At 51.1% G+C, this 98460-nt stretch carries 83 protein-coding genes, 1 pseudogene and 1 other annotated feature (1 of these 85 running past the window's edge); of the genes and pseudogenes, 21 read left to right on the plus strand and 63 right to left on the minus strand.

Annotation, left to right across the window (positions count from 1 at the left end):
- Window positions 1–312 (minus strand): annotated as a pseudogene (ispG, locus tag J1778_RS11130) (flavodoxin-dependent (E)-4-hydroxy-3-methylbut-2-enyl-diphosphate synthase); it reaches 785 nt to the left of the window's first position.
- Window positions 313–678: 366 nt separating this feature from the next.
- Here ispG and J1778_RS11135 point away from each other — a divergent pair.
- The 4 genes from J1778_RS11135 to J1778_RS11150 are packed head-to-tail and all read left to right on the plus strand — an operon-like array spanning window position 679 to window position 3933.
- Entirely contained in the window at window positions 679–1611 is a 933-nt protein-coding gene (locus J1778_RS11135) for an ABC transporter substrate-binding protein (RefSeq protein ID WP_420804075.1), read from the plus strand.
- A gap of 15 nt (window positions 1612–1626) precedes the next feature.
- On the plus strand, window positions 1627–2130 hold the full coding sequence (locus tag J1778_RS11140) for a GNAT family N-acetyltransferase (RefSeq protein WP_217173201.1): 504 nt from the start codon (window positions 1627–1629) through the stop codon (window positions 2128–2130).
- Window positions 2131–2157: 27 nt separating this feature from the next.
- The gene (locus J1778_RS11145) at window positions 2158–3075 is read left to right on the plus strand and encodes an amino acid ABC transporter permease (RefSeq protein WP_159282097.1); all 918 of its coding nucleotides are present in this window, start codon (window positions 2158–2160) and stop codon (window positions 3073–3075) included.
- 12 nt (window positions 3076–3087) lie between these two features.
- The gene (locus tag J1778_RS11150) at window positions 3088–3933 is read left to right on the plus strand and encodes an amino acid ABC transporter ATP-binding protein (protein ID WP_238484663.1); all 846 of its coding nucleotides are present in this window, start codon (window positions 3088–3090) and stop codon (window positions 3931–3933) included.
- A gap of 76 nt (window positions 3934–4009) precedes the next feature.
- On the opposite strand, the gene phoH is transcribed toward J1778_RS11150, so the two are convergent.
- From phoH to putP, 6 genes are all read right to left on the minus strand, one after another.
- Window positions 4010–4798, minus strand: a complete 789-nt coding sequence (gene phoH, locus J1778_RS11155) for a phosphate starvation-inducible protein PhoH (RefSeq protein WP_112289210.1) — start codon at window positions 4796–4798, stop codon at window positions 4010–4012.
- 682 nt (window positions 4799–5480) lie between these two features.
- Window positions 5481–6671 carry an N-acetylmuramoyl-L-alanine amidase gene (locus tag J1778_RS11160; protein ID WP_238484664.1) on the minus strand — a complete coding sequence of 397 codons (1191 nt, stop codon included), beginning with the start codon at window positions 6669–6671 and terminating at the stop codon, window positions 5481–5483.
- Window positions 6672–6845: 174 nt separating this feature from the next.
- Window positions 6846–8141 (minus strand): iron uptake transporter deferrochelatase/peroxidase subunit, encoded by a 1296-nt coding sequence (gene efeB, locus J1778_RS11165; protein ID WP_217173202.1) that lies wholly within the window; start codon window positions 8139–8141, stop codon window positions 6846–6848.
- Between the two features lie 52 nt (window positions 8142–8193).
- Complete coding sequence (gene efeO, locus J1778_RS11170) at window positions 8194–9321, minus strand: iron uptake system protein EfeO (protein ID WP_420804076.1); 1128 nt, start codon at window positions 9319–9321, stop codon at window positions 8194–8196.
- Window positions 9322–9394: 73 nt separating this feature from the next.
- Complete coding sequence (gene efeU / locus J1778_RS11175) at window positions 9395–10246, minus strand: iron uptake transporter permease EfeU (RefSeq protein ID WP_217173203.1); 852 nt, start codon at window positions 10244–10246, stop codon at window positions 9395–9397.
- A 281-nt stretch (window positions 10247–10527) separates the two neighbouring features.
- A complete protein-coding gene (gene putP / locus J1778_RS11180; RefSeq protein ID WP_217173266.1) occupies window positions 10528–12012 on the minus strand; it encodes a sodium/proline symporter PutP in 1485 nt (494 codons plus the stop codon).
- A 524-nt stretch (window positions 12013–12536) separates the two neighbouring features.
- Here putP and putA point away from each other — a divergent pair.
- Window positions 12537–16511, plus strand: coding sequence for a trifunctional transcriptional regulator/proline dehydrogenase/L-glutamate gamma-semialdehyde dehydrogenase (gene putA / locus J1778_RS11185; RefSeq protein WP_217173204.1), 3975 nt, complete (start codon window positions 12537–12539; stop codon window positions 16509–16511).
- Window positions 16512–16705: 194 nt separating this feature from the next.
- Here putA and J1778_RS11190 read toward each other — a convergent pair whose 3' ends face one another.
- The 4 genes from J1778_RS11190 to flhB form a co-directional block, all read right to left on the minus strand.
- Complete coding sequence (locus J1778_RS11190; protein WP_217173205.1) at window positions 16706–18283, minus strand: ABC transporter substrate-binding protein; 1578 nt, start codon at window positions 18281–18283, stop codon at window positions 16706–16708.
- 186 nt (window positions 18284–18469) lie between these two features.
- The gene (locus J1778_RS11195) at window positions 18470–18886 is read right to left on the minus strand and encodes a flagellar protein FlhE (RefSeq protein ID WP_217173206.1); all 417 of its coding nucleotides are present in this window, start codon (window positions 18884–18886) and stop codon (window positions 18470–18472) included.
- 1 nt (window position 18887) lies between these two features.
- Window positions 18888–20972: a flagellar biosynthesis protein FlhA gene (gene flhA, locus J1778_RS11200; RefSeq protein ID WP_217173207.1), complete on the minus strand. Its 2085-nt coding sequence runs from the start codon at window positions 20970–20972 to the stop codon at window positions 18888–18890.
- Window positions 20965–22119, minus strand: a complete 1155-nt coding sequence (gene flhB / locus J1778_RS11205; RefSeq protein ID WP_217173208.1) for a flagellar biosynthesis protein FlhB — start codon at window positions 22117–22119, stop codon at window positions 20965–20967. Before flhB ends, flhA begins: the two co-directional genes overlap by 8 nt.
- A gap of 584 nt (window positions 22120–22703) precedes the next feature.
- Here flhB and J1778_RS11210 point away from each other — a divergent pair.
- Window positions 22704–23255, plus strand: a complete 552-nt coding sequence (locus J1778_RS11210; protein ID WP_217173209.1) for a tyrosine-type DNA invertase — start codon at window positions 22704–22706, stop codon at window positions 23253–23255.
- An 82-nt stretch (window positions 23256–23337) separates the two neighbouring features.
- Here J1778_RS11210 and J1778_RS11215 read toward each other — a convergent pair whose 3' ends face one another.
- The 28 genes from J1778_RS11215 to J1778_RS11350 form a co-directional block, all read right to left on the minus strand.
- Window positions 23338–23988 (minus strand): LuxR C-terminal-related transcriptional regulator, encoded by a 651-nt coding sequence (locus J1778_RS11215; RefSeq protein ID WP_217173210.1) that lies wholly within the window; start codon window positions 23986–23988, stop codon window positions 23338–23340.
- 73 nt (window positions 23989–24061) lie between these two features.
- On the minus strand, window positions 24062–24772 hold the full coding sequence (locus tag J1778_RS11220) for a response regulator transcription factor (RefSeq protein WP_238484665.1): 711 nt from the start codon (window positions 24770–24772) through the stop codon (window positions 24062–24064).
- A 120-nt stretch (window positions 24773–24892) separates the two neighbouring features.
- Entirely contained in the window at window positions 24893–25450 is a 558-nt protein-coding gene (locus J1778_RS11225) for a fimbrial protein (RefSeq protein WP_217173211.1), read from the minus strand.
- 32 nt (window positions 25451–25482) lie between these two features.
- Window positions 25483–26571: a fimbrial protein gene (locus tag J1778_RS11230; protein WP_238484666.1), complete on the minus strand. Its 1089-nt coding sequence runs from the start codon at window positions 26569–26571 to the stop codon at window positions 25483–25485.
- Window positions 26572–26585: 14 nt separating this feature from the next.
- A complete protein-coding gene (locus J1778_RS11235; protein ID WP_217173212.1) occupies window positions 26586–29144 on the minus strand; it encodes a fimbria/pilus outer membrane usher protein in 2559 nt (852 codons plus the stop codon).
- Window positions 29145–29245: 101 nt separating this feature from the next.
- Entirely contained in the window at window positions 29246–29932 is a 687-nt protein-coding gene (locus J1778_RS11240) for a fimbrial biogenesis chaperone (RefSeq protein ID WP_217173213.1), read from the minus strand.
- An 88-nt stretch (window positions 29933–30020) separates the two neighbouring features.
- Complete coding sequence (locus tag J1778_RS11245; protein WP_217173214.1) at window positions 30021–30542, minus strand: fimbrial protein; 522 nt, start codon at window positions 30540–30542, stop codon at window positions 30021–30023.
- A 497-nt stretch (window positions 30543–31039) separates the two neighbouring features.
- Window positions 31040–31588, minus strand: coding sequence for a tyrosine-type DNA invertase (locus J1778_RS11250; RefSeq protein WP_217173215.1), 549 nt, complete (start codon window positions 31586–31588; stop codon window positions 31040–31042).
- A 704-nt stretch (window positions 31589–32292) separates the two neighbouring features.
- Window positions 32293–33039, minus strand: a complete 747-nt coding sequence (locus J1778_RS11255) for an SDR family NAD(P)-dependent oxidoreductase (RefSeq protein WP_217173216.1) — start codon at window positions 33037–33039, stop codon at window positions 32293–32295.
- Entirely contained in the window at window positions 33036–33290 is a 255-nt protein-coding gene (locus J1778_RS11260) for an acyl carrier protein (protein WP_112287865.1), read from the minus strand. The genes J1778_RS11255 and J1778_RS11260 overlap by 4 nt, the downstream gene beginning before the upstream one ends.
- Before the next feature lie 55 nt (window positions 33291–33345).
- The gene (locus tag J1778_RS11265; protein WP_217173217.1) at window positions 33346–34170 is read right to left on the minus strand and encodes a MaoC/PaaZ C-terminal domain-containing protein; all 825 of its coding nucleotides are present in this window, start codon (window positions 34168–34170) and stop codon (window positions 33346–33348) included.
- Window positions 34170–35441: a beta-ketoacyl-[acyl-carrier-protein] synthase family protein gene (locus J1778_RS11270; RefSeq protein WP_217173218.1), complete on the minus strand. Its 1272-nt coding sequence runs from the start codon at window positions 35439–35441 to the stop codon at window positions 34170–34172. Before J1778_RS11270 ends, J1778_RS11265 begins: the two co-directional genes overlap by 1 nt.
- A 3-nt stretch (window positions 35442–35444) precedes the next feature.
- Window positions 35445–36839 (minus strand): efflux transporter outer membrane subunit, encoded by a 1395-nt coding sequence (locus J1778_RS11275; RefSeq protein WP_217173219.1) that lies wholly within the window; start codon window positions 36837–36839, stop codon window positions 35445–35447.
- Complete coding sequence (locus tag J1778_RS11280; protein WP_217173220.1) at window positions 36836–38779, minus strand: MacB family efflux pump subunit; 1944 nt, start codon at window positions 38777–38779, stop codon at window positions 36836–36838. Before J1778_RS11280 ends, J1778_RS11275 begins: the two co-directional genes overlap by 4 nt.
- Window positions 38772–39953 (minus strand): efflux RND transporter periplasmic adaptor subunit, encoded by a 1182-nt coding sequence (locus J1778_RS11285; protein WP_476655308.1) that lies wholly within the window; start codon window positions 39951–39953, stop codon window positions 38772–38774. The genes J1778_RS11280 and J1778_RS11285 overlap by 8 nt, the downstream gene beginning before the upstream one ends.
- Window positions 39950–42088, minus strand: a complete 2139-nt coding sequence (locus J1778_RS11290; protein ID WP_217173221.1) for a peptidase domain-containing ABC transporter — start codon at window positions 42086–42088, stop codon at window positions 39950–39952. The genes J1778_RS11285 and J1778_RS11290 overlap by 4 nt, the downstream gene beginning before the upstream one ends.
- A gap of 62 nt (window positions 42089–42150) precedes the next feature.
- Window positions 42151–42912 carry a lysophospholipid acyltransferase family protein gene (locus J1778_RS11295; RefSeq protein ID WP_284001911.1) on the minus strand — a complete coding sequence of 254 codons (762 nt, stop codon included), beginning with the start codon at window positions 42910–42912 and terminating at the stop codon, window positions 42151–42153.
- A 185-nt stretch (window positions 42913–43097) separates the two neighbouring features.
- A complete protein-coding gene (locus J1778_RS11300) occupies window positions 43098–43772 on the minus strand; it encodes a DsbA family protein (protein ID WP_217173223.1) in 675 nt (224 codons plus the stop codon).
- Between the two features lie 139 nt (window positions 43773–43911).
- Complete coding sequence (locus J1778_RS11305; RefSeq protein ID WP_217173224.1) at window positions 43912–44103, minus strand: DUF4762 family protein; 192 nt, start codon at window positions 44101–44103, stop codon at window positions 43912–43914.
- A gap of 528 nt (window positions 44104–44631) precedes the next feature.
- Window positions 44632–45276 (minus strand): protein phosphatase CheZ, encoded by a 645-nt coding sequence (gene cheZ / locus J1778_RS11310; RefSeq protein ID WP_112291593.1) that lies wholly within the window; start codon window positions 45274–45276, stop codon window positions 44632–44634.
- A gap of 10 nt (window positions 45277–45286) precedes the next feature.
- On the minus strand, window positions 45287–45676 hold the full coding sequence (gene cheY, locus J1778_RS11315; RefSeq protein ID WP_104922338.1) for a chemotaxis response regulator CheY: 390 nt from the start codon (window positions 45674–45676) through the stop codon (window positions 45287–45289).
- 46 nt (window positions 45677–45722) lie between these two features.
- Window positions 45723–46772 carry a protein-glutamate methylesterase/protein-glutamine glutaminase gene (locus J1778_RS11320; protein ID WP_217149477.1) on the minus strand — a complete coding sequence of 350 codons (1050 nt, stop codon included), beginning with the start codon at window positions 46770–46772 and terminating at the stop codon, window positions 45723–45725.
- The gene (gene cheR / locus J1778_RS11325; RefSeq protein ID WP_217173225.1) at window positions 46772–47644 is read right to left on the minus strand and encodes a protein-glutamate O-methyltransferase CheR; all 873 of its coding nucleotides are present in this window, start codon (window positions 47642–47644) and stop codon (window positions 46772–46774) included. The genes J1778_RS11320 and cheR overlap by 1 nt, the downstream gene beginning before the upstream one ends.
- 96 nt (window positions 47645–47740) lie before the next feature.
- Entirely contained in the window at window positions 47741–49411 is a 1671-nt protein-coding gene (locus J1778_RS11330; RefSeq protein ID WP_217173226.1) for a methyl-accepting chemotaxis protein, read from the minus strand.
- 189 nt (window positions 49412–49600) lie between these two features.
- Entirely contained in the window at window positions 49601–51292 is a 1692-nt protein-coding gene (locus J1778_RS11335) for a methyl-accepting chemotaxis protein (RefSeq protein WP_217173227.1), read from the minus strand.
- 100 nt (window positions 51293–51392) lie between these two features.
- The gene (locus J1778_RS11340; protein ID WP_217173228.1) at window positions 51393–51986 is read right to left on the minus strand and encodes a hypothetical protein; all 594 of its coding nucleotides are present in this window, start codon (window positions 51984–51986) and stop codon (window positions 51393–51395) included.
- 8 nt (window positions 51987–51994) lie between these two features.
- Window positions 51995–52291: a hypothetical protein gene (locus tag J1778_RS11345; RefSeq protein ID WP_217173229.1), complete on the minus strand. Its 297-nt coding sequence runs from the start codon at window positions 52289–52291 to the stop codon at window positions 51995–51997.
- Between the two features lie 197 nt (window positions 52292–52488).
- Entirely contained in the window at window positions 52489–53964 is a 1476-nt protein-coding gene (locus tag J1778_RS11350; protein ID WP_217173230.1) for an MFS transporter, read from the minus strand.
- A gap of 115 nt (window positions 53965–54079) precedes the next feature.
- On the opposite strand from J1778_RS11350, the gene J1778_RS11355 reads away from it, so the two are divergent.
- From J1778_RS11355 to J1778_RS11365, 3 genes are all read left to right on the plus strand, one after another.
- The gene (locus tag J1778_RS11355; RefSeq protein ID WP_217173231.1) at window positions 54080–55093 is read left to right on the plus strand and encodes a helix-turn-helix domain-containing protein; all 1014 of its coding nucleotides are present in this window, start codon (window positions 54080–54082) and stop codon (window positions 55091–55093) included.
- Window positions 55094–55586: 493 nt separating this feature from the next.
- Window positions 55587–56102, plus strand: coding sequence for a DUF2778 domain-containing protein (locus J1778_RS11360; protein ID WP_217173232.1), 516 nt, complete (start codon window positions 55587–55589; stop codon window positions 56100–56102).
- Window positions 56083–56352: a hypothetical protein gene (locus J1778_RS11365; protein ID WP_217173233.1), complete on the plus strand. Its 270-nt coding sequence runs from the start codon at window positions 56083–56085 to the stop codon at window positions 56350–56352. Before J1778_RS11360 ends, J1778_RS11365 begins: the two co-directional genes overlap by 20 nt.
- A gap of 392 nt (window positions 56353–56744) precedes the next feature.
- On the opposite strand, the gene cheW is transcribed toward J1778_RS11365, so the two are convergent.
- The 7 genes from cheW to J1778_RS11400 form a co-directional block, all read right to left on the minus strand.
- Window positions 56745–57242 (minus strand): chemotaxis protein CheW, encoded by a 498-nt coding sequence (cheW, locus tag J1778_RS11370; RefSeq protein WP_013575095.1) that lies wholly within the window; start codon window positions 57240–57242, stop codon window positions 56745–56747.
- An 83-nt stretch (window positions 57243–57325) separates the two neighbouring features.
- Window positions 57326–59341: a chemotaxis protein CheA gene (gene cheA / locus J1778_RS11375; RefSeq protein WP_217173270.1), complete on the minus strand. Its 2016-nt coding sequence runs from the start codon at window positions 59339–59341 to the stop codon at window positions 57326–57328.
- 36 nt (window positions 59342–59377) lie between these two features.
- On the minus strand, window positions 59378–60481 hold the full coding sequence (gene motB / locus J1778_RS11380) for a flagellar motor protein MotB (protein WP_217173234.1): 1104 nt from the start codon (window positions 60479–60481) through the stop codon (window positions 59378–59380).
- Window positions 60478–61368: a flagellar motor stator protein MotA gene (motA, locus tag J1778_RS11385; protein WP_112291022.1), complete on the minus strand. Its 891-nt coding sequence runs from the start codon at window positions 61366–61368 to the stop codon at window positions 60478–60480. Before motA ends, motB begins: the two co-directional genes overlap by 4 nt.
- Window positions 61369–61545: 177 nt before the next feature.
- Entirely contained in the window at window positions 61546–62154 is a 609-nt protein-coding gene (gene flhC, locus J1778_RS11390) for a flagellar transcriptional regulator FlhC (protein WP_217173235.1), read from the minus strand.
- A gap of 2 nt (window positions 62155–62156) precedes the next feature.
- Window positions 62157–62501, minus strand: coding sequence for a flagellar transcriptional regulator FlhD (flhD, locus tag J1778_RS11395; RefSeq protein ID WP_120131051.1), 345 nt, complete (start codon window positions 62499–62501; stop codon window positions 62157–62159).
- 1258 nt (window positions 62502–63759) lie between these two features.
- Entirely contained in the window at window positions 63760–64584 is an 825-nt protein-coding gene (locus J1778_RS11400) for an SDR family oxidoreductase (RefSeq protein ID WP_217173236.1), read from the minus strand.
- 327 nt (window positions 64585–64911) lie between these two features.
- Window positions 64912–65033, plus strand: a sequence feature (His leader region).
- A gap of 72 nt (window positions 65034–65105) precedes the next feature.
- On the opposite strand from J1778_RS11400, the gene hisG reads away from it, so the two are divergent.
- From hisG to hisIE, 8 genes are read left to right on the plus strand one after another with little or no spacing between them, the layout of a single operon-like run.
- Window positions 65106–66005 (plus strand): ATP phosphoribosyltransferase, encoded by a 900-nt coding sequence (hisG, locus tag J1778_RS11405; RefSeq protein WP_013575087.1) that lies wholly within the window; start codon window positions 65106–65108, stop codon window positions 66003–66005.
- A 3-nt stretch (window positions 66006–66008) separates the two neighbouring features.
- Entirely contained in the window at window positions 66009–67322 is a 1314-nt protein-coding gene (gene hisD / locus J1778_RS11410; protein ID WP_217173237.1) for a histidinol dehydrogenase, read from the plus strand.
- On the plus strand, window positions 67322–68455 hold the full coding sequence (hisC, locus tag J1778_RS11415; protein ID WP_217173238.1) for a histidinol-phosphate transaminase: 1134 nt from the start codon (window positions 67322–67324) through the stop codon (window positions 68453–68455). Before hisD ends, hisC begins: the two co-directional genes overlap by 1 nt.
- A 14-nt stretch (window positions 68456–68469) precedes the next feature.
- On the plus strand, window positions 68470–69534 hold the full coding sequence (hisB, locus tag J1778_RS11420) for a bifunctional histidinol-phosphatase/imidazoleglycerol-phosphate dehydratase HisB (protein WP_238484675.1): 1065 nt from the start codon (window positions 68470–68472) through the stop codon (window positions 69532–69534).
- Window positions 69534–70124 (plus strand): imidazole glycerol phosphate synthase subunit HisH, encoded by a 591-nt coding sequence (gene hisH / locus J1778_RS11425; protein WP_217173240.1) that lies wholly within the window; start codon window positions 69534–69536, stop codon window positions 70122–70124. The genes hisB and hisH overlap by 1 nt, the downstream gene beginning before the upstream one ends.
- Window positions 70125–70129: 5 nt before the next feature.
- Window positions 70130–70867: a 1-(5-phosphoribosyl)-5-[(5-phosphoribosylamino)methylideneamino]imidazole-4-carboxamide isomerase gene (gene hisA, locus J1778_RS11430; protein ID WP_217173241.1), complete on the plus strand. Its 738-nt coding sequence runs from the start codon at window positions 70130–70132 to the stop codon at window positions 70865–70867.
- Window positions 70849–71622 carry an imidazole glycerol phosphate synthase subunit HisF gene (hisF, locus tag J1778_RS11435; protein WP_217173242.1) on the plus strand — a complete coding sequence of 258 codons (774 nt, stop codon included), beginning with the start codon at window positions 70849–70851 and terminating at the stop codon, window positions 71620–71622. The genes hisA and hisF overlap by 19 nt, the downstream gene beginning before the upstream one ends.
- A gap of 23 nt (window positions 71623–71645) precedes the next feature.
- Window positions 71646–72260 (plus strand): bifunctional phosphoribosyl-AMP cyclohydrolase/phosphoribosyl-ATP diphosphatase HisIE, encoded by a 615-nt coding sequence (hisIE, locus tag J1778_RS11440; protein WP_217173271.1) that lies wholly within the window; start codon window positions 71646–71648, stop codon window positions 72258–72260.
- A gap of 116 nt (window positions 72261–72376) precedes the next feature.
- Here hisIE and gndA read toward each other — a convergent pair whose 3' ends face one another.
- The 12 genes from gndA to galU form a co-directional block, all read right to left on the minus strand.
- Window positions 72377–73786: an NADP-dependent phosphogluconate dehydrogenase gene (gene gndA / locus J1778_RS11445; protein ID WP_217173243.1), complete on the minus strand. Its 1410-nt coding sequence runs from the start codon at window positions 73784–73786 to the stop codon at window positions 72377–72379.
- Between the two features lie 267 nt (window positions 73787–74053).
- Complete coding sequence (locus tag J1778_RS11450) at window positions 74054–75310, minus strand: polysaccharide pyruvyl transferase family protein (RefSeq protein WP_217173244.1); 1257 nt, start codon at window positions 75308–75310, stop codon at window positions 74054–74056.
- Window positions 75311–75333: 23 nt separating this feature from the next.
- Complete coding sequence (locus tag J1778_RS11455; protein WP_217173272.1) at window positions 75334–76470, minus strand: glycosyltransferase family 4 protein; 1137 nt, start codon at window positions 76468–76470, stop codon at window positions 75334–75336.
- A 13-nt stretch (window positions 76471–76483) separates the two neighbouring features.
- Window positions 76484–77377 (minus strand): glycosyltransferase, encoded by an 894-nt coding sequence (locus J1778_RS11460; RefSeq protein WP_217173245.1) that lies wholly within the window; start codon window positions 77375–77377, stop codon window positions 76484–76486.
- Window positions 77374–78528, minus strand: coding sequence for a UDP-galactopyranose mutase (gene glf, locus J1778_RS11465; RefSeq protein WP_217173246.1), 1155 nt, complete (start codon window positions 78526–78528; stop codon window positions 77374–77376). The genes J1778_RS11460 and glf overlap by 4 nt, the downstream gene beginning before the upstream one ends.
- A 13-nt stretch (window positions 78529–78541) precedes the next feature.
- The gene (locus J1778_RS11470; RefSeq protein ID WP_217173247.1) at window positions 78542–80434 is read right to left on the minus strand and encodes a DUF4422 domain-containing protein; all 1893 of its coding nucleotides are present in this window, start codon (window positions 80432–80434) and stop codon (window positions 78542–78544) included.
- Between the two features lie 33 nt (window positions 80435–80467).
- A complete protein-coding gene (locus tag J1778_RS11475) occupies window positions 80468–81208 on the minus strand; it encodes an ABC transporter ATP-binding protein (RefSeq protein WP_129638662.1) in 741 nt (246 codons plus the stop codon).
- Window positions 81208–81975, minus strand: coding sequence for an ABC transporter permease (locus J1778_RS11480; protein WP_013575072.1), 768 nt, complete (start codon window positions 81973–81975; stop codon window positions 81208–81210). The genes J1778_RS11475 and J1778_RS11480 overlap by 1 nt, the downstream gene beginning before the upstream one ends.
- A gap of 106 nt (window positions 81976–82081) precedes the next feature.
- Window positions 82082–83008 (minus strand): NAD-dependent epimerase/dehydratase family protein, encoded by a 927-nt coding sequence (locus J1778_RS11485; RefSeq protein ID WP_217173248.1) that lies wholly within the window; start codon window positions 83006–83008, stop codon window positions 82082–82084.
- 415 nt (window positions 83009–83423) lie between these two features.
- On the minus strand, window positions 83424–84293 hold the full coding sequence (rfbA, locus tag J1778_RS11490) for a glucose-1-phosphate thymidylyltransferase RfbA (RefSeq protein ID WP_217173249.1): 870 nt from the start codon (window positions 84291–84293) through the stop codon (window positions 83424–83426).
- A 19-nt stretch (window positions 84294–84312) separates the two neighbouring features.
- Entirely contained in the window at window positions 84313–85380 is a 1068-nt protein-coding gene (gene rfbB / locus J1778_RS11495) for a dTDP-glucose 4,6-dehydratase (RefSeq protein ID WP_217173273.1), read from the minus strand.
- Window positions 85381–85826: 446 nt separating this feature from the next.
- A complete protein-coding gene (gene galU / locus J1778_RS11500; RefSeq protein ID WP_129638659.1) occupies window positions 85827–86714 on the minus strand; it encodes a UTP--glucose-1-phosphate uridylyltransferase GalU in 888 nt (295 codons plus the stop codon).
- A gap of 461 nt (window positions 86715–87175) precedes the next feature.
- Here galU and J1778_RS11505 point away from each other — a divergent pair, with 461 nt between their 5' ends.
- The gene (locus J1778_RS11505; protein WP_217173250.1) at window positions 87176–88765 is read left to right on the plus strand and encodes a TerC family protein; all 1590 of its coding nucleotides are present in this window, start codon (window positions 87176–87178) and stop codon (window positions 88763–88765) included.
- A 97-nt stretch (window positions 88766–88862) separates the two neighbouring features.
- Here J1778_RS11505 and asmA read toward each other — a convergent pair whose 3' ends face one another.
- The 4 genes from asmA to apbC form a co-directional block, all read right to left on the minus strand.
- Window positions 88863–90716, minus strand: a complete 1854-nt coding sequence (gene asmA, locus J1778_RS11510) for an outer membrane assembly protein AsmA (RefSeq protein ID WP_217173251.1) — start codon at window positions 90714–90716, stop codon at window positions 88863–88865.
- A gap of 43 nt (window positions 90717–90759) precedes the next feature.
- Window positions 90760–91341, minus strand: a complete 582-nt coding sequence (gene dcd / locus J1778_RS11515) for a dCTP deaminase (protein WP_112290978.1) — start codon at window positions 91339–91341, stop codon at window positions 90760–90762.
- A 39-nt stretch (window positions 91342–91380) separates the two neighbouring features.
- Window positions 91381–92022: a uridine kinase gene (gene udk / locus J1778_RS11520; protein ID WP_013575064.1), complete on the minus strand. Its 642-nt coding sequence runs from the start codon at window positions 92020–92022 to the stop codon at window positions 91381–91383.
- 146 nt (window positions 92023–92168) lie between these two features.
- On the minus strand, window positions 92169–93281 hold the full coding sequence (apbC, locus tag J1778_RS11525; protein ID WP_217173252.1) for an iron-sulfur cluster carrier protein ApbC: 1113 nt from the start codon (window positions 93279–93281) through the stop codon (window positions 92169–92171).
- Window positions 93282–93391: 110 nt separating this feature from the next.
- Here apbC and metG point away from each other — a divergent pair, with 110 nt between their 5' ends.
- Entirely contained in the window at window positions 93392–95464 is a 2073-nt protein-coding gene (metG, locus tag J1778_RS11530; protein ID WP_338019641.1) for a methionine--tRNA ligase, read from the plus strand.
- 202 nt (window positions 95465–95666) lie between these two features.
- Here metG and J1778_RS11535 read toward each other — a convergent pair whose 3' ends face one another.
- Window positions 95667–95939: a DUF1127 domain-containing protein gene (locus J1778_RS11535; RefSeq protein WP_217173254.1), complete on the minus strand. Its 273-nt coding sequence runs from the start codon at window positions 95937–95939 to the stop codon at window positions 95667–95669.
- Window positions 95940–96107: 168 nt separating this feature from the next.
- On the opposite strand from J1778_RS11535, the gene J1778_RS11540 reads away from it, so the two are divergent.
- Window positions 96108–97526 carry an aminotransferase-like domain-containing protein gene (locus J1778_RS11540; protein ID WP_217173255.1) on the plus strand — a complete coding sequence of 473 codons (1419 nt, stop codon included), beginning with the start codon at window positions 96108–96110 and terminating at the stop codon, window positions 97524–97526.
- A 24-nt stretch (window positions 97527–97550) separates the two neighbouring features.
- Window positions 97551–98441, plus strand: coding sequence for a LysR substrate-binding domain-containing protein (locus J1778_RS11545; protein ID WP_217173256.1), 891 nt, complete (start codon window positions 97551–97553; stop codon window positions 98439–98441).
- Window positions 98442–98460: the final 19 nt, after the last annotated feature.

Here is a 98460-nt window from a genome sequence, read left to right on the forward strand (position 1 = left end):
CAGCGCCATATTTTGCGACCTGCAACGCTATCCGATAGTCAAAATGGATATCAGCAATTAACGGAACCTCTACTTGCTCTTTAATCTTTCTAAATGCCTCCGCCGCATCCATAGTGGGAACGGATACACGGACAATATCTGCCCCTGCTTTTTCCAGAGCATTAATCTGGCTTACCGTGCCCCGACATCATTGGTGTTGGTATTGGTCATCGACTGTACTGTTATTGGTGAATCTCCGCCAACAGGCACCTTGCCCACATAGAGTAATGTTGATTTACGTCTTACGATTGGACTTTTTTGGGCATCGTTCAAGGGATATATCCTTATAAATAAAAAATCAGGGAAATTTAAAAAACACTTCCGAATGAAAGTTTATTCTACGTGCTTCAGTGGATTGACCTATACCGATAAATGTTAATATTTTAAGGTGAATCTCAAAAATAACATGTTCTTCTTTATTTTTCGTTTTGAAAAGCTTACCCAAAAGGTATCAATAATCTTGCTGGTCTTTATCACTATCACTTATGTTTCGTCGTAGTCTTATGCGCATGGCATTTCTATTTTAGCTATTTGATTATTTAATTTTGTTGTTTTACATCCCTGTAACACTCGTGAATAGTGAACGCATCACCTCACGGTCATCACCACTTAAAATAAGAATGCAGGGTAAAAATAATAATGATGAAACATAGCGTAACCATCACCGCCACCGCCATCGCGGCAATATTAAGTTTTTCATCAGCAGCATACGCCGCGCCAGGTATTGATCTGGTGGCGAATGAAACCCCGATTAATACGCCAAAAAGCCCGGAAGCCGTGGCAAAGATCCCGGCAAATTTTAAGTTTGTCGAACCGGGCACACTGACCGTGGCACTGGCGGTACTCGGCAGCGCCCCGCCGTTCGGGTTGTATGCCCGTGATAACAAAACCGTGATCGGCAGCGAAGCAGACATCGCGCGGCTGGTGGCGGATGGTTTAGGTCTGAAACTCAAAGTGGTGCCTGCTTCATGGGAAGACTGGCCGCTGGGCGTAACGTCAGGGAAATATGACGCCGCCATCTACAACATCACTGTCACTAAAGATCGCAAAACTAAGTTTGATTTCGCCACCTATCGTCAGGACACGCTGGGCTTTTACGTGAAAAGCGACAGCAAAATCACGTCCATTACTTCTGCACCGGATATCGCCGGTAAACGCATCATTGTCGGTTCCGGCACCAATCAGGAAGCCGTTTTGCTGGCCTGGGACAAAGAGAATCAGGCTAAAGGATTACCGGCGCTGAAACCGCAATATGTCACTGACGACGCCGCCGCCACGCTGGCGATCCAGTCCGGCCGCGCCGACGCCACTTTCGGGCCAAACGTCACCGGTGCGTATAAAGCATTGCTGACCGGCAAAACCAAACTGGTCGGCACCGTGCCGGGCGGCTGGCCGAAAACGGCCAATATCGCGGTGACGCTGAAAAAAGGTAACGGACTGGTGGATGCCGTGCAGGCGTCGCTCAACAGCGCCATTGCCAGCGGGGCTTATATCAAAGTGCTGGATCGCTGGGGTGAAAGCGTCGAAAAAATCGATCATTCAGAAATTAACCCGCCGGGACTGGGCGATTAATCAGAGGACGCCACGATGAGCGAAGACGTATTTATCCAGACCGTAGCGGAAGACCCGCTGATTGCGCCGGTAATTCAGGGTTTATTCGGCGAATACCGTGAACGTTACGGCGACTATTTTGCCAGCAAGGAACCTGAGGATGACAGCGTGTTCGCCCGGCCCGACGGTGCATTTATTGTCCTGCTGAGAAACGGCGCGCCCATTGCGATGGGCGCGTATAAGCGGTACGACGCCGACACCGCCGAGCTGAAACGCATCTGGACGCACCGGTCGCTGCGCCGTCAGGGGCTGGCACAGAAAATATTGCATGAACTGGAACGCCGCGCTGCCGCTTACGGTTATCGTCAGGTGTTTCTCACCACCGGTTTCCGCCAGCCGGAAGCGGTCGGGTTGTACTTATCTCACGGTTATCAGCCGCAGTTCGATACGCGACTGGATCCGGAGGTGTATTCAAGACCACCTTATGACGGTCGTCTGCCGTTCACCAAAAAACTGACCGCCGACGTTCCTGTGTCGTAATCAGCAGCAAACAGAAAGAGAAAGACTATGAGCGAAAATGCCCCTTCATCTGTGAATCATCCCCCGCTGAAAGTGGTGCCGGCACGCTATCCGTGGCGGCTGGCCGGTGCCGTCTTTTCGGCGTTTATTCTGCTCGGGATTATTCAGTCGATTGCGACAAATTCCCGCTGGGAATGGGGCGTGTTCCGGCAATGGTTTTTTGATCCGGTGATTTTATCGGGTCTGGGCAAGACACTGTTACTCACTCTGCTCGGCACCCTGTTTGGCGTAATTTTCGGCACGGCTCTCGCCCTCGCCCGGCTGTCGAAATCTTATCTGCTGAATGCGCTGGCCTGGGGCTACATCTGGCTGTTCCGTTCCCTGCCGCTGTTGCTGGTATTGATCATCCTCTACAACTTTTCCTATCTGTACGACAACCTGTCACTGGGCATTCCGTTCACCACAATCTCCTTTTTCAGCACGCCAACCGTTGATTTGCTGGATCAGTTTTCAGTTGCCGTTCTCGGCCTTTCGCTGGTGCAATCTGCCTATACGGCAGAGATTATCCGCGGCGGGATTTTAGGCGTTGAGCACGGGCAGCATGAAGCCGCCGCTGCGCTGGGATTACCGGCTTACCGTCGCACCTTCCGTATTATTTTGCCGCAGGCGCTGCGCTCCATTCTGCCGACCGGTTTTAATGAAGTGATTAGCCTGGCGAAGGGCACGTCGATTGTGTATGTGCTGTCGATGCCCGAACTGTTTTATACCGTGCAGGTGATTTACAACCGCACGCAGCAGGTGATTCCGTTGCTGATGGTGGCGACGATCTGGTACCTGCTGATCACCACCGTGCTGTCAGTGTTGCAGTATTACGTCGAACGTTATTTCTCCCGCGGCACCGTTCGTCAGGTCGCGCCGACTCCGTTGCAGCGTCTGCGTCAGTGGCGCGTCGCCCGTCCTCAGTAAAGGGAAAATCCTATGTCCGAAGCCTTTGATTTATTCGTTAACCGCCCGGCAGATGCTCCCGCAGAACCCCTGTTTGTGCATAAACCACACAGCGCGACTGTCGGGCGCATCGACATCAGCAATCTGAGTAAATATTACGGCGCACACAAGGCGCTGGATAACGTCAGTCTGAGCATCGAGCCGGGCACGGTGACGGTGATCCTCGGCCCTTCCGGCTCGGGTAAATCCACCCTGCTGCGTACCATTAATCATCTGGAACGGGTTGATGAAGGTTTTATCCAGATTGATGGCGATTACATCGGTTACCGGCGCAAGGGCGACACGCTGTACGAACTGAAAGAACGCGCCATTCTCAAGCAACGCACTCATGTCGGGTATGTGTTCCAGAATTTCAATTTATTCCCGCACATGACCGTGCTGGATAACATTATCGAAGCGCCGGTGGTGCATGGATTGCTGAGCCGCAAACAGGCCATCGCCCGTGCGTATGAACTGCTCGACACCGTCGGCCTGCGTGAAAAAGCACTGGCGTGGCCGCGCCATCTTTCAGGCGGACAGCAGCAGCGTATCGCCATTGCCCGCGCGCTGGCACTGAATCCGAAAGTCATGTTATTTGATGAACCCACGTCAGCGCTGGATCCCGAACTGGTCGGCGAGGTGCTGGATGTGATCAGAAAGCTGGCGCAGTCAGGTGTCACGCTGGTGGTAGTGACCCATGAAATTGGCTTCGCCCGTCAGGTGGCCGATCAGGTGGTGTTTATGGTGGATGGCGCGGTGGTGGAAACCGGCAGCGCGGCGCAGGTGCTCGACCGTCCACGCCATGCACGTACCCGCAGGTTTCTGGAAAAAGTGCTGTAAATAGGGCTGGCTGGTGATTTTCACAGAGGAAAGCCCGGACAGCCGCCGGGCTTTTTTTACGGAAACAAGGGAGGAATTATGAGTACGCGTGCAGAGTATGTTTACACAGTTCTGAACGCACGCAATCCTCTTTGCCAAACTGAATGATGCCGACCATCTCGTCTTCTTCGAAGCGGGACATTGCATCGCTGAGCCCCGATACTACGCCGCGTGGTAAATCGCACTGGGTAATATCACCGTTAACTATCACCGTCACGTTTTCACCGAGACGGGTCAGGAACATTTTCATCTGACTGGCCGTGACATTCTGGGCTTCATCCAGAATAACCACTGCATTTTCGAAAGTACGCCCGCGCATATAAGCGAATGGCGCAATTTCAACTTTGCCTATTTCCGGTCGCAAGCAATATTGCAGGAATGATGAGCCCAGGCGACGTAATAAGATGTCGTAAACCGGACGGAAATAAGGCGCGAACTTCTCAGAAATATCACCAGGTAAGAAACCGAGATCTTCATCGGCCTGCAATACCGGACGCGTCACAATAATCCTGTCAATTTCTTTGTGAATTAATGCCTCTGCCGCTTTCGCAGCGCTGATAAATGTTTTGCCGCAGCCTGCTTCGCCGGTGGCAAAAATTAACTGCTTATTCTCTATGGCTGATAAGTAATGACCTTGAGCTTCAGTACGCGCTTCGATGACGGAAGTATCGCGACTGTCGCGAGCCATTCCGATCGATTCCAAACCGCCCATCTGTACCAATGACGTCACAGACTCTTCCTCGCGCTGGCGGTGACTGCGTGAATCATTACGAATAACACGTTTTGCTTCACGACGAGCTTTGATCACTGCTTTCTGTCTTCCCATAGTGGCACCTTACAGTTTGATTCACTTAACGCTAAGGCATAATGCCCGCACGGTTATGTTTCACTAACAAATGAGGTTTTGGTCTCCTTTTAGACCAAGTAGAGCCAATGAATAACGTGAAGAGGAAAATAAACCCCGGGGACTGGATAATAATCTCCTGGTTGTTTTCTGTTCACGAGGAGGCATTGTCAATGTCGTCAATAATGACAAACCGCTGAACCATAAAATGAAATATCCAGGATAAAAGCCAGTGATATTCACATCATTTCTGTCAACACTTGAAGGGTCAGTTAAAGAACAGGGTTGAAGTTGCGTGGATGATGTTTTTTGTAAAAAACGGTAGGAATAAACTGAAAATGATGGCGTTAATATTGGAGAGTCGGTGGCCTTGCCCTCGTTTGCATTTAAGCGACAACAACGAGTGAAGGAGTAAAACATGTTATTTTCGATCACCAGCCCAAACATGGACTTTACCATTCGCGCTCCCCGCAGTGTTATTAACGGCACCTGCCGTACACCTTGTGAAAACTTGTCTTGTACATCTTAAAAAGTATCGCTTTATAATTTCAGTATAATGACAGCTGAAATATTTGCGTTACCAAAATGTAAAAAAGTTTGTGGCTGACGTCAATAGGATCACGCGGATCTTTTTCAGATCCTCCGCTGGCACGCATAATTTTCCTCAGCTCAGCAGATTATTTTTCTTTTCATTGATGAAGTAACTGTTAATGCCATCCGCCAGCGCACGGGCCATTTTCTCCTGGAAGACCGGTTCCCCGAGCAGTTTTTCTTCCTGCTTATTGGTGATGAAAGAGGTTTCCACCAGCACAGAGGGAATGCGTGGCGATTTCAAAACCGCAAAACCTGCCTGCTCCGGATGCGGGCTGTGCATGTGATGGACTTTGACAATATTCTCGGCAAGATGAGTGCCAAATTCCATGCTGCGGTGAATGGTTTCGTGCTGGTCGAGATCAAACAGCGTTTCTTTAAGATATTGATCATCCGTCTTAAAATCGTTGTCGTACAGCACGTCTGCGCTGTTTTCACTTTGCGATAAATACCGCGCCATCGCGCTGCCTGCGCCGTGCTCTGACAGGGCAAATACCGACGCGCCCGACACCTGATCGTTGGTAAAACCGTCGGCGTGAATGGAAATAAACAGGTCCGCCTGGTGCTGATGCGCCAGACTGACGCGGTGATACAGCGGGATAAACACGTCGTCCTGGCGTGTCAGCACCGCGTGAATACCGTGCTGTTGGTCCAGCAACGTTTGCAGCCGTCTTGCGATGTGCAGCACCACATGTTTTTCGTAAGTGCCTTCGTTACCGATCGCCCCCGGATCCTTACCACCATGACCGGGATCGATCATCACCAGCAGGGGTTTCTCTGCGTGCGGTGTGGTGGCCGTAACGGGGATTGCCTGCGGAAAATTTTGCGCGGCATTCTGTTCAGTGACCGAGACTTTCAGCACGCCATTCTCCGTGCTGCGCGTAATCACCGGTTTACCCTTCACCTGCAACACAATACGCGCCACCTCCGGGCTGAAATGAGCAATGCGCCCTTCTGCCACCCACGGGAATTTCTGCCGCACCACAGTAAGCGCATGTTCCAGTTCTGGCGGGAACGACACCATCGGCATGTCGATCACCACCCGCTCCGGCGCGCTGAGCACAAACACGCGACAACGCTTATCCGCTGCCGGTAATTCCAGGTGGATCTGACTGGCATCCGACGTCATGGTGATGCGCACCGCCTTTTGCGCAGCGTAAAGCCGCGGTGCCGTCAGCGACAGTCCGATACCGAAAATCAGCAGTTTTCTGCGGGAATAATTGATGGTCATAGCAATCTCAGAGAAGGCGTCGTGATAAATCATTTTCGCGATTTATCATCATGACATTACTGAGATTTTCAGGAATGAAGCGGAGTATTAACAGGTCGTGAATTGCGTAACCAGGCGTAAAAAGGATTTCAGGATTGAGTTCCTCATTTGCAGCTGAGGAACAGGCTGTCGTTCTGCTCCCTCCCCTGCGAAGGGGAAGGAAGAAAATTACGCTTCAATTAATGATTGTCCGAGGTAATGACTTTCATCTTTATTCCCCGGTAAGGTGAAGAAAAAGCCTCCGCCATTCGGTCGGATATATTCTTCCAGCGCTTCGCCATTCAGGCGTTTCTGCACCGTCAGAAATCCTTTTTCCAGGTCATGCTGATAACAGACAAAAATCAGCCCCATTTCCAGCTGGCCGGAATTGGTCACACCCAGCGAATAACTGTAACCACGGCGCAGCATCAGGTTGTCGTCAGTTTCCCTGGTGCGCGGATTCGCCAGCCTGATATGCGCGTCCAGCGGGATCACTTTGCCTTCCGGGTCCTTGGTGTAATCGGGCACATCGTGCTCTTTTTCCATACCCAGTGGCGCGCCGCTGGCTTTATGGCGACCAAAAATGGATTGCTGTTCCTGCAACGGCGTGCGGTCCCAGAATTCTACCTTGAACGGGATCAGACGAGTGGCCTGATAACTGCCGCCGAGCGTCCACGCCGGTTCGCCCTGATCTGACGTCACCCAGATGGCTTTATCCATCAGCGGCTTGTCTCTGGAATCAGGATTGGCTGTGCCGTCTTTGAATCCCAGCAGGTTAATCGGCGTCTCTTTGCCCTGACTGCGCGCGGCATGGGAAGAAATAAAGCCGTCACGGCGCCAGCGCACGCTGAGTAAATCCGGCGTGTATTTGATGATGTCGCGCAATGCGTGAACCACGGTATCGCTGTTGTTGGCGCAGATTTGCAATGACAGGTCACCGTGACACAATTTCGCATCGAGGGAGTCATTCGGAAAACGCGTCATGCGCTGTAATTTCAGTGGCTTATGCGGTGCCAGTCCAAAGCGTTCATCAAACAGCGATTCGCCAACGGACAATGTCATGGTCAGATTATCGGGATAAATTTCAGCGCCCATTACCCCGGAATCCATCGGCGGGAATTTAGGATCGAGAGATGGCGCGGTGCCGCCGGTGGTCAGAAAAGCAAAACGGGAATCCAGCAGACGAAATAAACGCTCCAGATCCGCTTTATTGGTGGCCAGCACGTCAAAGGATACCAGCATCATCGAGGCCTGCTGCGGCGTTAAAATTCCCGCCTGATGTTCGCCATAATACGGTTGCTTGCCCCAGCGTTCGTCGGGGGAAACGGTGCCTGGCGTATATTCTTTTTTGGCTCCGGGTGTTTTCTCAGCCTGCGCAGTCGCTGCGCCGCCCAGGGCAAATGCCCCGCCTAACAATCCCACGCCTTTTAACAAGCTGCGGCGGGAAGAAGAAATGTCGTCCTGATTATTGTTTTTGTGACTCATTGTTATGCCTCGGTATAACGCTCCTCCCCCTGCGAAGGGGGAGAAGTTCTTATCAATCTAAACCAAGTACGCCACGCAGTTTAGCCAGATCTTCGGCCAGCGTAGTGATAGGGCCTTTCATGGCGTTACGGTCTGCATCGGACAGTTTTTCGTAATTCTCGTAGCCGTCTTTGGTTTTGTATTTATCCAGCAGGGTATCGACAGTTTTGAAGTTCGCGTCGATTTTATCCAGCAGCGGCTTGTCAGATTTTTCCAGCAGCGGACGCAGCAGGTTTACGATTTTCTGCGCGCCGTCGAGGTTAGCGCGGAAATCCCACAGGTCGGTGCGGCTGTAACGGTCTTCTTCACCGCTGATCTTGCTGGCTGCCACTTCTTCGATAAGCCCTGCCGCGCCGCCAACCACTTTACTCGGCGGGAAAGTCAGGTCAGTGATGCGTTTTTGCAGATCAACCGTGTCGGTATACAGCTTGTCAGCAAAAGGCGCCGCGCCCTGGGTGGTTTTATCTGCGAAGAGGATTTTCTCCAGACGGTGGAAACCGGTGAAGTTAGGATCTTCCGCTTTTTTCTCGAAATCGTCTTCACGGGCATCAATGCTGCCGTCCAGATCTGAGAACAATTCCGCGATTGGCTCGATGCGCTCATAGTAAACGCGGGTCGATGCATACAGGGACTGCGCTTTCGCCAGGTCGCCTTTCTTAATAGCATCAGTGAACGCTTTGGTGTGGGAAACCAGTTCGCCAACCTGCTGAGTCACATACACTTTATATTCTGCAATCGGCCCGACCAGCGCCATCGCGTCCGGTTTAGCGGAAGCCGCTGCGCCTTCTGCAGTCACGGTCAGTTTGCCCTTCGGATTGCTCCGCAGTCCGCAGGTCATGTCATATTCGCCCGGCTCCAGATTAGCGGTCATTTTCTGAGTGAAGCCCGGTGCGACGTTTTCACGCTCTTCCACCACCATCACGCCTTTCAGAATTTCCCATTCCAGGTTTTTCTGGCTGTCGTTGTGGATAACAAACTGTGTTTTACCGGCCGGCACGCTCAGCGCCATCGGTTCACACTGTTTATCGTTCACAGTAATTTTGACCTGACGAACGTCGGTTGCCAGTACGTTAGCGCTCAGCGCAAAAGCCGGCAGAGACAGCAGTGCAATCTGTAAAGCTTTACGGCGAAAATGTGGCATGTACAACTCCATGGCAAAAGCAAAGTGATAAACAGGTTTATACAAGTAACTTTAAACAGTGAACTTCACACAATTAACGTTGTGTTTTTTGCCCGGCAGAGGCCGTGGCGGCCACAGAGGATTTTCCCTGAGGCATGAAAAAGAAGAACAGCGCCGGGATCAGATACAGGAAATAGACCAGCACTTCGCTCACACTTGGCGCTTCCTGATAACCAAACATCCCTTCCAGCAAGGTACCGAACAGAGAGTGCGTGGAGAGCGTATTGCTTAAATCAAAAGCGACATCCTGCAAACCGTTCCACAATCCCGCTTCGTGGAAGGCGCGGATCGCACCCGCCGCCAGACCGGCTGCCACAAACAGGATAAACAGGCTGGTCCATTTGAAAAATTTTGCCAGATGCAGTTTCACACCACCGTAGTAGATAAGGAAACCCAGCACGATGGCGGCGCCCAGCCCCAGCATTGCGCCGATCGGCGCTGCGATCCCTACGTCTTGCTGGAAAGCAGCCAGCAGGAAAAACACCGATTCCAGGCCTTCACGGGCGACGGCAAAAAACACCATCGCCACCAGCGCCCAGCCCTGCCCGCGCCCGGAGTTGAGCGCATTATCAATCGCGCCTTCCAGATGCACCTTGATAGAACGCGACACTTTGCGCATCCAGAACACCATGTAAGTCAGAATGCACACCGCGACCACGGCCACGATGCCTTCAAATAATTCCTGCTGTTTTTGCGGAAACTCACCGGTGGTGGCGTTAATGAAAAGCCCCAGCGCCAGACATAACGCCGCCGCGACGAACACGCCAATCCAGACCACACCGAGCCACTGCCCGCGTTGCGTCCGTTTTAGATAGCTGGCGATCAGGCTGACAATCAGCGCCGCTTCCAGCCCTTCGCGAAACATAATGAGAAACGGAACGAACATAGCGATAACTCCTGACCCCGTTGATCGGCAAAAACTGTAAGGGCTCTGTAAAGAAAAGTAAAAAGAAACGATAGTGATTATCATTCTTGCCAAAAGAAATACAAGAGGTAACCGGCCCTTTTTTGCAGGCGTCCACGCAAATGCGCATGAAATGACAGAGCGGGACTTTCTTTAATAAGATGCGTGGTGACAAGTATGGGGAAAAGTGTGGCGGGAGGGAGTGAGAAACGGGGTCAGACGACCCCGTTCTGCCTTATTGTAATGGCATGATACGCCGCGTATTAAATGGTGTTGTATTCTGCTTCCGCCGTCGTGAAACGCTCTTCCACCGCAGCAGAAGGTTTACGTCCCATCAGGCTGACAATCCAGATAGCCAGCGAGGCGAAGATAAAGCCCGGAATGATTTCGTACAGTTCAGTCCAGCCGTATTGTTTCCACAGGATAACGGTGACGGCACCCACGATCATGCCTGCCAGCGCGCCGTTACGCGTCATGCGTTTCCACATCACCGAAATCAGGATAACCGGACCAAACGCCGCACCGAAACCGGCCCACGCGTAGCTCACCAGACCCAGCACCCGGTTCTCAGGATTGGCTGCCAGCGCAATCGCCACCAGCGCGACAACCAGTACCATCAAGCGGCCAATCCACACCAGTTCACGCTGACTCGCGCCTTTGCGCAGGAACGCTTTGTACAAGTCTTCAGTGATCGCGCTCGAACATACCAGCAGCTGGCAGCTCAGGGTACTCATCACCGCGGCCAGAATGGCTGACAGCAAAATACCGGCGATCCACGGGTTGAACAGGATTTTCGCCAGTTCGATGAATACGCGCTCACCGTTTTGCGTCACGTTGCCCGCTTCGCCCGGATTATTGCTGAAGTACGCAATCCCGAAGAAGCCCACCGCAATGGTGCCCGCCAGACACAGAATCATCCAGGTCATGCTGATGCGACGTGCGCTGCGGATAGTGCGGTGAGAATCGGCGGCCATAAAACGCGCCAGAATATGTGGCTGACCGAAATAGCCCAGCCCCCAGCCCAGCAGTGACAAAATCGCTACCAGATTCATGCCTTTAAACATATCGGTGTATTCAGGGTTTTTAGCCTGAATCACCATCATGGAGGTATCAATGCCGCCCACGGCGAGGATAACGATCACCGGCGTGAGGATCAGCGCGAAAATCATCAGGCTGGCCTGCACGGTATCTGTCCAGCTGACCGCCAGAAAACCGCCGATAAAGGTATAAACGATGGTCGCTGCTGCACCGGCCCACAGCGCAGTCTGATACGTCATGCCAAAGGTGCTTTCAAACAGACGCGCACCGGCGACAATGCCGGAAGCACAATAAATGGTGAAGAACACCAGAATCACGATCGCCGAGATAATACGCAGCAGCTTGCTGGAATCCTCAAAACGATGGGTGAAGTAATCCGGTAACGTCAGCGCATTATTATTGGCTTCGGTATGCACACGTAAGCGCCCCGCCACCAGTTTCCAGTTCAGATACGCACCGATCGTCAGACCAATCGCAATCCAGCTTTCTGAAATTCCGGAAATAAAAATCGCGCCCGGTAACCCCATTAACAACCAGCCGCTCATATCTGAAGCCCCGGCGGAAAGCGCCGTGACCACGCTGCCTAAACTGCGTCCCCCCAGAATATAATCATCAAAGTTTTTGGTTCGTAAATACGCGATGAGCCCTATCAAAATCATCCCGAAAATATAAACACAAAACGTCACCAGCATCGGTGTGTTCATTGTCATTGTTATCTCCACTTTCTTCTTATTTGCGATGTTGTCCGGCACCTGTCTGTCCTGATGCCCTTCCTGTGAAGGACTGTCAAAAACCTGCCGGGACGAGATGATGGCTGAAACCGGCCAGGGTTTCAGCATTACTCTCCATATTTTTATCGTTACGCGTCATTAGTCAGCGTCTTAAGTAGGGTTGTTATTCAAAAATCCTGTCGTGCCGGATACTGGTTCAGCGGCAACGACTTTTCAATTGTTTTAACAATTTAGATACCTAAAATTCACGCTTCATCACAGTTATTTTGTATCCGGGTTGCACGTTGCAAATGTGAAAGTTGCACCCGCCGCAACCCTTCTGTTTATAGCTACATCGATAAAACTGGCTTTTCCAGACGCTGCTATTTGTTAAAAATGCCAAATAAATCACATCAGGCATACTTCGTGCATTAACAGGGTTGCACAAGGTTGCAACATAGAAGATATTGCTTGCCATAAAGATAATGAATTCACCTGAACCTTTTCATATGGAGTGGTTGCGCATGGGTATGACAACGATGGGCGTGAAGCTGGACGAAGGCACACGCGACAGGCTTAAAGAGGCGGCGCATAAAATTGACCGCACGCCGCACTGGCTGATTAAGCAGGCGATTTTTTCCTATCTGGAACGTCTGGAAAATGGCGATGCGTTACCGGAGATCCCGGCGCTGAATGGCGCAACTGCTGGCGAAAGCGACGAGGCTGCATTACCGGTAGTTCAGGAAATACATCAGCCGTTCCTTGATTTTGCCGAGCAGATTTTACCGCAGTCGGTCAGCCGTTCCGCCATTACTGCCGCCTATCGTCGTCCTGAGCCTGAAGCGGTTTCTATGCTGCTGGAACAGGCCCGCTTACCTGCCCCGCTCGGCGAAGCGGCGCTGAAACTGGCCGCCGACATCGCCACTAAACTGCGTAACCAGAAGAGTGCAAACGGTCGCGCCGGTATGGTGCAAAGCCTGTTGCAGGAGTTCTCCCTGTCTTCTCAGGAAGGCGTGGCACTGATGTGTCTCGCCGAAGCCTTGTTGCGCATTCCTGATAAACCGACGCGTGACGCGTTAATCCGCGACAAGATCAGCAATGGCAACTGGCATTCTCATCTGGGCCGCAGCCCGTCGTTGTTCGTCAACGCCGCCACCTGGGGTTTGCTGTTCACCGGTAAACTGGTGGCCACACATAATGAAGCCAGCCTGTCGAAATCCCTCAACCGCATTATCGGCAAAAGTGGCGAACCGCTGATCCGCAAAGGCGTGGATATGGCGATGCGTCTGATGGGCGAACAGTTCGTGACCGGTGAAACCATCGCCGAAGCGCTGGCCAATGCCCGCAAGCACGAAGAAAAAGGCTTCCGCTATTCCTATGACATGCTGGGTGAAGCGGCGCTGACGGAAAAAGACGCGCAGGCGTACTTGCAGTCTTATCAGCAGGCCATTAATGCCATCGGTAAAGCGTCTAACGGTCGCGGCATTTATGAAGGCCCCGGAATTTCGATCAAACTTTCCGCCCTGCATCCGCGTTACAGCCGCGCACAGTACGAACGAGTGATGGAAGAGTTATATCCGCGCCTGCTTTCCCTGACCTTGCTGGCACGCAGTTACGACATCGGCATTAACATTGATGCCGAAGAAGCTGACCGTCTGGAAATCTCCCTCGATCTGCTGGAAAAACTCTGCTTCGAACCGGAGCTGGCGGGCTGGAATGGCATCGGCTTTGTGATCCAGGCTTACCAGAAACGCTGCCCGATGGTGATTGATTACCTGACGAATCTGGCGCAACGCAGCCGTCGTCGTCTGATGATCCGTCTGGTTAAAGGCGCGTACTGGGACAGCGAAATCAAGCGCGCGCAGGTGGAAGGTCTGGAAGATTATCCGGTCTATACCCGCAAGGTTTACACCGACGTTTCTTATCTGGCCTGCGCCCGCAAGCTGCTGGCGGTGCCGAACCTGATTTATCCGCAGTTTGCGACACACAATGCTCACACCGTGGCGGCCATTTATCAGCTGGCGGGTAATAACTATTATCCGGGTCAGTACGAGTTCCAGTGCCTGCATGGCATGGGAGAACCGCTGTACGAGCAGGTTGTCGGTAAGATTACCGAAGGCAAACTGAACCGCCCTTGCCGTATTTATGCACCGGTCGGCACACATGAAACGCTGCTGGCCTATCTGGTGCGTCGACTGCTGGAAAACGGCGCTAACACTTCATTCGTTAACCGTATCGCCGATGCCACATTGCCGATTGAAGAACTGGTTGCTGATCCGGTGCTGGCTGTTGAAGCGCTGGCCGCCAGCGAAGGTCAGGTCGGATTGCCGCACCCGCGTATTGCCCTGCCGCGTAATCTTTACGGTGACAAACGCGTGAATTCCACCGGTCTGGATATGTCCAGCGAGCACCGTCTGGCTTCCCTTTCAAGCGCCCTGCTGCAAAGTGCCAGTCATCCTGTAAAAGCCCAGCCGATTATTGATGCACAAACTGATGACGGCGAGTTCCTGCCGGTGATTAACCCCGCCCAAAGCAGCGATATCGTCGGGTACGTGCGCGAAGCAACGGAAGCTGAAATCAGCCGTGCGCTGGACGCTTCTGCCGCCGCCGGTGCCATCTGGTTTGCGACGCCTCCCGAAGAGCGTGCCGCAATCCTGCAACGCGGTGCAGAACTGATGGAAGCGCAGTTGCAAAACCTGCTTGGCGTGCTGGTGCGTGAGGCCGGAAAGACCTTTAATAACGCCATCGCCGAAGTGCGTGAAGCCGTGGATTTCCTGCATTATTACGCCGGTCAGATCCGTGAAGATTTCGCAAACGACACCCACCGTCCGCTGGGGCCGGTGGTGTGTATCAGCCCGTGGAACTTCCCGCTGGCCATTTTCACCGGCCAGATTGCAGCGGCACTCGCCGCCGGTAACAGCGTGCTGGCAAAACCGGCTGAACAGACGCCGCTGATTGCCGCCCTCGCCGTTGGCATTCTGCATGAAGCCGGTGTTCCGGCTGGCGTATTGCAACTGCTGCCGGGTCAGGGCGAAACCGTGGGTTCACAGCTGGTCAATGATGAACGCGTGCGTGGCGTGCTGTTTACCGGATCAACAGATGTCGCAGGTATCCTGCAACGTAACATTGCCGGTCGTCTGGATCCGCAGGGGCGTCCGACGCCGCTTATCGCCGAAACCGGCGGTCTGAACGCGATGATTGTCGATTCTTCGGCACTGACCGAACAGGTGGTGACGGACGTGGTCGCGTCAGCTTTCGACAGCGCCGGCCAGCGTTGTTCCGCCCTGCGCGTACTGTGTATTCAGGACGACGTGGCCGATCACACGCTGCAAATGCTGCGCGGTGCGATGGCAGAATGCCGCATGGGCAATCCTGAACGTTTGTCTATCGACATCGGGCCGGTGATCGACGCCGACGCCAAAGCGGGTATTGAAAAACATATTGATGCGATGCGCGCCAAAGGCCGCACCGTGTATCAGGCGACGCAGGAGTTTGCCGCCGATCAGCAGGAATGGGCGCACGGCACCTTTGTGAAACCAACGCTTATTGAGCTGGAAAGCTTCGATGAGATGAAGAAAGAGATCTTCGGGCCGGTACTGCACGTGGTGCGCTATGCCCGTCAGGATCTGGATAAGCTGATCGGTCAGATTAATGCTGCCGGTTACGGCCTGACGCTGGGTATTCATACCCGCATCGATGAAACCATTCATCGTGTCACGCAGCAGGCGCACGTCGGCAATATGTACGTGAACCGCAATATGGTTGGCGCGGTCGTTGGCGTGCAGCCGTTCGGTGGCGAAGGATTGTCGGGCACGGGCCCGAAAGCCGGTGGGCCGCTGTATCTGTATCGCCTTCTGAGCAGCCGTCCGCAGGATGCCGTGCAGCAAACCTTGCTGCGTCAGGACAGAGAGCTGCCGCTGGATACGTCCGTACGCGAAGCGCTGCTGGCACCGCACCGCGCCCTGCAACAATGGGCAACAGAGCAGAAACATCGCGAGGAGTTAGTGGCAGTTTGCGAGCGGTTCGCTCAGACCAGTCAGGGCGGCACATTGCGCACCCTGCCGGGGCCGACCGGCGAACGTAACACTTACGCATTGCTGCCACGTGAACGTGTTCTGGCGCTGGCCGATAATCAGGATGATGCGCTGACCCAGATGGCGGCAGTGACTGCAACCGGTTGTCGCATTCTGTGGCCGGATGCACCGCTGCAACGCGACCTGTTCAATACCCTGCCGAAAGCCGTGCAGGAACGGGTTGATTTCACCAAAGACTGGCAGAACGACGCGCGGGTGTTTGATGCGGTGATTTATCACGGTGACGCCGATCAGCTGCGCGAACTGTGTCAGACCATCGCCCAGCGTTCCGGGCCGATTATCTCGGTACAGGGTTTTGCGCGTGGGGAAGACAACATCCTGCTGGAACGTCTGCTGCATGAGCGTTCATTAAGCGTGAACACCGCGGCGGCAGGCGGGAATGCGAGCCTGATGACCATCGGCTAACCACCGGTAAAACATCAGGAAAAACTGACGTGCTCCTTCCGCTGATTATTGCGGCAGGAGCACGATTTTTTTAGTACCGGGACTGAGTTCTGAGCCCTGTTCCGGGGGTGATTTGCCAGCTGGTCATAGTGCAGACCGCTCGATAAATCCGACCGGTAACACATCAAAAGAAATGGCAGCAGATAACCCGATATTTATTCCTTGCTCACCGTATCCAGATACAGCTGACTGCCCGCCACGTTCTGGCTCGCGCCCTTCACGTTGTCACGGATTGCCACCAGCAATTTGCTCTGTAACGCCACCACGAACGGTGAGCTTTTTTGCAGCTCACGTTGTAAATCGGCATACAGCGCTTTGCGTTTTTCCGGATCGGATTCTGCAGCAGCGGCGCGTGTCTGTTTGCTGATTTCCGGGATCACCCACTGGATACGTTGCGCCAGTGTTTTCGGGCCGTTTGGCACGTTATACGCAAAGGTGCTGGCGTTGGTATTCGGATCGAGATAATCCGCGCCCCAGTATGTGAAGATGGACTGGAATTTGTGCGCCCGCATACGGGTCAGCACGTCGCTTTCTACCAGCGGATGTACCACTAAATTGATGTCAGCTTTGGCAAAACTGGCCTGTAATGCCTGCGCGATATCAGAATATGGCGGCTGGTTAATGACGATTAAATCGATTTTGGTACCCGGCGCGATACCGCCTTTGCTGAGAATGGCTTTGGCTTTCGCGACATCATATTTGAACGGCTGGTCATCAATGGCACCGGCCAGACCGTCAGGCAGGAAGGTCTGATGGATGCCGTACTGGCCTTTGAGCAGGTCAGTCGAAATCCCCTGATAATCCACCAGCCAGCGGGCGGCTTCCCATAACGCCGGGTTCGCCAGCGCCGGTTGTGTGGTATCGCCGACGTTAAACGCCAGATAGAACACTTTCGCCGCCGGGAACTGCGCGACATGCACGCCCTTCTCTTTTTGCAGCGAGCTGAACTGGTCTGCGCCCAGATCATACGCGACATCCGCATCCCCGTTCAGCACCAGCAACCGGCGGGTTGACGGGTCACCGACGTTCTTAAACAGCACGTTTTCCAGTTTTGCTAAAGGCTTCGCATTCTGGTTTCGCTTCAGGATTAACGCTTCATGAGGCACATAATTACGCACCTCAAACGGACCGCTGCCTGCTGAACGCGAACGCAGCCAGCTGTTGCCGAAATCGTTTTGTTCGGCATGTTCTTTCAGCAGTTTACTGTCCACAATACCGGCGACGGGCGCGGACAAGATACTCAGCACTAACCCGCTGCCAATATCGGCAGGCCAGCTTAGCTGCACTTTATCGTCGCTCAGCTTTTTCAGATTGCCGTCGACGTTTTCCGGCGTCCAGCCGAGTTCTCCCAGAATAAATGACGGACTTTTGTTGAGTTTGACCACGCGGGTAAACGAGTAAATCACGTCGTCTGCCGTCAGCGGATTGCCGCTGGCAAATTTCTGACCGGGCTTGAGGGTAAAGATCAGGCTGTGTCCGTCCGGCCCCGGCTGCCAGCTGGCGGCAGCATCGGGATCCAGCTTATCAGGATGCTGACGGTCAGACGCCACCAGCTGCTGATACAGATTGACCAGATTACCGGAGCTGACCGTTTCAAAACTTTCAGCCGGATCCAGGCTGATAATACCTTCGAGAGAACCGGCCACCACCAGCGTATCCGCAGGCGTTGCGGCGTCCACGCGGGTAACCGCCATCATGAGCAAAAATAACAGGGAAGGAACACGGACTTTCATTGAGGTCATACTCCACAGGTGAAAAGGCAATTTTTTCGAGTGTAGAGTGTCGGCGGCACCGCCAGAACCATGAAATAACGCTATGTATTTCAGGAAAATAGATTAAGAAAGCACAGCAGAGGAAGTGAGAACGCGCGACAGCACGCTGTGGCGCACGGAAATGCGCCTGCATTACTGTGCCTGACTTTACTGATAGTTCACGATCACCTGATTGCTCACCACCCGCAGCGGCGTATTCAGCGCCCCGGAACCGGGCACGAAATACACGAATCTCAGCGGGGAAAGAGCAGCCTGACCATAAAATGATTTGGTCATTCCGCCTTCGGCATCAAGCATCACACAGTGATTTTGCGTATTACACAGCTGCACCTGTAAGCCCGCCGGTCTTGCGCCGAACAGTTCATATTTCCAGCTGATGCTGGTGATGGTCGCTGACGTCCGCTGTCTGACGGGCGCGGACCGGGTAGCAGCCAGTGCGGCTGATGACATCATCACGCCGCGATTTTGCAGCGTGACGCCGTGGCGGGTGTCAGACCAGGAGCCTGACGCGGCCATCGCAGACAGACTCAGGGTTCCCAGCAGCAACATCACCAGGCGGCGCATATTATTCTCCGCCGATGGTGGCAGTCATACGGATCTGACGGCTGTCGGTCATTTCCAGATTCGACATCACCACGATATTTGGCAGCGAACGGCGCAGGAAGCGCGACAACAACGGACGCAGCGCATGATTCACCAGCAGAACCGGCGGTGCGCCGAGCATATCCTGACGCTGCAACGCGGCTTCCGATTGCGTCAGCAGGCGTTCTGCCAGACCCGGTTCGAGGCCACCACCGCTTTGCAATGCCTGTAACAGCAGGCGTTCCAGCGAGGTATCGAGGCCAATGACCTGCACTTCGCCGTTACCCGGGAACCATTGCTGAGTGATAGCTCGTCCCAGCGCAACACGAACCACAGAGGTCAGTTCATTCGGATCCGGCTGATTCGGCGCGTACTCCGCCAGCGTTTCAACAATGGTACGCATGTCGCGGATAGAGACCCGCTCCGAAAGCAGATTCTGCAAAACTTTATGCATGTTGGTCAGTGAAATGACGCCCGGAATGAAGTCTTCCGTCAGCTTCGGCATTTCTTTGGTGACGCGCTCCATCAGTTCCTGCGTTTCCTGACGGCCAAACAGTTCTTTAGCGTGCAGGCTGATCAGGTGATTGAGGTGCGTCGCCACTACGGTACTGGCTTCCACCACGGTGAAGCCCTGAATTTGTGCCTGTTCGCGCATGGCGGGTTCAATCCACACCGCCGCCAGCCCGAATGCCGGATCCACCGTCGGTTCGCCCGGCAGCTCGCCGATCGCACTGCCCGGGTTAATTGCCATCCAGCGCCCCGGATGTGCGGTGCCGGTGCCAATTTCCACGCCTTTCATCAGAATGCGATAGCCCGCTGGCGGCAGTTCGAGGTTGTCGCGGATATGAATGACCGGCGGCAGATAGCCCATTTCCTGCGCGAATTTCTTACGGATACTGCGGATACGTCCCAGCAGCTCGCCGTTCTGCGCAAAATCCACCATCGGGATCAGGCGGTAACCCACTTCCATCCCCAGCGGATCCTCAAGCTGCACGTCCTGCCAGCTGGCTTCCACCATCTGTTTGCCGCTTTCAGCCGCAGCCGGAACCGCTTCCTTCGCCGCAGGTTTTTTCTGCTCCTGTCCGCGCGTCCACCACGCCAGTGCTAACAGACCGGCAGTGAACATCAGGAACACCAGGTTTGGCATGCCCGGCACCATACCGAGCAAGCCCAGAACACCGGCGCTCAGCATCATCACGCGCGGGTTACGGAACAGCTGGGTAACCATCTGCTCGCCGACGTCTTCGTTGGTACCGACGCGGGTGACGATAACACCGGCAGCAGTGGAGATAACCAGTGCCGGGATCTGCGCGACCAGACCGTCACCGATGGTCAGCAGGGTGTAGCTTTCTGCCGCATGACCGAGATCCATACCGTGTTGCAATACACCCACCAGCAGGCCGCCGACCACGTTAATGATCATGATCATCAGGCCGGCAACGGCATCACCGCGCACGAATTTACTCGCACCGTCCATTGAGCCGTAGAAGTCCGCTTCCTGCGTCACGTCGCTGCGGCGTTGTTTCGCTTCGTCTTCGCCAATCAGACCGGCGTTAAGATCCGCGTCGATTGCCATCTGTTTACCCGGCATCCCGTCGAGCACGAAACGCGCGCCCACTTCGGCGATACGTCCGGCACCTTTGGTGATAACCATAAAGTTGATCAGCACCAGGATGATAAACACCACAATACCGATGGCGAAGTTACCGCCGACCAGGAAGTGGCCGAAAGCTTCGATAACCCGCCCTGCCGCCGCGCCGCCGGTGTGACCTTCCATTAAGATCACACGCGTCGAGGCCACGTTCAGCGACAGACGTAATAAAGTGGAAAACAGCAGAATGGTCGGGAACGCGGCGAAGTCCAGCGTACGCTGGGTGAACATCGCCACCAGCAGCACCATGATGGAAAGCGCAATGTTGAAGGTAAACAGCAAGTCGAGGATGAACGGTGGTAACGGCAGCACCATCATCGACAGGATGATCAGGATAAGAATGGGGCCTGCCAGCACCTGCCATTGTCCGGACTTAAAGTTGGCGGGTAAACGCAGTATCGCGGCCAGATTAGCCATGGGTATCACTCTCTCCTGCTGCAAAATCCAGGCCGTCAGGCACTGGCAAATGTTGAGGTTTTTTCGGGATTAACCCGCCTTCACGCTTCCAGCGTTTGAGCTGATAAACCCAGGCCAGCACTTCCGCCACAGCCGCATATAACGCCGCCGGGATCTGCTGACCAATGTCACTATGCCGGTAAAGCGCACGCGCCAGAGGCGGCGCTTCCAGCATCGGAATTTTGTGTTCAGCGCCGAGTTCTTTGATGCGCAGCGCCACTTCACCCGCACCTTTCGCCAGAACCTTCGGCGCACTCATTTTGTTTTCGCTGTACTGCAACGCCACCGCGTAGTGCGTCGGGTTGGTGACGATAACGTCCGCTTTCGGCACATCGGCCATCATGCGGCGTTTTGCCATGGCGCGTTGTTGCTGACGGATACGCCCTTTGACGTGCGGATCGCCTTCCTGACTTTTATGCTCGTCGCGGATATCCTGCTTACTCATGCGCAGTTTTTTCAGGTTGCTCCAGATCTGCCAGAACACGTCGAATCCGACCATCGGCGTCAGCCCGAGTACCACCATCAGTCCGCAGAACACCACCATGTTCAGGGCTTCACCGAGCGCCGGGATGGTGGGTTGCGCCAGCAGGCGCATCATGTCCGGCCATTTATGCCACAAATACAATCCGGCGACGGTGCCTACCAGTAACGCTTTGAGAATGGCTTTCAGCAGTTCGGCCAGCACCTGTCCGGAGAATAAACGTTTGAAACCGGCAATCGGATCCATCCGGCTGAATTTGAATTCAAAGGATTTGCCGCTGAACATCAGTCCGCCGAGCAGTAGCGGTGCCGCGAGCGCAATCAGTACCAGACCGCCGATCACCGGTAATAATGCCCAGACCGCGCGTCCGAGCAGCGTCGCCATCTGCTGCAAAACCTGACGGTCATCGCTGACCATGCCGTGATCGAATTTCAGCCCCTGAGAAATCATGACACCAAGCTGGCGTGCCATTGATTCACCGGACATCCAGAGCAGTGTTAAACCGCCTCCGAGCATCAGAACGGAGGTCAGTTCGCGCGAGCGCGGGATTTGCCCTTCTTCACGTGCTTTTTCAAGCCTGTGTGCTGTGGGGGCCTCACTTTTTTCGAGATCGCTTTCTTCAGCCACCGGCGGTTCCTGTCAGCATTTACCCGCGCGTAAGAACGCAACAGGCACAATTTCAGCCTTAGCATGACAAACATCTGCGGGTTCGATGGGCAGAACAAAGGGGGGTTTTGAGGTCTTTTCCCTAAATCAAACAGGACAGCGTGCCCGGTTCAGGAAAGTGAAAATGGCGCCCTGCGCTGAATCGTCGGCGCTAACATTTACATTTGACTATTTTGTGACAACCACGGAAATATCATCGCACCGGGGGCTTTTGATTTACCCGCGCATCAGACGGGGCGCGTGTAATAGGAATAATCCTGGGATCCTCTCAGATTGATAATCAAAACAATTAATTAAGAAGCCTGTTTAAATAACTTTTAAATTATACAACGCGGGTGAAAAAACTAATTTCATGCATAATTATTTCCTTAATACATTATATTTTTGGGATCTAAATCCCGAAATTTAATTACATAAGCCGGCGAATAATACATAGTCTGAATAATTCATTTGCTGAATGTATAATCTAGTGCTTAAATAGCTCACCATCGCGTATGAAGCACAATAACCTGTAAAATAAAAGAATTGCTCAAAGGATTAGGACAATGGCAGGGAGAAAATATCTCACTCATTTGGAAATTGAGAAACTGGTCGCGGCAACCGCGCTCGGGAAAAACGCAGTCAGAGATAAATGCATGTTATTGATGTGTTTCATCCACGGTCTTCGCGTCAGCGAATTAACAAAGCTGCGGGTAAACGACATTGAGCTGACAACGAATATAATTCACATCGCCCGCCTGAAAAATGGTTTTTCGGTTCATCACCCGTTACAAATCCGCGAGGTTAAGGCAATTAAAGACTGGCTGAAAGTACGTTCACAATATCTTGATTCAGACACTGAGTGGTTATTTCTCTCGCGTCACGGTGGTCAGATCTCCCGCCAGCAGATCTACCGTTTAATACGCAACTATGGAAAACAAGCCGGTATCAATGTCAATGTTCACCCTCATATGCTCCGGCATGCTTGCGGGTTTGCACTGGCAGATAAAGGATGTGATACCCGTCTGATTCAGGATTATCTCGGTCACAGGAATATTCAAAACACCGTTATTTATACGGCAAGTAATGCGGAGCGGTTCAGAGCCATCAATATATAGTCATCCTGTTCTGCGCCCCGAAACGGAAATGCCCGCTTTATTTATAAAGGGGCATTTCCCCCGCCCGCGCCCCTTTCCCAGTTCAGCACATGTGTTTCAACATCAGGAACAGCTCGGCATCGGTTTTCACTCCCAGTTTGCGCATCGCATTGCATTTGTGCGCGCTGATCGTTTTAATGCTCAGTTGCTTAGCTTGCGCAATTTCCCGCAGGTCCATGCCGTTAAACAGGTGTCTGAGCACCTCCGTTTCGCTGCGCGTGATCCGCGCTGAAACCTGTATATTTTGTTCGGTCAGACGCACCAGGTCGCAACAGATCCGCGGGCTTAAGACGCGTTTTCGGGCAAACGCCTGTCTGAAATAATCCTCGGTGTCGCTCAGCGATTCACCGCGTGCAATCAGACTGATGTTGCGCTGGTTTACCAGCTTTCGCAGTTCGTTTCCGTTATGGCAAAGCGTATAGACCACCATATTCAGACGGGGAAATTGCTCGCTGAGATTTAGCAGAATATCCAGCCCTTCATGCAGATTTTCCTGCGCGCTGTGCAGGTCGGTCACCAGGATATCCACGGACTGATACATGAGGGCTTCTGAGATTTTCTCCAGACATGACTCTTTCACGCGAATATCGCAGCCGCTGTCAATGGACTTAATCAGTGATGACAGCCCGGAGAGCGTCAGCGGCTGGCTGTCCATCAGCGCCACGGCGCGGGTCGATGTATGAGTATGATGCATAACTCTCTTGCTCCTTGCTGCCGGGCGTCATTTCCCGGCACCGTTCCATTTGCGGATGTCCTTTAACCCCGGATTAATGGCTGGCAGCCGGACCAATCTTCGCCATCCAGGTGCCCTGGGCAAAGAGTTCACTGTCATTGTGAAAACCCAGTTTCATCATCGCATTGCGCTTATGCGTGCTCACCGTGCGGATATCGCGATGCAGCGTCTGTGCCACGCGGGAAACACTCATCCCCGAGAAAAGGCAGGTCAGCACCTCGAGTTCGCGGGCAGTGAGTGCCGGGTTTTTCAGCGCGGTTTTTGAAACCAGCATCTTTGCTTTCGGGCTCAGCCATTGTTCACCGCCGGCCATCACGTCAAACACGCATTGCACCAGTGCCAGTTCCGGCTCGTGTTTAAGTAACACACCGTTGGCCGGTGAGGACGCCAGCAATTCCAGCACGCGGTGATCGCTGAAATCGGTGCAGATGATAATTTTCATCGCCGGATGTGAATCCTGCAGCTGGGCCAGCAGGCGCAGGCCGTCGAGCACCGATTCCTTTTCCCCGCAGATGTCCATGATAAGCAGTGCCGGTAGCGAGCGGGCAATGGCCGCCGGAATACCGGCCAGGCGTTGTACATAATTGACGGATTTTGTGATGCCGCAGGAGCCGGTCAGTACGCGCTTCATACCCAGCGCGGTAACGGGACAAGCGTCCATAATCAATACGCCTTCTGCCGGTAAATCCGGGCGGAAAGCGCCAGGGGCAACATGACCCGGCATGAGGTTTTCGACACTGTTCATCTTAGCTTCCTTGTTTTCTCAGTCACATTCCCGACAGGGACATAATCCGGTACAAAATCCTTAGGTTACTTATTGAGGGTACTTACTGGTTTTCCTCAGTTGTTGTGCTTTCTAACAAGATTACTGGTAGGTAAACGTGACCTGTACGCTGCCGACGATCGTCCCCGGCTTTACCTTCCCCTGCGCACTGTACGCCCGCGCCCGCATATCAAATGTGGTACTCCGGGTGGCGGTATCGATGGTCTGCACCTTCTGCGCCGCGTTTCCCAGTGCCATACCGTCGCTGCTTTGCAGCTGAATTTGCACCTGCGTGGCGCTGCCGGTGTTGGCGTACATGTCGCTTTCAGCCTCATCCGGTGTGCCGTTCACGGTCATGGTGGCTTCGGAAGTCGACGCCGGGCATTCCGTCAGCGCAATCGAAAAAGGTTTCCAGTCCGATGATGACCCGGCCTCTGCCATCGACGAGGCCAGGATCTGTTGCCCCAAATCCACATTCATTCCGCCGGAGGGCAGGCTGATGGTGCACGGCGACGCTTTAATATTGCCGGTGATGTTCAGTACGGTGTCCGCGCTGACGGGTTGCCAAAACGTGCTGGCCGTCAGCCCCAGCCCAAGCCCCAGAAACAGCGCCGGTGCTTTTCCCTTATTGATTACAAATGCCGTTAAGCCTTTCATCATGGTGATATTCCCTTACCGGTCACGTCCCGGAATTACTGTATTTCTGCGCGGATGGTCGCGGTGGCGGTGAAATCACCGGTGCCCGGCTCTTTACCACTGGTGTTAATCGGAAATAAGTTAATTTGCGACGTTCCCACCTGTGAGGCGTAATCCATCGTCAGAGGTAAGCGTCCGCTGAGCGGTGCCACAGTTGCGCCGGCGCTGTCCTGGATCCTGACGCCCACATCGGCGTTAGTGGTCGAGAGCGCGGTCGGATCGTTGGCATCCGGCGTTCCCTGGAAAGAGAGGCTGACATTGACGCCTTCGGAAATATTGGTGCAGGCCACGTTGAAATTGACATTTTTCGGTGTGAAGTTTTTCGCCATCTGACCTTTGGTGGCGATATCGCCCGACAAGATGTCGCCAAACGGTACCGTGATCACGCCACCACCATTGATTACGCACGACTGCGGCACCGTCACCGTGCCACTCATCCAGACGGTTGAGACTGGAACGGTCGACTGCGTCGTCGGATCAGAAGCGATATACACGTCCACCACTTTGGTCAGCGGAATGGTTTGTACACCGACAAAAGGCCGGCGGAAGTAGAGTGAAATTGTGCCGCGGGCGCCGGTAGCATAAGGATATCGGGCGCAGCTGGTCGCGGTGTTCTGGTTGCTGACACTGGTGAACGGCGTCGATTTGTAATCGCCAAATCCCCCGGCAATATAGACCTGACTGGCCACCGCCAGGAACTCGTTGATACTGTAATAATTCAGGTTACCGTCGGTGTATGCCAGCCCGGTATCCGGCACTTTTGCCGTGACGTAACCGCCCACATAGTTACCGGTACAGGAACAGGTCACATTGTAGTTACCGCTGAGATTCCACTGATAGGCGTTGTTAACGATCTTACCGGCCGTGTTTTGGGTCGGGTCGGTCAACAAATAACTCATGTTGAACGTATAGGATTTTGTCCCGTCCGTCGGCGCACAGTCACTTGCCTGCGCGCCGGCGCTCAGTATGCCGCCGGTCAGCATCAGGCTGAACAATGCGCCTTTTTTACCCCCGGACATGCGGCGGAGGATCGGCTGGCGTCGTGAAGTCATGTCTGCTGATAATTGATTCATACGATCGGTCATTTCCATGTTCCGCCTTACCGGCAGTCTCCGTTAATAAGTTGAATACCCGACGTAGCCGGTTGTTCAGGCAGGCGATAGTTCACCTGGCAGGACTGCGCCGCTGAATTACCCCATTTCACTGTCAGCGTGCCGCTGTCGGACATGCCTGACAGATAAACCTGTCCGCCGTCCCCGACAATGCTGCTGTTATCCTTGTTCCCGCTGTTCACACTGGCGGTGGCACCAAATGGCACCGGATCGCCGCTGGCACGGGTCAGCGTCATCAGCACACGCTGGCCGACGTTCGGATCAAAGTCCGCACGCACCACCGCGCCACGCGTCGGGATCACCGTGGCGCTGGTCAGCGTCATATCGACATTGTCCGGTAAGGTTGAGGTATCGAGAGAAATCTGGTTACGCCGGTACGCTGTGGCGTAGGGCACCACCGCATAACCGCGCCAGTCGGTTTTTACCCCGGTATTGCTGGCGATGCTGACATCGTCGGCGCCCGGCGCTTTTACCAGTACCACCGTTTCACTCAGCGGTTGCGAGAAGGTCACGCCGTTTTCGTGCAGCAGAATGCCGCCCTGCAGACCGTAATCCATACGGCGCTGGCTGCGGTCGTAACCGTAACCGGCATTCACTTCGCCGTATCCGCCTTTATAGTCGGCGCTGGCATAACCGTTCGCACCCTGCCCCTGCGTGGTGTAACCCTGACTGATGTTGTAATTCAGGTTGTTATCACGCAGCGCCGTGCCGCTCAGCCCGACGTTATGCGAGGTGTTGCTATTTTTACTGCTGTTGAGGTTATAGGTGGCGTAACTGCCCGGCAGCCATTTGCTTAACGGCACGCTGATGTTAACGGCCACAATCTGATCGGTGTAATACGTCCGGTTACCATTGCTGTCGGTACCATTGCGGTTATAGGTGTAGTTAACCCCCCAGGAGATGCCTTCCCAGGTGTTGTTGTAGCCTACGCTGCCCGATTCGGTTGACCGGTTGTTGTTCCAGTATTCTTCTTTCACCAGACTCAGCGAAAGGGCACCGCCCTTCTCCCACAAGTTCTGGCTCAGGGTCAGTTCAGCGCGGCTTTTCTTATGATCGCTGTAATAGCCGCTGCCGCCGGAGTAGCTTTCCAGCGCCTCCTGCAAGGTGTAAAAACCGGCAGTGGAATAGCGGTAGCTGGCCAGGCTGAAGTTGGTGCCTGACTCAACAAAGCTTTTACCGTATCGCAGACGGTAAGACTGACCGCTGTCTTTTGGCGCGTCTTGCTGTTTGGTCCAGGCCTGCGTCACATCCGCGGAAAGCGCACCAATGCTGCCGAGGTTCTGCCCCAGCCCCATCGCCACCGACTGGTATTTACTGGCAGCCTGCAAACCGCCATACACCGTCGCACCGTGCGATAAACCATATATCGCGGTGCCCTGGGTGAACGGCGTCTTTTCGACGTTATCGTTATACGAGCGGTACTGACCGCTGGTGAAGCTGTATTTCAGATGTCCTTCGCGCTGAAGCACAGGCACCGACGCGAAAGGCACCACCATATTTCGCTCACTGCCGTCGGCTTCTTTGATCGTCACATTCAGGTCGCCACTGCCTGCTGTCGGATAGAGATCTGAAATGGCGAACGGCCCGGCAGGCACGTAGCTCTGGTAGATGACATAGCCGTTCTGGCGGATGGTCACCTGCGCATTACTGTTCGCAATGCCGCGCACCACCGGCGAATAGCCTTTCATGCTGTCCGGCAACATGTCGTCGTCAGAGGCCAGCTGTAAACCGCGAAACGGGACCGTATCGAACACTTCGGTCGGCGAGTTACTGTCACCTAACGTCAGCTGACCCCGCAGCGTCTGAATATCCCGTTGCAGGTAGGTATTGATGGAATCCCAGTGGTCAGTGCCTTTGCTGTCGCGGTTCCAGGTGGAATAGTTACGCAAACGCCAGACGCCCAGATTCGCCCCGGAACGCAGATTCAGGTAATAGGTGTTGCTGTTACGCGTGTCGTTTTCCCGCGCTTCGGTGTTCGCACCGCTGAAGCTGTAGTTCATCAGCAAGGCCGGAATACCCGGATCCCACTTGTCCGGGGACACATAACCGCGCGCCTGTGAATTCAGCGCGGCCTGCGGAATGCTCAGATCCAGCCGTTGCTGATCAAAGCGGAAAGCGGCAGAGGACTGCGCTATCGCACCGGTGAAATTGGCACACTCATCTGTAGCCTGGATGCCGGGGAACATGCCAATCTTGACGCCCATATCCCGCAGCAGCTCACCGCTCAGGCAGGGCTGGAGGCTTTGCTTACCCGCTGCATCTTTCGTCAGGGTAAATTTTACGTCGCGCGTATCGACCTCTGAACCATTCAGATAAATATCAACACGATAAGTGCCTGGCGGTTGTAAATCTCCCTCTTCGAAAACCGACAGGTCCGCATTACCCTGTGCAGGATTGTCGATTTCCAGTAAGGCCGGGTTGAAATATTCCGCTGCGCTGGCCAGAGGTGTTCCGCCCATTAACATTGCTATCTGGCACGACACCAGCCAGGCAAGCCGGGAACGCGTAAAGCCGGTCGAATTATGACTTTTCGTTTTGTTCTTCATTGTGTTAATTCCATGTTGCAACGCAGCCAGAATTTCTGGCGCTTCTCCCTCGCCTTCCTTGTTTACCGCCGTGACAGACCTCTGCGGGTTGTTAACTCAGGTCAGAGACTGGCGATAAAAGGTTTGCTCGTTCCGCCGTAATCATTGATGAATTGCCAGCTCAGAGAGCCGCCGGTAGCGCCGGCCGGTAAGTCAAAGCTGGCATCAGACTGCGGTGCGACCATGGTGACGTTCTTCATCGCGCTGCCATTGATTTTCACGTTGAAGAAAGTGATGTAGTGAGCCGACGGATTGGTCACCTGAATACGGTTACCGTTACGTTTCCATGTCAGCGTTTTAGCGGCCTCTTCCAGCGTACTTTTCACGCCGGACGGGCGAAAAATCAGCTTGATGCGCGTTTTCACGGCAATCTGCAGGGTGTTTTGCCGCTTCTCGGCAGAAGGAATTGATTTGATGTTCAGCCAGTACAGCGACTCTTTATTCTCAGGCAAATCACCGCCTGCACGCACCACGCGCAGAATGTTTTGCTGATTACCGTCCAGGCGGAATAAAGGTGGCGTCACGATGAACGGCGCTTTGTCAGCCGATGTCGTTTTGCCGTTTTCAGCGCCATCCACCCAGGACTGGATCAGATAAGGCGTTTTATCGGGGTTACTGATATTGATGGAGGATTCTTTCTTGCCGCCGTCATAGATGAGACGCGTGCCGCCGACCACGACACCCGCCTGTGCGGCCATGCCGAAGGTCATTAATAATGCTGCCACCGCTGTAGCGCGCCATGTTTTCATGGTGTCCCTGCCTGTCTTAACCATTCAAATAGACCAGGGGGATGCACTCCCCTGGTCTGACTTAATTCAACTGAAGCGAATCAAAAGCTTATTGATAAACCACGGTGAACTGAGTCACGCCGTTTGCATCACCGACGGTGACAGAGTCAGTCAGGGAGATGTAACGGGCGCTGAAATCCAGGTTGTTAGGACCGGTGCTGACCAGCGGATAAACGGAGGAGTCTTCGTACAACGGAACCACTTTGTTCTGGTTGTCAGAAATCTGAATACCCACGCCAGAGGCAGTGTTGGCACCCGCAGTCAGCGCCAGCACGGTGTTGTCACCTGAAACCTGAGTACCGTCGAAACGCACGGTCGCACCGGTTACGGTGTCAGGGCAGTCAGTCAGAACTAAAGTGAATTTTTTAGCAGCAGCCAGTGAACCCGCAACAGGGAACGCCGTACGGGCGATATTACCCAGGAAGACATCCTGGTTTTGAGAAGCAGTATCAATCGTACAAGCCGCATCGGTGATAGTACCAGTGAAATTAACTGCGCCATCTGCTGCAAAAGCAGAAGAAGCGAATGCAGAAGACGCGATCAGGGCAACAGCAAGAAGATTCTTTTTCACGAAGTTTTTTCCTATTAACATAATGCACATCGAAACACCTTTCCCGGTGTCCGAATTAGTTTTGACAAAACCATCTGTCATTCCTTTATTTAGTTCATGAGGTTCCACCCCACTTAATAAGCCGCCGGACGGGTTTAACCCCGAAACCCAAACGATTCATTTTGAACTAAAGTGACTCCTTTGGTTTATTATGCTAATTTTGAAAGCTTACGCGGGATTTAGTGCTTTAAGTGATGGCCACAATGATATTTAAATAAAGTTTTTACATGCAGAGTGAGAATGGCGTCAGAAATCAAGCGAAGAGAATATAAGAAAAAACCGAGAGGCTTCCGGTGTGTGGGAATAATGAATTTGCACATAACCTATTGAATATTAAGTTATTTTAATAAACTTCTGCGGAGGGGTGCACTCAGTATTGACAGAAATTTACCGGCTGATTAGAGTATGCTCCAATTTAGTTCAAAATGACTCCATTGAAACAATTAATTACAGGTTACCTACCAGACTTCTTTAAATCTTTTGGCGTTACTGGCCGTATATAAAACCGTGTTCTGAATATTACGATGGCCTAAATAATCCTGAATTAAGCGGGTATCAATTCCTCTGTCTGCCAGCGCAAAGCCACAGCCGTGTCTTAACATATGGGGATGGGCATTAATAGTCAGATTTGCGGCCTGACTGTAATTTCTGATTAACCAGTAAATGCGCTGCCGTGATAATTTCGAGCCACGATTAGAAAGAAACAACCAGTCGGAATCCGCACCACGGTATTGCTTTCTTTTATTCATCCACAGCATTAACGATTTCCTTTCCCGCATATAGAGAGGATGAACGGTAGAGAAGCCATTTTTTAAACGGTGGATATAGATATTATTGCCTTCCATGTCGATATCTGAGAGCCGCCAGCTGCTGATTTCACTGACCCGGCAACCGTGGATAAAACACATCCAGATCAGGCAATAATCCCGTTCTGCGTGCTTTCCTCGTAACGTAGCCTCAAGCAGTTTCTCAACTTCAGACGGGGTCAGATATTTACGATTTTTCATAGTGCCTCTTCATGTTCATGGTGTCCCGGATGAGTATTGATTTCAGTGGCACTCATCATTCAATACTTTCCGAAAATGGAATTAATGATCACCTGTTGTACATCGGTTCATTAATTCATCGTTAAATAACAGGGGTGCTTAATATCCCTGTGTGTTTAAAAACCTCCTTAAAGTGACGCGTATAGAGTTTATACACGAATTTTCAATATACGACCTAAACGAAGCGCCATCAAATAAAAGAAAATAATGCTTTACGCTTATCGCCACTGACAATTAAGTTTATATCATATCCACCAAATCGCAGGCTTAGTTAAAAATAATTCACGGCTTTTAAACGTCAATGAATTATATTCATCCTGCCGCGGGCGTAGCATTCAGCATGGCGTATTAGCGCGTTTACCCTTTAATAACCTCGCATTTTCGGTGCTCCGGCGGCGTTTTATCCTGCCTGTGGCAGGGATTTTTTACAAGGAAATTTCTGAGACGTTTCAGGTATTTTTAGGACGCCGGGGGATTTTATTTCACTGGCAAAGCCAGACATCTGAAAGTTGTGGCGAATATACGGTAATCTGGCCACTAAAAGCCAGTTTTTTACCGGTTACGATCGGGGATAAGTAAAGCAGGAAGAACCTGAGACGGCGCGGAAATAAAAAAAACAGGACGCGATGCGTCCTGTTTGGGTCTGGCAGAATATAACAGGGGGATCAGGCAGAAAGACCGCCGTCCAGAATGAGGGTTTGTCCGGTCATATACGTGCTGTCATCACCGACCAGCCACGCCACCGCGCCCGCCACTTCGTCGACCTTGCCAAAGCGTTTCATCGGAATGGTTTTGCGCAGCGCGACCAGCTTGTCTTTAGGCATACCGGCGAGAATTTCAGTGTCGATATAACCGGGCAGCAGGCAGTTAACCCGCACGTCAAAGCGTCCCAGTTCTACCGATAACGTCCGCGCCAGGCCGGTCATCGCGGCCTTACTCGCCGCGTAGGCACTCTGGCCGCTGTTGCCCTTTATGCCCGTCACCGACGACATCATCACCACTGAACCACCGCCCTGCATCATCATCGGTTCAAGCAACTGGCTGTTCCAGTAGAAGATGGCGTTTAAGTTAGTGTCCATTACGTTGCGCCAGTTATCCGCGTTCTGGTGGATATGCAGCGCATCAAGCGTGATACCGGCATTGTGTACCACGGCGTGCGGCGCGCCGTAGCGTTCCAGCAGGTCAGCGGCAAGACGCGTAACCGACTGCTCATCACGCCCGTCGCACTGATGGCTTTCGACCTGGCCGGGCAATCCCGCGCAGGCCCGTTCCACCTCATGCGCGGCGCTTTCGCCCTGACACCAGGTAAACACCACATTCCATTCTTTTGCCAGACGCTGCACAGCGGCACGTCCGATCCCCCGGCTGCCGCCAGTCACCAGAATCCATTGATTTTGCGTGGCTGTATTCATGGCTTAGTGGCTTTTTCGCTGAGATACTGGCACAGCTCACGCACAGTAATGTTCACGTTATCGACGAACAAATCGGCCTCGATGGTGACGCCAAACTCTTTCTTCGCCAGCACCATCAGTTCAACGTAATCCAGGCTGTCGAGTTTGAGCTGATACAACGGCATGTCCGGGGTGAGATCTTCCTGCTCCAGATCCTTCGCGTCACACAGCATCTCGCAAACCTTGCTGTAAACCTCATCATAATTCGCCATGTTTTATTCCTTTAAGTGAGTCAGTTGTCTGAGTTTTCTATGAAAAATAAGGGTGTTATTCAGTCAGCGGTCCGGTTTTTAGCGTGACGGAGACGGACATCAGCGGTTCACCGCCCTGCCAGGCCTGAATGCCCGCCAGCAGCACCAGCCCGCGGTGTTTCTCGCCCATGACCAGCGTCGGCCGGATGGCGTAATCTGTCGCGCAGAAGCGCTGTCCCTGCCCTGTTTTCGTCAGTAACCGGGGAGGGAAATGTGTTTCATGATGGGTTTGTACCACCTGCACCCGCGTGAAAACGTCGCCCAGGGTGGTCGCCTGAACCGACGGTAAAAGACTGCGCACGGTTTGCAGCGTCTGCGGAGAATTCACCAGCTGGCGAAACAACACCGCGTCGAGGAAACTCCACGCCGGAACAGCCGGGCTGCCAACAGCCAGAAACTGCGTATGCAGCGTCGCCAGTTCCTGCGCACTCAGCGTTTCCCCCTGCGTGACCGGCGACAGCACCAGTGCGTCCGTCGCGGTCAGTTTGCTGCTGATACTCATCTGCTGGGTTTGTGCGTGACGCAAACTGGCGCTCAGTTGCACCCCGTCATCCCGCAGCGTTTCGCGCACCGGAAGCTGATACGGCGCATCGCATAACACCGGTTCGCGCAGACGGCTGGTGAACATCAGTCCTTCCGGCGTTAACGGGTGCTTTTCCCATGAGTCGCTGAGCGCGGATTTAACATCCAGCATCGCCCGCATTCCGTGAACGCATAATCCGGTCAGACCGAGACGCTGCGCCCCGGCAGCATCAAAATGGATCGGATTGTAATCACCGGAAAACGCCGCCCAGCGTTCGGCATCACGCAGGCTGTAACGCAAAGTGTCACCCGCCAGCATTATTTCCCCCTTCCGATCACCAGCGCGGCGTTTGCCCCGCCGAAGCCGAAACTCAGGTTCAGCGTGGTGTTCAGTAGCGCCGGGCGATGCACGTTGGGGACGTAATCCAGATCGCACGCCGGATCGGGCGCATCGAGATGGCAGGTCGCGGGCATGATCTGATGCTCAAGCGCCTGCAGGCAGACGATCGATTCAAAACTGCCTGCCGCCGCGATCAGATGTCCGGTGTAGGATTTGGTACTTGAGCACGGCGTGGCGTAAGCCACCGTTTCGCCCAGCGCAATCTTGATCGCTTCGGTTTCATTGAGATCGTTAAGCGGCGTAGAGGTGCCGTGGGCATTGATATAATCCAGATCGCTGGCGGCAATACCGGCCTGCTCCAGCGCATGGCGGATGGTTTGAACCCGCGCAATTTTGTCTCCGGCGGGTGCGGTAAAATCAAAGGCATCAGAGAAATTGCCGTAACCCAGAATCTCACCGAGAATGTTTGCGCCGCGCGCCAGCGCCGATTCGCGTTCTTCCAGACACAGCACTGCCGCCCCTTCACTGAGCACAAAGCCGTTGCGGTGCAGGCTGAACGGGCAACAGGCGCGGGTGATCTCTTCCTGTTCACTGGCCAGCGCGCCCAGCACGTCAATGTTCCATACCGCCGAATCCGAACGCAGTGATTCTCCCGCGCCCGCCAGCATCATGCTGGCCCGGCCGCTGCGGATCAGTTCGAACGCATCGCCGACCGCAATGGTTCCGGTCGCACAGGCCGCGACCGGCGTGTTCTGATAGCCGCGCAACCCCCACAGCAAACTCACCGCCGCCGTGGCGGAATTTGGCATCGAGAAAAAACAGCCAAAAGGAGAGCCCATGCCGGTACGCAAATAGTCTTCGTAATGCAGCTGAGTTTCATCCTGCCCCGCCCAGCCGGTGCCCATAATGACGCCGCAGTCGCGCAAGTCGTAAAACTGCTCCGGTTTGTCATCCCCAAACGCCATCTGCATGGCTTCCCGCGCAGACGCCAGCGTCAGCCGGGCATACCGCGGCAGGCGGCGGCGGATGGCAGCGGGCACGCCTTTGAGCGAAGGTTCATGATCAATCAGCCCGTAAAAGCGCGATTTAATCCCGGCAGCTGACTTGTCGCAGTAACGGTAGCCGGGGGTGTAATCCATGATCGCCGCCCAGCTTTCGGCGGAGTTCATGCCCAGCGGGGTCACCGCACCGTAACCGGTGACAACCACCCGACGCGGCCTGTCTGCCGTCTGTAAAACATCCTTTTGCATGCTTTATCCTTGTTGACTCAATGTGTTGTCTTCCCCGCCACCCAGCGCCAGCCAGAGTTTCATCGTGGAATACAGGTAGTTATATTGCGTGGTGACCAGCGTGTTCTCGCTGTCCAGCAAGGTGTTCTGTGCGTCGAGCAGCGTCTGGTACACCACGGCACCGTGCCGGTACTGGCTTTCCACCAGCGCCAGCCGCTGCCGGCTTAATGCCAGATCGTCCAGCTGCCGTTGCTTTTCCTGCTGATAGGTCAGGCGCTGCGACATGGCATTGTCGATATCCTGCAACGCGCTGTAGGACGCGCTGCGAAACTGCATCGCCGCGGTTTGCACATCCAGACCGGATTGCTCCACGGTCAGCCGTACTTTGTTCCATTCGATAAACGGTAAGTCGAGCGCAGAACCCAGCGTTCTGGCCGGATTGCTGAACCATTGCTGAAACACAGCAGCCCCGGCATTCAGTGACGCATTCAACGTCAGCGACGGATAAAAACTCAGCCGCGCGACATCAGAACCCGCCAGCGCCGCACGCAGATTCAGCTCAGCTGACTGCACGTCCGGCCTTCTGGCGATCACGTCCAGCGGTAAACGCTGCGCCACCGGCACGCTCTGATGAATATCCAGCGACTGACGCTCTGCAGGGTATTGTCCCGGCGGACGGCTGAGTAAAATCGCCAGTGCATTACGGTTTTCATCGCGCTGTTGAAACAAATCGCGCAGGTTGTTTTCGCGGCTCAGCACTGTTTGCTGTGCCTGTAAATAATCCAGCTGACCGAGATCACCGGCTTTCCAGCGCGAGGTCACCATCACCAGCGTTTCACGGGCAATCGCCAGGCTTTGCTGCAAATTACTGATCTGCTGATTCAGGCTGGCAATCTGCCAGTAAAGCTGCGAGGTAGTGCCGATAAGCGTCAGCGCGGTAGCCTGCAAATCCTGCTGCGAGGCTTTTGCCAGCCAGTCTGACTGCTCACGGGTACGGGCCAGTTTCCCCCACAGATCCAGCTCATAAGAGGCCGACAGCGCACTGGCGTAGCTTTCCACCGGCGTGGTTTGGCGGCGCATATTTTTGGTGTTACTGGCTGATGAGTTGGCAGAAAAATCAGGGGTCAGATTCAGATCTGAGATCCCCGCCGTCAGCAGCGCCTGCCGCAGTTTTATCCCTGCCAGTGCCAGATCGTTATTGCTTTGCAGCGCGGAAACGATCAGCCGTGACAGCTGCGGGTCATCAAAGTTATCCCACCAGTGCGGGGAAAATTTCGCCACGCCTTCGCCGGTATCCTGCACACGCCAGGTTTGCGGCACTGACAGCAGCGGCCGCTGGTATTCGCTTTTCAGCGCCTGACCACAGCCGGTCAGCAGTAGCGTCATCGCGGCCATTGAGAGTAAATTCAGTTTGTTCATTCGCGTGCCAGCGCCTCTGTCGGATGCAAACGCGCGGCGTTGCGGGCCGGGAAAAAGCCGAAGCCGAGCCCGATAAGCGCCGAGAAACCGCAGGCTAAAAGGATCGGCGGCCAGGTGAAAATCATGGTGAATTCCTGCGTAACCTGAGAAAAAATCAGCCCCGCCACGCCGGATCCGACAATGCCGATCAAGCCTCCGAGGGTACAAATCACCACCGCCTCAATCAGGAACTGACGCATGATGTCCGCCGGACGTGCGCCGACCGACAGACGAATGCCGATCTCGTGCGTCCTTTCCGTCACCGACACCAGCATGATGTTCATCACGCCCACACCGCCCACCAGCAGGGAAATGCCGGCGATAGCGGTGATCAGCAACGTCATGGATTCCGACGTTTTGCGGATGGTTTTCGTCAGCTGGTCATTGGTCATGGTGAAGAAGTCGCGTTTGCCATGCGACGCATCCAGCAGTTGTTCGACGTTGCGCTGGGCGACATCCGTCGGATAGCCGTCGGCAATGCGCAGGGTGATGGATTGCAGCGGCGTATCCCCCGACATGCGCTCCAGCAAAGAGGTGTAAGGGATCCACGCGCCGAGCTGCTCGCCGATATACTTCGGCCCTTTTTTATCCGCCACGCCGATCACCCGGTAAGGCACGCCGGAAAGCTGAATAATTTCTCCCAGCGGATCCTGTCCGGGAAACAAGGTACTGCGCACATTCGGGTCGATGATCACCACCGGTTCCCGGTCGTCGAGATCGCGGGGCGTAAAGCGGTTACCGGCGATAAAGTTCAGCCCCTGCACGCGAAAGAAGCCGTTACTGACGCCCGACAGCGACACCAGCACCTGTTTGCCGCCGCGGATCGCCATCACGGTTTTGCTCACCACCGGCGACAGGCTGTCGATGTAAGGCTGTCTGCCGAGCAAATCCACATCTTCCAGCGTCAGGGAACGTTCGAAATCTGGCCGTGGTTTATCCCAGCCCAGGCCGGGCTGAATTTCGATGGTGCTAGTACCAAGCTGGCTTATCTGGCTGAGGATGCTCTGCCGTGCGCCCTCGCCTACCGCCATCGAGGACACCACAGAAGAGATGCCGATAATGATGCCGAGCATAGAAAGAAAAGCGCGGATCCGGTGCCCGAGCAGGGAACGCCACGCCATGCGCACCGCTTCTTTCAGGCTTTGCCAGAGCGGCGTGCGTCCTGTGGCGGCAATAGCTGGTAAGCCCTGAGATTTACCCTGTTTCATCACCGGATTGATGCGGTCCGCGACAATCTCGCCGTCGTGAATTTCGACGATGCGCTGGCACTGTTCGGCAATGCTGCGGTCGTGGGTGACGATAATCAGCGTATGTCCGGCCTGATGCAGTCCATGCAAAATCGCCATCAGTTCCTGACCGCTGGTGCTGTCGAGCGCGCCGGTCGGCTCATCGGCCAGGATCACCGGCGCACCGTTCATCAGCGCGCGCGCAATACTGACGCGTTGCTGCTGGCCGCCGGAAAGTTGCGCAGGCCGGTAATGCATGCGGTTGCCAAGGCCTAACCGGGTGAGCAGATGTTCCGCCCGCGCCTGACGTTCTGCCGCCGGCATGTCGGTATACAGCGCCGGAATGGTGACGTTTTCAATGGCCGTGAGATACGGCATCAGGTGATAGCGCTGAAAAATAAAACCCAGATACTGGCTGCGCAATTGCGCCAGCTGTTCGCTGGTCGCCACATGCGCAGGCACATCCATAATGCGCATTTCGCCTTCCGACGGTTTATCCAGACAACCGAGAATATTCATCAGCGTCGATTTACCCGAACCGGACGCGCCGATAATCGCCAGCATTTCACCGGCATTCACGCGCAGGGAAATATCGCGGAGCACCGTGACGGCAGCATTACCCTCACCAAAACGGCGGGAGATATGCGAAAGTTCAATGACCGGAGAATTAGCCATTTGCCGTCCCTGCCTCATTTTGCATAATCACCACGCGCTCACCCTCGCGCAGCCCGTCTTTCACTTCGACAAACTGACGGTCATTGATGCCCGCACGGATCACCCGTTGTTCGGTCTTGTCACCGTTCACTACCTGCACCTGATAACGGTCATCGCCCAGTGGCTGCCCCAGCGCCATCACCGGCAGACGCAGCACATTTTTAGCCTGCTCTGTGACGATAAATACCTGCGCGGTCATTGAAGTGCGCAGCAGATGATCAGGGTTCGGCACGCTGAACACGCCGTTGTAATAGACGGCAGAAGGTTGCTGAGTCTGGCTGCTGGCGCTTTCATCCTGTAAGGCGTCATTTGGCGCATCCTGTAACGTGCCCATCACGCTCTGATAGCGATGTTTGGGATCGGCGACCACGTAAAACCACAGCGGCTGACCGGGATGCACTTTCAGGATGTCGGTTTCTGAGATGCGGGTTTGCACCGTCATGGTATCGACGTTAGCCAGCACCAGAATGGTCGGCGCGGTCTGCGAGGACACCACGGTTTGCCCTTCTTTGGTGACGATGCCGAGCACCTGCCCGTCCACCGGTGCCAGGATCCGCGTATAGCCCAGATTGGCTTTCGCGGTTTCCAGCGCCATCTGCGCCTGCACAATCTGCGCTTCGTTGACTTTGATCTGCGCTTTCTGGGTATCGACTTTGGCCTGCGCCTGTTCGAGGTTACTTTTGGTGCCAGAACCGTCGCGATCCAGCTGTAACTGACGTTTCAGCTCCAGCTGATATTGCGTAAGCGTAAACAGCGACGCCTGTTTTTGCGCCACGGCACTGTCGAGTTCCGCTTCGGATTTACGCAGTTCGCTTTGCTGCAACGTCGGATCAATTTCCGCCAGCAACTGGCCTTTGGTGACCCGGTCGCCCGCACGGACATACAGTTTCTTTAACTGCCCGTTGACCTGAGCACCTACATTCACCTGCACAGAAGGTTTGAGGATGCCGGTCGCCAGTACGGTTTTTTCGATATCCCCGCGCCCTATGGCCTGCGAAACCAGCGGCGCAGTGGTGCCGGACATCATGCTGTGCACGCCGTACGCAGCAGCGACCAGCAGGATCAACACCACGAGGATCAGCGTATAAAATGCCCTGCGGCGTCCCGCGGCGATTTGTCTGAATGAGAAACTCACGCCGGTTCTCCTTGCGCGGTGAGAGCGGAAATCACGGCGTCACTCTGTGCAGCGATGCAGCCATTTCTCATCACACAGATTCGGTCAAACAAGGCCAGCGCCGTTTCACTGTGCGTGACGGTGATCAGGGTTTTTGCGTATTCCCGGCAATGGCTGATCAGGGTTTGCATCACCTGCTGCGCCGTTTCTTCATCGAGATTGGCCGTCGGCTCGTCGAGTACCATCACCGGACAATCGCTGTACATCGCACGTGCCAGCATCAGGCGCTGACGCTGGCCCAGCGACAATGCGGGATGGCTTTCACGGATCAGCGCATTTTGTTTGCCTGGCAGTCGGTCGATGACGTCAGTCAGGTTCAAGCCGCGCAATGACTTATCAATACGCCGCTGTTTTTGCGCGTCGTGTTCACGATCAAAGAGCGTGATGTTTTGCAGAACACTGGTATTGAACAGAATGTCTTCCTGACTTTGCAGGAAGAACAGCTTCTGCGCCTGACGGCTGCTGACCGGCTGTCCGTCGGCAAGGATTTCACCGCCCTGAGGTTCGATAAGCCCGGTAATGACTTTCAGCAGCGTACTTTTCCCGGCGCCCGACTCGCCGACAATCGCCAGCATTTCGCCATGACGCACAGTCACAGACACGTGATCCAGCACCGGCTTACCCGGATCGTAAGCAAACTGCAGTTCCCGGTAACTGAGCTCTTGGCTGAAGCGGACAGGCGGCAGTAAGTCGCCAGTGGCCTCTTCCCTGACCTGCGGGAACAGATCGGCTGCGCGGGTATCAATCACGTGCAGCTGATTCTTTTGCAGCACGGAGAAGAAAATCTGCGTGATGTAGGCGGTGAAAATCTGGCGCACAAAGCTGTAGGCAAAGAATTCGCCCAGTGAAATCCGGTTATCTTTCAGCAGCGGCAGCGCCAGCAGCATGAAGAAGACCATTTCGAGGCTGCCAATCAGCTGATACAGGCTGCTTTTCACCTGCTCGTACACTTTCTGTTTCTGACGGCAGTCAAACAGTGAAAGCGCATAGGCGGCGAATGCCGTCTGGCGCTGACTGTTCAGTCCGGCAGATTTGAGCGTGGCAAACCCCTGAATAGTTTCCAGCAGGAAGTCGCTTTGTTCTGCACTCTTTACCTGAACCTGCTGGGTGTAATAGCGGTCACGGAAAATCGCCCAGACGCTGACCAGCCCCATCAGCGTGACGCCGATGGCGGAAATGCCAGCCAGCAGCGGGCTGATATAGCACATCACCGCCAGCGCAATCACACCGACCACCCAGTCCACACGCAGGCCGTTATCCAGCTCGATTTTTTGCGCCGCCGCCATTTGCCAGTTAGAGAAACGGCTGTAGATTTCACCGGGACTGCGCTTTTCAAAAAAAGACAGGGTGTTGGTCAGCAGACGGGCAAAGCCGCTGACGCTCTGCATCACCACAAAACGTTTAATAAACCGCTCAGTCACGCTGCGCACAATAAACGCCAGCAGTGTCGAGACGACAAAGGCCAGCAGATAATAGAAATACGGAAATTCAGTTTTGCCGCCGGAGGAGAAAACGTTGTTAATTGCCGAACTGACCATTACCGGCATGATGAATAAGGTCAGTGAAACCAGAAATGCCAGTAACATCAGCCGGTAGATGCCGGGGATTGCCGCCGTCTGTTTCAGGCTCATGCATTCCAGCGCACGGAAACGACGCGTGCGCGGTTGTTTTTCTGCCGGTTGCGCAGTGCGCGGCGCCTCCTTATCAAGCACTACCGCGTAACCGCTGATTTCAGATCTGAGCGCGGCAATGGGCAGAAGCTGTTCACCAATCGCCGGATTCATCACGCAGACATAGCTGCCCTGACGATAGGCCAGCAGAACATAGTGACTGGCACCGTAGTGCAAAATGGCCGGTAAAGGCAATTCGGCCAGTTCATCGAAGTCAAACGCCACCGGATACGACGGGATCGCCAGCTCAGATAAGATGTCGCAAAGGGTGGACAGCGCGGTGCCGTGGGACGATGTCGGGAAACGTTCGCGCAGTGTTTCCAGCGGGGCGCTGATGCCCTGAGTCTCCGCCAGCATAGAAATACAGGCCAGCGCGCATTCGTTCGTTTCTGCCTGATAAACCAGCTTAGGAATAATATTATCCATAATCGATACCTTAAAACGCCCTGTTCTTTTCAGTAATATCGCGGCGCTGTTGCGGATGGATTTCATTCATTAATAAAAAATAACGAATGCGAATGCCACAGCATCCAGTCGGTTGAATGTTCACGAATACTTTGTTCAATAATGCGCGGCATTTTTTCTTTTAATTCTTTTGCACTGACCGGGTCATGGATAACGATATTCAATCCCCTGTCATAATAAAGATGATAAAAAATCACCTTCGCAGACATCATTCTGGCCAGCCGGATAATCCCGCTATGTAAACTGGCGGGGCGACCAAATATCCGGCAGGGTAATTTTTCAGCTTTATCTTTACTGGCAAACTGCGTGAAATCAGGCGTGATATCCGGGAATAAAATAATATTCCGCTGATTATCGGCGGCCTCCATGACTGACGTCATCAGATTTCCGGCAATGTTTTTATTATCTTCATGTATCGAGCAATAGGTCAGATCGACGCCGCCCAGTTGCCGCTCCGCGGCGGAATGCGCATCCGCGCTGCGTGAAGTAATGACTGTCGCCTTACCCGGAAAAGCAGCGGCTCCGGCCATGGTACTCAGCACGTCCGACACCATGTGTAATGGCGCGAGGATCACCGGCTGACCGGCACGTTGCAGCGGCTCGACAACTGCATTGAGCCTGGCCGAACAGTCTGCCAGCTCCCGCAATGCCCGGCGGTTCTGCCCGTAGGTCACCGCCTGAATCAGCAGCTGTCGCCGCCGGGTCTGCCAGACATAATCAAATTTCTTATTATCATTAATCAGACACTGACGGTTAGATTCTGCGACCGCCGCCCGCAATTTCACATCACGGCCTGTCAGCCCTAAAAAGCAACTAACGCGGGATAAAGCAAAAATAACGCGATAATGTATATGCCGGAATAATAAACAATGCGCCCTGTAGCCAGTAAGCCGGAGTTTATACAAAAACCACTGACATCTGACGGTGAGGTTTTTCCAAAACAGCGCGCACCACAGGGCCACGAATTTCATTATTTCTCCGGCGCCTGATCATTCTTTAAAATAGAGAGTAATTTGTCAGAGAATGACGTGAAATCACGGTCCTGGATCGCCACCCACTTTTTGGACACAATAAAAGTCGGGGTTGCATTGATGTCGTAATACTGTGTCACGCGCGTCATATAATCCAGCAGGTTTTTGACTTCTGCGGACTGGCTGACTTTATGGTATTCATCGACATTTATCTTATTCTCTGCCAGCCACTCATCACGTTTTGCCGGGTCGCCAAGATCGATGTGATTTTTCATCACCGCGTCATAGGCGCTTTCACGGTGGGCTTCTTCAATTCCCATCACCTGCAAGGTGGCAAATACCGGTGCAAAGCGCGCCAGTCCGCCCTGATTATCCAGGCTAAAGTGCAGGCGAACCAGTTTCTTACCCGCTGGCATACGTTTTTCCAGCGCCTCGACATTCTTTTCGTTTAATGCACAGTAATGACAACCGTATGAGAAGATTTCAATAATATCTTCCCCGTCAGCAATCGGACTTTTAGCTAATTTATCCGCGGACAGTGACGTCAGAACCTGTTGTCCTTCATCGCTGGATTGATTGCGAACCAGGTAATGGATCCAGGCGGTAGTAATCAGTGCTGAAATAACCGCGACAAAAACGGTATACGCCAGAATGGGCAGAATTCTTTTTTTCATGGGGGGCTTTTCATCCTGAAAATAATAATACGCGACGCTCAGCGGGGAAGTATCAGGCGGGCGTTGTACAAGTAATACAACGCCCTGTCAGATAAACAGTAAATCTACTTAATCTGATTTAATAAGAAACGAATGTTTCTTAGCCTACGTTACCGCAGTTGATAATTGCTGCGGCGGTGAAGGTTTTAGTCACAACACCGTTTTTATCAGTACAGGTTTTCACTGCATTACATACAGTGGTATCACCCACCAGGTTTAATTCAAAGCTGTTTACGCAAGTCGTGGTACCGCCAACAATTGCGCTTGCTTCAGTCATGTTGATCTTTTTCATCTGTGATATCCTTATTTAGTTAGAATTAATATAAACAAAGTTTGGGCATATTATTCACTGACCTGTTTCCAGTGACGCCCCGCACAGAGAAAGTATTATAAAAATACATTCCCCTGCACGCCGAAATAATCACCTCGAACATAAACATTCAGGCTTTCATTGTCGGATGCGGCGCATTGTAGCGACGGTTTTTTAATTGGGCAATACACCCCAATGGACATAAGGCGCGCAATATCAACCGTTGAATTACACAGGTTGCAGGAGTTTTCTGATATAAAATTAAGATAAAGCACAGCGGATAAATTTAGCCGTGCCCGATGCCAGATCTGCCTTATTTAAGATGCAGGACATTTCTCAGGAAATATTAAGAATACAGGATCCTAAGATGGCAAAATTTTTTAAAAATATTTGACAGGAAAGGTTGTACAACGCTTTTGCGGGGATGCAGGGAGGAAAAATAAAACAAAGGGAGCTAACATCCCATCCGCTTCCTGTCACGGGAAACGGATGGGCACAACACGTTCATCATCAGAAACCTAATGAATCCAGCAGATCATCAACCTGTTCCTGCGAGGCTACGACACCGACACCGTTAGCGTCGAGTTGCGGGCCGTTCAGCAGGCTGTCGGTTTCGCGTTTCTGCTTAACCTGTTGTTCAGGAATATTTTCCATCAGCACCATTAGCAGCTGATTTTCAATTTCCTGGACCACAGTCATCATGCGTTTGATCACCTGACCGGTCAGATCCTGGAAGTCCTGCGCCATCATGATTTCCATCAGCTGAGCGTTGGTAAAACTGGTGTGCTCAGGGATTTCTTTCAGATAGCTGCGGGTATCAGTCACCAGTTCGCGCGCATCCGATAATTCAATCGGATTCTCAAACCATTCATCCCAACGCTTATCAAGTTTCTTCGCGGCAGATTCAAGTTTGTTCTGACGAGGTTGCGCGGCTTCCACACAGTTCAGGGCGCGCTCGGCGGCCTGAGCTGTCATGGTGACCACATAATCGAGGCGATCGCGTGCATCCGGGATCGCTTCGGCTGCCTGAGCAATGGCCTGATCCAGGCCAAGTTCACGCATGCTGTCACGCAACATACGGGTCAGTTGCCCAATGCGGGCGATAATATCGCCCGCGGTTGCTGCATCATTTGCAGGCATTGGTATCTCTGCCATAGGTGTGCTCCTACATGCCCAGTTTTTCGAATATTTTGCCCAGCTTTTCTTCCAGCGTGGCGGCGGTAAATGGTTTCACGACATAACCACTGGCACCGGCCTGCGCGGCTGCAACGATGTTTTCTTTCTTCGCTTCTGCCGTTACCATCAGCACCGGCAATTTAGCCAGTGCGCCATCAGCACGGATGGTTTTGAGCAGATCCAGACCGTCCATGTTTGGCATGTTCCAGTCGGATACCACGAAGTCAAAACCGCCAGCACGCAGTTTGTTCAGCGCATCAACGCCGTCTTCTGCTTCTTCAACGTTGTTGAAGCCCAGCTCTTTCAGCAGGTTGCGCACGATACGACGCATGGTAGAGAAGTCGTCTACTACCAGGAATCTCAGATTTGGATCGGCCATGTTTTATCTACTCCTAAGGTTTGCTACCCAGCGCAAGGCTGAAAAATTAAATACGTAATGCCTGACCGGCTGATATTTGTGCCAGCATCCGCTGACTGATTTGGCTGAGATCCACCACTTCGTTTACGCCACCGGTGGCGATAGCCTCACGAGGCATACCGAAAACCACACAACTGGCTTCGTTTTGTGCAAGGGTGTAAGCCCCTGCGCGGTGCATCTCGAGCATGCCGGCAGCGCCGTCATTGCCCATTCCCGTCAGGATCACCCCGACGGCATTGCGTCCGGCGTACTGCGCCACCGAACGGAATAACACGTCAACCGACGGACGATGGCGGTTAACTGCCGGACCGTCGTTCAACTTGACCTGATAGTTGGCGCCACTGCGCGCCAGTTCCATATGCCGGTCGCCCGGCGCGATATAGGCGTGCCCCGGCAAAACGCGTTCGCCGTCTTCGGCCTCTTTCACGGTTATCTGGCACAACTTGTTCAGACGCTCCGCAAACGAGCGGGTAAATCCCGGTGGCATATGTTGTGTAATCATCAGTGCCGGACAGGTCGGCGGCAGCGGTTGCAGCACGTGGCGGATAGCCTCGGTGCCACCGGTCGATGACCCGATTGCAATCAGCTTTTCACTGCTCAGCAGCGGCGTATGACTGAGAATGCGCGGCTGTTCGGTATTGACGCTTTTATTCAGACGCGCTTTTGACGCGGTACGAATTTTGTCGGCAATCATTTCGCTGTAAGCCAGCATGCCTTCGCGGATCCCCAGCTGCGGTTTGGTGACGAAATCAATCGCCCCCAGTTCCAGCGCACGCAGGGTGATTTCCGAGCCTTTACCGGTCAGCGACGACACCATGACCACCGGCATCGGGCGCAGGCGCATCAGCTTTTCCAGAAAATCCAGTCCGTCCATACGCGGCATTTCGACATCCAGCGTCAGTACGTCAGGGTTGAATTTCTTGATGAGATCACGTGCCACCAGAGGATCAGGCGCAGTCGCCACCATTTCCATATCCGGATGGCTGTTAATGATTTCAGTCATCAGCTGACGCATTAACGCCGAATCATCGACGCTCAACACTCTGATTTTATTCATTACCTCTCCTTGGCGAGGCCGTAGACAGTCTGACCGCGCAAATAAAATTCCCGGCTGATTTGGCTGAAGTTTTCGGAGTGTCCGGCAAACATCAGACCACCCGGTTTAAGTAACGGAACAAATCGGCGTAAAATTTTCTCCTGTGTTTCTTTATCGAAATAAATCATCACATTACGGCAGAAAATTGCATCAAACGGACCGTTCAGCTGCCACTGGTTTGCCAGCAAATTCAGCTGCTGGAAAGCCACCATCTGCGCCAGTTCAGGACGCACACGCACCAGACCGCTGTGAGGACCGGTGCCTTTGAGGAAAAATTTCTGTAATTGCTGCGGGCTGAGCGTGCGCAGCTCTTCCAGCCGGTAAACGCCGGCCGTGGCTTTTTCCAGCACCTGCGTGTCAATGTCACTCGCCTGAATACGGCAGCTCGTCATGCGCGGGCCGAGCGCCTCACTGAGGGTCATGGCGATGGAATACGGCTCTTCGCCGGTTGACGCCGCCGTGCTCCACACACTGTAATTATTCGGGCGTGAACGGGCATGCTCCGCCAGAATCGGAAAGTGGTGTGCTTCGCGGAAAAACGCCGTCAGGTTGGTGGTCAGCGCATTAATAAACGCCTGCCATTCCGGGCTGTTGCTGTCGTTTTCCAGCAACGCCATATAACTGGCAAAGTCATTCAGCCCGAGGATACGCAACCGCCGGACCAGGCGGTTGTAGACCATTTCCCGTTTATGGTCTGCCAGTACAATTCCCGCACGCTGATAGATAAGTTCGCTTATCCGGCGGAAATGGGTATCTGACAGCGGTAAACGCTGGATCATCTGAGCCATGATCGAAGTGTTATCAGCACTCATTGGCGAGCCTGGTTGATTCATGGTGCAGCTCCATTAAATGGACAGGTGGTATTACGGGTACCCAATTCACTCTTCATCCGCTGATTATTCATCCGCGACTTTTCATAGATGACCTTGTCAGAAAGTTTCCCAGTTATCCGCAGAACCTGCTCGCGCTGGCGCCGCAATTAACGCAGGTTGAGCCACCTGGCGTGGTGTAAAGCCCTGAGCCGTACCGTTGTGGCGCGGCAGAGCGCCATCGGCTGAAGCAAGGCGGAACACCGAAACCGCGCGGGTCAGGTTTTCAGATTCTGCTTCCAGCGTATGTGTGGAGGAAGCGGCCTGCTGAACCAGCGTGGCGTTTTGCTGTGTCACCTGATCCATCTGCGTCACGGCAATAGAAACCTGTTCGATACCGCGACTTTGCTCGTCGGAGGCTGAGGCGATTTCGCCCATAATGTCGGTCACCCGGGTCACGGCGCGAACGATGTCATCCATGGTATTACCGGCAGATTCCACCAGTACGGACCCCTGGCTGACGCGGCTGACGGACTCATCAATCAGCGCTTTGATTTCTTTCGCGGCCTGAGCACTGCGCTGTGCAAGGCTGCGCACTTCACCGGCCACTACCGCAAATCCACGACCCTGCTCACCCGCACGGGCGGCTTCTACCGCAGCGTTCAGAGCCAGAATGTTGGTCTGGAAAGCAATGCCATCAATCACGCTGGTGATCGCACTGATTTTTTTCGAGCTGCCCGCAATGTCATTCATGGTTTTCACCACATTGCCGGTCAGTTCACCGCCCTTTTCAGCGGTATTCGACGCATCACGCGCCAGCTGCGTCGCCTGACGGGCGTTCTCGGCGTTCTGTTTCACGGTCGCGGTCAGCTGTTCCATACTGGCGGCCGTTTCTTCCAGTGCAGAGGCCTGTTGTTCAGTACGGGAAGACAAATCGGTATTACCCGCCGCAATGCCTTTCAGGCCAGCAAACATGGTGTCGGCGCCGTGGCGCACGGTACGTACTGTTTGTGCCAGCGAGGACTGCATCTGTTGCAGGCTTTCGAGCATCACTTTGATTTCGTAGCGCCCTTCTGCCACGATCGGCGCAGAAATATCGCCAGAACCGATACGGTCAAAATGGGCACGCATGGTAGTCAGCGGACGGAACAGGATCCGGCGCGTAACAACCAGCGCCAGCGCCGTCAGCGCCAGCAATAGCAGGATGATCACCGTCGTATTGATCATCACGCTCTGATAAGACGCCGCAGTTTGGGTCTGCGCCTGCTGGAAACGCCCGCCGACGTACGCGACATAATTGCCAACATCCTGCTGGAACTGATCCTGATATTTTTGAGTCGGACTGCCGAGAAACGCCGCCATGTCACCACGCGATAACGCATCAATCAGCACCTGCAACATGCCGTGCAATGCTTCGTAGCTGGCTTTGTTAACGGTGGTCAGCTCAGCGGCCTTTTCGGTTCTGCGTGGCAGAGCCAGAAAAGCAGCGTAAGAATCTTCAGCACTTTTCAGGCTGTTTTTCGCGTCAGCCATCAGTTGTGTCACGGTTTCCTGAGGCTGTTTCAGCGCCAGACGCGTGGCCGCGCGGTTCAGTGTGTTGCGGGTTTGCAGCAGATATGACCAGCTCTGGTTCAGCGCATCACGCTGCTCAGCAGTATTAGATATCTGCTCAAAATTCATTTTATCCGTGTGGGCGGCATACAGTGACAAGCCACTGCTCACCAGTTGCATCACAAAAAATACTATCAATAACAAAAACATGCAGGTGGACACACGGATGTGCTTAAACATGGATAACCTCGTTAGCTGCCAGCCCTGACCGGCACCTTATTTCTTAATACCCTTCATATTCAGGTCTGCAGATGCGTTGGCTGCTCTCCGTCACCCGAATCACTTAGTAAAGTAAGTTCATCGGGATTTCTTCGTTTGCCGCCTGCCTGCAAACCTGACTATTTTGGGTAGCGATGTTGATGTACGTGCTTAGAAGGTTTCCCAGTTCTCAGTTAAATCTGTACTTTGTGCTCCACCTTTTCCGGCTTTAGAACCTGAAAGGTTCGGAGTCAACAGAGGCAGTCTCGAAGAGGACGGGTTCTGGCGCACGTTGTTATTTGTGGTCTGACTCAGCGTAAAGACCGCCACAGATTGCGTCAGCAGGCTGGCCTGCTCTTCCAGTGCCGCCGAAGCGGAAGCGGATTCTTCAACCAGTGAGGCGTTCTGCTGCGTCACCCGATCCATTTCAGTAATAGCCTGTGCAACCTGCTCAATCCCGCGGCTTTGTTCATCAGATGCCGACGTGATTTCGCCCATAATGTCAGTTACACGCGTGACGGCATTCACCATGTCATTCATGGTTTCACCGGCACTTTCTGCCAAAACTGAACCGGTATTAATGCGGCTGACAGAATCATCAATCAGCCCCTTAATTTCTTTTGCTGCCTGGGCGCTGCGCTGCGCCAGGGTACGCACTTCACCGGCCACAACCGCAAATCCGCGACCTTGCTCGCCTGCACGGGCCGCTTCGACCGCGGCGTTCAGAGCCAGAATGTTGGTCTGGAAGGCAATCCCGTCGATAACACCGGTGATGTCAGTGATTTTCTTCGAGCTGCTGGCGATGTCATTCATGGTATCGACCACGTTTGCCACCACTTTCCCGCCCTTCAGCGCGGTTTCTGACGCGCTCAGTGCCAGCTGGCTGGCCTGACGGGCATTTTCGGCGTTCTGTTTCACGGTCGCGGTCAGCTGTTCCATACTGGCTGCGGTTTCTTCCAGCGCAGATGCCTGCTGTTCGGTACGGGAAGATAAATCACTGTTACCCGCCGAAATTTCGCTCGCGCCGCTGTAAATAGCATCGGCACCATGACGCACGCCGGTAACCGTACGGATCAGTTCGTCCTGCATGTACCTGAGACTATCGGCAAGCTGGCCGATTTCATTACGGCTTTTCACGACTATTTCATGCGTGAGATCACCGGTTGCAATTTTGCGGATGGTCTCGACGATATTTTTCAGAGGATGGATCAGGATGCGCTGCACGCCGGTCCAGGCCAGAACGATGAAGACCAGTAAGACAATCAGGACGCTGCCGAGCATCCACATCGCGTGTTTGAAGGAGTTTTCACTCACTTTCACTGCGTCGTTGTAGAGATGATCGTTCTGGTCGATATAGGTCACGAACGCTTTTTCGAAGTTATCCTGATATTGCTGTGTAGGCTGTTCGAAGAAGTCGTTAATGCGGCCCAGACCAATCAGCTCGATCAGTTCAGAAAGCGCATCATGCAGAACCTGATACTGCTTTTTGGCATCGGCGGCGAACTGCGGATTCTGGCTGGCATCCACCGGGATTTTTTGATAATTGGCGAAATGCTGATCGGCAATTTGCAGATCTTTCGTCGCCGTATCAACCAGCTCTTTCACCGTGGCACCGCTGCCCATCTGGTTAGCGTCGAGCATAAAACGAATACCCGCACGGTTTAACGTATTGCGGGTCTGCAGCAGGTAGATCCAGCTGGCATTGAATTCCGCCTGCTGCAAACGAATCTGCTGAGAAGTGGTGAAGTTGTCTTTGTCTGTCTTCAAAGATTTAAAGAACAGGCCACCGGATACCAACTGTAAAGCACCGAAGACCATCAGTAAGATCACGATTCCCGTGACCACTTTCATACGGTTAAACATGTTGTTCCTTTTTGAATTGGATTTATCTGGAACAGTTATCGGCAGAAAGTGCGGGAACTTTATGTGATGAGGATCGGATTTTTACGGGGGAGTCGGGGGGTCAGGCAACAGTAGCGACAAAACTCTTCAACAGCGCGATGCGCTGAGCGTCCGGGTTCACCAGCAGGTCGTTATGGATGGTCAGCACCACACCTTTAAGTAATTCGGTGGTGTTATCAATGTGGGACAGATTTTTGAGCCTTTCGATATCATTGCCGATCTCACGCCCTTTCAGGGAAAGACGCTTATTCGCCATACCGGTAGCCAGTTCGGATGTCAGCATAGTCACCACACGCATTGCGGCTTCCGGACTGGAAGCCAGATGATGAATATAATATTTAAGCAGTAACGGCACGAAATCAGGGGTTGCCCCCAGTTCTGCACTCGCCATATTCAGCAGGTCAATCATGTGCGCTGGCACGCGGGATTCCACGGCTTTGCGTTGTATCTGTAACTGTTTTTTGATGGCAGGCACAGACTGAAAAGGGATCACCGCAACGCTGTCGCAGGTTTTACATACGCCCGCGATAACGTTTTTCACTACACCGCTGCCGTCATCAAACGGCACATCGCGCAGCTGATAGCTCACCGTGCGAAAAGCCTCACACACACCGCACTCAGCTCTTTCTTCATCGCCTACTTTGACAATAATCATATCTTCCCTTAATGATGAACACTGATGAAAACGCTATTGGGTTCTGCAAAATACCCTTTGATGTACCAGTTAACCCCGGCGTACCAGAGGGTAATAATATGGACATCAATACTGCTATCTAAATGGTGAGTACGTAGTTCGTAATGCTGCCCGCCAGCCAGATGAATAACCCTTTCCAATTGCTGCGCAGTCACATCTCCCGTGCTTAAAAGATTCTTGAGATGAATTCCACGCCTGACCGCAAATCTGACTTTTCCATTCTTTAAACATTCGATCACCTTCCATTTGATCTCTCTGAAACTCATGTGGCCTCAATGTACGCCAATTGTCGTACTTAATCAAATTATCATTTTGCTTCCCGTTTTTTTCGTGAAGCCCCTCGCCGCAGGGCTATCACGCCATATCCAGTAAAAAGATGCGCAGGGAAAATGATTATTTTTCACGCAAATGGAAGATGTTACGCAAAACAGCGCGGCTTACTTTGCAACGCTGATTTTTAGAGTCAGTACGGCTCGCAAGTTACCGTTTTACGCCGTCCCTTAACGTTAAAGAGCAAATAACTCATTATCGCCAGGATCCAGACCCCCGCCGCGCCATAGATCAGAATGACGGCAAAGCCATCCGTCAGCGCCTGCGCAATCCGCGCGCTTTGTAATCCCTCAACCACAGATCCCCCTGCGATGCGTTCTGCCAGCGAGGACAAGTCCCCCGCTGCCGGCATAACTTTTTTCAGGCTCGCGGCAATTCCTGCCACCAGCAGACTTCCCATCAGTGCAATGTTGACAGCCAGCGTGATCAGCCGGGCGCTGATATCAATACCCGACGCCATTCCCGCGCGGTTCGCCGCGACGGAACCGGTGGTGGTGTTCGTGACCGGCGTATTGGTCAGCCCGAGCGCCATGCCTGCCAGCAACGCGCCCGGCAATAAACTCAGATGATGAACGACGGCGATATGCATCAGCATAAAGCCCGCGCCGATCGTGAATAGCCCGAGCGGGATCAGCCGGGACGCGCCAAAACGCGTGGTCAGTTTTTCACCGAGTGGTGGCATCAGCAGCGTGGGCAACGTGTAAGCCAGCAGTGCCAGACCGGTAGTGACACTGTCATAACCCAGCCCGCTCTGGTAATACACCGGCAGATAAATCATCAATGGCCAGAAGCTGAAATTCATCCCAACCGAGCCCATCAGCGCACCGGAAAATGCGCGGACGCGGAATACCGAGAAATCAAACATCGGATGCGGATGGCGTTTTTCAATCCAGATAAACATCGCCGCACTGATGGTGGTCGCCAGCAGAACGGTACGTGCGATGGCGCTGTTCCAGCCCAGGCTGCTGCCCTGAGTAATGAGAAATGTTGCGCCCATAACCGTCACGGACAGCGTAATTAATCCGCCGAGATCCAGTTTTTTAGCCTGTGCGTCGCGGGATTCCACCACGTTTTTCAGCGCCAGAATCAGGGTCAGCACAGCGATAAAGACATGAACCAGAAATACCCATCGCCAGCTCAGCCAGGCGACCAGCATACCGCCGATGATCGGGCCAAATCCCAGCCCGAAACCAAACGTAATTCCCCATGCGGCAAAAGCCTGGCTGCGCGCTTTTCCTTGCGGAAATTGCGACGACAAAATCGCAATCAGGCACGTCAGCATTGCGCCACCGCTCAGTCCCTGCGCGAAACGACCGGCGATAAGCCATTGCGAACTGCTGGCAAGACCACACATCAGTGAGGTCAGCCCGAACGCGACAATGCTGATGATAAACACGCGTTTCCGGCCATAACGGTCCGCGAGCGTCCCGGTCGCCATCAGTACCGTGGTACAGGCGAGCGTATAAGCGTTCATGATCCACTGAAGTTCGCGGAAACTGGCATGCAGTTCCTGTTCAAGTACCGGTGATAAAACGGGAACGCTGGAAATCTCCAGCCCGGACATCAGTGCAGCGAGGCAGACGGCCATCAGTGCCAGTGTGTTCTTCATGCTTAAATCCTGCGATGTGTCAGAGACGCACAGCATGAAAGATTAGCGGCACAGTAGAAATCAGCCCGTATGCCATGTATCGTCAAGATCATGCCAACCTGATGGTTTTCCCTGTATGCAAAACGCTGCTCTGCCCCTGATGTCTTCCCCGCGCAATCCTGCTCCGTTAAACCGGCGCCTGGTGCTGCTGGCCTACGAATGTCTGTGTACCTTCGAATTCGGGACTGCGGTCGAAGCCTTTGGCCGGGCGGATGAACTCACCGGTAAACCGTTGTACGACTTAGCCGTCGCATCGGTTGAGGAAGGAACATTCGGCGCACAAGGCGGCGTGCGACTGGTGGTCGATGGTGGACTGGAACTGCTGGAAGATGCCGGAACGATAGTCATCCCCGGCTGGCGAAGCATCCACGAACCGGCCTCTGACCGGCTGATTGCGGCGCTGCAAAAAGCGCATCAATACGGCACGAGGATTGTGTCGATCTGCGCGGGCAGTTTCGTGCTTGGCGCTGCCGGTTTGCTCGACGGCAAACGTGCCACCGCGCACTGGAACAGCACCGATGTACTGGCGCAAAGATTCCCGAAAGTGCAGGTTGAGCACGGCATGATTTATGTCGATGAAGGCAGCATCATCACTTCTGCCGGGGGTGCGGCGGGCGTCGATTTGTGTCTGCATCTCATCCGCCGTGATTACGGCATTGAAGTTGCCAACCGCACGGCACGAAGAATGGTGACACCGCCGCTGCGTGAAGGAAATCAGGCACAGCTTATCCAGCAACCGGTCCCGCGGTATCCGGCAAAAACGCTCGCCCCGCTGCTTGATGATTTACGCAGCCATCTCAATACGCCCATGGTGATTGACCAACTTGCCGCACAAGCCGGCATGAGCCGCCGCACCTTTCTGCGTCGTTTCCATGATTCCACCGGCAGCACGCCGGGCGAATGGATGCTGAGCGTAAGGCTGGAAAAAGCCTGCGCCCTGCTGGAAAACGGCACGCTGAGTATTGACCGCGTCGCCGAACAGGCCGGTTTTGGATCGCCGGAAACATTGCGCCATCATTTCCGCCAGCGGCTGGGGACGACGCCCACGCAATGGCGGAAGGGGTTTGTTGAACGGGATTTGGTGGGGTGAGATTTAGGGCGGCCTGTACGGCAGTGAACTGTTAGGTTTTCAGGTTTATGCGTTGAACTGCAAAAGATTATCTCTGTTTGGGCATAAATACCCTCTTTTTATTAGTGGTTTATTGGATATATAAAATCAATGAGTTAGCGGAGGTGCGGAAAAGAGGGTTATTTCCGAGATGTCATTAATTTCCCATCCCGGCCTTACTGTTTAGACCGGGTGTAGCGCCAAACTGTCAATTCAATGCCTGTAAAAGTTCCCCCACGTCTTACAACTGGCAATGCTGTTGAGACGCTCCCCATGAAAGGATCTAGCACTGAAGGCTTGGTCCCTGGAGGGTTCACCAAGTCAGCCATAAGGCCGATCGGCTTTCCGCTCGCTTAAAACGCCCCTCAGGCACTTTTTAAAAACGGGTGAAATAATTGCTAATTTTTAATCATTTCCGCCTGCAAACAATAAACCCTATAATTTGAACGGTTTTAAATCAATTAACGAGGATGTTATGGCACTACAAGGAAAGTTTATTATCAATAACGCTGATTACTCGCCGTTGTCGTTTCCAGGTTTGGGCACTTTTATGGCCTTTTCTGGCAATGGTGCGTACCGAAACCGAGGCGGCTGTGGCGCGATCCCAAAAGAAGGGCCGATACCTGCTGGTCGTTATTGGGTTGTCCAGCGTGGTGAGGGGGGGTTCTGGTCAAAAAAAATAGCGGCATCGAAAGATCTTTGGAACGAAACCTTTAAAGGAGCAGAGTTTAAGCATTCTGAATGGTTCGCACTTTATCGGGATGATTTTGCCATAGATGATTACACGTGGATAAATGCCGTTAACAGAGGCAATTTTCGACTGCATCCGGGCACCCTTTCAGAGGGCTGCATCACCGTTCCTCACAACTCTGATTACGCATTAATAAGGAATGCTCTGTTACGTGCAGCGCCGGTTGAGGTTCCCTGTATGAAAAGTTTACTGGCGCGTGGCTTTATTGAGGTGATTCATAATGGCAGCACTTGCCCGTAAGCTTTACGTTATCGGCGCGAAGACTTTACTGTTCTTTATTTTGTTTTGTCTTTTCGCAAAGTTTATTGATGCTTCAAAATTCATTAGCTATGAAACGACATCGCATTTCTCTGACTGGTTGTACGGTGCCTCAAGTCAGGATAATTTTGACAACCTATGGTTTTTTGCAGACGTCGGGTTAACGCTGATTGCCGCTATTTTTAGCTATAAAATAATCTTGCTTGCCATCTCTAAGAAAGTGCGCCTTTAAGGAGCTGGCGAGCTGTCCTGATCGCGTCAGGCAAGACAACACCCTCCCGCACTGGATTTTGCAAAGGAATCAGAACGAAGGTTTTATTCGATCGGGAATGGCGTGATCAAAAATATTGCTGAACGGAGCGGCTTCGAGACCTATGGCTCAGGTCGAGCTCTGCGAGACAACGTCACGAAGTGACGGCCCGAAGGGTGAGGCCGCAGGCCGAGTAACACCGAGAGAAGGCATCGCGGAGCGACAAGATTTTGCGCCACACGCGGCGGTGACAGAACATGTCCGTCGTGCCTGCGGCAGCGCGCAGTGAAAAGAGCGTGGAGTCCAGAGGCCCGCGCGATTGCGGGTCTCTGGGCCAGTGTGGGCGGCGAGCCCACGACCTTGAAGTTAAAGACTTAAATCTTAGTCACGCTATCAACCAGCGCCATTTCTTCACTACTCAACAACTTCTCAATATCCACCAGAATCAACATCCGGTCGCCGAGCGAACCCAGACCAGTCAGGTATTCCGTCGACATGGTCACGGCGAATTCCGGTGCCGGACGGATTTGATCCTGGCTCAGCGATAGCACGTCGGATACGCCGTCAACCACGATCCCGACAACGCGGTTTTCGAAGTTCAGCACGATCACCACGGTGTTTTCATTATAAATCACATCCTCCTGCGCGAATTTCACACGCAGGTCGAGGATGGGTACGATAACGCCGCGCAGGTTGGTGACACCTTTAATAAACGCAGGCGTGTTAGCGATGCGGGTGACCTGATCGTAACCGCGGATTTCCTGCACTTTCAGGATATCAATGCCGTATTCTTCGTCGCCTAAAGTAAAGATCAGAAATTCCTGACCTACTGTTTCGCCCGCAATTTTTGCCACGGTTGCAAGTCCTGCCATGTTGTTCACCTTTGCTTTTATCTTTTAATCGGCCTGAGTTTTTCACACCCGGTGACGAGTCACGTCACCGGAAGCGTTGCTGGTTATGCGGCAGAGACGCCCGTTGCCAGTTTATCGCGGTTCAGCGACTGCAAGGCAGACACATCCACGATCAATGCCACACTGCCGTCGCCCAAAATGGTGGCGGCGGAAATGCCAGGCACTTTGCGATAGTTACTTTCCAGGTTTTTCACCACCACCTGATGCTGACCAATCAGCTGATCAACCAGCAAGGCGTAGCGACGACCTGCGCTTTGTAAAATCACAACAATGGCCTGTGTGGCTTCGGTTTTGGCCTCTTTCACATCAAAGACGTTATAGAGCTCAACCAGTGGCAGGTACTCACCACGCACCTGCAGAACACGTTCGCCACCGGCCAGCGGATGCAAATCTTCGGCCAGCGGTTGCAGCGATTCCATGACGGCATTCAGCGGCAGAATAAAGACTTCTTCGCCCACTTTGACGGACATGCCGTCGAGAATCGCCAGCGTCAGCGGCAGCAGGATACGGATTGTCGTCCCTTTCCCCTGCTGGGAATGGATTTCAACATGACCGCCCATTTCCTGGATGTTACGTTTCACCACGTCCATACCGACGCCACGACCGGAAACATCCGTGACTTTTTCTGCGGTCGAGAAACCGGCAGCGAAAATAAGCATGCCGACTTCTTCGTCGCTCATGTTTTCACTGACGTTCATGCCCTGCGACGCGGCTTTCGCCAGAATACGTTCGCGATTCAGACCGGCACCGTCATCGATGACTTCGATGCAGATGTTGCCGCCCTGATGTTCCGCGGACAGCGTCAGGTTACCGGTCGGCTCTTTGCCGTTGGCAATACGCACTTCCGGCGTTTCCACACCGTGATCCAGACTGTTACGCACCAGGTGCGTTAACGGGTCGATGATACGTTCGATCAGGCTCTTATCCAGTTCGGTAGAGCTGCCGAGCAACGTCAGTTCGATTTGCTTGTTCAGTTTGCTGGCCAGATCTCGCACCAGACGCGGGAAGCGGCTGAACACGAATTCCATCGGCATCATACGAATCGACATCACCGATTCCTGCAAATCACGGGCGTTGCGTTCAAGCTGCCCCATGCTGTTGAGCAGGTCGCTGTGAACCACCGGATCCAGCAAATCTGATCGTTGCGCCAGCATAGACTGAGTGATCACCAGTTCACCAACGAGGTTGATCAGCTGATCCACTTTTTCGACGGCGACACGAATACTGGTCGATTCCGGGGCTTTCGGCGCACGGGCTTTTGCTGGCTCGCTGTTCGGCACGGCGGTCAGAACCGGTGCCGGACGCACCGCGACGGCGGCGGTTTCGGTGACGGCAGGTGCCGGTGCCGGCGCGGATTCAGACACCGCAGGCACGGCAGCCTGCGTGAAACTGATTTGTTCCGGTTCGAGCACAAAACACAGTACCGCGATGATGTCGTCTTCGGTCACCGTAGTGATAAGCGTGGCTTCCACGCTGTCTGCGGTCTGAACCGGATCTTTGATTTCGCCAAGATTGCCCAGCTCTTCGAGCATGACAGGCACTTCCTGCGTTTTCAGGCCGGACAGGCGGACACGCAGTCCGCCTTTTGCCGCAGGCGTTGCTGCCGCGTCGGGCGCGGACGCCCCGGGTTCATCTTCCACCACGTGAAGATCCGGCACAGGCTCTCGCTGTTCCTGCGCGTCGAGGGCCAGCTGTCTCAGGGCTGCACAGATATATTCAAAACTTTCTGCATCAGGATCCCGGGAGGATTTATAGGCGTCGAGTTGCTCCTGCATAATGTCTTTTGTTTCCAGAAACAGGTTGATGATGTCGGTGCTCAGGCTCATTTCAGCGCGACGCGCACCGTCGAGCAGGTTTTCCAGTAAGTGAGTCGTTTCCTGTAAAACCGTAAATCCAAACGTTGCTGCCCCGCCTTTGATTGAGTGCGCTGCGCGGAAAATCGCATTGAGCTGCTCAACATCTGGTGCCTGCGGATCAAGTAACAACAGATGTTGTTCCATGTCCGCCAGCAGCTCGTCTGCTTCATCAAAAAATGTCTGATAAAAATCAGTAATATCCATGCTCACGTGATCACCTCTGCTGTGAATCGCGGCTTGTTAATGTGTCGCAGGTGCCGTGCCTGCCGCGACAGCCGGAGCTGCCGTCGCAGGTTGAGCGCCTGCCGATGGTGTCACTGGCGTCTGCGTCTCAATCCCGGGTATTGATGGTGCCTGTACTGGTGTTGGTGCTGGTGCTGCTGATGAATCAGGACCCGCTGGTGCAGCCGGAGCCGGGCTCATTTTTGGCGCCAGCGCGGGTGCCGTCTGACGGCCCGGCACTGCTCTTTGTAGTTCCCCGGCGTCACTGATGGTGATCGCTTCACCCTCGCTGTTTTCACGTTCAATCGCTTCTTCAGCATGTTTGTTAAGCACTAATATGCTGATACGGCGGTTAATCGCGTCACCCGCCGGATGGTTTTTCAACTGCATGGTGGAGCCCATGCCCATCACGCGCAGAACTTTACCTTCACTGAGTCCGCCGATAATCATTTCGCGACGTGAAGCATTTGCGCGATCTGTCGAGAGTTCCCAGTTGCTGTACCCGCGTTCACCTTGCGCATACGGCATATCATCGGTATGACCTGCAAGACTGATTTTGTTCGGGAAATCATCCAGAACCGGCCCGATAGCCCGCAGAATATCGCGCATATAAGGCTCGACAATCGCGCTGCCCAGCTGGAACATCGGCCGGTTTTTGCTGTCAATAATCTGGATGCGCAAACCCTGTTCCGTCAGGTTGATCATCAGATGCGGACGCAAATCTTTCAGCCGCGGATCAGATGCCAGCATGTCTTCCAGTTTCTGCTGCAACCGTTGTAGATCACCGGCCTCACGTTTGCTCTCGCCCTGCGACTGATCCATTTTATGCACTTCGCCGTCCTGCACGGTCGGGTCTTCCCCACCGCCAGGGATCGGGCTGGTCGCATCACTGCTGCGCGGCCCGCCGGTTATCGCCACCGCCAGCGGTGTACGAAAGTATTCGGCAATTTGCACCAGTTCTTTAGGGCTGGAGATGGAAATCAGCCACATCACCAGAAAGAAAGCCATCATCGCTGTCATAAAGTCAGCGTAAGCAATCTTCCACGAACCGCCGTGATGCCCTCCGCCGTGCTTGTTCTTTTTCTTGCGTACAACAACGATTGGATGGCTTTGATGCTTCATACTTTTTCTTCTTCAGTTTGTTTCTGACCCGGCGACTTAACCTGGCGAACGTGCTCCTCCAGTTCGATAAAGGAAGGACGCTCAGAGGTGTACAACGTCTTACGGCCAAACTCGACGGCAATTTGTGGCGCATAGCCATTGATGCTGGAAAGCAATGTCACTTTGATGCATTGCATCATCTTGGCGTTTTCAGCGCTTTTCTGGCGCAGAACGCTGGCCAGCGGAGAAATAAATCCGTACGCCAGAAGGATACCGAGGAAGGTTCCGACCATCGCATGCGCAATCAGGGCACCAAGTTCAGCTGCCGGACGATCCGCCGCCGCCAGGGTATGAACAATGCCCATGACCGCCGCGACGATACCGAAAGCCGGCAATGAGTCACCGACCAGCGCCAGGCTGTTGGCGGGCACTTCGCTTTCGTGCTCGTACGTTTCGATTTCCTCATCCATCAATGCTTCGATTTCAAACGCATTCATGTTGCCGCTTACCATCAGGCGCAGATAATCCGTCAGATATTCGACTAAATGCTTATCGGCAAGGATGCGCGGATAATTAGCGAAAATGTCGCTTTCGTTGGGATTGTCGATGTCATTTTCCAGCGACAGCATCCCCTGTTGACGTGATTTCGCCAGTAAGCGGTACAGCAATGCCATCAGATCCATATACAACGCTTTGTTGTATTTCGATGCACGGAACAACTGAGGCAGCGCGCGCATTGTGGATTTAATCGCTTTACCGTTATTACCCACGAAAAAGGCACCGATGCCTGCACCGCCGATGATGAGTAATTCTGCGGGTTGGTATAACGCGCCCAGTTCACCGCCGACGAGCATGAAACCGCCGAACACTGAGCCCAACACCACGATGTAACCTATTATCACTAGCACGATGAATCCTTAATTCGATGTGGTTTTAGGGCGAGGAAAAGCGCGACGCCACGGTTCTGCCAAAATTCATGCAACTAAAACGTGCATAAACGGTGCCAGAGAGTGACTGAGATATTCGGGGGAAATTGAAGAGCGGTGTTACCACCGCTCAGAACGGCTTACTGCTACCCAATCATCTCAAACGGCGTGCTTGACCTGTTCGTCCAGCTCTTGAGATGTTATATCGGCAACCTGCGGGGAAAGTTTACGTTTTTTTACTGCTCGGGATGGGGGCTGGCAAAGACTGCAAACAAACCCGTGACGGGGCTGGTGTGCATGGGTAATAAATGAACCGTCACAGCAGTTACAGGCAGAGAGCTGCAACATGCCACTGTCGACAAAACGGACCAGAGTCCACGCTCGTGTCAGCGCGAGGATCGGCGCTTCACCTGGCTGTTCAGGACATTGTTCAAGATACAGACGGTAAGCTTTAATCACCGCTTCCACCCCATTACAATGCCCGCTCTTTAAGAGGAAAGAGTACGCGTTGTAAAACATGGAAGAATGAATGTTTTGTTCCCAGGTCATAAACCAGTCAGTAGAGAACGGCAACATTCCTTTCGGCGGAGGACTTCCACGCAGTTCTTTGTATAGTTTGATCAGCCGGCCACGGCTTAATTGCGTTTCGCTTTCCAGCATCTGCAATCTGGCACCCAGCGTAATCAGTTCCATGGCAAGCTGAATGTCGCGTGCTTCCTGAACGATACTTTTTTCTGCCGGTTTGGTTAACCCATCTTTCCCAGACATAGCTACGCCCTTTTCTTCATCGCGCCGCTGTCTTTCGCAGCCAGACCTTTGAGCAAATGACTCGACAACAGAATGCCGGTGTGGATTTGCTGTAAGTCATCCACCCGCGATTCTTGTGTCAGACGTTCAATAGTTTTGCTGTCATCAAAGCGGAACTGACACAAAAGCTGGTTCGTTTCAGCTAATTTCACCATTTGTGGCAACGTGAGCTGGCCAAGAGCGTCTGCCATGACGTCATCAATACCCAACCGGAACATCGCTGAGGCTTTTTCGTCGTTAATCAAACGCTGTGCCAACAGTAAATATGACAGGTTGATATCATATATGTGCTTAAGCAATTCGGACATTCTGTTCTACCCCATTACCGATGCCACTTTTTAAAGTGGCTGATTGATAGACATATTCCATGCAGCGAGAGTTTCACCCGGCGTGACAGGAGTATTTTTTACTATCAAAACAATTGGATCATTGGCTGATTAATAAATCTCACGATAACAATTAGATTTATCCCGCGGTATTTACTTCACCGCCAATACAAAGTTGTTCCTGATGTAAACTAAATTAATTGAGACAATTGCACTGCTAAGTATTAGTAAAACACTTTAGTTTTGATGTACTGGCAGGGTCCGTTGCTGTGATGGCGTGTCTTTCAGTGAAACGCTTTTACATACATTATTAGGAATAATCTTACTACGACGCAACTCTAACCCCGTTTCCTTTACACATACAATCTTGCCGTGGACGAATTTTGAATAAAGTGTGACGCACATCACACTTTTGAAATTTATTTTGCCTCCAAAAGTGCAATTTATCGTGAGAATTTGCGCAGATTTAAGTCAAAAGTAAAAAAGCATCTAAAAACCTGTCTTCAAACTGTCTTTTTTCGCCATTTTTAGATCATTTTGTACAAAGACCACCTAAAGCCAAATGATTAGCACAGGCGGCAATTAATCATAGTTCATACAGTGTTATATGCTGCAAATTTCATATAGCGTGATCATTGTGCTATTAATGCGCAAACCAGTCATGGCGGGGCTTTTCGGGGAGTTGTCTTAAAGAATTGTGTTTAAAATGCCGGCGAATTGTTCTGAAATCGTGAGCAATCACGTGGTTTCAAAAGTAAAAAGAAAATGATTGTAATAATTTGTTTCTTCGCAGGAGGAAACATCCAGTCATTGGACCAGATTGATAAGGAGAAGTGATGAAACAGCGGGTTCTTGCCGTGCTTACCTATCGGCAACTGTTCAGGAAAACTTTAATGATTGGGGTTAAAAAAGTGGTTTATCTGGCGCAAGCATAAATTGACAGCCTAAGAATAGGATTTTTATTACCTAACCAGCATCCCCCGCCAGCTTTTACGCGATAAATACGCATTAAACACATTTTTAGCGGAGAGTATAAAGGTATAAGGGAATCACCTGCGGGTGTGAAGGTCATTAAATTGTCTTATTCGCAGAATATGCGAGTGCGGATACTTTTGAAGGGTGATTACTTTCATTCAAAGTAATCCGATAAGTCACTGAGTGTTAATACAGCAAAATAAAAAAAGCCTGCTGATATTTCAGACAGGCTATAACTTATTATTATTCAAAAACGGTTTTACGATTAAAAAGGCATAGATCGCGGGTCCGGGTACTGATACTCGAAACCGAGCTCTTTGCAGATCCGTTCGCCATCCACGATTTTGCCCTTTCCTGCTGAACCTTCTTCAGCAAAGGCAGGCGGTTGCAGTCCCATCTGTCTGGCCATTGCCGGATAGTAATCCGCTTTCGCCGGATGCTTCGGAGCACATAAGTTAAAGGTATGCCCTCCTTTTGGCCGGCTGAGCAATAACGCAATTGCCGCTACCACGTCATCCTGATGCACCAGATTGACACCGTGTTGCCCGCCTTTCACCTGGGTCTTACCCGCCATGAACCGGCCGGGATGGCGATCTCCGCCCACCAGACCGGCCAGACGCAGTACATCGACGGAAGTGTTAGGCAATCCGTGGAACCAGTTCTCCAGCTCTTTAAGGACCTTGCCGCTGGTTGTCACCGGTTCGAGAGGAGTATCTTCCCGCACCACACCTTCTCCTTCGCCGTACACCGACGTTGAGCTGGTGAAAATAATCCGTTTCACGTTATGCGCCAGTGCGCTGTCGGTCAAAAGCTGCACCGCCTGAAAATAAAGTTCGCTTCCCTCGACGGTCCGGCGCGCGGGCAGTGTGATAATGAGAGCATCAACATTGAGCAGACGATCAAGGTCCTCCGCTTCGCATTGCATTTCCGGTGCGAAAACCAGCGGGAAACATTCGATTCCCACCATTCTTGCGGCGTCCACGCCATCCAGCGTCGTTTTGCTGCCCACTACATCGTAGCCTTTTGCAGCCAGCGCCATTGCCAGTGGCATTCCCAGCCAGCCCAGTCCGATAATCGAAACCTTCTTCATACATTACTCCGTTTGTTCAGAGGCATTTGGTATCACGTCACCAACTGCTGATATCTTCCTTTATACTAGCAAACGTGGCCTTTTCCCCGTTCAGTCTGCGTAAGGTTTTCTTCGTGTCTGTTAACGGATTATTCAATTAACAGATGAAACCCCTGCAGCTGATAAGAAAAACTCATCATCGGAAAAAAAGGTTGCGCAGTTGCTGCCCGATAGTTTAGTTTTATTGGCAATGAATTTGATATGTGCCGCGAATGATTCAAACCTGAATCACGCGACATCTGAATCACTGAACTGAGACACTGACATGACAAACGTTCTGATTAACCACCATCATCACCATCACCCTGACTAGTCTTTCAGGCGATTGGTGCTGGGAGACTGTTTAGATCTTCCAGTGGCGCAGAACGCAGAGATAGCCCCCGGAAGATTTCTTCCGGGGGCTTTTTTTTGGCCTGACGGATTGAAGTTAGAGAAATTTAAACAAAACGATTTATATAAATTATTGAGAAACTGAGGTCATCATGCTGGATAAAACACGTTTACGGATAGCAATGCAGAAGTCGGGTCGCCTGAGCGATGAATCACGCGAATTACTGGCGCGCTGCGGCATTAAAATCAACCTGCAGGAACAGCGTCTGATCGCGTTCGCTGAAAACATGCCTATCGATATTTTGCGTGTACGTGATGACGATATCCCGGGACTGGTAATGGATGGCGTGGTCGATCTGGGGATTATCGGTGAAAACGTGCTTGAAGAAGAACTGCTGAGCCGTCGCGCTCAGGGCGAAGACCCGCGTTACTTCACGTTGCGTCGTCTGGATTTCGGCGGCTGCCGCTTGTCTCTGGCTACCCCGCTGGACACCGAATACACCGGCCCGCAAAGTCTGCAAAACGCGCGTATCGCGACCTCTTATCCTCACCTGCTCAAGCAGTATCTCGATAAAAAAGGCGTCGATTTCAAATCCTGCCTGCTGAACGGTTCTGTTGAAGTCGCTCCGCGCGCCGGTCTGTCGGATGCGATCTGCGACCTGGTGTCTACGGGCGCGACGCTGGAAGCCAACGGCCTGCGCGAAGTGGAGGTGATTTATCGCTCCAAAGCCTGTCTCATCCAGCGCGACGGCGAAATGCCACAAGAGAAACAACTGCTGATCGACAAAATGATGACCCGTATTCAGGGCGTAATTCAGGCCCGTGAATCCAAATACATTATGTTGCACGCGCCGAGCGAGCGTCTGGATGAGATCGTTGCCCTGCTGCCGGGTGCCGAACGTCCGACCATTCTGCCTCTGGCAGGCGATCAGCAACGCGTGGCGATGCACATGGTCAGCAGCGAAACGCTGTTCTGGGAAACCATGGAGAAACTGAAAGCGCTGGGCGCCAGCTCCATTCTGGTTCTGCCAATCGAAAAAATGATGGAGTAAGCCATGAAGCCTGACGCGTTCACTACCCCGATTGACTGGCAGCAATGTGACGAGCAACAGCGTCGCGAGCTGCTGACACGCCCGGCAATTTCGGCGTCCGACCGTATTACCGAATCTGTCAGTGAAATTCTGCGCCGTGTGCGCAGTGAAGGTGACAGTGCGCTGCGCGAGTTTTGCGCCCGCTTTGATAAGACTGAAGTTCAGGAGTTGCGCGTCACCGCACAGCAAATCGAGGCAGCATCTGCGCGTTTAGGTGATGACGTTAAACAGGCGATGGCCCACGCCGTGCGCAACATCGATACTTTCCATCAGGCGCAAAAACTGGCAGTGGTGGATATAGAAACCCAGCCGGGGGTACGTTGCCAGCAGCTGACCCGCCCTATTCAGTCCGTCGGGCTGTACATTCCGGGCGGTTCTGCACCGCTGGTATCGACCGTATTAATGTTAGCGACGCCGGCACGTATTGCCGGATGCCAGAAAGTGGTGCTCTGTTCTCCGCCACCAATAGCCGATGAAATTCTGTATGCCGCACAACTTTGCGGCGTGGAAGAGGTGTATCAGCTTGGCGGTGCGCAGGCGATTGCCGCGCTGGCCTTCGGCACAGAAACCGTGCCACGTGTGGCAAAAATCTTCGGGCCGGGTAATGCTTATGTAACCGAAGCTAAACGTCAGGTCAGTCAGAGTCTGGATGGCGCGGCGATTGATATGCCTGCCGGGCCTTCCGAAGTCCTGGTGATTGCCGACAGCGGCGCTACACCGGATTTCGTGGCCTCTGACTTACTTTCTCAGGCCGAACACGGTCCGGATTCTCAGGTGATTTTGCTGACACCTGATTTGAAAATGGCGCAGGCGGTCGGCGAAGCCGTTGAACGTCAGTTGCAGACATTATCCCGCAGCGAAATTGCCCGTCAGGCGCTGGCAAGCAGCCGTCTGATTGTGGCGAAAGACCTGGCGCAATGTATCGAGATCAGCAATGCCTACGGTCCCGAGCACCTGATCCTGCAAACCCGCGAGCCTGAACAGCTTGTCGACAGTATTACCAGCGCCGGTTCGGTATTTCTCGGTGACTGGTCACCGGAATCTGCGGGCGATTACGCCTCCGGTACCAACCACGTATTACCGACTTACGGTTACACCGCGACCTGTTCCAGCCTCGGTCTGGCTGATTTCCAGAAACGCATGACCGTTCAGCAGTTAACGCCTGAAGGTTTGCTCGGTCTGGCAAACACCATCGAAACGCTGGCGCAGGCAGAACAGCTGACCGCACACAAAAATGCTGTGACTTTGCGTGTTAACGCATTAAAGGAGCAACGCTGATGAGCAACGAAAACAACCTCAGCGTTCAGGCGCTGGCACGTAAGAATGTGCAGGAACTGACACCCTATCAGTCTGCCCGCCGTCTGGGGGGGAATGGCGATGTCTGGCTCAATGCCAACGAATACGCCATCGCACCACAGTTCGAACTGACACAGCAGACTTTTAACCGTTATCCGGAATGTCAGCCTGCGCTGGTCATCAACCGCTATGCAGCTTATGCGGGTGTGGACCCGGAACAGGTGCTGGTCAGTCGTGGCGCAGATGAAGGCATTGAGCTTTTGATCCGCGCATTCTGCGAACCGGGCAAAGACGCCATCCTTTATTGTCCCCCAACGTACGGTATGTACAGCGTGAGTGCTGAAACCATCGGCGTGGAAGGCCGCACGGTGGCGGCGAAAGCTGACTGGTCTCTGGATATTCCTGCCATCGAAGCCGCGCTGGATGGCGTGAAACTGGTGTATGTGTGCAGCCCGAATAATCCGACCGGGAATATTATCGACCCGGATGAAATCCGTACCGTACTGGAAATGACCCGTGGCCGCGCAATTGTTGCAGTCGATGAGGCGTATATCGAATTCTGCCCGCAGGCGACAGTTTCAGGCTGGTTACAGGAATATCCACATCTGGCTATTTTACGCACGTTGTCTAAAGCCTTCGCGCTCGCCGGTCTGCGCTGCGGCTTCACGATTGCCAACAGCGAACTGATTGGCTTATTAATGAAAGTCATCGCACCTTATCCTTTATCTACGCCAGTGGCTGATATCGCCGCTCAGGCACTGAGTCCGGAAGGGCTGGCGATTATGCGTCAGCGCGTGGCTGAAGTAACAGAAAACCGCGAGTGGTTACTGGAAGAACTGGAAAAATGTGCCTGCGTTGAAGAGGCTTTTGCCAGCGACACAAACTGTGTACTTGCCCGTTTCTCTGCTTCAAGTGCAGTATTTAAAAACCTCTGGGATCAGGGCATTATCTTGCGAGACCAGAATAAGCAACCGGGGCTTTCCGGCTGCCTGCGAATTACGATTGGTACGCGCAAAGAGCTGCAACGCGTGATTGACGCCCTGCAACCATTGCCGGGCGTGACCGCCACGACCATCACCGATAATCAAAATAGCCCCCGCAAGGAGCACATGTGAGCCAGAGCCCGTTATTGCAAAAAATACTGTTTATCGACCGCGACGGTACGCTGATTTCTGAGCCACCGGAAGATTTCCAGGTGGACCGTCTGGATAAACTGGCTCTTGAGCCGGGCGTGATCCCGGCACTGCTGGCGTTGCAAAACGCCGGTTTCAGACTGGTGATGATCACCAATCAGGACGGTCTGGGTACCGCCAGTTTCCCGCAGGAAACGTTTGATCCGCCGCATAACCTGATGATGCAAATCCTGACTTCGCAGGGTATCGTTTTTGATGAAGTACTGATCTGCCCTCATCTTCCAGCCGATCACTGCGATTGCCGTAAACCGAAAACCAAACTGGTGGCCGGTTATCTGGAAAGCGGCGTGCTGGATACGGCAAACAGTTATGTGATTGGAGATCGAGATACGGATATTCAGCTGGCGGCCAATATGGGTATCACCGGCCTGCGTTATCAGCGCGATACACTGAACTGGGCAGCCATTGCTGAGCAACTGACTAAACGTGACCGCCATGCCAAAGTTAATCGCGTGACGCGTGAAACTGCGATTGATGTGGATGTCTGGCTGGATCGTGAAGGTGAAAGCAAAATCCGCACCGGTGTGGGTTTCTTCGACCATATGCTGGATCAGATTGCCACACACGGCGGTTTCCGTATGAACATCGAAGTGAAAGGTGATTTGTATATCGACGATCACCATACGGTCGAAGATACCGCACTGGCGCTGGGCGAAGCCCTGAACAAGGCGCTGGGCGATAAACGCGGGATTGGCCGTTTCGGATTCGTACTGCCTATGGATGAATGTCTGGCACGTTGTGCGCTGGATATCTCCGGCCGTCCGCACCTGGAATACAAAGCTGAATTTAACTATCAGCGCGTCGGTGATCTGAGCACGGAAATGGTCGAGCACTTCTTCCGCTCCCTGTCGTATGCGATGGCCTGTACCCTGCACCTGCGCACTAAAGGTAAGAACGATCACCATCGTGTTGAAAGCCTGTTTAAAGCCTTTGGCCGCACATTGCGTCAGGCAATTCGCGTCGAGGGCAACACCCTGCCGAGTTCGAAAGGAGTGCTGTGATGAATGTCGTTATCCTTGATACCGGCTGCGCCAACCTCTCTTCCGTGAAATACGCGGTACAACGTCTGGGCTACGAACCAACGGTGAGCCGTGAAGCGGAAATTGTGTTGCAGGCCGACAAGTTATTTCTGCCCGGCGTCGGCACAGCACAGGCCGCCATGGAACAACTTGAACAGCGTGAGCTGATTGAACTCATCAAAGCCTGCACGCAACCGGTGCTGGGTATTTGCCTGGGGATGCAACTGCTGGCTTCGTCGAGCGAAGAAAATGGCGGGATTGATACGCTGGGCATTATCGAAACACCGGTAAAACGTATGCAGGATATGGGCCTGCCACTGCCGCATATGGGCTGGAATCAGGTTATTGCTAACGCCGACAGCCACCTTTTCCGCGGAATCGATGAAAGCGCCTACTTCTATTTCGTCCACGGATTTGCCATGCCGGTATGTGAAAACACTATCGCTCAGACACTTTACGGTGAGCCCTTCAGCGCTGCCGTACAAAAAGACAACTTCTTCGGCGTGCAGTTTCATCCCGAGCGCTCCGGTGCCGCTGGCGCACAGTTGCTGAAAAACTTTCTGGAGATGTAAACAGCATGATTATTCCGGCTTTAGATTTGATCGAAGGCAGCGTGGTGCGTTTGCATCAGGGCGATTACGGTCAGCAGCGTGACTACGGTAATGATCCGCTGCCACGGTTGCAGGATTATCAGCAACAGGGCGCGCAGGTTCTTCATCTGGTGGATCTGACTGGCGCCAAAGATCCGGCCGCACGCCAGATCCCTTTGCTGACCAAATTACTGGCCGGCGTTTCCGTGCCAGTGCAGGTCGGCGGCGGTATCCGCACCGAACAAGACGTTGAGGCTTTGCTCAGCGCCGGTGCCACCCGGGTGGTGGTCGGTTCGACAGCGGTAAAAGATCCGCAGACAGTACAGGGCTGGTTTAGCCGTTTTGGCGCAGATGCGCTGGTTCTGGCGCTGGACGTGCGCATTGACGCTGAAGGTACCAAAAATGTGGCCATCAGCGGCTGGCAGGAAAACTCCAATGCCACGCTGGAACAGGTCGTCGAGCAATATCTGCCGTTTGGCCTGAAACATGTCCTTTGCACCGATATTTCCCGTGACGGCACGCTGGCGGGTTCCAACGTTGAACTTTATCGTGAAGTGACCGCACGTTATCCGCAGGTGGCTTTCCAGGCTTCCGGCGGCATCGGTTCGCTTGAGGATATTGCGGCATTACGTGACAGCGGCGTAAAAGGTGTCATTGTCGGGCGCGCATTGCTCGACGGTAAATTTACTGCGACGGAGGCAATTTCATGCTGGCAAAACGGATAATCCCCTGCCTCGACGTTAAAGACGGTCAGGTTGTGAAAGGCGTGCAGTTCCGCAATCACGAAATCATCGGCGACATCGTGCCCTTAGCGCAGCGTTATGCACAGGAAGGCGCGGATGAACTGGTTTTCTATGATATTACGGCCTCAAGCGACGGACGCGTGGTGGATAAAAGCTGGGTATCGCGTGTGGCGGAAGTTATCGATATCCCCTTCTGTGTCGCGGGCGGCATTAAGAGTCTGGAAGATGCAGGCCAGATTTTGCAGTTTGGTGCCGATAAGATTTCTATCAATTCCCCGGCGCTGGCTGACCCGACATTGATCAGCCGCCTCGCCGACAGGTATGGTGTACAGTGTATCGTTGTCGGTATTGATACATGGCACGATGCAGAAACCGGTACATATCAGGTGCATCAGTTTACCGGCGACGAAGCGCGTACCCAAGTTACCACCTGGCAGACGATTGACTGGGTGAAGGAAGTTCAGGAACGCGGCGCAGGTGAAATTGTACTGAACATGATGAATCAGGATGGCGTGCGTAATGGTTACGATCTTGCACAACTGAAGATGATCCGTGAAGTGTGTCATGTTCCGCTGATTGCCTCCGGGGGTGCCGGCACAATGCCGCACTTCCTTGATGCCTTCCGCGAAGCACGGGTTGACGGCGCACTGGCCGCCTCCGTGTTCCACAAACAAATTATTAATATCGGCGAGCTGAAAAGCTACTTAGCTGAAAATGGCGTGGAGATCCGCTTGTGAGTAATCAGGACATAAAAACCGGTCTGCTGACCGGTGAACAGATCAGCCAGCTCGACTGGGCAAAGGTGGATAACCTGATGCCGGCCATCATCCAGCATGCGGTGTCGGGTGAAGTACTGATGCTCGGTTATATGAATCAGGAAGCGCTGAGCGTTACCCAGTCTTCCGGTAAAGTGACTTTTTATTCGCGCACCAAAGAGCGTCTTTGGACTAAAGGCGAAACCTCAGAAAACTTTCTGAACGTAGTCAGCATCACACCAGATTGTGACAATGACACACTGCTGGTTCTGGTAAATCCGGTTGGCCCGACCTGCCATAAAGGCAATAACAGCTGCTTCCACCCTGCCGAAACCGACTGGGCGTTTTTGTATCAGCTCGAAGAACTGCTGGCATCGCGTAAAACCGCCGATCCTGAAAGCTCTTATACCGCCAAACTGTACGCCAGCGGGACCAAACGTATCGCGCAAAAAGTCGGTGAAGAAGGTGTGGAAACCGCGCTGGCCGCCACCGTCAACGACCGTTTTGAACTGAAAAATGAAGCCTCGGACCTTATCTATCACCTGCTGGTATTACTGCAGGACCAGGATTTGAACCTGAGTGCCGTGATCGACAATCTGCGTCAGCGTCACAAGAAATAACAGCCAGCTTTAACGCTAAAACTCAGACGTAAAAAAGCCGCCTTTGCAGATGCATTGGCGGCTTTTTTGTATCAGCGCTTAATCACCGGCGCGCTTAACATGCGCCGGTCAGGCTATTAATCCAACCATTCGGTATGGAAAACACCCTCTTTGTCGGTACGTTTGTAAGTATGTGCACCGAAGTAGTCACGCTGTGCCTGGATCAGGTTAGCTGGCAGAACCGCTGAGCGGTAGCTGTCATAGTAGTTGATCGCAGCAGAGAACGTTGGTGTCGGGATACCGTTCTGAACGGCATAAGACACAACATCACGCAGCGCTTGCTGATATTCATCAGCAATGTTTTTGAAGTACGGAGCCAGCAGCAGGTTGGCGATGGAAGCATTTTCAGCATACGCATCGGTAATTTTCTGCAGGAACTGAGCGCGGATGATACAACCAGCACGGAAGATCTTCGCGATTTCGCCGTAGTTCAGATCCCAGTTGTTCTCGTCTGAAGCAGCTTTGAGCTGTGAGAAACCCTGAGCGTAAGAAACAAGTTTGCCCAGATACAGAGCACGACGCACTTTCTCGATGAACTCAGCTTTGTCGCCAGAGAAAGGTTTTACAGCCGGGCCAGACAGAACTTTGGAAGCTGCAACGCGCTGATCTTTCAGGGAAGACAGGTAACGGGCAAATACGGACTCGGTAATCAGCGTCAGTGGTTCGCCCAGATCCAGTGAACTCTGGCTGGTCCATTTACCGGTGCCTTTGTTCGCTGCTTCATCCAGAATCACATCGACCAGGTATTTACCCTCTTCGTCTTTCTTGGTGAAGATGTCTTTGGTGATATCGATCAGGTAGCTGCTCAGCTCGCCTTTGTTCCAGTCAGCGAAGGTGGTTGCCAGCTCTTCGTTGCTCAGGTTAAGGGACTGTTTCAGCAGGGAATACGCTTCTGCGATAAGTTGCATGTCGCCGTATTCGATACCGTTATGAACCATCTTGACGTAATGACCTGCACCATCTGCACCGATGTAAGCTACGCAAGCATCGCCATCTTCAGCACGCGCTGCGATTTTCTCAAGAATCGGAGCCACCAGCGCGTACGCTTCTTTCTGACCGCCAGGCATGATAGATGGGCCTTTCAGTGCACCCTCTTCACCGCCGGAAACACCGGTACCGATGAAGTTGAAACCTTGCTCGGACAGCTCGCGGTTACGACGAATAGTGTCTTTATAATAAGTGTTGCCGCCATCGATCAGGATGTCGCCTTTATCCAGATGCGGAGTCAGGGATGCGATGGTTTTGTCAGTTGCTTCACCGGCTTTCACCATCAGCAAGATACGACGAGGTTTTTCCAGTGAGTCAACAAACTCTTCGACGGTGTAGTGCGGGACCAGATTTTTACCCGGATTTTCAGCGATGACTTCATCAGTCTTGTCACCGGAACGGTTAAAAATGGAAACGGAATAACCACGGCTTTCGATGTTAAGCGCGAGGTTACGGCCCATTACCGCCATACCGACAACGCCGATCTGTTGTTTGGACATTAGCAACTCCTGTCTGAAATAGTTGATCGCCCAGTTTTTAGTCTAAACCCCTGTTAACAGTGAGTTTAACTGCACTGAGCTATACAAATGAACACAAGCATTGTACATGAGAATGACGACGGGTGAACCTATTGCAGCCATAACAATATTCTGATCGCACGTACCTGCAATGACCTGTCTCGCCTTTCTCAGAGGCCAACTTCACTTTACCGGTAACATGACGGGAATGCAGGTAAAAAAGAGCTGTCCGTCCCAACCGTTGCGGGCTCAGGAATCTGCGGCCATCGAATGCTGAGATAAATGCGGCAGCTCAGTCAATTGGTAAAGTCTGTTTGCCAAAAATTCTTTCTCACGGTTTACACGCCCAAAATCAATAAGAAAAGAGGGGCTACGCATCTCGAAGAAAGATTCAAGATCCAGTTGTTCCTCACCCAATTTCAAAAAGGACCAGTCAGTCACATACTTCAAGCTATCGAATTTATTTTTATAATATTCTGACCAATAAAATGATGTACCGGACAAGCCAACGCTAGAAACTATCAACTGAAAATGGAATCGGGTGGAAAGAAAAAAATCCTTTGCCGAAAACTGTAAACCATGTTTCCAGATCGTCTCAAAGAAAACCATTTCAATCACCGGGAATTTTTGCTTAAGCCTCTTATAAAAATATCCATCAGAACCCGGCCTAAATTCATAAAAGCGTATTAATGAGCCAGGGAATTTTTGAATGAAAGCGCTAATTGCTAGTTCAACTTGATTTATGAAGATTTCCTCATTTTCATCACCCTCTGATAATTCATTATGAAGGCATAACCGGAGTACTGGCGTTTCTTTTTCGACTAAAGTGACAACTTCAGAAAATGGAAAACAAAAATAGTCATCACCAATGAAGGATATTTTACCTGGAAGAAATTTCTCTAAAACTTGATAGCTAGCATAATCACGGACATCAAAACAAAAATAGCTTTCGATGAATTTTGAAATTTGTAAGGCTTTCTCCTCTGACAAAGGTTGCAAGCCAAGCCCTGTTGCATAAGTCAGCACATTGTGTTTTTTACCGAAGTACGAAACAAGTTCGATCAATCGAAGATTAGCTGCCCATAGTTCATTTATATAACCGCCTCCCAGCAAATGAATACTGTCAGTATCTTCAAATATATTACTCATCAATCGTTCGCGAAGAGGGAGTAGATACTCATCAGAAAATTTATCTTCGATACTACCATTCTCGCCTAATGCCTGAGCGAGTTGCCAGAGAAAATTAACACACTTAACATCATCATAAAGATTTGAAGCAACTAAGGGATCCACGGCATCAAGATAAATTATTGCATTCGGATATACTCTTTTGATGTGATTAATCCATCCTCTGGTGAGCATATCATCACCATAGTTTGGCATCCCGGAAGCAGAAATAAGGTAGAAGGTTTTTTGGGGAGAAGGTGTAGGAATAGAAGTGGTTGTTTGCAGAGGTTCAACAATTTCTTTTTTTTCATTTTTGGAAAAAAAACCAAAAAAACTCATATTGAGATCCTTATGGACATTACTCATTCTTTATTTGATAAATAATCATAAAGTTTAATAGTTTCTTTTGTGATTATTTTTGAGCAAAACTTTTCTTCTATTAGCTTTCTTCCATTTTGACCCATTATAGCTCTAGCATCTTTGCTTAATAGTAATTTTTTTAAACTCTCAGCTAATGCATCGACGTTTCCTTTATCGATGATAAGTCCATTCTTATTGTTTTCAATAAGACTACTGCAACCCCCAACATCATACGAAATTATAGCTCGCCCCACAGAACACGCCTCGAGGAGAATTCTGGGTATTCCTTCAGGATACATGGAAGGAAGTGCAACGATATTAGAGTCTTTGATTAAACCTTTCATATCATCGCATTTACCAAGCCAGTTTATTTCCCCATTCTTGTGAGCCTTTTCAAGAAAACTGAGAGGGATTGAATCGGGATCATCTGGTGTTGGTATACCTGCAACGTTTAAAGTAAACATAACACCTTCCGATGCCAGGCGTTTCTTTACGATGATCAAGTCAGCAAGTCCCTTACTCCACAACAACCGACTCGCGAATAAGACAAATGGAGTTTCTCTTGAAGGTTCTTTAGAATAAGGGAATTCATTAATATTTATTCCTGCACCATCTATAACTACTGTTCTATCCTTATTAATTTTGGAGAAATTTAAAATGCATGACCTGTCACTTTGATGTTCGAATGTCACTAAACAATTTTTATTAGAAAATATGAAATTATAAAGTGGTTTTACAAATCGCTTAATCAGAGAAAACTTAAAGGTCTTCTTTGTAAACACACGACCTAAACCTACAAAGCTAATAATGATACTCTTTGAAAATATCTTTGCATATAATCCGCCAATCAGCCCTGGCTTAATCGTAATACAATGTAAAACATCAGCATCAATTGATTTGATCAACCTAGTGATACTTATTAACTCACTAGCAAACTTGAATGGATTTACAGACTGGGCAGAAATTGATGAATTATGACAAACGAAACCCAGATTATTAAACTTCGTTACTAACAATTGATCAACAAAGTTACTTATAATATGAATTTGGTAACCCGCTTGCTGCGCACGCTCTGCTCTTTCAATCCAATGTAAATCGAAATACCAATCAGTATTTATGAAATAACATATTTTTCTCATCACTTATTTACCATCAATGGCGTTTGCCTGACTTGGAGAAAACTCCATCAATAACGCCTCTTATGATATATTTAATATAACTAAACTTATTATCCTGATTTAAAACATTAGAAAATGCTTTTACAATGCGTAAAATAGTTCCAATACATGAATATGGACAATTGGATTGGAAGTATTTTTTAGCTAGTATCAGATTTCGAACAAGATAATAAACTTTCCAAACAGGCGTTATGGAATTTCCAGTAATACTAATATCATGGATAAATTGTAACTGAGGAACATAGATAAATTTATGACCATTCAAAATAAGATGATGGGAGAAATAAACATCATCATAATATAAGAACAAATCATCATGTATATAATGTGCTGATGTGCGCATGACATCTTGGCGAATGATCGTTCCAACAAATGAAAGAGTCACACAGGATTCAATTTTCTCATTACCTGGGATAAATTCCTGTGAGTCTGTGAAATACTTAACATTATCCCGCAAGGTTTGTGGCAATTTAAGAAATGGTTTATTCATTTTGCAGTCAATGCCATGAGTGTCTATCACACGGCAACTTAAAGCAGAAATTCCATCAAGAGTTATCTCACGGAAGCTCTTTAGCAAATCAGGGGCTGGATATGCATCATCATCATAGATGAATATCCAGTCAGTATTGATTTGTGAAGTAATATATTCAGCCCCTTTTCTAAAACCACCGGCGCCGCCGGTGTTTTCAGTCAAGGACAGAACGGTCAAACGTGAATCTTCAATACTCTCAAGCCACGTGGCAGTGTCATCTGTGGAACAATTATTTACAACAACAATATTGTCGAAAGGCAACATCGAAGTCGATAACCAACATTTTTTTAACTTATCGAGCCGATTAAAGGTGACAATTAATGCTGTTGTATTCATCTAACATCGACCGTGAAAACAGGCATCGTCTCAGCTCCATCGACACTTTGGAGATATATTTCCGCCGTTTTAAGCGCTTCAGCAATCGTAACATCCATATCGAGATATCGATAAGTCCCTAACCGACCAACAAACGTGATGTTCTTTTCAGCTTTCGCGAGAGTTAAGTATTTATCAAGTAATGCCATTTCTCCAACCTGACGGATTGGATAATAAGGAATATCTTCCGGTTCGCAACTACGACTATATTCTTTATAACAAACAGATCCTTCATGTGATTCCCATGGTGAGAAATATTTGTGCTCTGTTATGCGGGTGTAAGGTACATTTTGTTCACAGTAGTTCATTACTGCACATCCCTGGTAATCACCCGTAAAAGTAAATTTCTCAAAATCTAATGTACGATAACCTAAACGGCCAAACTGGTACTGATAAAAGGCGTCAAGAGGACCACTGTAAAAAACATGGTCATAAGCATTTCTTTCACTTAAATCAAACTCAGTTGCTAATTCTACTTTAATATTGGGATGTTCAGATATTTTTTTGACCATTTCAGTGTATCCATCTTTTGGCATACCTTGAAACTTATGGTTGAAATAATTATCATCATAATTAAAACGGATTGGTAATCTCTTCAGTATTGAAGCCGGCAATTCTGCCGGTGACATTCCCCATTGTTTAATCGTGTACCCTTTGAAAAAGGCTTCATACAATTCTTTGCCAACGAATTTTAATGCCTGTTCCTCAAAAGTCTTGGGATCAGTTATTGAGCTGTCACCTTTATCTCGAATCAATTCACGAGCTTCGTCGGGAGAACAAGTCTTTTCGAAAAATTGATTTATGGTATGCAGATTTATAGGCAACGAAAAAACCTTTCCGTTATAAGTCGCTTTTACTCGATTTACATACGGCATCATCTGAGAATATTTTTGGATAAAATTCCATACTTCCTGGTTATCGGTATGGAAGATATGAGGTCCGTAGGTATGCACCATGACCTGAGTCTTTTCATCGCGCGCATCATAGCAATTTCCTGCAATATGAGGTCTTTTATCAATAATTCTAACTAAATGACCTTGCTCAGCAAGCTGTCGTCCGATAACAACACCAGAGAAACCTGCGCCTACGATGAGAATATTTTTTTTACTCATGATTTATACCTTATTAACCTAAGACGACACGTCGGAATTTATAATAACACTTAGCAATCACAGTTCTACGCTTTGAACCTCTTGGTGCAAAACGATTTACATGTGGCATTAATCTATTTTTAATTTTCGTACGGAATAAAATAGGTTGTAGGGAGACTTCAGTAGACGGGACGGATGTATGAGCCCCCATCAAACGACCATAAACTTCTCTTTCCCAAGGGGTACCTTGAATATTTTTTATAAAATTGTCATAGAAATCGACTTTATCAGTATTCCACGGTTTATTTTCACCCGCAAAGTGAATCATTTTAGGATTTTGTCTGGCGTTAAGAAATCTCATGTATGTGGAAAATTTCAGATTTGGATAGAAAACATCTGTATGCCCATTTCCATGATACACATTCCAATCAAGCGGCAAGAAATGAACACGGTTGTAGAAAACTTTATTCATTATATCCTGGTCAAGGAACCAATAACTTTGTCCTTTCAACGCAGTCATTAATTTTTCGAAAATGTTTTCTTCATTCATCTGTGCAATATTAAAGACAATTATACCTCCCTGGAAATAATTATCCGTGTTCGCCATCTCTAGCCTGGTTTTGAGGTATTCCTCAGCAGTTTGAACACCTGCATCAGACTGAGCTACATTACCAAATTTAACAAAACCTTCCATGACGATGTCTTGTACTGCAGCAACCAGATTATTGCCCAGTGGCGTCTCAATGAGTTCCGCAAGATCACTCTCAACAACCGTATCTGTATCGATGAAAAGAACTTTTGAGAAATCTCTAAATAACTTTGGAATAAACAGTCTGGAATATGTTGCAGCGGTAAAAGGAGGCCTGATGTAAGCGTCTTTTATTTCTTTGAATGCATTTATATCAAAATAACGCACGTTCATATTGGTAGTATTCGCTACCAAATTTTTAACACGTTCCTTGTTGCGCTGACTTAGCCCATTATCTAGCACGACTATATCGTAATTGTGATTTGTGCTTGCGTTCTTGACGATAGAATTAACAAGTGCACCAAGACTCATTGCATAGTTATCGTCTGAACAAATCACAATTGGAACATTTCTCTCAGTGAAATGAGGCCCCAGCTTACCATTGAAAGTTTCATTTTTTATGAATGTTCGTTGTACTTCTTTGATGCGTAAATTTTGGCTAGCCAATTTGAAAATGATGAATATATTGAACAAACGTTCAGATATATGTCCGATAACTCTTTTCTCTTGAGCAGAATAATTTTCGAATGCAATTTCTTCTTCAAGTTCTTCAAGTATGCCAAAAAGCCAAGTTGAATATTCGTCGAATAATGGCTTATTCATTACATACATGTTTGTGTAATAGCCATCTACAGCTGCATTAAAGGTTTTAACAGCTGAATAATACTCAGGATGCTTCCTTAAAAGAACATCAATTGCTGACTGATAATCTTTAATATGTAAGTGATCTGACACTTTGTAATGGTGATAATTATTTTTACTGCCAGCTGACTTAACTGACCATTTACAAGGGACGATCAGATCCACATTTTCTAATAATTTTAATATCTGCTTCTCATTCAAGCCAAATTCTTCTTGGTATTCCTGATTAATTTCATCGCAATTAACCATACCCCAATTATCTTCTGGTTTATGTTGATCGTCGGAAAAATTAAAATGTCTCCGATAATGCATAAAACCTACATAATCTGTAGGTATTGCATTTTTCCATACCCAATAATGTGCTGTAAGCTCGCAGTAGAATGGATTTTTATAAGATATGTTATCGCCAGTATCATCACCGTCGCAGCAAATGACATTAAGTGAATTTGCTTTCCCAACATGTATTGGCTTAATCACCGAAGAATCGAGAAATGCACTCGGTTTATGATGACAAGTATAAATAGATACAGTTTTCATCCTTCATTCCATCACTATAATATAATTTTCAATTCACGCCATTGCTTCTTTATAAGCAGCAATGACATCAGCAGATTTACCCATTTGTCTAAGCTTGTGATCTTCAATCCATATAACACGATCACATACGTTAGAAACATCAGCCAAGTTATGGCTAACAAAAAGAATGGTTACACCTTTTGCTTTAAAATCGTTAATAGTCGCAAGACATTTTCTTTGAAATGATATATCACCAACTGCAAGAACCTCGTCAATTATAAGTATGTCGGGATCAACTTGCGTGATGACCGAAAAACCCAATTTTGCTAACATACCACTCGAATAGACACGAATCGGTTCATCGATGAAATCCCCTAACTCAGAGAATTCGATTATTTTATCCATTCGTTGTTTGAGTTCTTTTCTACGCAATCCTAGCAGTGTGGCATTCAAACGAATATTTTCACGGCCAGTCAATTCAGGATGAAACCCGCCACCTAATTCAAGCATTGATGCCACTCTCCCCGTAACACTAACTGTTCCGGAAGAAGGTTTCATTACTCCAGCGACAAGCCCTAGTGAAGTGCTTTTACCCGCACCATTGCGGCCAATCAAGGCAACAGATTCACCCTTTTCAATAATAAAATTAATATCTTCAATTGCCAGATAACTTCTGCCACTCAGCAGACTTAACGCTCTGCGAGGATTGAAGATTAATTCTTTTATTCCTGAGCCAATATGGTGATAAAGGGGATATCTTTTTGTTACATTTTTAAACTCAATAACAACACTCATTATAGAATCTCTGCAAAGCGATATTTTAATTTATTGAAAATACTACTACCGATGATGAGCATCACTATCCCATATCCGTACAAAGTAGCTATGTCAGTATAATTGACTGTATTGTTCATAAATAAATCACGCCAACTTATGATCATATTAGCCAGAGGGTTATAATCAATGAGCCAACGATAATCCTGAGGTATCATGTCGGAGGAATACAAAATTGGTGTACAATAAAATAGCAACATAATACCGAGAGTTATAAAACGTTCGAGATCGCGGAAGAATAAATTAAGTGTAGATAAAGTAAGCGCTACCCCTAACATTAGAATGATTTGTGCAAAGCCGATTAATGGAATTCCCCAAATCCAATCCCAAGATGGTCGCATGTCGTAGACATAAAGAAAAATTATAATTACTGGAATAGTGCAAATAAAATGCAAACACTCCATCAATACGTTGCTCATTGGTATTACAGAGCGGGGGAAAACAGTCTTTTTTATAATTTGCGCATTAGCTAAAAACGAAAATAAAGAATTCGAAGTAGAACTTGCAAACCATTGCCAAGGGAAAAGCCCTGTAATGATAAACACCGTATAATTTGGTATTTGTACTCTCATTATTAATTTGAAAATAAAATAGTAAATCATGGCGAACAGCAGAGGGTTAGCAATCGACCATAGATAACCAAAAAAACTACTTTTGTATCTAACCTTAAGCTCTTTTTCAGTGATTACAGTAGCCAAATCAAATAAATAACCTAAACTGTACTTCATACACTTCTCTTATTAATGAATTCTTGTGGATAAGTATTTCACTAGCAATGACTCAGTTTTGTTGACAGTGAAATCCGTATATATTTGTTATCTTAATCGCAAGAAATTAATAACTTTCTCTATTTGTTATTGATAAGACATATTTATACATATCGTGCATGCCAGATTCAACAGAAACGAAATTAGATTTATTGATAGTCTCTTTCAGCTTACCAATATCTAGAATATTATATGGCACGTCACCCGATTTTCTCTCGTGGTAATTTATCTCAATTTTATTATTTGCAATTATTTGAGCATACTTGAGAATATCTTCAATACTTGTTCCAACCCCTGAACCGACGTTATAAATTTCATTCCACTTTTGAGATTGCATCAATTTTTCGACAATTTCACAAAAGTCATCTATGTGAATATAATCCTTACAAGTAGTTACATCTCCATAAATATCCATTGATTTACCAATAATTGCATTTCTTAAGGCAACACCAATGATTCGCTCAATTTTTTGATATTTTCCATAAACATTCGCTGGACGTAAAATGAGGAAATTAAACTCGGAATCTAATCTTGAAGCAAATTCTAAATAATGTTCACAAGATTCTTTCATCCATCCATAAAAACTCACTGGAGATATAATGTGCGTCTCTTTTATCGGAGCATCTGCCATGCCGTAGATAGAACCGCCAGAAGATATATAAACAAGTTTTTTTACGCCATGGTTTTTCATAATACCAATGAGATCAATGAACGCAGATAGGTTCGTTGCTAATACTTCCTGAGAGGAACCAACCTCATCCATTGCGGTAAAGCTTGTTAATGAATGTAATACAATATCTATCTTATAATTTTCAAATATTTCATTTAATATAGTTGTATTTTTGCAGTCACCACAAATGTCAATAAGATTCTCATGGTGAACATGGGATGGTGAACGGCTAAAATTAATAACCTTAATCCCTCTCTCGCAGAAATATTCGCTCAAATTGGTGCCTATAAATCCTGAGCCACCTACAATTAAAATTGTTTTCATATATTGCTCATTTGAAATTAAATTACTCAACCAGTAAAATTCGGAATTTTGACAAACCATTAATAAAGTAAGTTTCATTCGCGAACTAAATCACGATATTTGATAGTGATTTAGTCAATTTGCCAGTCTCAAGGAATAATTTTCACCTTATATCTTCTACACACGCTACCGCCCTTGGCTCTACAGCTACCAATGCACTGAACGTCATCATTTTTCAGTATTTACATAAAAGTTATTTGGTTACTTTCTCTTATGTAAATATTGAAGTTTATGCGAGGCTACACAAACACAGGATTCTAACCAAAACACTATGTCAACTTAAATTTCATTGTGACCATGATCGTCTTACTTCGAACGGGTAGCCAGGAGTTACTCTTAGTTTAGAATAACTCCTTAATAATTAAGTTTGTGTTACTCAGTCTTCAATTAGGAGATTAGTAAGATACTGTCCATAAGGTGTTTTACTCATGGATTTTGCTTGTGCCTCAAGTTGCTCTCGAGTAATCCAACCTTTCCGGTATGCAATTTCTTCAAGACATGCAACTTTAAGTCCTTGCCGTTTTTCAATTGTATGAATAAATTGAGAAGCTTCGATCAGGCTATCGTGAGTTCCGGTGTCCAGCCAGGCAAAACCGCGGCCAAGTAATTCAACCTTGAGCTTACCCTTTTTCAGGTACATCTCATTCAATGTGGTAATTTCTAACTCACCACGTTCTGATGGCTTGACCTGTTTGGCCATTTCAACAATATCGTTGTCATAAAAATAAAGCCCAGTTACCGCCCATTGTGATTTAGGCTTGGCTGGCTTTTCTTCTATGGATAATGCATTGAATTCATTATCAAATTGAACTACACCAAAACGCTCTGGGTCCAATACCTGATAGCCAAAAACTGTCGCACCTGTTTCTCTTGAAGCAACATCTTCTAACTTCTTACCAAAGCCCTGACCAAAATAGATGTTGTCACCCAGAACCAACGCACACCGTTCACCATTAATGAAATCTTCACCAATAATGAATGCTTGCGCCAAACCGTCCGGAGATGGCTGCTCTGCATATTGTATTTTGATGCCGAACTGAGAACCATCGCCCAGCAATCGCTTGAACGAAGGCAAATCTTCCGGGGTGGAAATGAGCAAAATATCATCAATGCCCGCCAACATAAGCACTGATAGTGGATAATAAATCATTGGCTTATCATAAACAGGCAATAACTGTTTAGAAACTCCAAGCGTTATCGGATGCAGCCTTGTACCAGAACCGCCTGCCAGAACAATACCTTTCATTTAATAAGACCTCTTCTATTTAGTCTTTCAAACCTAAACGCTCACCTGCATAAGACCCATCCTGAACACGTTTCCACCAGGTTTCATTTTCAAGATACCATTTTACTGTTTTCAAAATTCCGCTTTCAAAAGTCTCAACAGGTGTCCATCCAAGTTCACGTTCAATTTTGCTCGCGTCGATGGCATAACGCATATCATGACCAGGGCGATCTTTAACGAAGGTGATCAATTCATTAAAATGTGTAAGTCCCGCTGGTTTGTCAGACACTAATTGATCCAAAATTGAGCAAATTGTCTTCACGACATCAATATTTTTACGCTCATTATGCCCGCCAATATTATACGTCTCGCCAATAACACCTTTCGTAACAACCTCATAAAGGGCTCTGGCGTGATCCTCTACAAATAACCAGTCCCGGATCTGGGCACCATCACCATAAACAGGAAGAGGTTTACCGGCTATAGCATTAAGAATAACAAGGGGGATCAACTTCTCAGGAAAGTGGTAAGGACCGTAGTTATTTGAGCAATTTGTTATTAAAGTTGGCAATCCATACGTTCGGTTCCATGCGCGTACGAGGTGATCGCTTGCCGCTTTGGAAGCAGAGTACGGGCTACTCGGAGCATATGGCGTAGTCTCGGTGAATAGGTCGGTGGTTCCATGCAGATCACCGTAGACTTCATCAGTTGAAATATGATGGAAACGGAATACATTCTTTTTCTCATCATCCAGACCGGACCAATAATGTCGTGCAGATTCTAAAAGAGTGTATGTGCCGGTGATATTAGTATCAATAAAGGCCGAAGGTCCATCAATTGACCTGTCTACATGGCTTTCTGCCGCAAGGTGCATCACTGCATCCGGTTTAAACTCTGAAAATATCTCATCCAGAGAATCACGGTCACAAATGTTCGCCAGGACAAAACGGTAGCGAGGATCATTTTCGACTTCTTTCAGGGATTCTAAATTACCTGCGTACGTCAAACTATCAACCACAAGCACATTGTCGTTTGTTTCAGAGATGATGTGACGCACTACCGCAGAACCGATGAAACCCGCACCGCCCGTTATCAGTATGTTCATTATAAAAGGTCTCACGTGATTAATTTTACGCTTGCACCAGCATTTAGCGCATGACAAATCTGAAGGTCCTTGTGCTCACAGATTAAAATTTCTCTTTAAACTCAGCATTTAAATTGTGCAAACTGGCACAAGGCACCACATTCAACTCCATATATTATCATATGCTCCATGCCATAAACCTCTAACTTCATCATTTCACCTGTCTAACCTCGAACAATGAGTCATTTTTTAATCAAGATTAAAGACAACTTATGATTTCGAGATCTTGTCAGAGTGCTTATTATTCTTTTGTAAACTCATGGCAACCTTTGTAATCGATTAATATAATAGCTTGAATATGAGTACCACAGCGGATTTGTCTCACTTTGCCTCATTAACCTATTCTTGTTGGTCTGAGCATTGGCAAAAAAAAAGCACCGATTTATTCGGTGCTTTTTAAAGCCCGCTGACTACTTTTCAGTAAACTCTTTCAGCCATGCCTTAAACGCTTCACCCTGTGAGTTATGGCGAATACCATACTCAACGAACGCTTTCATATAACCGAGTTTGTCGCCACAGTCGTGTGAACGGCCGGTCATGGAGAACGCTTCTACGGTTTGCTTTTTCATCAGCATCGCGATGGCGTCGGTCAGCTGGATTTCGTTACCGGCACCGTATGGGGTCACTGCCAGCAGTGGCCAGATGGCTTCTGAAAGCACATAACGGCCGACAACCGCGAGGTTTGATGGCGCATCTTTAAGCTCTGGTTTCTCAACGATAGCCGTCATTGGCGCGCTTTCGCCCGGCTCAACTTCCACACCGTTACAGTTAACGATACCGTATTTAGAAACGTCTTTCTCCGGCACTTCTTCAACCATGACCTGGCTGTTGCCCGTTTCCTGGAAACGGCGAAGCATCGCAGCAAGGTTGTCTTTACGCAGATCGCTGGTGGAATCGTCCATCAGAACGTCAGGCAGAATAACCGCGAAAGGTGAATTGCCGATCAGAGGTTTTGCACACAGAACCGCATGTCCCAGACCTTTTGACTGGCCCTGACGCACGTTCATGATCGTCACGCCTTTCGGACAAATGGACTGCACTTCTTCCAGCAACTGACGCTTAACGCGAGATTCCAGCATGCTTTCCAGTTCGAATGATGTGTCGAAGTGGTTTTCGATCGCATTTTTGGAAGAGTGCGTGACCAGAATGATTTCTTTGATGCCCGCTGCAGCACATTCGTTAACGATGTACTGGATCAAAGGCTTATCGACGATAGGCAGCATTTCTTTTGGAATGGCCTTCGTCGCTGGCAACATACGTGTGCCCAGACCGGCAACAGGGATAACAGCTTTTAACATTGTAAAGGATACTCCTTGAAACCTATTGGTGTGTAAATCCAGTCAGTTAGAATTCAAACATGTCAGGGAATTCACCGGACTGAAATTGTAAATACAAATTATTTCCCGCTACGCTATTTCTTCCCTGAGTATAGTCCCTGTCATTTAGTTTAGGGAGACCATACTGCTGACTTTAGGACTCCAGCACGATTCTCTGTATTTGATTACGATACCAGTAAGCTGCATGAAACGGTAAGGTAAAGACCTAATTTTAGGAATGTTAAACCTATTCGATGATTTTATAATCATAAATTGCTGCTTTCGAAAACATCCAGGTCTGTCCGTTGATGGATGCCCCGAATTTCCCCTGCCCTGCTGTACGTTTTTGCCTAGACCACTGTTTTAGATTTGAAATTTCATCCCCTGACGCCCATTATTCAACGTGCGGCAAACGCCGCGTAACTAAAGGTGAAAAACGCTATATGGAATGGATCGCCGATCCGTCGATTTGGGCCGGGCTGGCTACCCTGGTAATTCTTGAAATTGTTCTGGGGATAGACAATCTCATCTTTATTGCCATTCTGGCGGAGAAACTTCCGCGCAGCCAACGTGATAAAGCCCGCGTCACAGGACTGATGCTGGCGCTCGTCATGCGTTTACTGCTCCTTGCTTCAATCTCATGGTTATCGACGCTCACCCGCCCGCTCATTACGGTGTTAGGCCACCCGTTCAGCGCGCGTGACATGATTATGCTCGTCGGCGGGATATTCCTGTTGTTCAAGGCAACGATGGAGTTGAATGAACGCCTGGAAGGTAAGGATGAGGAGCAAAGCCAGCAGCAACGCGGGGCTAAGTTCTGGCCTGTTGTCGCTCAGATTGTGGTGCTGGATGCGGTATTTTCACTCGACTCGGTGATTACCGCCGTCGGTATGGTTGACCATCTGGCCGTCATGATGGCGGCCGTCTGTATTGCTATTGGCCTGATGTTGTTAGCCAGTAAACCACTGACCCGTTTCGTCAACGCGCATCCGACTATTGTTATCTTGTGCCTGAGTTTCCTGCTGATGATTGGGTTTAGCCTGGTGGCGGAAGGCTTTGGCTATGCGATCCCAAAAGGATATCTTTACGCGGCAATCGGTTTCTCCGTCATTATCGAAGGCCTGAACCAGCTGGCGCAATTCAACCGCAAGCGCTTTTTGTCATCACGTCGCTCTCTGCGTGAACGAACCGCAGAAACTGTTTTACGCGTTCTTCGTGGCAAACATGATGAAGCCGAACTGGATCCACACTCCTCAAATATGATTGCAGACAGTGCTGGCGAAGAAGATGCCATCTTCAATCAGCAGGAACGCCATATGATTGAGCGTGTGCTGGGCCTCGGGCAGCGTACCGTCAGCAGCGTGATGACCTCCCGCCACGACGTCGATAATCTTGAACTCAATGACCCGATTGAATTGCTCAAGCAGCAAATAGCGGAAAACCAGCACACGCGTATTCTGGTGACAGAAGACAGCTCGACCGATGAGCCATTAGGCGTTGTGCATGTTGTCGATTTGCTGAAACAACAGCTCCTGCAAAATGAATTAGACCTTAAGGCACTGATCCGCCAGCCACTGATATTCCCGGAGCAGCTTTCCCTGCTGATGGCACTGGAACAGTTCCGTCTGGCCAAAACGCACTTTGCATTTGTCGTCGATGAGTTCGGTTCGGTTGAGGGTATCGTGACCCTGACCGACGTGATGGAAACGATTGCCGGTAATCTGCCTGAATCCGATGAAACGCCGGATGCGCGCCACGATATTTCCCAGCAGGAAGACGGTACCTGGATCGCCAATGGTTATATGCCGCTGGAAGATCTGGTGATGTACATCGCCTTGCCGGTTGATGAAAAAAGGGAATATCACACACTGGCGGGGTTACTGATGGAACATACGCAGAGCATCCCGCAGGTTGGCGCGCAAATCCACATCAATAACTATCTGTTCGAACCGCTTGAGGTCAGCAGTCACCGTATTCTGAAAGTGAAAATTACGCCGCTTGATACTGAAATGGATGATGATTACGAAGTGTGACCTGATGCTGAGGTAGCGTTAGGGATAAGAATATAAACGGGACGCTGATGAGGCGTCCCGTTTTTTTCTGAACTGTATTCATTGAGATATACAAAAATTATTTATTCAATAACTTCTGCACATCTTCTTTTTCTTTGGTGTCTTTGCGTTTATCCACCCAGTTCTGAATAGCGCTGCGGGCACTCTGCTCTACTGTCCGCCGCAGGATCTGATCAACCTGTAACTGATAACCCAGTTGCGCCCACGGCCCGTATACGCGCAGCGGGATATCTGTAGATTTCAGTGTATTGATAAGATTGCTGTCGCCTTTCCAGCCACCGGTGACACGGATCACCAAATTCAGGTCAACCTTTTCGCCAGGGAGATCAACAGAGCCATCACCTTTTGCGTAAACCATTGGTGACTGGCCTTCCAGATCACTGAGTTTCAGGGTGCCATTTTCCAGCTGTCCCTGCGCTTTCAGTGTATCAATCTGGCTGTAATGCTCATATTTATCCAGTCCCTGAACACTGTTAGTATTGCGGCTGACCGCCTGCTGTATCAGTTGCTGAATATTAAGGCCATTCAGATGCGCGTTAGTCATCGCAAGCTGGGCATCACCCCGCCAGTTATGCGCAAAATCTTCAGCCGATAACCCTTCTCCGTTCACATCACCTTTCATAGAGAAGCTGCCGGTCAGCGCTTTCGGCAATCCGTAAGCGGTCAGCAGATCTGCGAGCTCAATATTATTAATATCCGGCGTCATGCGAATCTGAATGTTTTTACCCGTCACATCCATATCGCCCGGCAATGAAAAACTTCCCGCGCCAAGATTGCCACTGAACGTCGGCAGCGCAACTTTACCCTGCCGGTTATCGGCATTCAGTGCCAGATTTTGGATGTTCATTCCGCGATAAGTTAAATCCGCCACTTTCAGAGCCAGCTTCGCATTGAAGGTCTGTAAAGTGCTCAGGCCGTTCGGCTGCTCATCAACATCACGGGCAATGACCGGCGCGGAGGTGATTGACTGGGTGCTTTGAGCGGTCTGCTCAGTTGTTTTAGGCTGCCAGCCGGAAAGCGCATCCAGATCGAGTTTATCAGCGTTTAAATTGAGCTGATAATTGCCGACATCGCCTCCCATCGTGGCAGAGGCAGTCCCTGAAATCTGATTATCATTGGCTGTCAGCGCCAGTTGGGTCAGTGCCAGTGACTGATTATCACGCTGATAACTGGCCTGCATCGAACCGTTGCCCTGCACGCCTTTAACCGGAATGTCAGCACCACTCAGCTGATAAGTGAATTTACTGATATTGGCCGAAACCGCCTGCGGATAATGCTGCATATCCACTTCGGCATTCATGGTGAACGCAAGGTCGCGCTGATTGCGGTTTATGCGGCTCGAGAGCTGAATGGTGGCCTGGCGGTCGTCGTTTTTATCAATTTCCATATTGATATCACGAACGTTTATCTGATCATCATCACCGCGCTGCCAGATAAGCAGACTGTCGGCGATGCTGATTTTATCGATATCAAACTTCCAGCCAGCTTCCAGTTCAGAAGATCCGGGAGCGACAGGAGTGGGTGTTGAAGGTGCAACAGGCGCATCGGGCTGATTCTCTTCAGTTTCTGGCGTCAGACGTATCACTGCGTTTTTCAGCAGTACCTGTTTCACCGCCAGCTGATGAGAAATAAGAGGCCAGAGTTTGACGTCCAGCCGCATGTTTTCAGCACTGACAACTGCCTCTTTGGCACCCGGCGCGGTAAGTGACGTCTGACCGGCAATAATGCTCAGCTGTGGCCAGACATGCCAGCGCAGCGATCCGTTAATGGCCAGCTGATACCCGCTTTTCACCTCAACCCTTTCCACCATGTACTGGCGGAAATCATTCGGGTTGATCAGAAATACCAGCGAAGTCATGCCGGCAATGATAACCACCAGTAAAATCACCAGTGTTGTCAGTAGTCTTCTCATGCCTTCCTCACGTTTTTATCCGTTATGCGGATAAAAAACAGAATCAGTCTTCATCAATACGACTGGCAATTGCGCTTTGCTGGTCGCGGTATTTCGCATCCTGACGGCTGTTATAAGGACGCGCAGCAGAACCGGATAACGGTTCAAAGCTTAGTGCGCCAATCAGCATTCCGGGACGAAGCGCCAGCGGGAGCTTACCTGAATTATAGAACTCGAGAACAATCCGCCCTTTCCAGCCAGGATCGATGCGATGTGCGGTCACGTGGACCATCAGCCCGAGACGCGCCAGTGAAGAGCGTCCGTCCAGCCAGCCGACCAGATCGTCAGGAATGGTGACCGACTCATAAGTGACCGCCAGCGCCAGTTCGCCAGGGTGCAGGAAGAATGCTTCACCTTCCGGCAAAACAATCTCATCACTCATCACTTTGTCCAGCGCTGCGCTGACTTCGTCTTTCGGGCCGCTCAGGTCGATATAACCCGCGTTATGGCCGAGGAAAACGCGAAAGCCGTTGCCCAGACGCACATCTACAGTCGCACCGTTAATTCGTTCAACCGGCGGACGGGGTGAAATGCCTAATTTGCCGCTGTCGAGCCAGGCTTCTATATCTCGGTCGCAAAGTCTCATCGTATCTCCGGTATGTTTTCTACGGATTGTGTTCCGCGATTAATTGAAGAACTGGCTGATTTTCGCCTTGAGAATATCAATCGCAATCCGGTTTTTGCCGCCGCGCGGCACAATGATGTCTGCGTATTGTTTTGATGGTTCGATAAATTGCAGGAACATCGGACGGACAGTCTTCTGATATTGCGCCATCACAGAATCCATTGAACGTCCACGTTCGTTGACGTCACGTTTCATGCGGCGCATCAGACAGATATCCAGCGGGGTATCGACGAAGATGGAGAAATTCATTTCGTCACGCAAACGCGCATCAGTCAGGAGCAGGATCCCTTCCAGAATAATGACTTTCTTCGGTTTTAGCGTCACCGTCTCAGGCAGACGAGTATGCTCAATAAAGCTGTAGCTCGGCAATTCAATTGCCTGACCAGACTTCATGGCCTGTAAATGCTGGAACAGCAAATTGTGATCCATCGCACTTGGATGGTCGTAGTTGGTTTTGACCCGCTCTTCCATGGTCATGTGGCTTTGGTCTTTATAGTAGCAATCTTCAGGGATCACCCCGATGTGCTCATCACCGACCTGATCACGAAGTTCACGGTATAACGTACTGGCGATGAGGCTTTTTCCCGAAGCAGATGCGCCAGCGATACCCACGATGACACACTGATGGAATTTGTCAGACATAAAATTAAAGACCTGATTTGGAAGTTGGAAGGCAAGCACAGACGTGTGCTTTGAACGCGCCAATTATAAGTACAAGACACTGCCTGATGCCAGCGTTAAGGCTGTGTAATCGCTGACATCAGGTAATAATTTGCAGAGTTGGGAGATTAAAGCGCCCGGAATGCAATTTCTGTCGGGATAGCGTCACCTCTCCAGAACAATTGCGATGCGATTTTAGCCGCCAGTTCACGGTAAATTGCGGTGAATTCACTTTCGGGATTGGACACTACTGTTGGTTCACCACGATCCAGATCTTCGCGCAGTGAAATATGCAGCGGCAATTGCGCCAGCAATTCACAGCGGTATTTCTCGGCCAGACGCTGCGCGCCACCGGTGCCGAAAATCGGTTCGTGATGCCCGCAGTTGCTGCACACGTGCATACTCATGTTCTCGACGATGCCCAGAACCGGCACATGCACTTTCTCAAACATAACGATGCCTTTCATCGCATCGAGCAGCGCGATGTCCTGCGGCGTCGTGACGACAACCGCGCCTGTTACCGGGATATTTTGCGACAACGTCAGCTGAATATCGCCGGTGCCCGGTGGCAGGTCGATCACCAGATAATCGAGATCTGGCCACAGCGTGTCCGAAAGCATCTGCATAAGTGCTTTACTGGCCATCGGCCCGCGCCACACCATAGCGTTTTCGTCGGTGACCAGATAACCAATGGAGTTAGTCGCCAGCCCGTGCGCCATGATGGGCGACATATGGACACCGTCCGGCGATGTCGGACGCTCTTCTTCCGTACCCAGCATATTCGGTACTGACGGGCCATAAATATCGGCATCCAGAATACCGACTTTCCCCCCCTCAGCGGCCAGCGCCAGCGCCAGATTCACGGCGGTGGTCGATTTCCCGACGCCGCCCTTACCCGAGCTGACAGCCAGAATATTGCGCACACCTTTAATGCCAGGCTGCTCGTTAGCGCGTTTCATGGTGGCAATGTCGTGGCGCAGGTTCCACTGAATGGCCGAAGCGCCAGTGACACGCAGCAATTCTCCGCTGGTTTGGTCTTTGAGCACATCGAAACCGCTGTTCCAGGCAAACGGCAGCGTCAGATCAATATGTAAAACACCGTCCATCAGCACGCAGTGATGCAGTGCTTTTATCGCGGGCAAATCTTTTTGTAATGTGGAATGGCGGAAGGTGGCCAGTACGCCGGTCACTAGTGCGCGCAGCCCTGCGGGTGTGGTCTGCTGTGGGGATTGAGATGTCATCCCGGCTCCTTGAAACTGGTTATCAGACTATTTATCTACCCATAAGCATAACAGAACACACGTAAGGAGATCCCCCCGTTTGTTTACGCGGGGCGGCGCTTTCGGTTAACATCAATGCCCCTGATTTCAACTACAGAAAGCAAGCTCTTACTATGGCTCAAGTCGCGAAAAAAATTTTGGTAACCTGTGCACTTCCGTACGCCAACGGATCCATCCATCTCGGTCACATGCTCGAGCACATCCAGGCTGACGTCTGGGTCCGTTACCAGCGAATGCGCGGCAATGAAGTGCATTTCATCTGTGCGGACGATGCGCACGGCACACCGATCATGCTGAAAGCACAGCAGCTCGGTATCAAGCCGGAAGAGATGATTGCCGAAATGAGCCAGGAGCATCAGAAAGATTTCGCCGGCTTCGGCATCAGCTACGACAACTATCACTCCACGCACAGCGACGAAAACCGTGAGCTGTCTGAGCTGATTTATGGTCGTCTGAAAGAAAACGGCTTCATCAAGAACCGCACCATTTCTCAGTTGTACGATCCGGAGAAAGGCATGTTCCTGCCTGACCGTTTCGTTAAAGGCACCTGCCCGAAATGTAAATCGCCAGACCAGTACGGCGATAACTGCGAAGTGTGTGGCGCAACCTACAGCCCGACAGAACTGATCGACCCGAAATCTGTGGTTTCCGGTGCGACGCCGGTGCTGCGTGATTCTGAGCATTACTTCTTTGATTTGCCGGAATTCAGTGCAATGTTGCAGGCCTGGACCCGTTCCGGTGCGCTGCAGGAACAGGTCGCGAACAAAATGCAGGAGTGGTTCGAGCATGGACTGCAACAGTGGGATATCTCCCGCGATGCGCCATATTTCGGCTTTGAAATTCCTGATGCACCGGGCAAATACTTCTACGTCTGGCTGGACGCGCCAATCGGCTACATGGGGTCTTTCAAAAACCTGTGCGACCGTCGCAGCGACCTGAATTTCGACGAGTTCTGGAAAAAAGATTCCACCACCGAGCTGTATCACTTCATCGGTAAAGACATCGTTTATTTCCACAGCCTGTTCTGGCCGGCAATGCTGGAAGGCAGCGGTTTCCGCAAGCCAACCAACCTCTTCGTGCACGGTTATGTCACCGTTAACGGCGCGAAAATGTCTAAATCACGCGGCACGTTCATCAAGGCCAGCACCTATCTGAATCATCTGGATGCGGACTGCCTGCGTTATTACTACACCGCGAAACTGTCCTCGCGCATCGACGATATCGACCTGAACCTGGAAGATTTCGTGCAGCGCGTTAACGCAGACATCGTGAACAAAGTGGTTAACCTGGCGTCACGCAACGCCGGTTTCATTGCCAAACGTTTTGACGGCAAACTGGCTGACAAGCTGGCCGATGAAGCCCTGTACAAAACCTTCACCGATGCCGCTGAAAGCATTGCGCAGGCGTATGACAGTCGTGAATCAGGTCGCGCAATCCGTGAAATCATGGCGCTGGCTGACCTGGCTAACCGCTATGTCGATGAGCAGGCACCGTGGGTAGTGGCAAAACAGGAAAGCCGCGATGCCGATCTGCAAGCCATCTGCTCAATGGGTATCAACCTGTTCCGTGTGCTGATGACTTACCTGAAGCCGGTTCTGCCTTCATTGTCTGAACGCACTGAAGCTTTCCTGAATACCACGCTGGAATGGGATGCTATCGCTCAGCCGCTGCTGTCGCATCAGCTGAATCCGTTCAAAGCGCTGTTTAACCGTATTGAGCTGGATAAAGTCACTGCGATGGTTGATGCCTCAAAAGAAGACATTGCGGCGGCGAAAGCACCGGCAACCGGTCCTCTGGCGGATGACCCGATTCAGGAAACCATCACTTTTGATGATTTCGCTAAAGTGGATATGCGTATCGCGCTGATTAAAAGCGCTGACTTCGTGGAAGGTTCAGACAAACTGTTGCGTCTGCAGCTGGATCTGGGCGGTGAAACCCGTCAGATCTTCTCCGGTATCCGCTCTGCGTATCCTGATCCGAAAGCACTGGAAGGCCGTCTGACCATCATGGTCGCAAACCTTGCTCCGCGTAAAATGCGCTTCGGCATCTCTGAAGGAATGGTGATGGCGGCGGGCCCTGGCGGAAAAGACATCTTCCTGCTCAGCCCTGATTCCGGCGCACAGCCTGGTATGCAGGTGAAGTAAAAGAGTTTTAAGTGACTAAAAAGCCCGATGAATTCATCGGGCTTTTTTATGATTTCGTAAACCTGCATCCCCCCAAATACCCTATAGATTTCGCGTGCCAGGAAGGCGGCAAGTGAGAAAGTCCCCGGGAGCTTACATGGGTAAGTGACCGGGGTGCACGAGCGCAGCCAACGCATCTGGCGTACGAAAGATGACGGGTATTTTATTTTGGCCAGTTCGGCCATATGGCTTTCGGATACTCCCTGTCGATATCCGACTTCGCCAGCCCGATATCCTTCAGCTGATCCGTACTCAGAGAATGCAAAATTTTACGACTGACGCGGCGTTCATTCCAGCTGTGTAGCACCGCAAACAACTGTTTTAACCACCCGGCTTTTTTCTGCGGCATCTGTACTGCCCGTTCAGGCATCGCGATTTCTGCACACACTCTTGTCTCACAAGCGGCAAACTGCCGTTCTTCAATGATATTTTTCATATTCTGCTCCCGTTGACGACCTGACATCAGGATCTACCAAACGGCAAAAGCATTACAGATTCAGTTTTTTTGTATTTCAACCATACAGATCTGGATCTGATGACAGATTAAGCGCTAGATTGTGTTCATCTGTACTGCTTTCTTTGCACAGGCATTGAGGAAAAGATAATGAATCGTTACGAAAATCTGGCAAATGTCCTGAGTGACCGCATTGAACAGGGGCTGTATCCGGCGGGGATCCGTCTGCCTTCCGTGCGGGTGTTGAGCAGTGAACATGGCGTCAGCGTCAGTACAGTTCAGCAGGCTTACCGCGTGCTGGAGGAAAAACAGCTGGTGGAAGCACGCCCGAAATCGGGCTACTTCGTGAAAGATGCCCGCATTCAGGCTGCCCTTCCGGCCGTGTGCCGCCCGACGCAACGTCCGGTGGATATTTCTCAATGGGATCAGGTACTGGAGCTGATTACCTCTCCGCATCGCCCCGGAGTGATTCAGTTAGGCCGCGGCTCTCCGGATGTCACTGCCGCCACGCTCAAACCGCTCAGCCGTCTGATGGGACGCGCCGGACAGCATCAGAATCTCAACGCATTTCATTACGACAGTATTTATGGCTCTGAAGATTTACGTGAACAGATTGCCCGTCTGATGATTGACAGCGGCAGCCATATGGATGCCACCAATATTCTGATCACCACCGGCTGTCATGAAGCGTTATCTATCGCCATCCGTTCAGTATGTGAACACGGCGATATCGTCGCGGTGGACTCTCCGAGTTTTCACGGTGCGATGCAAACCCTGAAAGGTTTTGGCATGAAAGCGCTGGAAATTCCGACAGATCCGGTCACCGGTATCAGCCTGGAAGCGCTGGAGATGGCGCTGGAGCAGTGGCCGATTAAAGCCATACAACTGACGCCCAACTGCAATAATCCGCTCGGTTACAACATGCCGGATGACCGTAAAAAAAGCCTGCTGCGTCTGGCGCAACGCTACGATATCGCCATTATTGAAGACGATGTGTATGGCGAACTGGCGTATCAGTATCCGCGCCCTGCCACCATTACCTCGTTTGATGAGGATGGCCGCGTGCTGCTGTGCAGTTCGTTTTCCAAGACGCTGGCGCCCGGTTTGCGCGTCGGCTGGATTGCACCGGGCCGTTATCACGACCGCGCCCTGCACATGAAATACATCACCACCGGCGCGTCAGCCACGCTGCCTCAAATCGCGATCGCGGATTTCATCAAACAGGGGCATTACCTGCAACACATGCGTCGCATGCGTAATCAGTACCAGCGTAATCTGTGCATCATGACTGAGTGGGTAATGAAATATTTCCCGTGTGGCTCGCGTGTCAGCCGTCCGCAGGGAGGATTTTTGCTGTGGATTGAACTTGATGAACGCGTGGATACCCAGCGTCTGAACCGGTTGCTGGAAGAACATTTAGTGCAAATCGCTATCGGTTCGATATTCTCTGCTTCAGGCAAATACCGCAACTGTCTGCGCATCAACTTTGCCCAGACGCTGACGGCGAAAACCGAGCGCGCCGTCCAGCAGGTTGGCCTGACCATTTCACAGATGCTGGAAAACTGCTAAACGCTATCCGGAGAGACTTTTACCGTGCAGATAGAACCGTTACCGCCACTGAACACGCTGGTGGCTTTTGAATGCGTGGCGCGTTATTGCAGTTTTTCAAGGGCAGCGGACGAGCTGAATCTCACCCAGAGCGCCATCAGCCGGCAGATTATTCAGCTGGAAGAAATGCTGGGTTGTAAGCTTTTTCAGCGTGCCCAGCGGAAAACCACGCTGACACCGCGCGGGGAAACCTATGCCCAGCAGGTGCGAAAGCTGCTGGGGGATATTTCGCAATCCACCGCTGAAGTGATGGGCTGGAACGGTTTACCGCAGGTCACTCTGGCCTGCACCAGCGCCATGAGTGGTCTGTGGCTCTCGTCACGGCTCTCATCTTTGCGCCAGCTTCTGCCGGATCTGCAAATCCGCATGAAGATTTCCGACAGTTTTTCAGACCTCAAGTCATCAGAATTTGATCTGGCTATTTTCTATCTGCGCGAGCCGCCGCCCGGTTATCACGTGCAGGCGCTGTTCGATGAGGTCTGCTACCCGATGTGTTCGCCGGAATTTCTCAAACGTCTGCCGCCTGATGCCAGCGCCGCCGATTTACTCGAACAGACCTTGCTTATACAGGATGATCCGCAGCGTGAATGGACCGGCTGGCGCGACTGGTTTGCCTCGCAGGATGTGAGTTTTGTGACGCCACGCAGAACCTGGCGCGCCAATAACTATCCTTTTCTGGTGCAGTCGGCGGTGCTGGGAGACGGAATTTTGCTGGGCTGGGAGGGACTGGTACAGGATTACGTTAACAGCGGGCAGTTGGTTGCGGCGCATCCCGGCAAACTGGCTGCTGCCGGAAAATGCTACATGCTGACGCCTCAGGACAGGTTCCTGAAACCCGTCGTGCATAAAGTGATTAACTGGCTGAAACAGCCTTAATACACTCCCTCCCCTGCGA

The organism is Rahnella bonaserana, from assembly GCF_019049675.1.
Taxonomy (GTDB): Bacteria; Pseudomonadota; Gammaproteobacteria; order Enterobacterales; family Enterobacteriaceae; genus Rahnella; species Rahnella bonaserana.

Coding starts and splice junctions, on each gene's coding strand:
- J1778_RS11135 (WP_420804075.1), top strand. CDS start 679: ATGATGAAACATAGCGTAACCATCACCGCCACCGCCATCGCGGCAATA.
- J1778_RS11140 (WP_217173201.1), top strand. CDS start 1,627: ATGAGCGAAGACGTATTTATCCAGACCGTAGCGGAAGACCCGCTGATT.
- J1778_RS11145 (WP_159282097.1), top strand. CDS start 2,158: ATGAGCGAAAATGCCCCTTCATCTGTGAATCATCCCCCGCTGAAAGTG.
- J1778_RS11150 (WP_238484663.1), top strand. CDS start 3,088: ATGTCCGAAGCCTTTGATTTATTCGTTAACCGCCCGGCAGATGCTCCC.
- phoH (WP_112289210.1), bottom strand. CDS start 4,798: ATGGGAAGACAGAAAGCAGTGATCAAAGCTCGTCGTGAAGCAAAACGT.
- J1778_RS11160 (WP_238484664.1), bottom strand. CDS start 6,671: ATGATTTATCACGACGCCTTCTCTGAGATTGCTATGACCATCAATTAT.
- efeB (WP_217173202.1), bottom strand. CDS start 8,141: ATGAGTCACAAAAACAATAATCAGGACGACATTTCTTCTTCCCGCCGC.
- efeO (WP_420804076.1), bottom strand. CDS start 9,321: ATGCCACATTTTCGCCGTAAAGCTTTACAGATTGCACTGCTGTCTCTG.
- efeU (WP_217173203.1), bottom strand. CDS start 10,246: ATGTTCGTTCCGTTTCTCATTATGTTTCGCGAAGGGCTGGAAGCGGCG.
- putP (WP_217173266.1), bottom strand. CDS start 12,012: ATGACAATGAACACACCGATGCTGGTGACGTTTTGTGTTTATATTTTC.
- putA (WP_217173204.1), top strand. CDS start 12,537: ATGGGTATGACAACGATGGGCGTGAAGCTGGACGAAGGCACACGCGAC.
- J1778_RS11190 (WP_217173205.1), bottom strand. CDS start 18,283: ATGAAAGTCCGTGTTCCTTCCCTGTTATTTTTGCTCATGATGGCGGTT.
- J1778_RS11195 (WP_217173206.1), bottom strand. CDS start 18,886: ATGCGCCGCCTGGTGATGTTGCTGCTGGGAACCCTGAGTCTGTCTGCG.
- flhA (WP_217173207.1), bottom strand. CDS start 20,972: ATGGCTAATCTGGCCGCGATACTGCGTTTACCCGCCAACTTTAAGTCC.
- J1778_RS11210 (WP_217173209.1), top strand. CDS start 22,704: ATGGCAGGGAGAAAATATCTCACTCATTTGGAAATTGAGAAACTGGTC.
- J1778_RS11215 (WP_217173210.1), bottom strand. CDS start 23,988: ATGCATCATACTCATACATCGACCCGCGCCGTGGCGCTGATGGACAGC.
- J1778_RS11220 (WP_238484665.1), bottom strand. CDS start 24,772: ATGAACAGTGTCGAAAACCTCATGCCGGGTCATGTTGCCCCTGGCGCT.
- J1778_RS11225 (WP_217173211.1), bottom strand. CDS start 25,450: ATGATGAAAGGCTTAACGGCATTTGTAATCAATAAGGGAAAAGCACCG.
- J1778_RS11230 (WP_238484666.1), bottom strand. CDS start 26,571: ATGACCGATCGTATGAATCAATTATCAGCAGACATGACTTCACGACGC.
- J1778_RS11235 (WP_217173212.1), bottom strand. CDS start 29,144: ATGAAGAACAAAACGAAAAGTCATAATTCGACCGGCTTTACGCGTTCC.
- J1778_RS11240 (WP_217173213.1), bottom strand. CDS start 29,932: ATGAAAACATGGCGCGCTACAGCGGTGGCAGCATTATTAATGACCTTC.
- J1778_RS11250 (WP_217173215.1), bottom strand. CDS start 31,588: ATGAAAAATCGTAAATATCTGACCCCGTCTGAAGTTGAGAAACTGCTT.
- J1778_RS11255 (WP_217173216.1), bottom strand. CDS start 33,039: ATGAATACAGCCACGCAAAATCAATGGATTCTGGTGACTGGCGGCAGC.
- J1778_RS11260 (WP_112287865.1), bottom strand. CDS start 33,290: ATGGCGAATTATGATGAGGTTTACAGCAAGGTTTGCGAGATGCTGTGT.
- J1778_RS11265 (WP_217173217.1), bottom strand. CDS start 34,170: ATGCTGGCGGGTGACACTTTGCGTTACAGCCTGCGTGATGCCGAACGC.
- J1778_RS11270 (WP_217173218.1), bottom strand. CDS start 35,441: ATGCAAAAGGATGTTTTACAGACGGCAGACAGGCCGCGTCGGGTGGTT.
- J1778_RS11275 (WP_217173219.1), bottom strand. CDS start 36,839: ATGAACAAACTGAATTTACTCTCAATGGCCGCGATGACGCTACTGCTG.
- J1778_RS11280 (WP_217173220.1), bottom strand. CDS start 38,779: ATGGCTAATTCTCCGGTCATTGAACTTTCGCATATCTCCCGCCGTTTT.
- J1778_RS11290 (WP_217173221.1), bottom strand. CDS start 42,088: ATGGATAATATTATTCCTAAGCTGGTTTATCAGGCAGAAACGAACGAA.
- J1778_RS11300 (WP_217173223.1), bottom strand. CDS start 43,772: ATGAAAAAAAGAATTCTGCCCATTCTGGCGTATACCGTTTTTGTCGCG.
- J1778_RS11305 (WP_217173224.1), bottom strand. CDS start 44,103: ATGAAAAAGATCAACATGACTGAAGCAAGCGCAATTGTTGGCGGTACC.
- cheZ (WP_112291593.1), bottom strand. CDS start 45,276: ATGGCAGAGATACCAATGCCTGCAAATGATGCAGCAACCGCGGGCGAT.
- cheY (WP_104922338.1), bottom strand. CDS start 45,676: ATGGCCGATCCAAATCTGAGATTCCTGGTAGTAGACGACTTCTCTACC.
- J1778_RS11320 (WP_217149477.1), bottom strand. CDS start 46,772: ATGAATAAAATCAGAGTGTTGAGCGTCGATGATTCGGCGTTAATGCGT.
- cheR (WP_217173225.1), bottom strand. CDS start 47,644: ATGAATCAACCAGGCTCGCCAATGAGTGCTGATAACACTTCGATCATG.
- J1778_RS11330 (WP_217173226.1), bottom strand. CDS start 49,411: ATGTTTAAGCACATCCGTGTGTCCACCTGCATGTTTTTGTTATTGATA.
- J1778_RS11335 (WP_217173227.1), bottom strand. CDS start 51,292: ATGTTTAACCGTATGAAAGTGGTCACGGGAATCGTGATCTTACTGATG.
- J1778_RS11340 (WP_217173228.1), bottom strand. CDS start 51,986: ATGATTATTGTCAAAGTAGGCGATGAAGAAAGAGCTGAGTGCGGTGTG.
- J1778_RS11345 (WP_217173229.1), bottom strand. CDS start 52,291: ATGAGTTTCAGAGAGATCAAATGGAAGGTGATCGAATGTTTAAAGAAT.
- J1778_RS11350 (WP_217173230.1), bottom strand. CDS start 53,964: ATGAAGAACACACTGGCACTGATGGCCGTCTGCCTCGCTGCACTGATG.
- J1778_RS11355 (WP_217173231.1), top strand. CDS start 54,080: ATGCAAAACGCTGCTCTGCCCCTGATGTCTTCCCCGCGCAATCCTGCT.
- J1778_RS11360 (WP_217173232.1), top strand. CDS start 55,587: ATGGCACTACAAGGAAAGTTTATTATCAATAACGCTGATTACTCGCCG.
- J1778_RS11365 (WP_217173233.1), top strand. CDS start 56,083: ATGGCAGCACTTGCCCGTAAGCTTTACGTTATCGGCGCGAAGACTTTA.
- cheW (WP_013575095.1), bottom strand. CDS start 57,242: ATGGCAGGACTTGCAACCGTGGCAAAAATTGCGGGCGAAACAGTAGGT.
- cheA (WP_217173270.1), bottom strand. CDS start 59,341: ATGGATATTACTGATTTTTATCAGACATTTTTTGATGAAGCAGACGAG.
- motB (WP_217173234.1), bottom strand. CDS start 60,481: ATGAAGCATCAAAGCCATCCAATCGTTGTTGTACGCAAGAAAAAGAAC.
- flhC (WP_217173235.1), bottom strand. CDS start 62,154: ATGTCTGGGAAAGATGGGTTAACCAAACCGGCAGAAAAAAGTATCGTT.
- flhD (WP_120131051.1), bottom strand. CDS start 62,501: ATGTCCGAATTGCTTAAGCACATATATGATATCAACCTGTCATATTTA.
- J1778_RS11400 (WP_217173236.1), bottom strand. CDS start 64,584: ATGAAGAAGGTTTCGATTATCGGACTGGGCTGGCTGGGAATGCCACTG.
- hisG (WP_013575087.1), top strand. CDS start 65,106: ATGCTGGATAAAACACGTTTACGGATAGCAATGCAGAAGTCGGGTCGC.
- hisD (WP_217173237.1), top strand. CDS start 66,009: ATGAAGCCTGACGCGTTCACTACCCCGATTGACTGGCAGCAATGTGAC.
- hisC (WP_217173238.1), top strand. CDS start 67,322: ATGAGCAACGAAAACAACCTCAGCGTTCAGGCGCTGGCACGTAAGAAT.
- hisH (WP_217173240.1), top strand. CDS start 69,534: ATGAATGTCGTTATCCTTGATACCGGCTGCGCCAACCTCTCTTCCGTG.
- hisA (WP_217173241.1), top strand. CDS start 70,130: ATGATTATTCCGGCTTTAGATTTGATCGAAGGCAGCGTGGTGCGTTTG.
- hisF (WP_217173242.1), top strand. CDS start 70,849: ATGCTGGCAAAACGGATAATCCCCTGCCTCGACGTTAAAGACGGTCAG.
- gndA (WP_217173243.1), bottom strand. CDS start 73,786: ATGTCCAAACAACAGATCGGCGTTGTCGGTATGGCGGTAATGGGCCGT.
- J1778_RS11450 (WP_217173244.1), bottom strand. CDS start 75,310: ATGAGTTTTTTTGGTTTTTTTTCCAAAAATGAAAAAAAAGAAATTGTT.
- J1778_RS11455 (WP_217173272.1), bottom strand. CDS start 76,470: ATGAGAAAAATATGTTATTTCATAAATACTGATTGGTATTTCGATTTA.
- J1778_RS11460 (WP_217173245.1), bottom strand. CDS start 77,377: ATGAATACAACAGCATTAATTGTCACCTTTAATCGGCTCGATAAGTTA.
- glf (WP_217173246.1), bottom strand. CDS start 78,528: ATGAGTAAAAAAAATATTCTCATCGTAGGCGCAGGTTTCTCTGGTGTT.
- J1778_RS11470 (WP_217173247.1), bottom strand. CDS start 80,434: ATGAAAACTGTATCTATTTATACTTGTCATCATAAACCGAGTGCATTT.
- J1778_RS11475 (WP_129638662.1), bottom strand. CDS start 81,208: ATGAGTGTTGTTATTGAGTTTAAAAATGTAACAAAAAGATATCCCCTT.
- J1778_RS11480 (WP_013575072.1), bottom strand. CDS start 81,975: ATGAAGTACAGTTTAGGTTATTTATTTGATTTGGCTACTGTAATCACT.
- J1778_RS11485 (WP_217173248.1), bottom strand. CDS start 83,008: ATGAAAACAATTTTAATTGTAGGTGGCTCAGGATTTATAGGCACCAAT.
- rfbA (WP_217173249.1), bottom strand. CDS start 84,293: ATGAAAGGTATTGTTCTGGCAGGCGGTTCTGGTACAAGGCTGCATCCG.
- galU (WP_129638659.1), bottom strand. CDS start 86,714: ATGTTAAAAGCTGTTATCCCTGTTGCCGGTCTGGGCACACGTATGTTG.
- J1778_RS11505 (WP_217173250.1), top strand. CDS start 87,176: ATGGAATGGATCGCCGATCCGTCGATTTGGGCCGGGCTGGCTACCCTG.
- asmA (WP_217173251.1), bottom strand. CDS start 90,716: ATGAGAAGACTACTGACAACACTGGTGATTTTACTGGTGGTTATCATT.
- dcd (WP_112290978.1), bottom strand. CDS start 91,341: ATGAGACTTTGCGACCGAGATATAGAAGCCTGGCTCGACAGCGGCAAA.
- udk (WP_013575064.1), bottom strand. CDS start 92,022: ATGTCTGACAAATTCCATCAGTGTGTCATCGTGGGTATCGCTGGCGCA.
- apbC (WP_217173252.1), bottom strand. CDS start 93,281: ATGACATCTCAATCCCCACAGCAGACCACACCCGCAGGGCTGCGCGCA.
- J1778_RS11535 (WP_217173254.1), bottom strand. CDS start 95,939: ATGAAAAATATCATTGAAGAACGGCAGTTTGCCGCTTGTGAGACAAGA.
- J1778_RS11540 (WP_217173255.1), top strand. CDS start 96,108: ATGAATCGTTACGAAAATCTGGCAAATGTCCTGAGTGACCGCATTGAA.